This is a genomic window from Streptomyces sp. NBC_00075, from assembly GCF_045041225.1.
Taxonomy (GTDB): Bacteria; Actinomycetota; Actinomycetes; order Streptomycetales; family Streptomycetaceae; genus Streptomyces; species Streptomyces adonidis.
Genome location: NZ_CP108243.1, coordinates 11,076,793 through 11,189,149 on the forward strand (window position 1 = coordinate 11,076,793; position 112,357 = coordinate 11,189,149).

The window sequence follows — 112,357 nt, forward strand, 5'->3', positions numbered from 1 at the left end:
GCCGGCCGCGACCCGCTCGGCCAGCTCCTGCGGGGACTTGACCGGCTCGCCGGTCGGGGCGCCACCGCCCAACCCCGAGAAGAACAGGTCCTCCTGACGCCACATCACCCCCTTGGGCATACCGGTGGTGCCGCCGGTGTAGATGATGAACTGGTCGTCGCCGGAACGGTCCGGGAAGCCGCGCCCGGGTGACCCGGCGGCCTCGGCATCGGCGAAGGCCACCGCGTCCAACTCGGGCGCGTCCGGGGCCGGTTCGCCCACCCGGATCAGATGCCGCAACGCCGTGGCCCGGGGCCGTACCCCCGCCACCCGCTCCGTGAACTCCGCGTCGAAGACCAGGGCGACGAGGTCGGCGTCCCGGTAGAGATACGCCAACTCGTCTTCCACATAGCGGTAGTTGACGTTGACCGGCACGACTCGCGCCTTCAGGCACCCCAGCACGGTCTGGAGGTACTCGATCCCGTTGTAGAGATGCAGCCCCAGATGCTCGCCCGGACGGATCCCGTTGTCGATCAGATGATGGGCGACCCGGTTGGCGGCGGCGTCCAACTCCGCGTAGGTCAGACGGCGTTCCGCGCCCGTGCCCGGATGGTCGATGTACATCAGTGCCGCGCGGTCGGGCACCACGTCGACCACCGACTCGAACAGGTCGGCAAGGTTGTACTCCACCGCTCCTCCTGACCCCGGGCACTGCTTGCGGTTGTCGGCTCGCCGGTCATCAGAGCAAAGGGTGCGGCAACTGTGAAGGGGCCGCGTCGAAGAAATCTGACTACCTGTCAGAAAACCCTTGAAGTGCTTCCTCCGCTCCTGCAACCTGTTCTCGTTCTTTCACCTGTTCTCGTTCTTTCAGAGGGGAGACGGTCGATGGGTGGCACGGAACACCTGACCGTGCGGCGCGAGAACGCCACACTGGTCCTCACGCTCAACAGGCCGGAGGCCAAGAACGCGCTCTCGCTGCCGATGCTCGTCGGGCTGTACGACGGCTGGGTCGAGGCGGACGAGGACGACGCCGTCCGCTCCATCGTGCTCACCGGAGCCGGGGGCGCCTTCTGCGCGGGGATGGACCTGAAGGCCCTGGCCGGGAACGGAATGGAGGGCGAGCAGTACCGCCACCGGCTCAAGGCGGACCCCGATCTGCACTGGAAGGCGATGCTGCGCCATCACCGCCCCCGCAAACCGGTGATCTCCGCGATCGAGGGGTACTGCGTCGCCGGCGGCACCGAGATCATCCAGGGCACCGACATCAGGGTCGCGGGCGAGTCGGCGACCTTCGGGCTCTTCGAGGTCAAACGCGGCCTCTTCCCGATCGGCGGCTCCACGGTCCGCCTCCAACGCCAGATCCCGCGCACCCACGCCCTGGAAATGCTGCTGACCGGCCGCCCGTACACCGCCCAGGAGGCAGCCGCGATCGGCCTGATCGGGCACGTGGTCCCCGACGGAACCGCCCTCGACAAGGCGTTGGAGATCGCCGAACGGATCAACGCCTGCGGCCCGCTGGCTGTGGAAGCCGTGAAGGCCTCCGTCTACGAGACCGCCGAACTGACCGAGACCGACGGCCTCGCCGCCGAACTCAAGCGAGGCTGGCCCATCTTCGACACCGCCGACGCCAAGGAAGGCACCCGTGCCTTCGCCGAGAAGCGCCCGCCCGTCTACCGGCGCGCCTGACCCCGCGAAGGAGCACCCCGGATGACCACCGAAGTCCTCAAAGCCCCCCTGGTCGTCGAATTCCCCTTCACCCGTTCCCTGGGCCCCGTCCAGAGCGCCTTCCTCACCGGCCTGCGCGAACAGGTCGTCCTCGGGGTCCGCACCACCGACGGCCGCACCCTCGTCCCACCCGTCGAGTACGACCCGGTGACCGCCGACGAGATACGCGACCTGGTCGAGGTCGCCCCCACCGGCACCGTCACCACCTGGGCCTGGAACCACGCCCCGCGCCGGGGCCAGCCCCTCGACACGCCCTTCGCCTGGGTCCTGGTCCGCCTCGACGGCGCCGACACCACCCTCCTGCACGCCCTCGACGCCCCCGGCCCCGATGCCGTCCACACCGGCATGCGCGTCCGCGTCCGCTGGGCGGCGGAACGCTCCGGCGCGATCACGGACATTGCCTGCTTCGAGCCGTACGACAGCCCGAGCGCGGGTGAACCGCCCGACCACGACGGGCAGTTCGAGTCGATGGTGACCGGCATCGTCGCCGAGGCCCGACTCGACTACACCTACTCGCCCGGCCGTGCCCAGACCGCCTACATCACGGCCCTCGCCGACCGGCGGATCGTCGGCGAACGCTGCCCGTCCTGCCGGAAGGTGTACGTCCCGCCGAGGGGCGCCTGTCCCACCTGCGGTGTCGCCACGTCCGAGCAGGTCGAGGTGGGCCCCGGTGGCACGGTCACCACGTTCTGCATCGTCAACATCAAGGCGCGCAACCTCGACATCGAAGTGCCGTACGTCTACGCCCACATCGCCCTCGACGGCGCCGACCTCGCCCTGCACGGCCGGATCGGCGGCATCCCGTACGACCAGGTGCGCATGGGGCTGCGCGTCGAACCGGTGTGGACAGAAGGGGGCCGCTACCCCGACCACTACCGGCCCACCGGCGAGCCCGACGCGGACTACGAGACGTACAAGGAGTCGCTGTGACACGCGAGATCGCCGTCGTCGCCTTCGCACAGACCGAACACCGGCGGACCAGCGACGAGTTGTCCGAAGTCGAGATGCTCATGCCGGTCCTGCACGAGGTCCTCGACCAGACCGGCCTGAAGACCAGCGACATCGGCTTCACCTGCTCCGGCTCCTCCGACTACCTCGCCGGCCGCGCCTTCTCCTTCACCCTGGCCCTCGACGGCGTCGGCGCCTGGCCGCCGATCTCCGAGTCCCACGTGGAGATGGACGGGGCATGGGCGCTGTACGAGGCCTGGACCAAGCTGATGACAGGTGACACCGACACCGCGCTGGTCTACTCGTACGGCAAGTCCTCACCGGGCTCGGTGCGGGACGTCCTGACCCGGCAACTCGACCCGTACTACGTGGCCCCCCTGTGGCCGGACTCCGTGGCGCTCGCCGCCCTCCAGGCGCAGGCGCTCATCGACGAGGGCTACACGGACGAGCCCGCGCTCGCCGCCGTCGCCGCCCGGAGCCGGGCGGATGCCCAGGCCAACTCCCATGCCCAGCTACGGGGTTCGGTGGTGCAGGGGGAATATGTCGTACGTCCCCTCCGCACCGGGGACTGTCCGCCGATCGGCGACGGGGCCGCCGCCGTGATCCTCGCGGCCGGAGACCGAGCCCGGGAACTGTGCGAGCGGCCCGCCTGGATCCGGGGCATCGACCACCGCATCGAGGCGCACTCGCTGGGCGTACGTGAGCTGACCGACTCGCCGTCGACGCGCCTCGCCGCCGAGAAGGCCGGCGCCTTCGAACGGCCCGTGGACACCGCCGAGTTGCACGCGCCGTTCACCTCGCAGGAGGTGGTCCTGAGGAAAGCCCTGCGGTTGGGCGACGAGGTCCGCGTGAACCCCTCCGGGGGTGCCCTCGCCGCCAACCCGATCATGGCCGCCGGGCTCGTCCGCATCGGCGAGGCCGCCGCCCGGATCCACCGGGGCGAGTCCGACCGGGCCCTCGCCCACGCCACCTCCGGGCCCTGCCTCCAGCAGAACCTGGTCGCCGTACTAGAAGGGGAGCCCCGTCATGCCCAGTGAACCCGTGGCGGTCGTCGGGATCGGCCAGACCAGGCATGTCGCTGCCCGACGGGACGTGTCCATGGCCGGGTTGGTGCGAGAGGCCGCTCAACGGGCTCTCGCGGATGCCGAGTTGACGTGGGCCGACATCGACGCCGTCGTCATCGGCAAGGCGCCCGACTTCTTCGAGGGCGTCATGATGCCCGAGCTGTATCTCGCCGACGCGCTCGGCGCGGTCGGGAAACCGATGCTGCGCGTGCACACGGCGGGCTCGGTCGGTGGGTCCACGGCGCTCGTCGCCACCAACCTCGTCAGGTCCCGCGTCCATGCCACCGTCCTCACCCTGGCCTACGAGAAACAGTCCGAGTCGAACGCCATGTGGGGACTGTCCCTGCCGATCCCCTTCCAGCAGCCCCTGCTGGCCGGGGCGGGCGGTTTCTTCGCCCCGCACGTCCGTGCGTACATGCGACGCAGCGGCGCCCCCGACACGGTCGGCTCGCTCGTCGCGTACAAGGACCGGCGCAACGCGCTCAAGAACCCGTACGCGCATCTGCACGAGCACGACATCACGCTGGAGAAGGTCCAGGCCTCGCCGATGCTGTGGGACCCGATCCGCTACTCCGAGACCTGCCCGTCCTCCGACGGCGCCGTCGCGATGGTCCTCACCGACCGCGCCGGAGCCGCCCGCTCACCGCGCCCGCCCGCCTGGCTGCACGGCGGCGCGATGCGCAGCGAACCCACGCTCTTCGCGGGCAAGGACGCCGTGTCGCCGAAGGCGGGCCGGGACTGCGCGGCCGACGTGTACCGGCAGGCCGGGATCGCCGACCCCCGGCGGGACATCGACGCCGTCGAGATGTACGTACCGTTCTCCTGGTACGAACCCATGTGGCTGGAGAACCTCGGCTTCGCGGCGGAGGGTGAGGGCTGGAAGCTGACGGAGTCCGGGGTCACCGAGCTGGACGGGGACCTGCCGGTCAACATGTCGGGCGGTGTTCTGTCCACCAATCCGATCGGTGCCTCGGGCATGATCCGCTTCGCGGAAGCGGCGCTTCAGGTGCGCGGGCTGGCCGGAGAACACCAGGTGGACGGGGCTCGCCGGGTCCTTGGGCACGCCTACGGGGGCGGCTCCCAGTTCTTTTCGATGTGGCTCGTCGGCAGCGAACCGCCCACCTCCTGAAGCATCCCCCTCACGTGGCCTGTCGGCGGCAGGAAGCGATGGCTAGGCTGACCGCGGACGACGAAACCGGGAGGAGCACGGACGTGGCCGAGAGCACGATCCAGGAGCACCCGCTCGCGGGCTGGGACAAGCCGGAGCTGGACCTCAGCAACGCCGACTGGCAGTCCAGCAGCAGTGGGCGGGGGGATGTCCAGATCGCCTTTGTCGAGGGATTCATCGCGATGCGCAACAGTGGCCGCCCGCACAGCCCTTCCCTGATTTTCACGCCCGCGGAATGGGGCGCGTTCGTGTCGGGGGCACGGGAAGGGGAGTTCGACCTGACCTGATGCTTTCTCGCCCCCGCCGCCCCTACCCGTCCCATCCCTGGGGGCTGCGCCCCCAGACCCCCCTGGGCTGGGTATTCAGCCCCTCCGGCGTTTGAGGAGCGGGGGTTCGGGGGCAGCGCCCCCGAGGATGGGACGGGTAGGGGCGGCGGGGGCGAGGAAAAATCGCGCTAATGGGTGTGGCGGGGCTTAGCATTAGGGCCATGCGGGACCTGATCACCAGCGACGCGCGGCTCGCCCTCGACCTTGCTCTCACCGTCCGCCATGACGGTGAGGGCGGTGTCGCCGACGACCTCACCGGCCCCACCGGCCTCACCACCTGGGTGCGCGCCCACCGCGACACCCTGCCGGACACCGACCGCTTCGTCGCTGACGAGGCCGCCCTGACCGCCGTACGAGAACTCCGTGCCGCCGTCCGCACCCTGTTCGCCCGCGCGGTGCGGCCCGGCGAGCCGAGCCCGGCGGACGCGGCACGGCTGCTGCCCCTGCCCGAGGCGCTGCGGCGGCTCAACGAGGCCGCCGCCCGTACGCCCACCGTCCCCGTGCTCGACTGGGCCGACGACGCCGAACCCGTCGTACGCCACCAGGGCGTACGCGGCGAGGAGGAGATCGTGGCCGTCCTCGCGCAGGCCGCTGTCACCTTTCTCGCCGGCCCGGACCGGGCTCGGCTGCGGGCCTGCCACGCACCGCGCTGCGTGCGCTACTTCCTCAAGGAGCACCCGCGCCAGGAGTGGTGCAGGCCGGCCTGCGGGAACCGGGCCCGGGTCGCCCGCCATCACGAGCGGCACAAGCAGGCGAGCTAGCGCGGTGTCGGTCGGCGGTGCCCGAGGGGCATGGAGGTCCGGCGGGACACGTACCATTGCTGTATGTCGTTCCTCCGCCGCCGCAGTGCCACTCCCGCCGGCCCCGACTTCGATGTTCTGGCCATGGATCCGGGTGACTGGCCCGGCAATCTGGGTGCGGGCCTGCTGCCCGCGCCCGACGGCAGCTGCCAGGGGGTGTTTCTGCGCTACGACCTGTTCGGTGGCCGTGGTCCCGCGATGGTCATCGGCAATCTGCCGGAGGGCTCCCCGGCCCGTGACGTCGCCGAGGACGAGGTCCCGTTCGAGGTCGCCCAGCTGCTGCTGGCCCTGGAGAACGAGGAGGAGGTCACCGTCGTCGGCACCGAGGACGTCCCGGTGATGCAGGGCGACAACCTCCTGATCGTGCGCCGCCTCAAGCTCTCCGAGAGCCGGATCGCCTGCGTGCAGTTCGACCGCAGCGACAACGTGCTGGTGACCATCGCGGCATGGGACCGCCCGATCACCGACGACCTGTACGCCCTGCTGAAGCCGCTGCCCGCGGAGCTTTTCCAGACCCAGTGACGTGATCGACGCTGGTTGCGTACAGGGCGGGGGCCAGGCCCCCGCCCTGTAGCGCTTTGCTCAGCGGAGCGTCAGTCGTACGTCCGCCGCCCTCACGAACGCCACCCGGTGGCCGAACTGGATCTCGTAGTACTGGTCCTGGCCGACCACGACCCGGTGCGCGGACGTGTCGAAGGTGACCGCGTAGTAGTACTCGCCCGGCACCTTGTCCCCGGCCACGTACTTCTGGCCCGCGGGCAGCTTGTACGGCAGCGGCGAGACCGCCTGGGCCGGGACGCCCGCCGGATAGGCCGAGGCCTCCGGGTACGCCCTTCCGTACACCGGGATCTCCGTCAGACCGTCCCTCGGTGTCACCAGCGTGCCGACACCGCTCACCGCCGTCGGGTTCGCCGCCGGGTTCTGGAACCAGGCCTTCTGGCCCAGGTACCAGATCGCCGTCCAGTCGCCCCTGCGCTCCGCGACCGCGTACTGCTGGCCGGTGGAGGCCCGCGACCCGATGTCGTTGACGCCGATCGTCGACGTGCCGTCGCCCGTGGGGTGCGTCCCGATGTCCTTGATGAGTGCCGAGGTGGTGTCCGGCTGGGAGTACAGGCGGACCTCGCTCGAACCGTGGGCCGCGCACGCCTGGCCCGCCGTGGCGCAGCCCGTGTACACCGGCCGGTTCGACGCGTAGTCCGGCCGGATCGTCACCAAGCTGCTGTCGCCGTCCGCATCGACCGTGGGCTCGAAGGGGCGGCCCAGCAGGGTGAAGTAGTGCTGCCAGTCCCAGTACGGGCCCGGGTCGGTGTGCATTCCGGAGACCGTCGAGGTGGTCGGACCCGGCACGTTGTCATGGCCGAGGATGTGCTGCCGGTCCAGCGGGATGCCGTACTTGGCCGCCAGATACTGCACCAGCCGCGCCGACGCCCGGTACATCGCCTCCGTGTACCAGGCGTCCGGATTCGCGAGGAAGCCTTCGTGCTCCAGCCCGATCGACTTGGCGTTGACGTACCAGTTGCCCGCGTGCCAGGCCACGTCCTTCGCCTTCACATGCTGCGCGATGTGCCCGTCCGTCGAGCGCAGCGTGTAGTTCCAGGACACGTAGGTCGGGTCCTGGACCATGGTCAGTACGCCGTTCCAGGCGCCCTCGGTGTCATGGACGACGATGTACCGGATGCTCTGGCCGGCAGGCCGGTTGCCCAGGTCGTGGTTGCCGTAGTCGCCGTCGCCGAACTCCTCGTACGGCGCCGGAATCCACTCGCAGGACACCGTCACCGGGCACTCGGTGCCCTCGGCGGACACCGTCCGCAGCCCGGTCCGCCTCAACTGGGCGGTGTCGGGGGCCAGTTCGGGGCGCGCGGCGAGGGCGACCCGCTGTCCCGCGTCGGTCGTGCGCCGCTCGCCGGTGCGCAGGACGTCGTACACGTCATCGGCGTACGCCGCCGCCGTCGCGGTGTCGTCGGCGCCGGAGAAGCGGGCCACCGCGCCGTACCAGTCTGCCGGATCGGCGCTGAGCGGCTCGGCGAGGTCCTGCTGGGCGGCGGCCAGCAGGGCGGCGCCGCCGGCCACATTGGCCGCCGGGTCCGTGCGGAGCCGCGACGCCGGCAGCCCGGTCAGCTCGGCAGCCTTCGTCAACGTGCGCAGCCGGGGCGGGAGTTCGGCCTCCGTCGGCACCTCCGTAGTGGGGTGCAGAGCCGGACGGGCACTGTCGCCGCGCGCATCCTCCGTGCCCTCGCTGTGGTGCGGGGCGTCGGCCAGGGCGGTCCGGGCGTCGGTGAGGTGCATCGGGCCGTAGCCGCCGGTGACGCTGGGCGCCCCGGCGTGCGTGTCCCAGCGGGACTGGAGATAGGAGACGGCGAGCAGGACGCTCTGCGGCACGTGGTACTCGGCGGCCGCCGCGGCGAAGGCGCGCTGGAGCCGGTCCGCCGGGGCGGCGGTGTCGGCCGGGGCCGCGCCGAGCAGCGGCAGCAGCAGCGCCGCCGAGGCGAGCGCACCTGCGGTTCTGCGCAGGCGTCTGTGTCCGGGATCGGTGGGGTGTCTGGGGTCGGCGGATCCTCGCAAGGCGGCCTCCTGGGACGGGCGGTCGTGGGGGTGCGTACGGGGCCGAAACGTAAGTCAGTGCTATCGGCTGCCCGACGATCCGTCAATGATGCCCAGAGGCCAATGAGTTCCCATGTCAATAAGGGTGCGGGCGGCGTTTCGCGGCCTCCCGCTGCCAGGCATGACGAAGGCCCGCGCTGCGCCGCTGTCCAGGCGCATCGCGGGCCCACGTCCCCCGTCAGCGAGTGCCGACCGCCGCTCGTACGGCCCGTCGGGCCAGCTGGCAGTCGTCGTGCAGCCGCCTCAGCAGCAGCCGCTGTTCCTCGCCGGACGGCGCAGCACCCGGTCCGGCCGGTCCCGGTGCCGCCGGGGTCGTCTCGTGCATCGAACGCTGCACGGCCAGCTCGTACGTACGGATCTCGCGCGTCAGTACCAGCATCAGGTTCACCAGGAAGGCGTCCCGTGCCGCCGGTCCCGCCGACTGCGCGAGCTGGCTGATCTGCCGCCTGGCCACCGGCGCGTCACCGAGGACCGCCCACAGCGTCGCCAGGTCGTACCCCGGCAGATACCAGCCCGCATGCTCCCAGTCCACCAGCACTGGACCGGCCGGTGAGAGGAGGATGTTGGACAGGAGTGCGTCGCCGTGGCAGAACTGGCCCATGCCCTGGCGGCCCGCCGAGTGCGCGATGCCGTGCACCAGTTTCTGTAGATCACCCATGTCCCGGTCGGTGAGCAGACCCAGCTCGTGGTACCGGGAGATACGGGCCGCGTAGTCCAGCGGGGCGTCGAACGTGCCCGCCGGGGGACGCCAGGCGTTGAGCCGGCAGATCGCGCTCAGCGCCGCCCTGATGTCCGCACGTGGCGGTGCCTCGACCGGATGCCGATGCAGGGCCGCGACCCGGCCCGGCATCCGCTCGATGACCAGCGTGCAGTTGTCCGGGTCCGCCGCGATCAGCCGGGGCACCCGCACCGGCGGGCGATGCCGGACGAACGAGCGGTAAGCGGCTATTTCGTGCCGGATCCGCTCGGCCCAGGCCGGCGACTGGTCCAGTAAACACTTGGCGACGGCCGTGCTCCGCCCTGTCGTCCCGACCAGGAGCACCGAGCGTCCGCTGCGGCGCAGCACCTGCACCGGCGCGAACTCCGGGCAGATCCGGTGCACCGACGCGATCGCGGTGCGCAGCTGGGCGCCCTGCGTGCCGGACAGGTCGAGTCTCCCGCTGAGCGGCTGCGTACCGATCCCCGGCAGCCGTCGTGCTCGGCCGGCACCAGCCCCGAGTGCGGGGGCCGCCGGACGCGCGGGGTCGAGGTAGGGGCCGCTGCCACCCGGGCGGGGGTGCAGCAGCCGGGGAGGGGCGGACACGGAGGACGATGCTGCGTACATGGGAGAAACAGATCCCTTCGTGTGCCTGCGTCGGTCGTGCGCTGCCCGGCCCGGCCGCTTCGGTGCACCCTGGGGAGTGTTCCTCGGCGACCGGGTCGGGGTGGCGCTTTCCTACCTGACACCGGTTGGCCAGTGGCACACCATCTGGCGAACCCTGGCGAACCCTGGCGAATAGTCCCGGAGCATCTGACAGACGGTTACTGTCAACTCAGCCGAGAACCTGGGGGCTTGACGTGAGCGGACAACCCAACACTCGTCTGACGGACCTGTTCGGCCTGGCCGGCTGGTCCAAGGGCGAACTCGCGCGACTGGTCAACCGGCAGGCGGCGGCCATGGGCCACCCCCAGCTGGCGACGGACACCTCGCGGGTGCGGCGGTGGATCGACACGGGAGAGATCCCGCGCGATCCGGTGCCGCGTGTACTGGCTGCCCTGTTCACCGAGCGTCTCGGCCGTGTCGTGACCATCGAGGACTTAGGTCTGGTCCGGCACGGGCGTGTGGGGAAACGGCCGGGCGCCGGGAGTGCGGAAGCTCCCGACGGCGTGCCGTGGACGCCCGATCGGACTGCCGCGGTCCTCACCGAATTCACGGGAATGGACCTCATGCTCAACCGACGCGGCTTGGTGGGTGCGGGCGTCGCGCTCACCGCAGGCTCCGCACTCAGCAGTGCCATGCACGACTGGCTGCACACCGACCCGACTCTCTCCGCCGACGCTCCCGACCTCGACAACCCCCTGCACGCCGATCCCGCCGGTTTCGACCGGTACGAGGCCGCCCCCATCGGGTGGCAGGAGATCGAGGAACTGGAACGCGCGGTCGAGGTGTTCCGGGCCTGGGACGCCGCCCGCGGCGGCGGGCTCCAGCGCAAGGCAGTGGTGGGACAGCTCAACGAGGTGGGCGGCATGCTCGCCTACCGGCACCCCGAACCCCTCCAACGGCGCCTGTGGGGCGTCGCCGCCAACCTCGCCGTCCTCGCCGGCTGGATGTCGCACGACGTCGGCCTGGAACCCACGGCCCAGAAGTACTTCGTCATCGCCGCCCACGCGGCCCGAGAGGGCGGCGACCGGCCGCGCGCCGGGGAGGCGCTCTCCCGGGCGGCCCGCCAGATGGTGCACCTCGGCCGGCCCGACGACGCGCTCGACCTCATGAAGCTCGCCAACTCCGGTTCGGGCGAGGAGACTCTGCCCCGCACCAAGGCCATGCTGTACACCGTCGAGGCCTGGGCACAGGCGTCGATGGGGCACGGCCAGGCGATGCGCCGCACCCTCGGCCAGGCGGAGGATCTCTTCGTCTCCGACAAGGGTGATGTGCCGCCGCCGAGCTGGATGCAGATGTTCAAGGCGGAGGACCTGTACGGCATGCAGGCCCTGGCCTACCGCACCCTGGCCGAGCACGAGCCGGGCGCGGCCGTGCACGCCCAGTACTACGCGGAGAAGGCCCTGGAACTGCGGGTCGACAACCGCCAGCGGTCGAAGATCTTCGACTACCTGTCCATGGCCTCCGCCTGCTTCATCGCGGACGACCCCGAACAGGCCGCCGGATACGCGCGGTTGGCGCTGGTGTCGATGGGCTCGAACTCCTCCCACCGCACCTGGGACCGGCTGCGCGAGATGTACCGGCTCACCGCCGCGTACTCCAGCTACCCGAAGATCAACGAACTCCGCGAGGAGATCAAACTGTCGCTGCCGAAGCAGACGAAGGGGAGGGGCGGCAACAACACCGGGCGGGTCTAGCCCGCCCGGCAGTCCAACCCTGGCAGTTCTTCTGCACCGTCCGTCCTACGGGGCCACTTTGACGACGAGTACGCAGGCGTCGTCCTCGCGCTCGGCCTCGCCGAACTCCTCCACCACCGCCCGTACACATTCCTGCGCGGTCCGCGCCTCGCCGAAGCGCGGGGCCAGTTCGAGCAGGCGGTCTGCGACGGCGGTACCTTCCCGGCGCCCGGGCACCAGTCCGTCGGTGTGCAGGAGGAGCACATCGCCCGGTTCCAGGGTCTCCTCGGCCTGTCCGTAGACGGCGCCCGAGGTCGCGCCGAGCAGAACACCGCTCGGTGGGTTCAGCACGCGCCCCGTCCCGTCGCGGAACAGCAGCGGGGCGGGGTGTCCTGCCTGTGCCCAGGTGAGGGTGCGGGTCCCGGGCCGGTAGCGGCAGCAGATCGCGCTGCCCAGGGCCGGCTGGACGGACGCGTCGAGCAACTGGTTGAGCCAGGACATGAGTTGGCCCGGCTGGGTGCCCGCCACGGCCATGCCGCGCAGTGCGCCCAGCAGCATCGCCATGCCCGAGGTCACGGTCACCCCGTGCCCGGTGAGGTCGCCGACGCTCAACAGGGTGTCGCCGTCGGCCAGTTCGAGCGCGTCGTACCAGTCGCCGCCGATCAGCGCGCTCGTCGAGGAGGGGAGGTAGTGGGCGGCCAGGTCCAGGGCCTGGGGTCCCTGGCGCGGGAGCCGCAGGGAGCCGCGCCACGGCGGCAGCACAGCCTCCTGCAACTCGACCGCGAGCCGGCGCTCGGACTGCGCGTGGTGCCGGTGACGCTGGAGCGAGTCACGGGTCTCGCTCACCGTCCTTTGGCTGCGGCGCAGTTCGCTGACGTCCCGCAGTACGGCCCACATGGAGGCGGTGCTGCCGTCGGCGTCGAGCACGGGCTCGCCCATCATGTGCACGGTCCGCACGCCGCCGTCGGGCCGTACGACACGGAACTCGCCGTCGATGGGCTTGGCGTCGATCAGACAGTCCGTGACCATCGCGGTGAGCCTTCGGCGGTCCTCGTCGAGGACCAGGGAGGGCAGTTCGTCGAGGGTGAGCGGCTCCGCGGCGGGGTCCCGGCCGAGGATCTGGTACAGCTCACCGGACCAACTGGCCTCGTCCGTAAGGAGGTTCCACTCCGCGCTGCCGACCCGGCTGAGGAGCGAGTCGCGCCGGGGAGCGGTCGGCACGGCTCGCAGGGCGGGCACCGCATCGGCGGCCACGGGAGCCTCGGGCACGGGCTGCGGTCCGTCTCGCAGCTGGGCCAAGTGTTCGTCGAGGTCGCCCAGTTGACGCAGCGCCAGATCGTACAGAGCGCGCTGCCAGCGTTCCTCCGGGTCCGATCCGTCGGCAGGAGTGTCCCGTCGTACGGCGTCCACGTCGCCCTTGAGCCGGCGGGCCTGGGTGATGAGCGCGTCGACCGAGCCGCGCGCGGGCGGCTGGGCGGCTGGGCGGTCCGCGGAGAGATGGGGCGGCATGACGCACTCCGATGAAGGGACGGTACGACCAAGGCTGTCGGAAGGACCGGTTACGACTCTTGCACAGCCTGCGACGCCCTGTAAGGGATTTGGCAACACCCGATACGGTGGTGCTTCTGGCATATGCCACAGTCTTCTCGGACGGTTTTCCTGGGGCGAAAGCGGTAGGCGCCCGGTGTGCCAAGTCGTAGTCGGGGTACGCGACTTGATGGATCGATGGAGATGAGTGGCAACTCATTCACTCGCGTGTTCGACGGCCATTTGTGCGATGTGCGGCCGTGTGTTGCCGGGGCGCACGGTCAGGTTGCCCCCGAATCGCCCGTCGGTTCGCGATCCCCGCGGAAAACCACGCCAGTTAGTGATGCAGCTCACAATAAAAGCTGCGGATTCCGCGTAATCGGAGAGGCCATTTCGGGGTCGTAACACCACGTCGGCACAACGCGTCGGCATCAGCATCGTCGGCCCGAACCGGAGCGGAGACTGCCATGGACGTCACCCTCGAACAGCCCGCGCGCGCACGCCTGATCACCTCGGAGGAACAGGAGCTGCCCGTCCGTGCCACGCTCCGCTACGCCTCGACCGATCCACTGGCCGTGCACATCGACTTCCCGGCGGAGGCCGCCCTTGACGGCGAGGGGGTGAGCTGGACCTTCGCCCGGAGCCTCCTGGAGGAGGGTGTCCGACGGCCCGCCGGGGGCGGTGACGTGCACATCTGGCCGTGCGGGCCCGCACGGACGGTCCTGGAACTGCACTCGCCGCACGGCCTGGCCCTGCTCCAGTTCGACACCCCGGCCCTGCGCCGCTTCCTGCTCCGTACGTTCGCCGTCGTGGCCGCCGGGAGAGAGGACCTCGGCGACGCCGTCGACCGTGGCCTCTCCGACCTCCTGGGCGCCCCTTCGGCGGGCGGTGAGGGCAGGGAGCAGTGAGAGGGCCCAGGGCGCCTCAGTCGGCCTCGTCCGCGCCGCAGGAGCTGCCGTCGGCCGGGAGGGAGCCGTACAGCAGGAAGGCGTCGACCTTGCGGTGCACGCACTTCGAGGACGCGTACCCGGTGTGGCCCTCGCCCTTGTTGTCGAGGACGACCGCCGACGAGCCCAGCCGCTCGGCCGTCTCGGTCGTCCAGCGGTACGGCGTGGCCGGGTCGCCGCGCGTGCCCACCAGCAGCATCTTCGGGGTGTCGACGTCCCGGACCTCGGTGCGGATGAAGTCCGTGCCCCTGGGGCGGCCGTAGCACGTCAGGACCTCGGTGAGGCGGTAGCGGCCGAACACCGGGGACACCTTCTCGTACGAGGCGCGCAGGGCGGCGAGATCCTTGGTGATCCGGGCCGCCGTGGGGCGGTCGGGGTCGTCCGCGCAGTTGATCGCCATCAGCGCGGCGGGAAGGTTGTCGATGGGCACCTCGACCTCGTCGACGAGAGGGCCGTCGGAGTCCGGCGAGGGACTCTGGCGTACGGAGTTCCGGCCCGTGGGGCTCTGTTTCGGGGGGACGGCGACACCTCGGCCGGCGAACGCCATGACCCCCCTCGCGTCACCGTCCTCGACCAGCCCGGCGAGAGCCCGCTCCAGGGGCGGCCACATCCGCTTGCTGTAGAGCCCCTGACCGATGGCACCCACCAGATCCTGACCGGAGAAGCTGTCGCCGTAGCCGGTCGGCACCGGGTCCTCGTCGAGGGAGTCCACCAGGTCGACGACCCGCTGGCGGGCGACGCGCACGTCCTGCCCGAACGGACAGGCGATGTCGATCACGCACCAGGTGAGGAAGGCCTCCAGCGCGGTCTGCTGCCCGGCGGCGCCCGCGAGACCCTGCTCGGCGAGCGGCTCGGTGAGGGTGTCGACGCCGTCCAGGACGAACCGGCCCACCTTCTTGGGGAACTGGGCCGCGTACACCGCGCCGAGCCGTGTCCCGTACGAGAAACCGAGGTAGTTGAGCTTCTTGTCGCCGAGTGCCTGGCGCATCACGTCGAGGTCGCGGGAGGCGTTCACGGTGCCGATGTGCCGCAGGACGGGCCCGGAGTGCCTGGCGCAGGCCTGGGCCGCCTTGCGCAGCTGTTCGAGGACGGCACGCGGGTTGTCGCCGGCCTCGCCGCCGGTCACCGCGACGTCCGCGGCCGTGTCCGTGCCCTCGCCACAGCTGACGGGGGAGGACCTGCCGACGCCGCGCGGGTCGAAGGTGACCACGTCGTAGCCGTTCGTCAGGCTCATGAAGTCCTTGCCCGCATAGGCGAGTTGGCTGACGCCCGGGCCGCCCGGGCCGCCGAAGTTGAGCAGCACCGAACCCCTGGACGTGCCCGTGGCCCGGTAGCGGGCCATCGCCAGTTCGAGGGTGTCGCCCCCGGGCTTCGCGTAGTCGAGCGGGACGGTGACCTTGCCGCACTGGAGGCCGTCCGTCGGCGGCTCGTACAGAGCCCCGGCGGCGCAGGCCGACCAGTCGATCTCCTGGTCGTAGAAGCGGGACAGGCCGGGCTCGTCGTCCGCCGCGGCCACCGTCGGCGAGCCCGCCCCCAGCAGGGCGAGTGTCGCGGCCGAGGCGAGCGCCCGGCGTCGGTACGCGGACCGCATGATGCCTCCAGGGGCGGGGTCCCGGCTGTGGGCCGGGGCGGCGCCCTCGAACACGATATGCGGGTGACCAGGGGCTCGCCTCCCGGCGGCCGGGCGTGGGCGACGGTTACGCTGGGTGGTCGCGCCCCAGCCGAGAGCCATGGCCCAGAGTCGTGGACGGACGGGGCCGTATCCCCCCCCATGGAACGGAACGGAGCACACCCATGACCACCTCCGCCGACCCGGTCTCCCCGGGCCCCGAAGACCTCCTCGTCACCCGGGCCACGCCCGAGGACTGGCCGGTGGTGACCGGATGGGCGGGCGACGAGGGCTGGAATCCGGGGCTGTCGGACACCGCCGGGTTCTTCGCCCAGGACCCCGAGGGCTTCTTCATCGGCAGGCTCGGCGGGGAGCCGGTCTCGGCGGTCTCGGTCGTCAACTACGGTGACGCGTACGCCTTTTTGGGTTTTTATCTGGTCCGTCCCGACGTACGAGGCCGTGGCTACGGAATCACCACCTGGAAGACCGCGCTGGCCCACGCCGGTGCCCGCACCGTCGGCCTCGACGGTGTGGTCGCCCAGCAGGACAACTACCGCCGCTCCGGCTTCGAACCCGCCCACCGCACCGTCCGGTACACCGGAACCGCCCCTGCCGCCGACATCCCGGCGGGCGTACGTCCCGTACTGCCGGAGGATCTGGCGGCGATCACGGCGTACGACGCCCTCTGCACCCCCGCGGACCGGCCCCGCTTCCTGGAGTACTGGCTGACGGCCCCCGGCCATCGGACTTTCGTGTGCGAGGCTGCCGACGACGACCGTGCGGGGAACGGCGCCATCACGGGCTACGGAGTCGTCCGCCCCGGCCGTGACGCGTCCCGCATCGGCCCGCTGTTCGCCGACACCGCCGACGAGGCCCGGGCGCTGTTCGCCGCGCTGACGGCCGATGCGGCCGGGACGGAGGTCGCGATCGACGTCCCCGAGCCGAACACGGCCGCCGTCGCGCTGGTGGAGGAGGCGGGCTTCGCGCCGTCCTTCGAGACGGCACGCATGTACACGGGCCCGGTACGGGAGTTCGCGGGGGAGAGGGTCTTCGGGGTGACCACGCTCGAACTCGGCTAGCGGCGAACGTCCGTACGGGTCACCCTTGTCGGTGCGTGGTGGCCTGGAACCGGCGGTGCAACTCCCGTACCTCCTCGGCCAGTTCCGGTACCGGTCCCTCGACCGTCACCCCGGGCGCGATCTCGTTGACCGGCAGGGGCCGTACCGGGGCTGCGGGTACGCCCAATTCACCCAGCCAGGCGGTCAGTTGCTCGGACGAGGCGACGTACACGATCCGTCCGAGGCCCACCCAGGCGTGTGCGGCGGCGCACATCGGGCAGTGCTCGCCGGAGGTGTAGACGGTGGCCGCCGCCCGCTGCTCCGGGGTGAGATGGGCGGCCGACCAGCGGGCCAGCTCGAACTCCGGGTGGCGGGTGCGGTCGCCGGACGCGACCCGGTTGTGGTCCTCCGCCAGCACCGCGCCCCCCTCGCCCACCAGGACGGACCCGAAGGGCTCGTCGCCCGCCGCCAGGGCCTCGGCGGCCAGCTCCACGCAGCGGCGCAGATAGGGCAGTTCGTCGCTCTTCACCATGGCTGACGGCGCCTCCTCGTGGTGCGGTTTCAGGGTGCAGGGTACGTCCGTGTGGTCGGGAGGGCCTGGTGATCGCCGGATGTCACCGTGGCGGCGCAGGAAGCAGAGCAGGAAGCAGAAATATGCTTCGCATGCGCGAATGATCGGAAGGGTGACGTATCCCAGGTGCCAATACCGTTGCGCTTGCCGCATCAGGGTGCTGGAGTTACGGCATGGATCATGTAGGTGTGCTCGCCCTTTACGACCGGGACATGCGCGAAGGGGCACAGCCCGACGGGCCAGGCGCCCGGATCGAACGGGTGGGCGGGGTGGTGCGCCAGGTCGCCGACGCCCAGGGCTGGAACGGGGTGGTCTGGTCCGACCTCGACGCGGACAGCGCCGACGAGGCGATCGCCGAGCAGATCCGCCACTACAGCGGCCTCGGACGCGGGTTCGAGTGGAAGCTCTACGGCCACGACCTCCCCATCGACCTGGGGCAGCGGCTGCGGACGGCGGGGTTCACGCCCGAGCCCGAGGAGACGCTGATGATCGGCGAGGTCTCCGCCCTGACCTTCGACACCGAGCCGCCCGAGGGCATCCGTCTCGTCCCGGTGACCGACCGGGCAGGCGTCGATCTCGTGGCCGACGTGCACGAGAAGGCCTTCGGCACCGACAGCTCCCGACTGCGGCACCAACTGCTCGCCCGGCTCACCGACGACCCGGACACGATCACGGCCGTCGTGGCGCTGGCCGGCGAGGAGCCGGTGAGCGCGGCCCGCATGGAACTGGTCCCCGGGACCCGGTTCGCCGGCCTGTGGGGCGGCGGCACCGTCGAGGGCTGGCGCGGCAAGGGCATCTACCGCGCCCTGGTCGCCCACCGCGCCCGCGCGGCCGTGGAACGCGGCTACCGCTACCTCCAGGTCGACGCCTCCCACCAGAGCAGACCCATCCTCGAACGCCTCGGCTTCGAACCCCTCACCACGACGACGCCGTACGTGTACGAGCCCTGAGCGGCGCGGGGGCCGCACCGGGCGCGGCGGCGGGCCCGGGCCCGTGCCGGGGCTGACGCCAGGGCGGGCGCTGACCGACGCGTGGGGCGGGCAGCCGGCCGACACCGGGCGGGCCACCGGCCGTGGCTTGGCGGGCCGAGCTGGGACTCCATGGTCCCGGCGCGTGGCGGGCACAGCCCAGGCCTGTGGCGGGGGCGGACCCCCACATGTGGCTGGCCGACGCGTGGGTCGGGCCGGCGACCGATCCTGGGCGAGCACCGGTCGCGGTTTGGCGGGCCGAGTCGGGACTCCATGGTCCCGGTGAGCCGAGCACGAGCCCTGCCCTGTGGCGGGGGCGGACCCCCCAGATGTGGCTGGCCGACGCGTGGGTCGGGCCGGCGACCGATCCTGGGCGAGCACCGGTCGCGGTTTGGCGGGCCGAGTCGGGACTCCATGGTCCCGGTGAGCCGAGCACGAGCCCTGCCCTGTGGCGGGGGCGGACCCCCAGATGTGGCTGGCCGACGCGTGGGTCGGGCCGGCGACCGATCCTGGGCGAGCACCGGTCGCGGTTTGGCGGGCCGAGTCGGGACTCCATGGTCCCGGTGAGCCGAGCACGAGCCCTGCCCTGTGGCGGGGGCGGACCCCCACATGTGGCTGGCCGACGCGTGGGGCGGGCCGCCGACCGACCCCGGGCGAGCACCGGTCGCGGCTTGGCGGGCCGAGGTGGGACTCTACGGGCCGGTGCGTGGCCGGGTCCGAGCCCTGGCCCGTGCCGGGGGTCGGACACCGGGCGGGCCCCGCGCCGGGCCGGGGGCTGACGCCGGGCGGGCCGCTGGCTGAGACAGGGCGGGGCGGGTTGCTGGCCAACACGGGCAAGCCGCGTGCTGCCACCGGGGCGGGCAGCCGACCGGCACCGGGGCCACCGGCCGACACCGGGGCAGGCCCCTGACCGAGAACAGCGCCGGGGGCCGGCCCCGAACGGGGCGAGCCGCTGACCGGCATCGGGCGGCCCGTCGGCCCTGGCTTCATAGGCCGAGTTGGAACTCCACCGCCCTGTGCGTGGGTACGTACCCCAGTTCGTCGTTGATGGCGAGCATCGGTGCGTTGCTGTTCGCGGTGTCGGTGAGTAGGCCGGTCAGGTTGGGGTGGTGGGCTCTGGCCCGGCGGATCGACTCGGCCTTCATCCAGCGGCCGAGGCTGTGGCCTCGGTGCTCGGGGAGGACGGCCGTGCCGTAGTGCTGGCCGTCGCCCCGGCCGTTGCCCGGGACCACCAGTTCGGAGAAGCCTGCGACGGAACCGTCCGTCGCGTCGAGCGCGGCCACGGTGTGCAGCAGGTCGCCGCGCTTCGCGATCGCCTCGGCCGCCGCCAGGACGCGGTCGACGTCCCACACGACCGTGCCGTAGTCGGTGTCCTCCATCGGCATGTCGTCCATGGCGCGGCGCGAGTCGGCGTAGCTCTGGGCCAGTTCGGGCGGAACGGCGCCCTCCCAGGACGTCAACCGGTAGCCGGGGTGCGGGAGTTCGGCGAGCCGGGTGATCTCCGCGAGGTCGGCGTCGGCCAGGACCAGCCGGGCGTACGTCAGAGTCAGCACTCGGCGGAAACCCCGGTCCGCCAGGAAGTGGTCGCCGGGGGAGTCCTCCTCGGCCTGCGCGACGAGTGACCGTCGGCTGTCGCTCCGGGCCGCTGTGACGGCGGCCTCCAGGAGCGCGGTGCCGATCCCCTGCCGGCGCTCGGCAGGGTGGACGGTTGTCTCCAGCTCGGCGAGATGTTCCTGGCCCTCCTTGGTGAACAGGCGGAGGAAGGCGGAGCCGAGTGGTGTGCCGTCCGGGGCGGAGGCCAGCCATGCGAGCCTTCGGCTCGACGCGCTGACGTCGGGGTCGGTGAGTGCGGTGATGCGTGGGGGCAAGTCGTCTCCGTGGCGGTGAGTGGCGGCGGTCCTCAGGCTGCGGGTCCGTTGTGGCTGGTCGTGCGGTTTCCCGCGCCCCTTGGGGGCGCGGGAAACCGCCAACAGGACTCCGCCCGGCCTGTCTAGTCCCCGCCGCTCAGTGCCTGCAAGGGAATTCTCAGCGCCGCCTGCTGCCATGGCTGCGCCCCGGTGCCTTCGCCCGGTCCAGTGCGGCCACGCCGAACGCCGCGAGGCCGATCTGGATGAGCCACTCGACCCAGTCGACGCCGTCCGTGTCGGACACGTCGAAGCCGGCGGCTATCGCCGAGCCGATGAGCGCGGCCACGATGCCGACCGCGATCGTCCAAAGGATGCCGATGCGCTGGCGCCCCGGGACGACGAGCCGGCCCAGTACACCGATGACGGTGCCGATGATGATGGCGCCGATGATGCTGGAGATCGTCATTTCCGCCCCTCTATGCCGATATTGCCGATGCATGGCTAGTGCCCGCTGTGGACCGGGACAGTCTGTTCAGGCCCCGAACCGTCATGTACATTTCAAAGCTGCGTTGCGTAGGTGACGGCCGGTGGCCGTTCTACGCGCGAAGACTCCCTCCTCGCACAGCCTCTTCCCACCCCAGACGGAGGTTCGCCGGATGCCCTCGTTCAGAAGCTCCCCGCATCGAAGACTCGGTTCCGGAGTCACCACGGCGGTTGCCGTGTTCGGTCTGCTCGCCGCCAGTGCCGCCGTCCAGATGTCCACGGCCGCCCCGGCCGAGGCGGCCACCCCGCACCGCATCCTGTTCGACAACTCCAAGGCCGAGACGGCAGGCAACGCCGACTGGATCATCAGCACCAGCCAGCCGGACCCGCTGAGCCAGGACTCCAGCCCGTCCTCCGAGACCGACTGGACCGGAGCGATCTCCGCCTGGGGCGTCGCCCTGCAACAGACCGGCGACTACTCGCTGAAGACGCTCGCCTCGGGCGGCACCATCACCTACGGCACCTCGGCCGCCACCGACCTCCAGAACTTCGACACCTTCGTGCTGCCCGAGCCGAACGTCCTGCTCTCCACGGCCGAGAAGACCGCCGTGATGACGTTCGTGCAGAACGGCGGCGGGCTCTTCCTCGTCTCCGACCACACCGGCGCCGACCGCAACAACGACGGCGAGGACGCCGTCGAGATCATCAACGACCTGATGAGCAACAACAGTGTCGACAGCACGAATCCGTTCGGTTTCACCGTCGACACCCTCAATGTGAGCACGGACGACCCGAGCGCCATCTCCAGCAGCACGGACCCGGTCCTCAACGGCGCCTTCGGCACGGTCACCGGCAGCATCATCCGCAGCGGTACGACGGCCACGCTCAGCCCCTCCGCCAACTCCTCCGTCAAGGGCCTCGTCTACCGCACCGGCTACTCCGGCAACACCGGCGCCTTCTTCGCCACCAGCACCTTCGGCAGCGGCCGGGTCGCGTTCTGGGGCGACAGTTCCCCGATCGACGACGGCACCGGCCAGTCCGGCAACACGCTGTACGACGGCTGGAACGACACCGCCGGCACCAACGCGGAACTCGCCCTCAACGCCACGGCCTGGCTCGCCGGTGCCACCGACGACGACGGCGGTGACGACGGAGGCGGCGACGGCACCTGCACCGCCGCCCAGCTGCTCGCCAACCCCGGCTTCGAGTCCGGCAGTTCGTCCTGGACCGCGACCAGCGGTGTCATCACCAGCTCCAGCAGCCAGGCCGCCCGTACCGGCTCCTACAAGGCCTGGCTGGACGGCTACGGCTCCGCCCACACCGACACGCTCGCCCAGTCGGTGACGATCCCGTCCGGCTGCTCGGCCACCCTCAGCTTCTATCTGCACATCGACACGGCCGAGACGACCACCTCGACGGCGTACGACACTCTGAAGCCGCAGATCCTCAACAGCAGCGGCACGGTCCTGTCGACCCTGGCCACCTACTCCAACCTCAACGCGGCCAGCGGCTACACGCTGCGCAGCTTCGACCTCAGCGCCTACGCGGGCCAGACGGTCACCGTCAAGTTCACCGGCGTGGAGGGCTCCACCCTCCAGACGTCCTTCGTCATCGACGACACGGCACTCAACGTGAGCTGAACCGTCAGTCGAACGGCGAGCGGCCCGGTCCCCTCCGAGGACCGGGCCCGCTTCCGGTCATGTCCTGCCGGAGCTCTTCGCTGTCGCGCCCGCACTCAACAGCCCCAGGAACAGGGCCAGGGCACCGACGATGATGTTGTTCAGTACGACACCCGCGTCAGGGCTGTCGCCGACGATCCATGGCGAGATGATCATCCAGATGCCCATCGCGCACAGGGCCCCACTAAGGCCGTACATGCGTTCGGGGGTGTTGGTGAACCCGAGGGCCAGCAGGCCGATCGCGATGCCCATGATCAGGTTGTGGGTCACGAGCGGGGGCTGGCTCGTCGTGTAGTGGAGTATCCAGGGGGATGCCGCGCAGTACAGACCGACGAGGAACACCGGTCCGTCCACGAGCGCCACATCGCGACCGCCGAGCATACGGGCGTACCGCGCCCGCATTTCGTGTACATCAGGGTGGCTGGAGATGTCACCTCTGGTGGGCGAGACGTTGGCCATGACTCGTCTCCTTCGACTGTGCAGGCCTGACCGCGTCTGATGCGGTGTGCGGTAAATGCCGCCTACTTGCATTCTGCTCTTATTTTTCCTTTATGCGTAGTGTGGCGACGTTGGGTGCCCCGTCCGGCACGGTGAGTGTCCCGCCCAGCTCACGGGCCCGGCGCACGAACACCTCGTACAGGTCCCGCGCGGCCAGCGGCACGGACTCGGCCCGGCGCCGCTGGAGCGTCAGCAGCACCTGGGTGGTGTCGTCCTCCGTGATCGGCCGGTAGGTGAGGATCCCGGACCGCTCCAGCGGGTCCCCGATCACGCTGAAGTCGGGCAGCACCGTCGCCCCGAGCCCCTCCGCGACCATCAGCTTGCCCATCTCGGCGCCGTCCGTGGAGTACGCGAACGCCGCTCCGTCGCCGCCCAGCAGCCGGTGCAGATAGCGGTGCATGACATACCCGGCGCGCATCGCGATCAGCGGCCCGGCGAGCAGGTCCGCCACCGACACTGCGGGCAGGGCCGCGAGGGGACTGTCCGGGCGTACGCACACCACGGGCCGTCCGCGCAGCAGCTCGGTACTCTCGAAGCCGGCAGGCACGTCGTCGCCCTCCAGCTGGTTCACCAGGCCGAGATCGAAACCGCCCTCCGTGAGCCCCCGGTGGATCTCCGCCTGCTGTACGTCCACCACCTCCACCTGCGTCAGCACGTGCGCCGCGCGGAACTCCCGGACGGCGGGGATGAGCAGCGGCACGGTCGCCGCGTTCACCGTGCCGACGCGCACCATGCGGCTGATGCGGTGCTGCTCGCCCGCCGCCGCTCTGAGCCGGTCCACCGCGTCCAGCACATTGACGATGTGCGGCAGCAGCTCCCGGCCCTCCGTGCTCATCGTCGCGCCCGAGCGTTTGCGTTCCAGGAGATCCACTCCCAGCTCGCGTTCCAGATTCCGCACCGTCTCGCTCAACGCGGGCTGGGAGAGGCGCAGTTCCTCGGCCGCCCGGCGCAGCGAACCGAGCCGGGTGACGGCCGCGATGTATTCCAGCTGTTCAATACGCACCGCAGCAGAATGCGGGCGCCCGAGCGGCCCGTTCAAGGGTTTCCCTGTCACGCCTTCGTGAAATCAGGTGGTCCGCGATACGAGACCGGTCGGGTTTTCCTTGACTGCCCTCTTCGGCGGCTGTCACGATCGATGGCATGAAGATGCGACTGGACCTCACGCGGCGACGCCACGTCGACCTCGCGCGCGTCTCCAGCGCCTCCTGTTGTTCCGCGGCCTGATCCCCGTCCCGATCCGCCGCGCGCTTTCCGTAACCGCCTGACATCTTGCCGGATTTCGCTCCGGCCGGAATTGGCGTGCCCGGAAACGCATTCCGCAACAGGAGTTCCGCATGCCCGCAGAGGCCGTTCCCACAGATCCCATTCCCGCAGAGCCCGTGAAATTCGCCTACTGGGTCCCCAACGTCAGTGGTGGACTCGTCACCAGCAAGATCGAGCAGCGCACCGACTGGGGTTACGACTACAACCGCGAACTCGCCGTCCTCGCCGAGAACAACGGTTTCGAGTACGCGCTCAGCCAGGTCCGCTACATGGCCAGCTACGGCGCCGAGTTCCAGCACGAGTCGACCAGCTTCAGCCTCGCCCTGCTCCTCGCCACCCAGCGACTGAAGGTCATCGCCGCCGTCCACCCCGGGCTCTGGCACCCGGGTGTCCTCGCCAAACTCGGCGCCACCGCCGACCATTTGTCGAACGGCCGCTTCGCCGTGAACGTCGTATCCGGCTGGTTCAAGGGCGAGTTCACCGCCCTCGGCGAGCCCTGGCTGGAGCACGACGAGCGCTACCGCCGCTCCGAGGAGTTCATCCAGGCGCTGCGCCAGATCTGGACCGAGGACCACACCGAACTCGCCGGTGACTTCTACCGGTTGCGCGACTTCTCCCTCAAGCCCAAGCCCCTCAACTCGCCCGAGCGCCCGCACCCCGAGATCTTCCAGGGCGGCAACTCCACCGCCGCCCGCGCCATGGCCGGCCGGGTCTCCGACTGGTACTTCTCCAACGGCAAGGACTTCGACGGGGTCGTCGAGCAGATCGCCGACGTACGGGCATCGGCCGCCCAAGTAGGCCGCCGCGCACCGAAGTTCGGCCTCAACGGCTTCCTCATCGCCCGTGACACCGAGGCCGAGGCCCGCGACACGCTCCGCGAGATCGTCGCGAACGCCGACCGGGAGGCCGTCGAGGGCTTCGGCGCCGCCGTCAAGCAAGCCGGACAGTCCGCCGCCGACGGCAAGGGCATGTGGCAGGACTCCACCTTCGAGGACCTCGTCCAGTACAACGACGGCTTCCGTACGGGGCTCATCGGCACGCCCGAGCAGATCGCGGAGCGGATCGTCGCGTACAAGAGGCTCGGCGTCGATCTGCTCCTCCTCGGCTTCCTGCACTACCACGAGGAGGTCGAGTACTTCGGCAAGCGGGTGCTGCCGCTCGTGCGCGAGCTGGAGGCCCAACTGCCCGGCACCGCAACCGAGTCCGCGCCCGAGTCCGTCGTCCCCGCCCAGGTCTGAGGAGGTCATCGAGATGAGCATCGCCACGCCCGCCGACTGGCGGACCCGCCCCGCCCCGCACACCGCCCAGGACTGGATCGCCCGCGCCACCGAGGTGGCCGCCGTCCTCGCCACCGACGCCGCCGAACGCGACCGCGCCGGCGCGACCCCGTACGCCGAGGTCCGGCTCCTCAAGGACTCCGGGCTCGTCACCCTGCTCGGCCCCACGGAGCACGGCGGCGGGGGCCAGGACTGGACGACGGCCTACCGGGTCGTCCGCGAGGTCGCCAAGGCCGACGGCTCCATCGGGCAGCTCCTCGGCTACCACTACCTGTGGAACTGGGCCGCCCGGTTGGTCGGCACCCGCGAACAGTGGGAGCACGTGGAGGCCGAGGCCGCCCGGGGCCAGTGGTTCTTCGGCGGGGCCGTCAACCCGCGCGACAAGGACGTCGTGGTCACCGAGGACGGCGACGACCTCCTCTTCACCGGCCGTAAGTCCTTCTCCACCGGCAGCAGGGTCTCCGACGTCACTGTCCTCGAAGGCGTCCTGGAAGGCACCGACCAGCATGTCTTCGCGATCGTGCCCTCCGACTCCGAGGGCCTGACCTTCCACGACGACTGGGACAACATCGGCCAGCGCCTCACCGAGAGCGGCGGCGTCACCCTCGACCGGGTCCGTACGCCGTGGTCCTCGGCCGCCGGTTACGTCGACAGGGAGTTCCGGCCGCGGACCTACAACACCCTCAACGTCCCCACCATCCAACTGGTGTTCGCCAACTTCTACCTCGGGATCGCGGGCGGCGCCCTGGAGACGGCCGCCGGCTACACCCGCACCAAGGCCCGGTCCTGGCTGCACGGCGGGCACGAGCGGGCGGTCGACGAGCCGTACGTCATCGACACCTACGGCGATCTGACCGCCAAGCTCTGGGCGGTCGAGGCCCTCGCCGACACCGTCGCCGCCGAGGGGCAGCGGCTGCACGACGACCCCGACGCCGTCACCCCGAAGACGCGTGGCGACTTCGAGGTCAGGGTCGCCGCAGTCAAGGCCCGCGCCACCGATGTCGCCCTGGAGATCGCGGGCCGCATCTTCGAGGTGACCGGCGCCCGCTCCACGGCGAGCACCGAGGGCCTCGACCGGTTCTGGCGCAACGTCCGCACGCACACCCTCCACGACCCCGTCGCCTACAAGCGGCGCGAGGTCGGCCGCTGGGTCCTCGAAGGCGAACTGCCCGAACCCACCTGGTACTCCTGACCACTTCCCCCGGGGTGCCCGCGCCGGCGCGCGGGCACCCCGACCTCCGGATCGCCTCCGGAAAGCCTCCAGAAAGAGGACCCATGGCCACCGTCCTGTCCGTCTCCGGCAGCCCCTCCGTCTCCTCCCGCACCGGCAAGCTCCTGCGCCACCTGGACTCCCGGCTGGCCGTCCAGGGCCACGAGGTGATCCCGCTCGACGTCCGCACCATCCCGGCCGAAGCCCTGCTCGGCGCCGACTTCCGCCATCCGGCGATCGTCGAGGCCACCGAACTGTTCGCGCGCGCCGACGGTGTCGTCGTGGGCACCCCGGTCTACAAGGCGTCCTACTCCGGTGTCCTCAAGGCGCTCCTCGATCTGCTCCCGCAGTACGCGCTCACCGGAAAGACCGTGCTGCCGCTGGCCACCGGCGGCTCCACCGCCCATGTCCTGGCCATCGACTACGCCCTGCGTCCGGTCCTCAACTCGATGGGTGCCGCCCACATCGTCCAGGGCTGGTTCACCCTCGACAAGGACATCACCGCCCACGAGGACGGCTCCATCTCCGTCGCGCCGGCCACCGCCGAGGCCCTCACCCAGGTCCTCGACCAGTTCTCGACCGCGCTCGGCCGCTCCCCGGTCTTCGCCGCGGCGGTCTGATCCCATGACCGCGAAAGTCATCGCCGACGACGTGGAGGCCCTGACCGTGGCGGCGGCCCTGGCGGACGAGTTCCGCACCGGGGCCGCCGCGCGGGACGCCGAACGGCGGCTCCCCCGCGCGGAGTTGGACCGTCTCTCCACCTCGGGACTGCTCGCGGTCACGGTGCCCGCCGAGTACGGGGGAGCGGACGTACGCCAGGAGACCCTGGCCGAGATCTTCCGGCTTCTCGCCTCGGCCGACGCGAGCCTCGCCCAGATCCCGCAGAGCCACTTCGCGTACGTCAATGTGATCCGCCGTCAGGGGGCGCCGGAGCAACGGGAGTTCTTCTTCGGCGAGATCCTCGCGGGGCGGCGCCTCGGCAACGCCCAGTCGGAGGCGGGGACGAAGAACGTCCAGGACATCCGCACCCGGCTGGAGCGAGGGCCCGACGGCTCGTACGTGCTGACCGGCGTCAAGCACTACTCCACGGGCGCCCTGTTCGCCGACTGGATCCCCGTCCTCGCCCGCACCGAGGACGACAACCTCCATGTGGCGTACGTCGAGCGCGACGCGCCCGGGCTCACGGTCGTGGACGACTGGGACGGCATGGGCCAGCGTACGACGGCCAGCGGCACCGTCCGGCTCGACGCGGTCCCCGTCCCGGCCGACCGGGTCCTCCCGCACCACCTCACCTTTCAAGGACCCCAACTCCACGGCGCCGTAGCCCAGTTGCTGCACACGGCCATCGACGTCGGTATCGCCGGGGGAGCGTTCGCCGAGGCCGCCGAGTTCGTGCGGACCAAGAGCCGGCCCTGGTTCGAGAGCGGCGCCGAGACCGCCGCCGAGGACCCGCTGCTGATCCAGCGGTTCGGTGAACTCGCCGTCCAGCTACGGGCGTCCGAGGCGCTGCTGCGTGAGGCGGCCCGTGCGGTGGACGCGGCCCGCGCCGACCTCACCGACGAGTCGGCGGCCGAGGCGTCCATCGCGGTGGCCGTCACGAAGGCGCACGCGGCGACCACCGCCGTGGAGGTCACCGGTGCCCTCTTCGAGGTCGCCGGCACCCGCTCGGCGCTCAACTCCCTTAACCTGCACCGGCATTGGCGCGACGCCCGCACCCACACCCTGCACGACCCGGCCCGCTGGAAGATCCAGCACATCGGCCGCTACGTACTGAACGGCACGAAACCGCCTCGCCACGGCCTGCTGTAACGCGACGACGTTCCCCGCGACGTTCCCGATCGGAGATCTTCGGTGTCCCTCACCTTTCACTGGTTCCTCCCCACCAACGGCGACAGCCGTCATGTCGTCGGCGGCGGTCACGGCACCCCGGCCACCGCCTTCGGACAGAACCGCCCGCCGACGGTCGCCTATCTGAGCCAGATCGCCCGCGCCGCCGAGGACCTGGGCTTCGTCGGCGCGCTCACCCCCACCGGAGCCTGGTGCGAGGACGCCTGGCTGACCACCGCGATGGTCAGCCAGCACACCGAGCGCCTGAAGTTCCTGGTCGCCTTCCGCCCCGGCTTCGTCTCCCCGACCCTCGCCGCGCAGATGGCGTCCACCTTCCAGCGCCAGTCCGGCGGACGGCTCCTCCTCAACGTCGTCACCGGCGGCGAGAGCCACGAGCAGAAGGCCTACGGCGACTTCCTCGACAAGGACGCCCGGTACTGTCGTACCGGCGAATTCCTCGAAGTCGTACGGGAGTTGTGGGAGGGCAAGACGGTCGATCTGGCCGGTGAACACCTCCGGGTCGAGGACGCCAAGCTGGCCCGCGTGCCCGATCCGGTGCCCGAGGTGTACTTCGGGGGCTCCTCGCCGATCGCCGGTGAGGTCGCCGCCCGGCATGTCGACGTGTACCTCACCTGGGGCGAGCCGCCGGCCCAGGTCGCGGAGAAGATCGCCTGGGTCAGGGGGCTGGCCGCCGAGCAGGGGCGCACCCTGCGGTTCGGGATCCGGCTGCATGTCATCACCCGCGACACCGCCGAGGCGGCGTGGGCGGAGGCGGACCGGATCCTCGCCGGGTTCGACCCGGCGACCGTGCGGGACATCCAGGCGGGGCTTGCGCGGAGTGAGTCGGAGGGGCAGCAGCGGATGTTGGCCCTGCACGGGGGTGGAAATCGGGACGGGCTGGAGATTTATCCCAATCTGTGGGCGGGCATCGGGCTGGTGCGGGGTGGCGCGGGAACCGCGCTTGTGGGTAGCCATGACGAGGTTGCCGATCGGATCGCCGAGTACCACGCTCTGGGGATCGACGAGTTCGTGCTGTCCGGGTATCCGCACTTGGAAGAGGCGTACTGGTTCGGGGAAGGGGTTTTGCCTCGGCTGGCCGCGCGTGGGTTGTGGCGGCATCCGGTTGCCGGGGCGGGTGTGGTGCCTGTGGCGCAGGTGCCGTTTGCTGGGTGAGGGGTCTTTGGCCGCGGGGCCGGTGGGGGCCTGTCGCGCAGTTCCCCACGCCCCTGAAAGGCGCGCTTCGCGCTCTTTCAGGGGCGCGGTAGCGCACCTCGCCACTAGTCGGTCAGTGAGCCCAGGTGGGCTGTGCGTACGTCCGTTGTCTGGCCCTGGATCAGGAGGAACATGCCCTCTCGGGCCAGGCGTTGGGCTGGGCTGTTGAGGTCCAGGGAGCGGCCTCCTCCCGCCACGATCGCCGCTGTTGTCGCTGTGCGCATGAGGTCGTAGGCGCTTGTTTTGAGGGCCAGGCGTTGGGCGATGTGTTCCTGGGGGCGGCGGTGGTCCGCGAGGGCGTATGCGTTGCGGCGTACGGCGTCCAGGCGGGTGCGGAGGGAGCGGGCCGTTGCCGTGGCGTCGGGGTGGGCGGCGAGGAGGTCCAGGGCCGCGTATGCCACGCCGAACACGGCCGGGTTGGTGTTGGTCGCGCGGGGGAGGTCGTCGAGGGCGAATTTCTCGCGCGGGGTGCGCAGGACGACCGCCTCGTCCGGGAGCCTGAGGCCCTTCAGTTCCAGGGAGACCGTACGGGCGGCCGTGAGGGCCGCCAGGCGCATGATCGGCGAGGCGCGCAGCCCCGACTGTTCGCGCGCGTCGGCGAATGCGAACACCACCTCGTCCGTGTCCGTGAGTCCCGCGAGCAGCATGACGTCGTTCAGCCCCCAGCCCGTGTACCAGGGGACCGTCCCGTCGAAGCGCCAGCCGCCGCGCTCGTACCCGGCCCGCACCAGGACGTGCGGGAAGGAACGCAGATGCGCGTACGCGATGCCGGAGAGCAGCGCGCCCGTCGAGAGCGGTCCCAACAGGCGCTGTCGTACCGGAAGTTGAGACTCCGTCAGGAGCTTCACGGGGGTGTGGTGCTGGGTCTGGACGAACCAGGTCGAGCAGCATGCCCCGGCCAGGATCTCGGCGACCTCGCGGGCCACCGAGGCGGGCGCCCCCGCACCCCCGTACTCCTTCGGCGCGCTCACTCCGAGCAGCCCCGACCGTTTGATGGCCTTGATGCTGCTCGCGGGCACGCCCTCCTGGTCGACCCGGCCGGCCTGCGGGGCCAGGACCTCGGCGGCGAGTCGGCGGGCTTCGGTGACGAGCGGGTGCGGAGTGACGGTCATGAAGAGATTCTCCCGGTGTCGGGGTGCGTTGTGTCTCTACAGCGGTGCTCCCTTCGTGTAGGAGAGGGGGCAGAGTCGTGATGCACAGGAGGACGCGATGAAGTACTACCTGCTCAGCGCCATGAAGCCGGTCGGCGAAACGTCCGCGCCCGAGACCATGGTGGAGATCAATCGCAGACTGAACGTCTTCCACGAGGAGTTGCGCGAGGCCGGGGCCTGGGTCTTCGCGGGCGGACTCCACCGCCCGGACGCCGCGACCGTGGTGCGGCCCCTGGGCGACGAGGTCGAGGTGGTCGAAGGGCCCTACGCCGAGCACAAGGAGTTCCTCGGCGGGATCTGCCTCGTCATGGCCCCCGACCTCGACGCCGCCCTGGAGTGGGGCCGCAAGGCGGCACTGGCCACCACCCTGCCGGTCGAGGTCCGTCCCTTCCTCGGCGAGGTCGACGACTGATGGACCGGCATCATGGTTCCGGTGCGGTCCGGCGAACTTCCGTCCCGCTCATACGATTCCGTCTCATACGATGTACGCACCCCCGGGACCGAGGAGCAGGATGACCACATCGTCGCAGCGTCGGCCCCAGGACCTTCTGCGGCTCCTGACCCGGGCCGAGCGGCTGGCCGCACGCCGTCTCCAGCCCGTGCTGGACGAGCACGGCTGCTCGCTCGACGCCTGGCGCGTGCTCGCCCTGCTCTCCGACGGCGCCGGTCACCACATGACCGCGATCGCCGAGGCCGCCTTCCTGCCGCCGCCGACCCTGACCCGGCTGGTCGACCACCTCGTCGACCAGAACCTCGTCCACCGCCGGGTCGACCCGCACGACCGCCGCCGCATCCTCGTCCACCTCACCCCGCGCGGCACGGAGTACTGGCGCCGCATCGACCGCGAGGTCCGCGCGGACTGGCCGCAGCTCAGCGACGGCGACGAGGAACTGCTGCGCGCCCTCCTGGACCGGCTGGCCGAGACGCTCGACGAGACGACGGCCCAGGTCTGACGTCGACGTCGACACTCGTGGTAAGTGTCGGTCACCTTCAGCTACTTTCATGTATAGGGAATATATTTTGCCTGGTGCGGGGTTGGCCTGGTGATCGAGAACATCGAGAACGTCGAGTACGCATCGAGCCTGAGCGAGGCACCGTGAACCACCCCATGTCCACCGAGCGGCCAACCGAGCAGCCCACCGACATCGTGGCGCGCCTGCGCACCACCTTCCGTACGGGCCGCACCAAGCCCGTCGAGTGGCGCAAGGGGCAGCTCTACCGCCTGCGTGACCTCCTCACGGAGCACGGCGACGACGTGGCCGCCGCCCTCCATGCGGACCTCGGCAAGAGTTCGGCCGAGGCGTACCGCACGGAGATCGACTTCACGATCCGGGAGATCGACCACACCCTCGACCACCTCGACGGCTGGCTGCGCCCCGAGTCCGCGCCGGTCCCGGAGCGCCTCGGTGCCGACGCCACCGCCTGGACGCAGTACGACCCGCTGGGCGTCGTCCTGGTCATCGCCCCCTGGAACTATCCGGTGCAACTGCTGCTGACCCCCGTCGTCGGTGCGCTCGCCGCCGGGAACGCCGTGGTGGTCAAGCCGAGCGAACTGGCCCCCGCCACCTCCGAGGTCGTCGCCCGGCTGCTGCCGGAGTACCTGGACACGGACGCGGTCGCCGTCGTCGAGGGCGGTGTCCCGGAGACCACGGCCCTGCTCGCCGAGCGCTTCGACCACATCTTCTACACCGGCAACGGCACCGTCGGCCGGATCGTGATGCGCGCCGCCGCCGAGCACCTCACCCCGGTCGCCCTCGAACTCGGCGGCAAGTCCCCGGCGTTCGTCGACACCGGCATCGACGTGGACGTCGTCGCTGTTCGGCTGGTCCGGGGCAAGTTCCTCAACGCCGGCCAGACCTGCGTCGCCCCCGACTACGTCCTGACCGACCCCGGGACCGCCGCCGCGCTGGAGCCCGCGCTCGCCGAGGCCGTCGAGAAGCTCTTCGGCGCCGACCCGGCCACCTCCACCGAGTACGGCCGGATCGTCAACGAACGGCACTTCGACCGGCTCGGGGGCCTGCTCGACTCGGGCCGGGTCGTCGTCGGCGGCGCCAAGGACCGGACGACCAAGTACATCGCGCCGACCGTCCTCGCCGATGTCGACCCCGCCTCGCCCGTGATGAGCGAGGAGATCTTCGGACCGATCCTGCCCATCGTCACCGTGCCCGGACTCGACGAGGCGATCGGCTTCATCAACGACCGCGACAAGCCGCTCGCGCTGTACGTGTTCACCGAGTCCGGCACGACCCGCGAGCGCATCGCCGCCGAGACGTCCTCCGGTGCTGTCGGCTACGGTCTGCCGCTCGCCCATCTCACCGTCTCCGACCTGCCGTTCGGCGGGGTAGGGGAGAGCGGGATGGGCAGCTACCACGGCCGCTACTCGATCGAGACGTTCAGCCACCGCAAGGCGGTGCTGGCGAAGCCGCTGAGCTGACCCGCCCCGCCTTCTTCGCGGAACTCACTCTCTCCTTTGGTGCGTTGGCTGGTCTATACCCTTGACTGGTCCAGACCAAGGGAGTTGAGTGTGCCTCCACACCCCCCACCACGGCCGCCCCACGCCGTGGCCGGCTGAGGCCGGCACGTGCGCCAAGGGCCGGCTCCACGCTCCCCCTGGGCGGGAGCGGCCGTGCTCCGCGAAGGAGTTGACCCTGTGTCGAGGCGCCGTATCTCCGCACTCCTGACCGCACTCGTCCTCGGAACCGCCGCGCCGGTGCTCCTGCCGGCACCGAGCGCGTCCGCCGCCGCGTGTTCCAGCTACCCGGCCTGGGTGGCCGGCAAGGCCTACGTCACCGGCAACATCGTCCGCTACACGGACGGCAAGGCGTACATCGCCGAGCACGACAACCCGGGCTACGACCCGACCATCAGCACCTGGTACTGGGAGCCGTACGCGTGCGACGGCTCGACGGTACCCTCCGGATTCGTGGTCTCCGAGGCGCAGTTCAACCAGATGTTCCCGAGCCGGAACTCCTTCTACACGTACAGCGGGCTGACCGCCGCGCTGAGCGCCTATCCGGCGTTCGCGAAGACCGGCAGCGACACCGTGAAGAAGCAGGAGGCGGCGGCGTTCCTCGCCAACGTCAACCACGAGACCGGCGGGCTGGTCCACATCGTGGAGCAGAACACCGCCAACTACCCGCACTACTGCGACTGGAACCAGCCCTACGGCTGCCCGGCGGGCCAGTCCGCCTACTACGGGCGCGGTCCGATCCAGCTCAGCTGGAACTTCAACTACAAGGCCGCCGGTGACGCACTCGGCCTCAACCTGCTGGGCAACCCCTGGCTGGTGCAGAACGACGCGGCCGTCGCCTGGAAGACCGGCCTGTGGTACTGGAACACCCAGTCGGGGCCCGGCACGATGACCCCGCACAACGCCATGGTCAACCAGGCCGGCTTCGGACAGACCATCCGGTCCATCAACGGTTCGCTGGAGTGCGACGGGAAGAACCCCGCCCAGGTCCAGAGCCGCGTCGACGCCTACCAGCGCTTCGCCTCGATCCTCGGCGTCAGCCCCGGCGGCAACCTCTACTGCTGACGCGTCCAGCTGCTGGCGCATACGCCTCGTCGCCGCGGAGAGTGAGAACGTCGCTCTCCGCGGCGGTGGCGGTTCAGGCGCCGGAGATACCACCGAGGCAGAACTGCCACACCTCGTCCGCGGTCACCGGGTGCGCGTGGCTGTCCGAGGGGACGCCGTTGGCCTGCGCAGAGAACATGACGGTCTGCATGAGGAGCGCCGCCAGCCGGCGGGGCTTGTCCGCGTGGATGCTGCCTGTTTCGGCGGCCTGCTCCAGAAGCTCTGTGAACAGGGTCAACAGGGGCAGATGCGCGGTGGCCACCTGGGCCGGGTGCTTGACCAGCAGTTGCAGGGCGAAGTCGCTGAACAGGGGGCGCTGGACACCGGGGTTGGGCAGCGACTGCTCGAACAGCATCTCCACCGCGATCCGGAGGCGGGGCAGTGGCTCGCCGGTGCCCGCTGTGGCCTCGCGGATCTCGGTCGCCGACGTGGACAGAGCGTCTTCGAACAGGGCCAGCAGCAGCTCGTGCTTGCCGTCGAAGTGCTGGTAGAAGCTGCGCAGCGACTGCTTCGAGCGGTCGACGACCTCCTGGACGGTGAAGTCTGTCGTCCCCTTCTCCGCGATGAGTTCCTGTGCCGCGTCCAGGAAGCGCTGAACGCGCTGCTCAGCACGTTGTTTGGCGGCACGGGTGGATCGCTCGACGGCGCGTTGGCGCCACGCTGGCTCTTCGGGGATGGCGGTCACCTGTAGAACGATACTGCACTTCAGCGGTAATCAGGCGAAGCTCCCTACCGAATCACGCACCGCAGCTTTCGAGACTCTTACTTGCATGGAATGAGAATGTTATTCTCGCCTGCATCGCGGACGTCCGGAGCAGTGCCCGCGCGGCATCGAGTCGTCGAAACGAGGGTCGTCTGACATGGCATGGGACTTTTCCACCGAGCCCGAGTTCGAGGAGAAGCTGGAGTGGATCAGGAGGTTCCGCGCCGAGCGCGTGGACCCACTGGACCTCCTCTACCCCGACCGCGCCTACCATCCCCTCGACGACGAGACCGGCCCGGTCGTCCGCGCCCTCAAGCAACAGGTGCGCGACCAGGGCCTGTGGGCTCCGCACCTCGGTCCCGAACTGGGCGGACGCGGCTTCGGACAGCTGAAGCTGGCCCTCATCAACGAGATCCTCGGTACGTCGAGCTGGGCACCTGTCATCTTCGGCACGGCGGCCCCCGACACCGGCAACGCCGAGATCATCGCCCGCTATGGCACCGAGGAACAGAAGGAGCGCTACCTCCAGCCACTGCTGGAGGGTGAGTGCTTCTCCTGTTTCTCGATGACCGAACCGCAGGCCGGCGCCGACCCGAAGATGTTCACCACCCGGGCCGAGCGTGACGGCGACGACTGGGTCATCACCGGCCGCAAGTACTTCTCGTCCAACGCCCGCACCTCGAAGTTCGTCATCGTGATGGCGGTGACCGACCCGGACGTCAGCCCCTACAAGGGCATGTCGATGTTCCTCGTACCGAGCGACACCCCCGGCATCCGCATGGAGCGGAACGTCGGGCTGCTCGGCGAGGGCCCCGAGGACGGCATGCACGCGCTGATCGCGTACGACGGCGTCCGCGTCCCCGGTGACGCGCTGCTCGGCGGGGAGGGCCAGGCGTTCGCCATCGCCCAGACCCGGCTGGGCGGCGGACGCGTCCATCACGCCATGCGCGTCGTCGGGCAGTGCCAGCGGGCGCTGGACATGATGGCCGAGCGGGCGCTGTCCCGCGAGACCGAGGGCAGCCGGCTCGCGGACAAGCAGCTCGTGCAGGCCGATCTCGCCGACTCCTACGCCCAGTTGACGCAGTTCCGGCTGATGGTTCTCTACACGGCCTGGCAGATCGACAAGTACAACGACTACAAGCGGGTCCGCAAGGACATCGCCGCGATCAAGTTCCTGACGCCGAAGGTCCTGCACGACGTCGTCTACCGCTCGATGCATCTGCACGGAGCCCTGGGCGTCTCCAACGAGATGCCCTTCGCCGACATGTGGACCGGCGCGGCTGTCATGGCCGTCGTCGACGGACCGACGGAGGTCCACAAGATCACCGTGGCCCGCGATCTCCTGCGCGGCTACGAGGCCACCCCCGGACTCTGGCCCACCCAGCATCTGCCCGCACGCCGGGAGTGGGCCCGCAAGCAGCTGGAGAACCTGTGAACACAGAGTCGCTCGCCCGCTGGCTGGACGGCCAGGACATCGCCCCCGGCGAACCCGTCGAGGTCTCCCTCATCTCCGGGGGCACCTCCAACGACATCTACGAAATACGGCGCGGCGACCGCCAGTTGGTGTTGCGCAAGCCGCCCGAGAAGGTCCCGCCGGGCCGCAACGAGACCATGCTCCGAGAGTTCCGGGTGCTGAACGCCCTGAACGGGACGGACGTTCCGCATCCCGAGGCCGTCGCGGTGTGCGAGGACACCGACGTCATCGGGTCCTGCTTCTACCTCATGGGCCATGTCGACGGCTGGTCGCCGATGAACGTCGAGGGCGGCTGGCCCGAACCCTTCAAGAGCGACCTCGCCCTGCGACCCGGCCTGGCCTACGAGTTGGTGGAGGGCATCGCCCGGCTCGGCAACGTCGACTGGCGGGCCCAGGGTCTTGAGGGCTTCGGCCGGCCCGACGGCTTCCACGACCGTCAAGTGGACCGCTGGCAGGCCCACTTGGCCAAGTTCAAGTTCCGCGAGATACCCGGCCTGGACGCGGCCGCCGACTGGCTGCGCGCGCACCGGCCCAGTCACTGGACCCCGGGCATCATCCACGGCGACTACCAGTTCGCCAACGTGATGTTCCAGCACGGCGCCCCCGCCCGCCTCGCCGCCCTCGTCGACTTCGAGATGGCCACCGTCGGCGACCCGCTCCTCGACCTCGCCTGGGTGATCATGGGCTGGCCGAACGCCGACGAGGACCGCACCCAGAAGGGGTACGTCAGCTACGAGGGCATGCCCGACCGGGCCGACCTGCTGGAGCACTACGCCAAGGTCAGCGGCCGGGACGTGAGCGAGATCGACTACTACGTGGTGCTGGCCCGCTTCAAGATGGCCATCGTCCTCGAAGGCGGCTACGCCCGGCACGTCAAGGGCGAGGGCGGCAACCCGAAGATGGCCTTCTACGGCGACACGGTCCTGACGATGGCCGCCCAGGCCGCCGAACTGGCCGCGACGACCCGGCTATGAGAGCCGCCCGCTGTCACACCCTCGGCGGTCCGGTGACCGTCGAGGAGGTCCCGGAGCCGACGGGCGAGGTGCCGGTCGATGTGAGGTTCGCGGCGATCAACTTCGCCGACGTGCTGGTGATCGAGGGCGCCTACCAGGTGAAGGCCGCGGTGCCCTTCACCCCCGGGAGCGAGTTCGCGGGCGTGGTCGCCCGGGACGGGCACGGATTCCGCGCCGGGGAGCGGGTCTTCGGGTCGGCGTTCATCGGCGCCTTCGCCGAACGCGTCGCTGTTCCCGCCACCAGCCTCCACCGCGTCCCCGACGCCGTCCCCATGGAACGCGCGGCGGCCTTCGGCGTCTCGCACGCCACCGCCTTCAACGCCCTGCGCCTGGTCGCCGACGTACAGGAGGGCGAGCGGGTCGCGGTGCTCGGCGCGGCCGGCGGGGTCGGCCTCGCCGCCGTCGAACTCGCCCTGCTGCTGGGCGCGGAGGTCATCGCTGTCGCGTCCAGCGAGGAGAAACGCGCCGCCTGCGCCAAGCTCGGTGCCCAGACCGTCCTGCCGTACGACAACCTGAAACGCGCGCTCCAGGAGGTCGGCGGTGCCGATGTCGTCGTCGACCCGGTCGGCGGGCCGCACTCCGAGCAGGCGCTGCGCGGGATGCGCTGGGGCGGCCGGTTCGTCAATGTGGGTTTTGCGAGCGGGGAGATACCGGGCATCCCGTTGAACCTGGCGATGCTCAAGGGCGTCACGATCCACGGCTTCGACTTCGGCGGCTGGGCCCGGCACGACCGGGAGGCGCTGGTCGCCGCCCGCACCGAACTGCACCGACTGTTCGCCGAGGGGGCCATCAACCCCCGTATCCATGCCGTCCACCCGCTCGACGAGGTGGGAGCCGCGCTGCGGCTCGGCCGGGGTGCCATCGGCAAGGTTCTTCTGGAGGTCGCCCGTGGAGTTTGAATTCGACGAGGACCAGCGGATGCTGCAACGCATGGTCCGCGAGACGGTGGCCAAGTCGCGCGCCCTGCCCGAGGACCAACTCTGGTCGACCTACCTGGAGTTGGGCTGGCTTGAGGCCCCTCCGGTGGAACTGGCGATCATCCTGGAGGAGTTGGGGTACGCCGCTGATCCGACGCCCTTCCTCGCCACGGCCACCTGGTTCGCGCCGCTGGCCGGACGGCTGCCGAGCGGCTCGGGGACGGCGGTCTTCGACGGCGTCGGGGAGTTCGTCCTCGACGCCGACCGGGCGGACGAGATCGCGATCCTCACGTCGGACGGTGTGGTCGTCCGGAGTGGCGCCGAGGTGCGTGCCGAACGGGTTGCCGTTTTTGACCCGACGATCCATGTGGCCCGGGTCGAGCAGAGTGAACTCGTCGCCGGTGTACCCGAGTTGGCGTTGATGGGGCTGGCGATCTCCACCGTCGGCAGCTGTCGGCGCATCCTCGATCTGGTCGTCGCGCATGTGAAGCAGCGACAGCAGTTCGGGGTGCCCATCGGGTCCTTCCAGGCGGTCAAGCACAAGGCCGCCGACATGTACGTCGCGATCGAACGGGCCCGGGCACTCGCCCTCTACTCCGCCCTCACCATCGCGGAGGACGACCCGGAGCGGGCGCGGGCCGCCGCGATGGCCAAGGCGTCGGCGGGGGAGTGCCAACGGCTGTGCTTCCAGAGCGGGTTCCAGCTCTTCGGCGCGATGGGCTACACCTGGGAGAACGAACTCCAGATCCACCTCAAACGGGCCAAGGCCGGTGACCTCCTGCTGGGTACGGCGTCCGTGCACAGGAAGGCGCTGCTGGTATGAGACTCGCCGCCGACCCCGAGATCGAGGAGTTCCGGGCCGAGTTCGCCGCCTTCCTCGACGCCAACCTGCCCACCGCCGAGGAAGCCGTCCCTCGTGCGAAGTCCAGCGCGGACGTGCCCGGTTGGGCGCGCGAGTGGCAGCGGAAGCTGTTCGACGCGGGCTGGCTGGTGCCCGGCAATCCGCCCGAGTACGGCGGACGGAACGCCTCCCTGCCCCAACTGCTCGCCCACGCCGAGGAGTTGTCCCGGCGCCGGATCTACCACAGCTTCAATCCGCAGGGCGTCGGCATCATCGCCGCCTCCATCCTCAGCTTCGGCACCGAGGAGCAGAAGCAGCGGTGGGCCGCGCCCATCCTGCGCGCGGAGCTGACGGCCGCCCTCGGCATGAGCGAGCCGGGCGCAGGTTCCGACCTCGCCGGGCTGCGTACGCGCGCGGCCCTGGAGGGCGACCACTTCGTCGTCAACGGGCAGAAGGTGTGGACGTCGGGGGCGCATGACGCGGACGTACTGCTGACGTTCGTACGCACCGATCCGGAGGCGCCCAAGCACAGGGGCATCAGTGTGCTGCTGATCCCCACCGACACCGAGGGCGTGGTCCGACGGCCCTTCGGGTCCATCGCGGACCCCGACGACTTCGACTTCAACGAGGTGTTCTTCACCGACGTCCGGGTGCCCCGGGAGAACCTGATCGGCCCGCTGAACGAGGGCTGGAAGGTGGCCAACGGCTCGCTCGGGCACGAACGGACCCTGCTGTGGCTGAGCTACGCCGAGCGGCTTGAGGACCTGATCCGGGACGCGGCGTGCGACGAGGAGTGGTACGCCACGCTGCTCATGGACTTCCAGGCGCTGAAGCTGCTTGGCTATCGACGACTCGGCGCCGACCGGAATCCGGCCGAGGTGTCCGTGCTCAAGCTGTTCGGCTCGGAGGCCGTGCAGAACGCCACCCTGCGCGCCCTGGAGGCGCACGGCACCGAGGCTCTGCGTCATCCCGCCTCGACGGCCCCGCACTTCCACATGAACATGGAGGTGTTCTCGTCCAGCTGGTTCGAACGGTACGCGCGCAGCTTCGGCGGGACCATCGCCGGCGGCACCTCCGAGATCCAGCGCAACATCATCGCCGAGCGCATCCTCGGCCTGCCCAGATAGCCGCCGGGACCGACAGAGGGAGCACGCGGATGGACCAGATTCTGTACGAGGTCAAGGACCGGGTCGCGGTCATCACGCTCAACCGGCCCGAGGTCGCCAACGCCCAGACGATGTCGCTCCTCGACGATCTCGACGACGCGTGGAGCCGGGCCGCGGCCGACGAGGACGTACGCGTGATCGTGCTGCGCGGCAACGGGCGGCACTTCTCCGCCGGGCACGATCTGAAGGACCGCTGGCCGGGTCCGAAGGAGATCACCCTGGAGTGGATCTACAACGCGGAGACCCGCCGGTATCTCGACTACACCCTGCGCTGGCGGAACATTCCGAAGCCGTCGATCGCCGCCGTGCAGGGCAAGTGCATCGCGGGCGGGCTCATGCTCTGCTGGCCCTGCGATCTGATCGTGGCCGCCGAGAACGCCGAATTCTCCGACCCCGTCGTCCACATGGGCATCGGGGGCGTCGAATACCACGGCCACACCTGGGAGTTGGGCGCCCGCAAGGCCAAGGAGATCCTCTTCACCGGGCGGGCTGTCACGGCGGCCGAGGCGGAGAAGGTCGGCATGGTGAATCAGGTCGTTCCGCTCGACGAACTCGACGCGGCCACCATGGACCTGGCCGACCGTATCGCCCAGATGCCGCCCTTCGGGCTCCGCCAGGCCAAGCGGGCCGTCAACCAGAGCCTCGACGTCCAGGGTTTCTACGCGGCCATCCAGTCGGTGTTCGACATCCACGAGACGGGGCACGGGAACGCGCTGAGCGTGAGCGGATATCCGGTGCTGACCCGGCTGGAGGGCATGAAGGAGCACATCAAGAGCCAGTAGCCGGGCCGGAGTTGCGAGCGGCGGACGCGAACGGGCCGCTCGGCGGGGGTGTGCGCTACCCCGCCGAGCGGCCCTGTTCGTGCGGCTCGTGTCACGTCCGCTCGTCGCGGAAGACCTTGCCCCCCTTCATCACGAACCGCACGTCGGCCAGGACCGACATGTCCTCAAGTGGGTTGCCCGGTACGGCGATCAGGTCCGCGAGCAGGCCCTCCGCGATGCGCCCTCGGTCGTCCGCGTCGATCAGCTCGGCCGCGTTGACCGTCGCCGCCCGCAGCACCTCCAGCGGCTCCATGCCCCGCTCGACGAGCGCGACCATCTCCTGGGCGCCCTTTCCGTGCGGGATCGCCGGCGCGTCCGTGCCCACCGCCATCCGGACGCCCGCCTTCGCGGCCCTGGCGACGACCGACCGGGCGTGCGGGAACACCTCGGCGGCCTTGGCGCGCAGCTCGGGCGCCGCCCGGGAGACGTCCATGCCGTCGATCAGCGCCGTCGTCGGTACAAGGAAGGTGCCGCGCTCCGCCATCAGTTCGATGGTGTCGTCGTCCAGCAGGAAGCCGTGCTCGATGCAGTCGATGCCCGCCTCCACCGCCGACCGCACCGCGTCGGCCCCGTGGGTGTGCGCGGCCACCTTGAGCCCGCGCCGATGGGCCTCGTCGACGATGGCCCGCAGCTCCGCGTCGGAGTAGTGCTGCGCGCCGGGCGTGCCCGTATGGGACATGACACCCCCGGACGCGCAGACCTTGATGAGCCGCGCCCCGTGCTTGATCTGGTACCGCACGGCCTTGCGCACCTCGTCGACCCCGTTGGCGACGCCCTCCTCCACGGAGAGCGGCATGATGCCCGGGGCCAGCGCGCCGAACACGCTGGGGTCCAGATGACCGCCGGTCGGCGTGATCGCGTGCCCCGCCGGGATGATCCGGGGCCCCTCGATCCAGCCGGCGTCGACGGCCTTCGCGAGGGCCACGTCCAGCAGATAGCCGCCGGTCTTCACGAACAGCCCGAGGTTCCTGACCGTGGTGAAGCCCGACCGGAGGGTGCGCCGGGCGTTGCCCACCGCCCGCAGCATGCGCAGCGGCGGATCGTCCTGGACCATCGACAGCACCGGGGTCTCGCCCCGGCCGCCCATCAGGAGGTTGACCTCCATGTCCATCAGACCGGGCAGCAGGGTGACGTCTCCCAGGTCGAGTACGTCACCCCCGGCGTCGCCGGTCCGCGCGATGCGGTCCCCGTCGACATGGACGAGGCCCGGTTCCTCGAACTCCCCGGTCTCGACGTGCAGTACACGCGCCGCTTTGAGCGTGACCACGACCGGTCAGACCTTGGGTTCGACGACGAGGTCCATATAGGCGGCCCCGCTGTCCGGCACCCGGGCCTGCTTCCACACCTCGACCGGGAACGACACGTTCACCAGGGAGAACATCAGCAGGAGCAAGTTCCGCTCGGGCTCCGGCAGTTCGTCGAGCGGGAACTTGTCGAGATGGTCGGAGGCCTGCTCAAGGAGCGGGAACGCCACGTCGTAGAAGGCCTGCATCTCCTCCATGGAACTGGCCAGCCGCTTGCTGTAGCGCTCCCGTTCGGTCTCCAGGACCCAGGCACCGAACGGTTCGAGCACCGCGAACTCACTGGGCAGCATCGGTGTGCTCCTTGACGTAGTCGGCGACCGTCTTGTGCAGATGGCGGAGCAGCAACTCCTGGTCGCAGAGCGGGAAGTCGGTCACGACCCGGCTCTTGAGCATGGTCTGCGTGGCCTCCAGGGTGTTGCCGTCCTGGAGGGCGTACTCCTTGAACGTCACCGCCGTGAGTTCCTGCTTCAGCCGCTCGCGTGCCGTCTTGGCGGGCACGAAGTACAGGTTGGCCTCGAAGATGTGCTTGTCCACCGCCGTCGGCCAGTAGTGGTACGTCAGATACCAGCCGGGCTTCCAGATCAGCAGCGTCATGTTCGGGAAGAACTCGAAGGAATCGTTCCCCCACGCCCGGTGGCCGCCCGGGTTGAGTCCCGGGGGCAGGGGGTCGAGCCCCTCGATGTCGGGGGCCTCCCAGGGGCCGAACAGGCCGCTGCGCAGGACGCGTTCGATGGGCTTGACGATGCTCAGGTCCTTGGGCGGGGACATGCCTCCCCAGGACGAGATCATCGAGTGCGGGCTGTGGATCTCGTAGTGCAGCGCCTCGTACCCGACGTTGAAGAGCTTGTCGGCCTCGTCCTTGACGGCCTGCTTCATGTGCAGGACGGGGGCGTGGTAGAACTCCGCGAACGCGTCGATGAACAGCTTCCAGTTGCTGCCGACCTCGGCCTTGTACGTGAAGACCTCGGTCATCTCGTGGAAGGGGTAGCCCTCGAGGCCCTTGGCGAACTCGCCGAGGTACTCCTTGAGCGGCTGGGCGTTCGGGTCCAGGTTGACGAAGATGAACCCCTCCCAGACCTCGCAGCGGACCGACTTCAGGCCGTAGTCCGCCTTGTCCAGGTCGAAGAACTCCTGCTCCTGCTGGACGAAGGTCAGATCGCCGTCGAGGCTGTAGCGCCAGGCGTGGTACTTGCAGGTGAACTGACGGCAGGTGCCCTTGACCTCCTCGCCCGGGAAGTCGTTCCACACCAGCTTGTTGCCGCGGTGCCGGCAGAGGTTGTGGAAGGCGCGGACCTCCTTGTCCCTGCCCCGCACGATGATCAGCGAGCTGTCCACGACCGCCAGTTCCTTCGTGAAGTAGCTGCCCGTCCTCGGCACCTGCTCCACGCGTCCGACGTTCAGCCAGGTCCGCTTGAAGACGGCCTCCCGCTCGGCCTCGTAGTACGCGGGGTCGATCGAGTCCTCGTAGTTCACCGGACTCGTGCCCAACTCGGGGTACTGCTCGGTCCAGCTTCCGGCCGCCGGCTTGGCGAAGTGTGGCATGATCACTCCCTTCTCCAGAATGAGAATAGCATTCTCATTCTGGGTTATTGAAGTTCTCGTCAGGGATTCCTGGATCCAGCTCCACCTCGAAGGTGTTGAAGGCCGTGGCCAGCAGGCCGTACGTGCCGACCGTGAACACCAGGTCCATGAGCTGGCGGTCGTCCAGGTCCGCGGCGAGGGCCTCGTACGTCGCGTCGGACAGCCGCGAGTCCGTCTCCAGCTCGTCCACCGCCCGGTTGAGGGGTGTGGGGGCTCCGGTGCGGATGAGGCCGATCTCCTCGTCGGTGACTCCGGCCTTCCGGGCGATCAGGACGTGCTGCGCCCACTCGTACCGGCACCGGCGCCGCCAGGCCACGCGGAGGACGGCCAGCTCGCGGATGCGATTGGGCAGCGTCGAGTCGACCAGGAGGTACTTGTTGAACGCGAGGAAAGCCTTGGCCAGTTCGGGATGCCGGGCGAGCAGTCCGAGCGCGTTCGAGGGCGGTTTGCGGGCGTCGGGCGCCGAGGAGCCCAGCGCCTCCATGTACTCGGCGTACGGGAGGGGGGTGACGCGGCGCGTGCGGTTCACGTGTTGCGCCCGCCGTTCACGCCCAGGATCTGCCCGGTGATGTACCCGGCCTCCTCCGAGACCAGGAACGCGCAGGCCGCGGCGATGTCCTCGGGGCGCCCGACCCGTCGTACGGGAGTGCGCTCGATGTGCTCCTCGACCGTCCCGCCGAGCAGCTCGCGCGACTCGGCCTTGCGCAGCATGGGCGTGTCGATGAAGCCGGGCGGCACCGCGTTGACGGTGATCCCGGCCGGACCCAGTTCGAGCGCGAGCGCCTTGGTGAGGCCGTTGACCGCCGACTTGGCCGCGACGTAGTGCGTCATGAACTGCTGCCCGGACTGAGCGCTGGAGGAGGAGATGTTGACGATCCGGCCCCAGCCGGCCTCCAGCATGTCGGGCAGTGCGGCCTGGACGCAGTGGAAGACGCCGTTGAGATTGACGTCGATGATCCGCTGCCAGGCTTCGAACGTCAGATCCTGGAAGCGCTTGTAGCCGGCCACCCCGGCCGCGTTGACCAGGACGGTGACCGGCCCGAGCCGCTCCCGGACGGCGGCCAGCGCCGCGTCCACCTGGGCGCGGTCGGTGACGTCGGCGGTCTGTGCGAACGCCGGGGCCGAGTCGGAGGGGTTCAGGTCGAGGGTCGCGACCTGGTAGCCGTCGGTCTTCAGTCGCTCGGCGATCGCCAGCCCGATTCCGGAGCCGCCTCCGGTGACGACCGCGGTCTTCATCGTGTCGATCATGGAAATCTCCCTTCCGTGATTGAGAAGCCTATTCTCGCTACCGGTCCGGCGGGTAGTGTCGTGCGGATCTCGGCTCGATGTCGTGGGAGGTCGGGATGTGGGGTGATGTGTCCCGGCGGCCCTCCGCCCACCTCCCACTTCCTGTGACGCCGGACATTCTCGTGTTCGGATGGTTGATTTGCTGAAAGTGAGAATGTAGTTTCCGCCACATTGGAGCAAGCCGCCCATCCCGAGCAAGGAGACAGGATGCGGTTCCAGGACAAGGTGGCGATCGTCACCGGTGCGGGACAGGGAATCGGCGAGGACTACGCCCGGGCGCTGGCCGCCGAGGGGGCCCGCGTCGTCGTGGCCGAGATCAACGAGGACCAGGGGCAGCGGGTCGCCAAGGACATCGACGGGGCGCTCTTCGTCCGGGTCGACGTGGGGGACCCCGAGTCGGCCGAGGCGATGGCCGCCGCCACGGTCGCCGAGTTCGGCCGGATCGACTACCTGGTCAACAACGCCGCGATCTACCACAGCATGAAGCGCGAGGGCCTCACCACCATCGACCTGGGCTACCTCAACCACTTCATCCAGGTGAACCTGATGGGCGCGCTGTACTGCACCCGGGCGGTCGTCCCGCACATGACCGAGGGCGGCGCGATCGTCAACCAGTCGTCCACCGCTTCCTACATGGCCTCCGGGTACTACGGGCTCGCCAAGTCCGGCATCAACCACCTCACCGCCTCGCTCGCCGCCGAACTGGGCGGACGGAAGATCCGCGTCAACGGCATCGCCCCGGGGCCGACGGACACCGACGCCACCGCCACCGTCGTACCGAAGGAGCACCAGGACGCGATGGCGCAGCGGCTCGCCCTCGGCCGGATGGGACAGCCCAGTGACCTGACCCCGACCGTGCTGTTCCTGCTCTCCGACGCCGCCGGCTGGCTCACCGGACAGGTCGTCGCCGTCGACGGCGGCCAGGGGGTCCGGCTGTGAGGCGGCAACTCAGCGACGTACGGGGGGTCCTGCGGTGAAACGGCTGCTCATCGACGGACAACTCGTCGGGACCGAGAACACCTTCCCCTCGCTCAACCCCGCCACCGGCGAGGTCCTCGACCAGGCCCCCGACGCCACGGTCGCCCAGACCGAGGTCGCCGTGGCCGCCGCCCGCCGCGCCTTCGACACCACGACCTGGGCGACCGACGTCCAGTTCCGCATCCGCTGTCTCGACCAGCTCCACCAGGCGCTGACCGACCATCTGGAAGAGCTGCGCGAGCTGACGATCGCCGAGGTCGGCGCACCCCGCATGCTGACCTACGGCCCCCAGCTCGACGATCCGGTCAAACTGGTCCGCTTCTACGCCGACCTGCTGCGCAAGTACCCCCTCACCGAAGATCTCGGCGAGGTCGAGATCCGCGGCCAGCGCCACCGACGCTGGGTGGAGAAGGAGGCCGTCGGGGTCGTCGCCGCGATCACCGCGTACAACTACCCGAACCAGCTGGCCCTGGCCAAACTCGCCCCCTCGCTCGCCGCGGGCTGCACGGTCGTCCTCAAGGGCGCCCCGGACACCCCGCTGACCACGCTGTTCCTCGGTGAACTGATCGCCGAGCACACGGACATCCCGCCCGGTGTGGTCAACGTGCTGACCTCCACCTCCGTCGAGGCCGCCGAGGTGCTCACCACCCACGCCGACGTCGACATGGTCTCCTTCACCGGGTCCACCGCCACCGGCCGACGGATCATGGAGGTCGCGAGCCGCACGGTGAAGAAGGTGTTCCTGGAACTCGGCGGCAAGTCCGCCATGATCATCCTCGACGACGCCGACTTCACCACCGCCGCCATGTTCGCGGCCGGCACCATCTGCTCCCACTCGGGACAGGGCTGCGCGCTCACCACCCGGCTCCTCGTACCCCGGGCCCACCACGACGAGATCGTCGAGAAGGTCGCCGCGGGCCTCGCCCGGATGCGCATGGGCGACCCCACCGACCCCAAGACCTTCGCCGGCCCGCTCATCAGCGCCAAGCAGCGCGACAAGGTCGATGGCATGGTCCAACGTGCCGTCGCGGCGGGCGCGAAACTCGTCAGCGGCGGTACGAAGGTCGACCCCGGGTTCTACTTCACGCCCACCCTGCTCACCGATGTCGACCCGGACGGCGAGATCGCCCAGGACGAGGTCTTCGGACCCGTGCTCGTGGTCATCCCGTACGACGACGATGACGACGCCGTCCGTATCGCCAACAACTCGGTGTACGGGCTGTCCGGCGGGATCCAGAGCGCGGACGACGAGCGGGCCATCGCCCTCGCGCGCCGCATCCGCACCGGCACCTTCAGCATCAACGGCGGCAACTACTTCGCCGCGGACGTGCCGTTCGGCGGCTACAAGCAGTCCGGCATCGGCCGCGAGAGCGGTGTTCCGGGGCTTGAGGAGTTCCTGGAGTACAAGTCCTTCGCGGCGGTCGTCCGGTGAGGCCACTGGAGGGAATCCGCGTCCTCGAAGTCGCCATGTACGGCTTCGTCCCCTCGGCGGGCGCCGTCCTCGCCGACTGGGGCGCGGACGTCATCAAGGTCGAGCACGCCGTCAACGGCGACCCGCAGCGCGGCCTCAGGCAGACCGGCACGTTCGTCGTCGAGGGCGATCCCAACCCCAACGTCGAACACGCCAACCGGGGCAAGCGCAGCCTGGGCCTCGACATCTCCCGGCCCGAGGGCCGCGAGGTGCTGTACGACCTGGCCAGGCGCGCCGACGTGTTCCTCACCAGCTTCCTGCCCGGACACCGCGAACGCTTCGGCATCGACGTGGACGACATCCGCGCCGTCAACCCGGACATCGTCTACGCCCGGGGGAGCGCCCTGGGCCCGCGCGGCCCCGAGGCGGTCAAGGGCGGCTACGACATGACCGCCTTCTGGTGCCGGGCCGGCACCGCCGCCAGCATCACCCCGGCCGGCACCGAGGGCATGATCAGCCCGCCCGCACCCGCCTACGGGGACACCATCTCCGGGACCAACCTCGCCGGCGGCATCGCGGCGGCCCTGCTGCGACGCGAACGCACCGGCGAGGCCTCGGTCGTCGACGTCTCCCTGCTCGGCAGCGGCGTCTGGGCCATGGGACACGCCACCGCGCTCTCCCTCCACCTCGGCCGGCCCTGGGTCGCACCCCCGGCGGGCGCCCACGGCTCCCCGGCCAACCCCCTGTCCGGGCTGTACTCCACCTCCGACGGCCACTACCTGGCCTTCGTGATGATGCAGCCCGGCAAGTTCTGGGCCGACGTGTGCCACCACATCGACCGCCCCGAACTCGCCGACGACCCCCGCTTCGCCACCGCCGAACTCATCGCGGCCAACACCGAACAGGCCGTCAAGATCCTGCGCGAGGTGCTCTCGGGCCGCACCCTCGCCGACTGGACCAAGCGCTTCGCCACCCTCGCCGGACCCTGGGCCCCCGTACAGGACACCCTCCAGGTCGGCGAGGACGCACAAGTGCGGGCCAACGAATACCTCGTGAAGGCAGGCGAACTCCAACTCGCCGCCAGCCCCGTGCAGTTCGACGTCACCGCCCCCGTACCGCTCGGGCCCGCGCCCGAGTTCGCCGCCCAGACCGAGGAGATCCTCCTCGAACTGGGCCTGGACTGGACCCGCATCCTCGAACTGAAAGAGGCGGGCGCGGTCACCTGATCACCGCAGCTGGGTGATTCCCGTAGTTCCAGAACCTTCTCACCTGGAGGACCGATGAGACGACTGCTCATCGCGACCGCGCTCGTCCTGGCCCTGGCCGGGTGTTCCGACCGCTCCACCACCACATCCAGTGCCGGCGAGCCGTCCACATCCGGATCCGGGGCCGCCGCCAACGCGGACTTCGGCACACTCAAGAACGTCTGCCACTCCGGCAGCCCCAAGTCCGTGACCGAACAGGGCATCACCGACAGCGAGATCAAGGTCGGTGTGTTCAGCGACATCGGCTTCACCAAGAACCCCGAGTTCGTCAACGCGGCCAAGGTGTTCACCTCCTGGTGCAACGCCGCCGGCGGCATCAACGGACGCAAGATCGTCCCCGTCACCCGCGACTCCAAGCTCATGGAGGTCCAGCAGCGGATGATCGAGGCCTGCCGGGACGACTTCGCCCTGGTCGGCGGCGGCGCCGCCTTCGACGGCACCGGCGTCAAGGAACGGCTGAGCTGTCTGCTGCCCGACTTCCCCGCACAGTCCAGCACGATCAACGCCCTCGGCGCGGACCTCCAGGTGCTCGCCCAGGGCGCCGGAGTCGGCTACGCCCCCTACACCGGCTACTACACCTGGCTGATCAAGGAGGCCCACCCGGACTCCGCCGACCACGTCGGCATCATCTCCGGCGACGTCCCGCTCACCAAGGTCCTCGCCGAACAGGCCAAGGAACTGATTCCGGCCATCGGCGGCAAGGTCGCCTACACCGACGTCTACCCGGCGGCCGGGGTCTCCGACTGGACGCCGTACGCGCAGACCATCAAGAGCAAGAAGATCAAGGGCCTCATCTTCAACGGCCAGTTCAGCCAGCTCGCCAAGCTGGAACAGGCGCTCACCAACACCGGCTACCAGCTCGACTGGATCGACACCAACAACAACGCCTACGGCCCCGCCTTCCTCCAGCTGGCCGGCACCTCGCTCGGGAAGCAGAACAACTACGCCGACCTCAGCGGTGTCACCCCGCTGGAACAGGCATCCACCAACCCGGCGACCAAGCAGGTCGAGGACCTCTTCGCCAAGTACGCGCCCGACGCGGAGGTCACCCTGCCCGCGCTGCGCTCCTTCGACGCCTGGCTGCTCTTCGCCACCGCGGCCGGTGCGTGCGACGAGCTGACCCGCAAGTGCGTGTACGAGAACGCGATCAAGCAGACGGAGTGGACGGCGGGCGGACTCCAGGCCCCGATGGACCTGACGAAGGTCACCAACCCGCCCGAGTGCTTCAACGTCGTCAAGGCGACCGACAAGGGCTGGACCGTCGCCGACTTCAAGCCGGATCAGGGCTCCTACCGCTGCGACATCCCGGCGTACAAGTACAAGAAGTCCTACGGCAAGCCGATGACGCTCGCCGACGTCGGCAAGTCCATGGCGGACCTGAAGTAGCGGGCGGGAGCCCCAAGTCGAGGCAGAACGCCCGAAGTTGCGGCAGGAAGGATGCAGGTCGTGAAGGTACGCGTCGACCCGGAGCGCTGTCAGGGGCACACGCTCTGTGCCATGCGGGCGCCGAAGGTGTTCGAACTGAGCGAGATCGACGGTCACTCGTCGGTGATCGACGAGGAGGTTCCGGACGACCAGCAGGACCAGGTCGTCGAGGCGGTCAGGTCCTGTCCGGAACGCGCGATCTTCGTTTCCTGAGGGGAGAACCACGACACGATGACCACGGACGACGACGCCGACCGAAAGAAGCACACGGTCCACTTCGACCGGCACACCCCCGAGTACCGGCACCAGTTCACCGACACCACCCACGAGTTGCAGTCCAAGTGCCCCATCGCCTGGACCGAGACGCACGGCGGCCACTGGGTCGCCAGCGGCAACCGTGAGGTCTTCGAACTGGCCCGGGCCGCCGAGTTCATCTCCAACGACCACGACGTCAGGGGCGAGCGGCGCGGATACCAGGGCATCACCATCCCGCCGCCGTCCAAGGAACGGGGCCAGGTCCAGGGCGGGTTCCTGGAGATGGACCCGCCGGAACAGCGCCACTACCGCCAGGCACTCAACCCCTATCTCTCCCCGGCGGCCATCAGCCGCTGGATCCCGGTCGTCGACGAGGTGGTGCGGGCCGCCATCGACGAGAGGATCGAGTCCGGCCGGATCGACTTCGTCGACGACCTCGCCAACGTCGTCCCGGCCGTCCTCACCCTGGCGATGATGGGCATCCCGCTCAAGGACTGGACCGTCTACAACGAGCCGGCCCACGCCTCCGTCTACACCCCGCCGGGCTCGCCCGACATGAAACGCGTCGCCGAGATGGCCCGGAACATGGGCATCGGCCTGGCCACGGCCATCGCCGAGATCCGTGCCGACCCCAGGCCCGGCCTGGTCGACGCCCTCATCCACGCCGACATCAACGGCAAGACCCCGCCGGACAGTGAACTCCTGGGCGTACTCGCCCTGTTGATCGGCGGCGGCTTCGACACCACGACCGCGCTCACCGCACACGCACTGGAATGGCTGGGCGAGAATCCCGCTGAGCGGGACCGGCTCAGCCGCGAACGGGACACCCTGCTGGACTCTGCCACGGAGGAGTTCCTGCGGTACTTCGCGCCCGCGCCGGGCGACGGACGCACGTTCTCCGCCGACTGCGAGATCGCCGGAACACGCTTCAAGGAGGGAGAACGGCTCTGGCTGTCCTGGGCGATGGCCAACCGAGACCCCTCCGTCTTCCCCGACCCCGACACCATCCACCTGGAACGCCCGGCCAACCGCCACAGCAGTTTCGGCCTCGGCATCCACCGCTGTATCGGCTCCAATGTCGCGCGTACGGTCTTCAAGCGCATGGTCACCCAGGTGCTCGACCGTATGCCCGACTACCAGTGCGACCCGGAGGGCACCGTTCACTACGAGACCATCGGCATCATCCAGGGCATGCGCCACCTCCCGGCGACCTTCACTCCCGGTCCCCGGCTCGGCGCAGGGCTCGACGAGACGCTGGAGAAGCTGCAACAGGTCTGTGACGAGCAGCGGATCGCCGAGCCGGTGACCGTCCGCAAGGCGAAGGCGAAGATCACCCCATGACCGACGAGACACCCGACATGTCGGGACGCGCCGCGCCGGAGATCACCGAGGAGAACGCCTTCTTCTGGGCCTCCGGCGCGGACGGCCGGCTGCGCCTGACGGAGTGCGGGTCCTGCGCGGCCCTCATCCATCCGCCGCAGCCGGTGTGCCGCTACTGCCACGGGCACGAGACCGGCGTGCGGGCTGTCTCCGGCTTCGCGACCCTGATCGGCTTCACCGTCAATCACCGTTTCCCCGCACCCGGGTTGCCGACCCCGTTCGTCGTCGCCCAGGTCGCCATCGAGGAGGACCCCCGGGTCCGCCTCACCACCAACGTCGTCCAATGCGAGCCCGAACAGCTGAAGTTGGGCATGCGCATGGAGGTCGTCTTCGAGCGGGCCGGGGAGTCGTGGCTGCCCCTGTTCCGCCCGGCGGCCGACCAGGGGGAGCCGGCGCCCTTCCCCACGGACGCCATCGAACCGTCCCAGTTCCGGGCCCACGTACGGCCGATGGTGACCCCCGAGAAGTTCGAGGACAAGGTCGCGATCACCGGCGTCGGCGCCTCGGAGATCGGGCGCCGCCAGCTCGTCCCGCCGCTGTCGCTGACCGTGAAGGCGTGCCAACGCGCCATCGAGGACGCCGGGTTGACCATCGACGACATCGACGGTCTGGCGGCCTACCCGGGCGCCGGAGCCTACGGAGGCTTCGCCGAGGGCGGGGTCACCGCGCTGGAGGCCGCGCTGGGCGTCCAACCCACCTGGTACAACGGCGGCAGCGAGACCTTCGGCCCCGGCGGCTCCCTGGTCGCGGCGATGCTCGCGGTCGCGGGCGGTCTCGCCCGGCATGTGCTGTGCTTCCGTACGGTCTGGGAGTCGTCGTACGGCGAACTGGTCAAGCGCGGCCGGATCGCCGCGCCCGGCGCGGGCGCACCGGCGGCGGGCTGGATGAAACCCTTCGGGGCGTACTCGGCCGCGCACACCCTCGCCATGAACGCGCAGCGCCACTTCGACCGCTACGGCACGACCCGCGAGACCCTCGGCTGGATCGCCCTCAACCAGCGGGCGAACGCCGCGCTCAACCCCACCGCGATCTACCGCGACCCGATGACCATGGACGACTACCTCCAGGCCAGAATGGTCACCACCCCCTTCGGCCTGTACGACTGTGACGTGCCCTGCGACGGATCGGTCGCCGTGATCGTGTCCGCCGTGGACGCGGCCCGGGACCTCGCAAAACCGCCCGTCCTCGTCGAGGCGGTCGGCACCCAGATCCTCGAACGCATCGAGTGGGACCAGAGCACCCTCACCCACGAACCCCAAGTCCTCGGCCAGTCCGCCCACCTCTGGACCCGCACTTCACTGCGGCCGACGGACGTCGACATTGCCCAGCTGTACGACGGCTTCACCTTCAACTGCCTCTCCTGGATAGAGGCGTTGGGCTTCTGCGGGATCGGCGAGGCCAAGGACTTCCTGGACGGCGGCAAGAACATCGCCCGTGACGGACTGCTGCCCCTGAACACCCATGGCGGACAGCTCTCGCACGGCCGCACCCACGGCCTGGGGTTGGTCCACGAGGCGATCACCCAACTGCGCGGCGAGGCCGGCGCCCGCCAAGTGGCGGACGCCCGGGTCGCCGTGGTCAGCACCGGCGGACTGGCCCCGAGCGGTGCGATCCTCTTCCGGACCGACACATGACCGGTGCCTCACGCGTCGTCGTCGACGTGGATGGCATCGCCGTGTCCGCTCTGCTGCGCGAGGCACGGCAGCCGCGCGCCGTCGTCCTCGCCCTGCACGGCGGGGCGGCGTTCTCCGGGTACTTCGACTACCCGGACCGGCCCCGTATGTCACTGCTGCGCACCGGCGAGGCCCTCGGCTTCACGGTCATCGCCATCGACCGCCCCGGATACGGCAGTTCGGCCCCGTACGCCGACGAGTTCACCTCCGCCGAACGGCGCGTCGACGTCGCCTACGGAGCCGTCGAACGCCTCCTCGCCGCTCGCCCGCGCGGAGCTGGCGTCTTCGTGCTGGCCCACTCCATCGGCTGCGAACTCGGAGTCCGCATGGCGGCCGACGAGCGCCGCGGCGGGGACCTGCTCGGCCTGGAACTCGCCGGCACCGGACGCCGTCACCACGACGACGCGGCCGGCATCCTCGGCGACTGGCGGCACCGGCCACCCAACAGCGGGGTGCGCGACCTGCTGTGGCAGCCGGCCCGGCTCTACGCGGACGACGTGGTCGGCGGCGCCCGCATCTCGTCGCGCTCACCCGCGTACGAAGGGGTCGTGGCCCGTAGCTGGATCGACACGTTTCCCCTACTCGCCCCGAGAATAGGGGTCCCCGTTCACTACACACTCGGCGAGCATGAACGGGTGTGGAGTTCCGGACCCTCGGCGCTCGCCGACATCGCCTCCCTGTTCACCACGTCGCCCCGGGTCGCCGTCGACGAACAGACCGGCGGCGGACACAACTTGAGCATTGGGTTGACCTCTATGGCCTATCACCTCAAGGTGCTGTCGTTCGTGGAGGAATGCGTGCTCGCACGCGAGGAACAGACTTCGGCGGCGGAGGTCGCCGAACGGCAGCAGGGGAGAGCAAGTTGACGAACGCGGAAGTGGTCGCGTTGCTGGTCGTCAGAGTGGTCCTGGGCGTCATCATGATCGCGCACGGACTCAACCACTGGCGGGGCGGCGGAAAGATCGAGGGCACGGCCCGCTGGTTCGGCGGACTCGGACTGCGGCAGGGCAAGTTGCAGGCGTGGATGAGCGTGGTCACCGAGATCGGCGCGGGCGCGCTGCTGGTCCTCGGTCTGTTCACCCCGCTGGCCTGCGCGGCGGTCGTCTCGGTGATGCTGGTCGCGGGGCTCCTCGCCCACCGGACCAACGGGTTCTTCGTGTTCAAGGACGGCTACGAGTACGTCCTGATGCTGGCCGTGATCTCCCTGGCGCTCGGGGTGTTCGGGCCCGGCAAGGTGTCCCTGGACCACGCGGCGGACATCGAGATCACCGGCTGGGCCGGCGGCGGCATCGCGCTCGGCGTGGCCGTGGCGGCGACGGCGGGACTGCTCGCGACGTTCTGGCGTCCCGAGCGGCCCGCGAAGACACCGGAGACGCCGGCGGCCGAACCGGCCGCGCAGGAGGCCGGCTGATGCGCGTCGGATTCATCGGGCTCGGCAACCAGGGCGGGCCCATGGCACGGCGGATCGTCGACGCCGGATTCACGACGACCCTGTGGGCGAGGAGACCCGCCTCGCTCACCCCGTTCGCCGGTACGCCCGCCCAACGTGCCGTCTCCGCCGCCGAGTTGGCCGCCGCCAGTGACCTCGTGTGTGTCTGTGTCGGCGACGACGCGGACGTCGAGGAGGTGATCGTCGGCGACGAGGGTGTCCTCGCCGGGCTGCGGCAGGGCGGGGTGATCGCCGTGCACAGCACCGTCCATCCCGACACCTGCCGCCGGCTCGCCGACCGGGCACGGCTGCGCGGGGTCGCCCTGGTCGACGCGCCGGTCAGCGGAGGCGGCGGCGCGGCGGCCGAGGGACGGCTGCTGGTCATGGTCGGGGGCGAGTCCGGGACCGTCGCCTTCTGCCGACGGGTGTTCGAGACGTACGGCGATCCGGTCGTCCACATGGGCCCGCTGGGCTCGGGGCAGGTCGCCAAGCTGCTCAACAACGCCCTGTTCACGGCGAACCTGGCGACCTCCGCCGACGTACTCGCCCTCGGGCGCAGCCTCGACGTGGACCCGGCCGGCCTCGCCGACGTCCTCGCGCACGGCAGCGGGGCGAGCTTCGCGCTGCGCCGGGTCGCCGCGGACGGCGGCACCCTGGAACGCCTGGCGGCCCACGCCGGTCCGCTGCTGCGCAAGGACGCGCGGCTGCTGGCCGACCTCGCCGAGGAGGCGGGCAGCCCGGCGGGCACGACCGTGATGCGGACCGCCGACGACGCCCTCGCCCTCATGGCGCAGAGCGCCGTGATCCCGGCGTCGGGGGTCCGCCCGGTCCGGGGAAGGGTGCGTGGGCGCCGGGCCGGATGAGTCGGTACAACCCGTCAACTACCGTTCGCCACAGTCGAATCCCAACCGATTCCCGCAATTGGAAACGGCCTTCTCATTATTGAAGAGCATTGATATCGTCCGGTGTGAGGGTGACGAAGGGAGCCGTACAGGCCGTGAACGACTTCGACGCGATCGACTTCTTCCGGGACGAGGGCCCCGTCGCGGACCCCTACCCCTACTTCGAGGCTCTACGCGGCCGGTGCCCCGTACAGCGCGAGAGCCATCACGACGTGATGATGGTGACCGGGTACGACGAGGCGGTGCAGGTCTTCAGCGACTCCGAGACGTTCTCGTCGTGCGTGTCGGTGACCGGGCCCTTCCCGGGGTTCCCGGTCCCGCTGGAGGGCGACGACGTCAGTGAGCTGATCGAGCTTCACCGGGACGAACTCCCGATGAGCGACCAGCTGCCGACGTTCGACCCGCCCATGCACACGGCCCACCGCGGGCTGCTGATGCGGCTCATCACGCCGAGGCGCCTCAAGGAGAACGAGGCGTCCATGTGGCACCTCGCCGACGTCCAGCTGGACGAGTATCTGGCCGCGGGCGAGGACGACTTCATCGGCGGTTTCGCAGGGCCGTTCACCCTGCGGGTCATCACCGACCTGCTCGGCATCCCCGACGCGGACCGGGACGAGTTCGTCGAGGCGCTCAACCGGCCGCATGCCGACCCGGGTGTCGGCAGCACCAGTGGCGAGATGACGCACACCCCGCTGGAGTACCTGTACGACCGGTTCGCGGCCTACGTCGAGGACCGCCGCCGCGAACCCCGCGACGACGTGATCACCGGCCTCGCCGTCGCGACCTTCCCCGACGGCTCGACCCCCGACGTCGCCGACGTCGCCCGTGTCGCCACCAACCTGTTCGCGGCCGGTCAGGAGACCACCGTCCGGCTGCTGAGCAACGCGCTCAAGATCATCGCTGAACAGCCCGAGATCCAGGCGCTGTTGCGGGCCGAGCGGGACCGCCTCCCGAACTTCATCGAGGAGGTGCTGCGGATGGAGAGCCCCATCAAGGGCGACTTCCGGCTCTCCCGCACACCGACCACGGTCGGCGGCGTCGACGTCCCCGCCGGCACCACGCTCATGGTCCTCAACGGCGCCGCGAACCGCGACCCGCGCCACTTCGACGACCCGCAGACCTTCGACCCCACGCGCGCCAACGCCCGCCATCACCTCGCGTTCGGCCGCGGCGTCCACACCTGCCCCGGCGCACCCCTCGCCCGCGCCGAGGCCCGCGTGGCCATCGAACGCATCCTCGACCGTACGTCCGACATCAGGATCTCCGAACGGGTGCACGGCCCGGCCGACGCCCGCGAATACCGGTACCTGCCGACGTACATCCTGCGCGGACTCACCCACCTCGGCCTGGAGTTCACCCTCGCAGAGGAGCCCGCCCGATGAAGGCCGCCGTGGACGAGGACCGCTGCCGGGGACACGGCGTGTGCTGGACCCTGTGCCCCGAGGTCTTCGACCTCACCGACGACGGGTACGCCGAGGTGCTGCTGCCCGAGGTTCCCGCCGAGCACGAGAGCGCGGTGCGCACGGCGGTAAGCAGTTGCCCCGAGCGGGCCATCGTGTTGAGCTGAGGCCCGACCGCACAGTGAGCCGAGAGGAGTTGGCGATGCCCAAGGGGTATGTGATCGTCACCGAAGCCATCAAGGACCCGGCGGGCATGGAGGCCTACGCCCGCGCCGCGGGGGCGACGCTGGCGGCGCACGGGGCGAAGATCCTGGCCGTCCACGACGGGGCGGAGTCGCTGGAGGGCGAGTGGCACGGCGACCGGACCGTCGTCCTCGAATTCGAGTCGGTGGAAGCGGCCCGTGCCTGGTACGAGTCCGCCGAGTACGCGAAGGCCAGGCCCCTGCGGCAGGCGGCGGCCGACTCCAACGTGGTGATCGTCGCCGGTTTCGAGCCTCCTGCCGGGAACGGCTGACGCCAGCCCGGAACACAGAGTCAACGCCCGCCTTTCCGGCGGGCGTTGGTGTTTCTGGCGCACTCTGCCGAAAACCGTCGCCGACCGCCAGTGGCCGAAAGGGCCGATTGTGTGGTGTGGTGACCGTACTGTCACATCGGTGTGCCAGCGGCGGAGAGGGTGACGCGTGGAGACGACGACCCGGCGCGAGGAGATCCTGGGTGCTGCCCTGGAGGTGTTCGCCGAGCGCGGCTACAGAAGGACCTCCATCGACGCGGTCGCCGAACGAGCGGGCCTGACCCGGCAGGGTGTCCTGCACTACTTCCCCAGCAAGAAGCGCCTGCTGCACGCCCTCCTCCAGCGCCGCGAGGACCTCGCCCGCGAACACCTGGCGGGCCACGCGTACGAGGACCTGCCGAGCCTGGTCGCCGACGTCGTCGCGTACGACCACCAGAACGCCGGCCTCGTCCAGATCCACAGCGTGCTGATCGCGGAGGGGATCATCGGGGACGACCCCGCCCACGCGTTCTGCCACGACCACTACCGATCGATCCAGGACAACACCGTCGCCCATCTGACCAAGCTCTACGGCGACAGACTGCCCAGCGGCCTCACCCCGCGCGCCGCGGCGAGCGCCCTGGTCGCGATGCTCGACGGGATGCAGCTCCAGTGGCTGCTGGACGACGAGCAGTCCGACTATCCCGAGATCATGCGGGACGTGATGACCCTTCTGATCGGGTCCACGCCAGAATGAACCCGGCCATGGCCGCCACCGCCTCGGGCCGCAGCCGCTCCGCGTCCTCCCGGACCCGCAGATCCACGGTGACCCCGGAGCGGGCCGCCCGTGCGGCGAACCCCAGCGAGTCGTCCAGCAGCGGATCGGTGCCCGCGACCAGCAGCTGCACCGGCGGCAGCCCGTGCAGATTGGCGTGCAACGGGCTGAGCAGCGGGTTCGTCGGCTCGGTGCCGGCCGCGTAGAGAGCGGCGCGCAGTCGGAGTTCGTCGACGTCGAAGGAGGGCTCGGCCGCCGCGTTGAACAACAGGCTCGGCGCGTCCAGGGTGAGATCGAGCAGCGCCGACCCGAGCACCGCGCACTGCGGCGCCGCCGCCCCCATGTCCCGCAACCGCACCAGCAGCGAGGCCGCGAGCCCGCCCCCGAGCCGCTCCCCGGCCAGCGCCACCGGACCCCGGGCCCGACAGGAGTCGTACACCGCGTGTACGTCGTCCAGGGCGCCCGGGAACGAGCTGCGGTAGCGCGGACAGACGACCACCGCGCCGGTCCGCAACGCGAGCCGCTCGGCGAGGTCGAGCGCCGACTCCGGGGTGCCGGAGAGGTGCCCGTTGCCGTGGAGATAGAGGATCACGAGATCGGTGGGGTCCGAAGGGCGGACGATCGGCCCGATCGGGCTCGACTCGACGCGCACGGGGCCGAGTTCGTCCGCCGTGCCACCCGGTTCGGTGCGGACGTCGGTCAAGTCGGGCTGGGCGGGGGTGGGTTCGGCCGGGGTGCGCGGGCGCTCGGTGCGGGCTTGCGTCAGGACGGCGGGGCCGCCGGATCGGCGTGCGGTCGCAACTCGGGTCCGTGCCGGGCCGGTTGCCCTCGCATCGGGTTCCACCCCTCGTGTATCGGTCGAGTCGGGCTGCGCGGGCGCGGGTGGGCGGTCGGTGTCCGCCTCTGTGGCAACCCCGGCGGCGCCGTATCCGCCTGCGGTCTCAACTCGTGTGTCATCCACGGGACATCACCCTTTCCGCTGCCTGCCAGTGCTCGTCGGACACCCACAGCCGGGCGAAGGCGTGGGCCGCCTCGTCCGCCGTCAGGTCTCCCGACACCACCCGCTTGATCTCCTGTGCCGGACGGGTGGCGAGTGTGCGGGCCAGCGTGCGCCAGCCCTCCTCGAAGGCGGACCGGGGGAGTACGCGGTCCACCAGGCCGAGGCGTTCGGCCTCCGGGGCGGCGAGGATCTGCGCGCTGCCGGCGAGCAGGAGCGCGCGGCCCCTGCCGACCAGTGCGGCGAGCCGTTCGGCGCCGCCCCACGCGGGCATGATCGCCAGGGCCGTCTGGTTGAAGCCGATCCTGATGTCGTCGGCCGCGACCCGGATGTCGGCGGCCACCGCGACCTCGGCGCCGCCGCCGAAGGCGTGCCCGTTGAGGGCGGCGATCACCGGTCCGGGGAACGCGGCGAGCCGGTCGCAGACGCCGCGCATCCGCAGGGCCATCGCGAGCGCCTCGTCCTCGGTGCGGATCGCGGCCAGTTCCTTGAGGTCGCCGCCCGACACGAAGGCCTTCTCGCCGGCGCCCGTGATGACCAGGGCCCGCGCGCCCGCCGCCGCGTCGAGGGCCTTGTCCAGCTCGTCCATGGTGGCCGGTGCGATGGCGTTGCGGGCGTGCGGGCGGTTGATGGTGATGACCGCCAGGCCCTCGTCCAGTTCGAGTTCGAGATCAACCATGTGTGCCTCTTCGGTCGGTGGGGCGCGGGCGTCAGTCCTCGTACTCAGCTCTCGTACTCGACGGTGACGTGCGGGGTCACCGGTTCGCCCTGGCAGGTCAGGACCCAGCCCTCGGCGACCTCGTCGTCGTCCAGGGCGTTGTTGACGCGCATCTTGGCCTCGCCCTCGGTGAGCCGGGCGATGCAGGTGCCGCAGTTGCCCATCTCGCAGGAGAAGGGCGGCATGAGGCCGGCCCGGCGGGCGCTCTCCAGCAGGGACTCGCGGGGATGCTGGTCGACCGTGCGCCGCTTTCCGGCGAGGACGACGGTGACCGTGCCGCCACCGGTCTCCGGTACGGCTTCGGCGGGCTCACCGGGTGCCTCGGGCGCCGGAGTGAAGCGTTCCGCGACGATCTGCCCGGTGTCGGCCCCCTGCGCGAGAAGCGTGCTCTCGGCCAGCTCCATGAACGGTGCGGGACCGCAGAGATAGAAGTCCGCGTCCAGGTCGTCCCCGACGAACGCCTGTATCTCGGCGCCGGTGACGAGCCCCTGGGCGTCGTCGAGGTGGTGGCGGATCTCGAACCGGCCCGGGTGCCGTTCGGCCAGCTCGGACAGCGTGTCGCGGAAGATGACCGAGTCCGCGTCCCGGTCGGCGGCCAGGACCCGGACCCGCCGTCCGGTCGTGGCCAGCGCGGTCTTCACGAGCGAGAGGACCGGTGTGACGCCGCTGCCTCCGCAGAGGGCGACCAGCGGTGTCGTCCCCTCGCGCAGACAGAAGACCCCTGCCGGAGACGTGGTCTCGATGAGGTCGCCGGGGGCGAGGTGGTCGTGCATCCAGTTCGACACCAGACCCCCCGGCACCCGCTTCACCGTGGTCGTCAACTCGCTGTCGGTGTCCGGGGAACTCGACATCGAGTAGCTCCGCAGGGTGCCGCACGCTCGTACCGTCAGGAACTGCCCGGCGCGATAGGGGAAGGGGGCGTCGAGCACATAGGTGCGCGTGTCGGCTGTCTCCTGGACGATCCGCTTGATCCGGACCGGGTGGAAACCGTGGTCTCGTACCATGTATGGAATTTACCTTCTCCCTCTGCGAGAGTGCAATTCTCGTTACAAGGGAGGGAGTTCCCGCGATGCGAACCATCCCCACACGCACGGTCCCCGCCGAACTGGCCAAGCGCTATGAGGCGGAGGGCTGGTGGACCCGCGACACGCTCGGCGACCTGCTGGCTCGTGGTCTGGCAGCCGCCCCCGACACGGAGTTCCGCGTGCACTCGGCGGTACGGCCCTGGGTGGGCACCTTCGCCGACGTGGAGCGTGTCGCGCGTCGGCTCGCGGCCGGGTTGAAGGCGCGCGGAGTGGGTCCCGGTGACGTGGTCGCCTTCCAGCTGCCCAACTGGATGGAGGCGGCGGCGGTCTTCTGGGCGTCGGCCTTCCTCGGCGCGGTCGTCGTGCCGGTCGTCCACTTCTACGGGCGCAAGGAGGTCGGCTACATCCTGGACGCCGTCCGGCCGCGCGTCTTCGTCACCGCCGCCCGCTTCGGCCACCTCGAACACCGACCCGACCTGAGCGCGGACGTGCCGGTGGTCGGTGTCGTCGGACGGGACTTCGACGACCTGCTCGCCGACGAACCCCTCTCCGGGGTCCTCCCGACGGACCCGGCGGGCCCTGCCCTGATCGCGTTCACCTCCGGAACGACCCGTGATCCCAAGGGAGTTGTGCACAGCCACCAGACCCTCGGCTTCGAGACCCGCCAACTCGCAGGGCTCTACCCGCCGGACCGGGGCAGCCAGCTCACCTCGGCGCCAGTCGGCCACTTCATCGGCATGATCAACGCCTTCCTCATCCCGGTCCTGGACGGAAGTCCGGTCAACCTCGCCGACACCTGGGACCCCGGCGCCGCGCTGAGCCTCATGAAGAGCGACGGGCTGACGGTCGGCGGCGGTGCCGCGTACTACATGACGAGCCTCCTCGACCACCCCGACTTCACCCCCGCCCACCTCGCCCGCATGAAGTACGCGGGCCTCGGCGGCTCGGCGGTCCCGGCCGCCGTCACCAACAGGCTGGCGGCGCTCGGTATCACGGTCTTCCGCTCGTACGGCAGCACCGAGCACCCCTCGATCACGGGCTCCCGCCACACCGCGCCCGAGGCCAAGCGGCTCTACACCGACGGTGATTCCCTCCCCGGAGTCGAGGTCAGGCTCGCCGAGGACGGCGAGATCCTCAGCCGGGGACCGGATCTCTGCCTCGGCTACACCGACCCCGCGCTGACCGGGCGGGCCTTCGACATCGACGGCTGGTACCGCACCGGCGACATCGGGGTCATCGACGGCGACGGCTATCTCACGATCACCGACCGCAAGGCGGACATCATCATCCGGGGCGGCGAGAACATCGGTGCCCTGGAGGTCGAGGAGGTGCTGCTCGCCCTGCCGGCCGTGGCCGAGGCCGCGGTGGTGGCCGCCCCCGACGAGCGGCTCGGCGAACACGCGGCGGCCGTCCTGCGGCTGAAACCCGGTCACCCCGCGCCCGGGCTCGACGAGATGCGCGCCCACCTCGACCGCGAGGGCCTCGCCCGGCAGAAGTGGCCGGAGGAACTGCACGTCGTCGACGAGTTCCCGCGCACCGCCAGCGGCAAGGTTCAGAAGTTCGTTCTCCGCAAGGACATTGCGGGCCACAAGAAGTGAGAATAAGATTCTCGCAATCTGCGAAGGAGGATCTCAATGCCGTCGCGCGAGCTGCCGTATCCGCTTTTCGACGCGGACAACCACCTGTACGAGACCGAAGAGGCGCTGACCAGGCACCTCCCCAAGCAATACGCGGGCGCGATCCAGTACGTGCAGGTGAACGGCCGTACGAAGATCGCGATCCGGGGGCAGATCAGTGAGTACATCCCCAACCCCACCTTCGAGGTGGTCGCCCGGCCAGGGGCGATGGAGGACTACTTCAAGTTCGGCAACCCGGACGGGAAGACCCGCCGCGAGATCTTCGGCGAGCCGATGCGCTCCATCCCCGCCTTTCGCGAACCGGGGCCCCGGCTGGAGCTGCTGGACGAGCTGGGCGTACAGCGGACGCTGATGTTCCCGACGCTCGCCAGCCTCATCGAGGAGCGGATGCGGGACGATCCCGAACTGATCCACGCGGTGATCCACTCCCTCAACGAGTGGCTCCACGAGACATGGGGCTTCAACTACAAGGACCGCATCCTCACCACCCCGGTCATCACCCTGCCCATCGTCGAAAAGGCGATCGCGGAGCTGAACTGGGCGGTCGAGCGCGGGGCCAAGGCGATCCTGGTGCGCCCGGCCCCGGTGCCCGGCTACGGCGGCTCGCGCTCCTTCGCCTCACCCGAGTTCGACCCGTTCTGGAAGCGCGTCGTCGAGACCGGCGTCCTCGTGGCGATGCACTCCTCGGACAGCGGCTACGCCCGGTACACCAGCGACTGGGAGGGCGGGACCAACGAGATGCTCCCGTTCAAGCCCAACGCCTTCCGCGCGGTGTCCGAGTGGCGGCCCATCCAGGACGCGGTGGCGGCCTGGGTGTGTCACGGCGCGCTGTTCCGGGTCCCGGGGCTGAAGATCGCGCTCATCGAGAACGGCTCCTCCTGGGTGGCGCCGCTGCTCGACCAACTCCGCGACGTCTACAAGAAGATGCCGCACGAGTTCCTCGGCGACCCGGTGCAGGCCGTCAAGGACAGCATCCATGTCAGCCCGTTCTACGAGGACGACCTCGGTGACCTCGTCGAACTCATGGGCGTGGACCGGGTGCTGTTCGGCTCGGACTACCCGCACCCCGAGGGCCTGGCCCAGCCGCAGAGTTACGTCGACGCCATCCAGCACCTGAGCGTCACGGACCAGGCCAAGATCATGGGCGGCAACCTCTCCAGGCTGATCCCGGAATGAAGTGGGAGACCATCCCGCGGATGGTGCTGAGCGCGGCCGACCGCTTCGGTGACGCCGAAGCGGTCGTCGACGGCGAACTCAGGCTCACCTTCACCGAGTTGGTCGACCGGGTCCGTACTGCTGCGGGCGCCTTCGCCGCGGCCGGGATCGGGAGGGGCGACCGGGTCGCGATCTGGGCGCCCAACTCCGCCGAGTGGATCGTCGCCGCCTTCGGACTGCTCACCGCCGGCGGGGTGCTCGTCCCGGTCAACACCCGGTTCAAGGCGGACGAGGCCCACGACATCGTCCGCCGCAGCGGTGCCAGACTCGTCCTCGTGGAGGCGGGTTTCCTCGGGCTGGACTTCGAGGGCCCGCCGGGCGTGCCCGTGATCGACCTCAAGTCGGGCTTCCTGGCGAGCGGTTCGCCGTTCGAGCGGGCGGTCAGCGGCGACGACGTCAGCGACATCACGTTCACCTCGGGGACCACCGGGCGGCCCAAGGGCGTCCTGATGACCCACGCCCAGACGCTCCGGCTGTACGGGGAGTGGTGCGACCTGGCGACCCTGCGGGAGGGCGACCGCTATCTGATCGTCAACCCGTTCTTCCACATCTTCGGCTACAAGGCGGGCTGTATCGCCTCCCTGATCCGGGGCGCGACCATCCTCCCCGTACCCGTCTTCGACGTGGACCGCGTCCTGGGCCTGGTGGAACGCGAGAAGGTGACGGTCCTGCCCGGTCCGCCCACGCTCTACCACTCGCTCCTCGCGGCGGGGGACCGGCACGACCTCTCCTCGCTGCGGGTGGCGGTGACGGGCGCCGCCGACATTCCGGTCGAGCTGATCCGCCGGATCGTCAGCGACCTGCCGTTCCAGCACATCATGACCGGGTACGGCCTGACCGAGGCGGGCACGGCCACCGCCTCGCGCCCCGGCGACTCCTTCGAGGACATCGCGACGACGGTCGGCACCCCCTGCGAGGGCGTCGAGGTGAGCGTCGCGGCCGACGGCGAGGTCCTGATCCGGGGCTACAGCGTCATGCGCGGCTACCTCGACGATCCCGCCGCCACCGCCGAGACCATCGACGCGGACGGCTGGCTGCACACCGGAGACCTCGGCACCCTCGACGACCGGGGGCACCTGAGGATCGTCGGCCGCAAGAAGGACATGTTCATCGTGGGCGGCTTCAACGCCTACCCGGCGGAGATCGAGGGCTTCCTCCTCGAACACCCGGCCGTCGCCCAGGCCGCCGTGATCGGCGTACCGGACGAGCGGCTCGGGCAGGTCGGCAAGGCGTACGTCGTCCGCAGCGGGCCCGTCTCGGCGGACGAACTGATCGCCTGGAGCCGTAAGCGGATGGCCGGGTTCAAGGCGCCCCGGTCCGTGGAGTTCCTCGAAGAACTGCCGTTGAACGCCACCGGCAAGGTGATGAAGGACCAGCTGCGATGACCCAACCGCACGAAACGGCCTCAGGCATCCCGCTCCAGGCGGTCTACGGACCCGCCGACCTGAGCGGCGAACCCCCCGAGCCGGGCAACTACCCTTTCACGCGCGGCAATTACGCGACCGGCTACCGGGGACGGCTGTGGACACTGCGCCAGTACTCCGGCTTCGGCACGCCCGAGGAGTCCAACCGCCGCTACCGCTATCTGCTCGAACAGGGCGGTACGGGACTGTCGGTGGCCCTCGATCTGCCCACCCAGTGCGGCTACGACTCCGACGACCCCGAAGTGACCGAGGAGGTCGGCCGCGTCGGCGTCGCCCTCGACACCCTCGCCGACGCGGAGATTCTCTTCGAGGACATCCCCCTCGACAAGATCAGCACCAGCTTCACCATCAACGGCACGGCGGCGATCCTCCTTGCCTTCTACGTCGCCGCCGCCGAACGAAAGGGTGTGCCGCGAGCGAAACTCACCGGCACGATCCAGAACGACATCCTCAAGGAGTACGCGTCCAGGGGCACTTGGATCTGGCCCGCCCAGCCCTCCCTCCGCCTGATCGCGGACACCATCGAGTTCTGCGCCGCCGAGGTACCCCGGTTCAACGCGATCTCGGTCGCCGGTTCGCACTTCCGGGACGCGGGCGCCAACGCCGTGCAGGAGATGGCGTTCACGCTCGCCGACGGGGTGACGTACGTCGACACGGTGCTGGAGCGCGGCCGGATGACGGTTGATCAGTTCGCTCCGCAGATCTCCTTCTTCTTCTACACACACGGCGATTTCTTCGAGGAGATCGCCAAGTACCGTGCGGGGCGGCGGCGTTGGGCCACTATCGTGCGGGAGCGGTACGGCGCCACGAGCGACAAGGCGTCCATGTTCCGCTTCGGCTGCGTGGCCGGCGGAGCCTCGCTCTACGCGCCCCAGGCCCAGAACAACACCGTCCGGGTGGCGTACGAGGCGCTGGCCTCCGTACTCGGCGGCGTCCAGTCGATGTTCACGGCCGCCTGGGACGAGCCGTTCGCGCTGCCCAGCGAGGACTCGGCGACCCTGGCCCTGCGCACCCAGCAGATCCTCGCCCACGAGACCGGCGTGACCCGGGTCGCGGACCCGCTCGGCGGTTCGTACTTCGTCGAGGCGCTCACCGACGCCACCGAGGCACGGATCGTCGAGATCATGGACGACCTGGAGCGGTACGGCGGCATGGTCCGCGCCATCGAGGACGGCTATCTGCAAGGGCTGATCGCCGACGAGGCCTACCAGCTGCACCTGGACGTCGAGGCGGGCACGCGCCCGGTCGTCGGCGTCAACCGCTTCGTCTCCGACGAGCCACCGCCGGACCTCGCGACCTACGAACTGGACGCGGAGGGCCGTGACCGGCAGCTCAAGCGGCTCGCCGATGTGAAGGCCACGCGGGACGCCGCCCTCGTACGGGAGCAACTGGCCCGGCTGGCGCGCGCGGCGGACGGGACGGAGAACCTGATGCCCGTACTGATCGACTGCGCCAACGCCTACTGCACGGTGGGGGAGATGGTCGCCGCGCTGAAGGCGGTCTGGGGCGAGTTCCAGCAGCCGGTGGTGTTCTGATGGGCGCCGCCGCACGGATCCTGGTCGCCAAGCCCGGCCTGGACGGTCACGACCGGGGGGCCAAGATCGTCGCGCGGACACTGCGTGACGCCGGCTTCGAGGTCGTGTTCACCGGCATCCGTCAGCGCGTCGACACCATCGTGGCGACCGCGGTCCAGGAGGACGTGGCCGTGGTCGGGCTCAGCATCCTCTCCGGCGCGCATCTCGCCCTCACCACCCGGGTGGTCGAGGCGCTGCGGGCCGCCGGGGCCGACGACATCGCCGTCGTCGTGGGCGGCACCATCCCGCCGGCCGACGTACCCCGGATGCGGGCGGCGGGCGCGGCGGCGGTCTTCCCGACCGGTACGCCGCTCGATGTGCTGGTGGCGGAGATGCGGGCGCTGACGGGGAGCGCGGCCACCGGTTCATGAGCCCCGGGACCTGTCTGTAGCTGGACACCTGTCGATAGCTCTCGATACCTGTCGTACCTGGAGGCACTGTGCGGGTCGGTGTGATGATCGGGCCGGAGCGTGGGGATTCCGCGCGCAAGGTCGCGCGGATGATCGACGACGTGACGTGGGCCGAGCAGGCGGGCCTCGACACCGCGTGGGTGCCTCAAATACCCACGGACTTCGACGCGTTGACGGCCGTGGCGCTGATGGGTGCGCGGACCGAACGGATCGAGATCGGGACGGCGGTCGTACCGCTCCAGGCCCAGCATCCGATCGCCCTCGCCCGCCAGGCGCTGTCCGCGCAGGCGGCGACCGGGGGAGGACGGCTGGCGCTGGGCGTCGGCCCCTCGCACCACTGGATCGTGCGGGACATGCTCGGACTGCCGTACGAGAAGCCGGCCGCGTTCACCCGTGACTACCTGGACGTCCTGGACGCGGCTCTGCACGGCCCCGGCCCGGTCGACGTCGAGAACGCCACCTTCACCGTGCACAACCCGCTCGACCTCGGCCCGGTCGGCCCGCTGCCCGTCCTGATCGCCGCACTCGGCCCGGTCATGCTGGCCCTCGCGGGCGAGCGCGCCGACGGCACCGTGCTGTGGATGGCCGACGAACGAGCGGTGTCCGACCACGTCGTCCCGCGCATCACCAAGGCCGCCGAGGGCGCGGGCCGCCCGGCGCCCCGGATCGTCGCGGGCATCCCGGTCTGTCTGTGCCGTCCGACGGAGGTCGACGCGGCCCGTGAGCGCGCCAACCGCATCCTCGGCGAGGCCGAGATCTCGCCCAACTACCAGCGTCTGCTGGAGTACGGCGACGCCCAGGACATCGGAGACCTGTGCGCGGCCGGCGACGAGGCCGCCATCCTGGCCCGTTTCCGTCGCTTCGCCGACGCGGGAGTCACCGACCTCTCCGTACGGCTGCTGCCGATCGGCGAGGGCAGGGAGGAACTGGTCGCCTCCAAGCGCCGTACGCGGGAGATGCTCGCGGCGCTGGCGGTGGAAGTCCGATGACGCCAGGGCCACTTGAGGGCATCCGCGTCCTGGAGGTCGGCCATATGCTGGCGGGCCCCTACGCCACGATGATGCTCGCCGACCTCGGAGCCGAGGTCACGAAGATCGAGCCGCCCGGCGGGGACATCTCGCGGCAGGTGAGCGACGCCTACTTCGCCAGCCTCAACCGGGGCAAGCGCAGCGTCTGCCTGGATCTGACGACCGGGGCGGGACAGGACAGGCTCGGTGAACTCGTTGCCGGCGCCCACGCGTTGCTCGTCAACCTCAAGCCGTCGGCGATCCACCGGCTGGGGCTGACCTACGAGGCGCTGCGGAAGTGGAACGAGCGGATCGTGTGTGTCGCGCTGACCGGCTTCGGGCTGTCGACGGGAGACGAACCCGCCTTCGACTACGTCGTCCAGGCGGCCACCGGCGTCGCCGCGCTCACCGGCGATCCCGACGGCCCGCCGACGCTGCCCGGCTACTCCGCCGCCGACAACTCGACCGGCCTCACAGCGGCGTTGGGCCTGCTCGCGCAGATCGTCTCGGGTCGCGGCGGCCAAGTCGACGTCTCCCTGCGGGATGTCATGCTGTCGCAGCTCAACTACCGTGCCTCGGCCTACCTCAACGAGGGCACCGAGCCACGGCGCCTCCCGCTCGGCGCGCACTCCTACTACGTACCGGCACAGCTCTTCCCCACCGCCGAGGGCCACTTGGCGCTGTTCATCACCCACGACGGCTTCTGGAAGTCCTTCGCGGCCGAGGCGGGCGTCGAGGGCTTTCCGACGATGGCCGAGCGGGCGGCGCGGCGGGAAGAGGTGCTGGACGCGGTGACACGGGCCCTGGCCGCCGACACCGCCGCCGCCTGGGAGTCCCGGCTGCGGCCCCTGGGCGTACCGGCCGCCGCCGTACGCACGCTCCCGGAGGCGCTGGCCGCCACGCCCGAGGCCGTGGTGACGGCGGGGGACTACCGGTTGGTCCGCAGCCCCGTACGGATCGCGGGCCACGAGCCCGACTACGGGCCGCCGCCCCGACTGGGCGAGCACGGCGATGCGGTGGGGGAGTCATGAGGGGCGAGGATCAGTTCCATCTCGGCATCGTCGCCGAGGACTTCGAGGGGACGCTGGCTGGCCTGTCGGCGGCGTTCGGATACGAGTGGTGCGCGGAGATCTCCGGACCGCTGACCATGCTGCTGCCGACCGGCGACGCCGTCGTCCGGCTCAGCTGTGTGTACTCGCGGACCTCACCCCGGCTGGAGATCATCCGGAACATCCCCGGCACTCTCTGGGAAGCGGCACCCGGCGGGGGCGTCCACCACGTCGGCTACTGGTCCGACGACGTCGCCGCGGACTGCGCCGGACTCGCCGACCTCGGCTACACCGTCGAGGCGTCCCGGATCGGCTCCACCGGCTCCGACTTCGCCTTCGTACGTGGCCCGGACGGCGTGCTCGTCGAACTCGTGGACCGGGCGGCACAGCCGATGCTGGAGAAGTTCTGGGCGGACGGAGGCGGCGCGAAGTGACCACGGTGGGAATCGCGACGGGTGCCGGACGCGGAATGGGACTGGCGTGCGCGCGGCGGATGACCGGCACGGTGGACACGCTGCTCCTCGTCGACCGCGACGAGGAGACGGTGACAGAGGCGGCGAAGGAACTGACCGCTGCCGACGGGGGCGCGGCCGTCGAGCCGTTCGTCCTGGACGTCACCGACCGGGACGGCATGGCCCGGCTCGCCGCCCGCACAGCCGAACTCGGCACCCTGCGCGCCGTCGCCCACGCCGCCGGCATCTCACCCACGATGGCCGACTGGCGCAGCATCTTCGCCGTCGACCTGGTCGGCACCGCGCTGCTCGCGGAGGCGCTGCGCCCGCTGGCCACGGAGGGCACGGCGATGGTGTGCTTCGCCTCGATGGCCCCGCTGCTCGGCAACCTGGAAGCGGATCCGGCCGTGGCGGCCGTCCTGGACGACCCGCTCGACGACGCCTTCCTCGACCGGCTCCACGACGTCCTGGGACCGGCCGTCGAGGACCCCGGCACCGCCTACGCCTGGGCCAAACACGGGGTACACCGCTTCGTACGACGGGAAGCGCTGCGGCTCGGCCCGCTCGGCGCCCGGATCTGCTCGGTCTCGCCCGGCGTCATCGACACCCCGCAGGGCCGCCAGGAGGCCGCGAAGCAGCCCGCCATGGACGCGCTCGTACGCGGGTCCGCGACCGGCCGCCCGGGCCACGCCGAGGAGGTCGCCGCCGGGGTCGCCTTCCTGCTGTCGGCGGAGGCGAGCTTCGTCACCGGCATCGACCTGCTGATCGACGGCGGTGCCTGCGCGGCTGTGCGGGGACAAGCGGGCCGGTAGGCGTTCACACCTGATGTATCGGTTGCCAACTGCTGCACAAGGGCCAGCAGTTGGCAACCGGCATGCTCTCCTCAGCCGACCGACTCCGACCGCTGTACGGTCCCTGTGATCCCGCCCGCGTCCTGCCCGGCCAACAGCACCGCGGCCCGGCCCATCGCCTCCGGGGGCTCCACCATCTCCGGCGGGATCTTCCGGCCACCGCCCGCCGCCTGCCACCCCTCCGTCAGGACGATCCGGGACGGGGCCAGGCAGTTGACGGCGATGTTGTCGGCCCGCAGATCCGTGGCGAGCCCGAGATAGAGCCGCTCGACGGCGGCCTTGGACACCCAGTACGCGTTGGCACCCCGGTCGGTCATCCCGACCCCGCTGGTCGTCACGGCCACCAGCGAACCGCCCCCGCGCTCCCGGACGTACGGAATCACGGCCTTGGTGACCAGGAAGACACCCGTCAGATTGACGTCCAGACAGAGCTGCCAGCGCTTGAGCGGGGTGGACTCGACCGGGCCGAGCCACAGCACCCCGGCGTTGGCGATCAGGATGTCGATACCGCCGAACTCGGCGACAGTCGCCGCCACGGCAGCCTCCACCGACTCCTCGCTGCTCACGTCGCAGGGCACCGCGAGCGCCCGGCCACCCGCCTCCGTGATCCCGTCGGCGACCGAGTGGATCGTCCCGGGCAGCCGACCCGCCTCCTCGGACCGCGCGGCGACCGCCACCGACGCCCCGGCCTCCGCCAGAGCCACGGCGACCGTCCGCCCGATGCCCCGGCTGGCCCCGGCGACGAACGCGACCTTCCCCTTCAACGACCCCTCTGCGCTGCTCACTTCGGCGGGAACCTGAGTGCTCCGTCGAGGCGAATGACCTCGCCGTTCAGATAGTCGTTCTCGCAGATGTGCTCGACGAGCGCCGCGTACTCGGGGGAGCGGCCCATCCGCCGGGGATGCGGGATCTGGGGCCCCCAGTAGGCCTCCAACTGGTCACCCGCCTTGCCGTAGGCGGGAGTCAGGAAGGTGCCGGGGGCGATGGTGACGACCCGGATGCCGAGCGGGGACAGATCACGGGCGGCCACCAGCGTCATGCTCACGACGCCGCCCTTGGCCGCCGCGTACGGGAGTTGGCCGATCTGGCCCTCGTACGCGGCGATCGAAGCGGTGTTGACGACAACCCCTCGGCCGCTGTCCTCTGTCGGCTCCTGCTTGGCGATCGCGGCGGCCGCCAGGCGCAGCACGTTGAAGACGCCGGTCAGATAGACCTCGATCGTTGTCCTGAAGCCCTCCAGGCTGATCGGCGTACCGTCCTTGCCGATCAGCCGGCCGCCGCTCGCCGGGCCGCCGTGGCAGTCCACCGAGATGCGCAGCGGGCCCGCCGACTCGGCCTCGGCCAGCGCCGCCAGGACGTCCTCCTCGGAGGTGGCGTCCGTGCGGACGTAGCGCACGCCCAGCTCCTGCTCCAGCGCCTTGCCCTTCTCGTCGGCGAGATCGGCCACGACCACCTTCGCTCCCGCCGCGTGCAACCGGCGGACGGTGGCCTCGCCCAGGCCTCCCGCCCCACCGACGACGACTGCCGAGCTGCCACTGATCTGCATCAAGGTTTTCCTCTCTTGCAAGCAGGGCTCTAGTGAGATGAGAATAGCATTCTCATGAATATAACCATGATTCTGGAGATGGCCACCTCGGCCGGAGACCGGGTGGTGGTGACGGCGGACGACCGTTCCCTGACCGCCTCGGAGTTGCTGGACCGCGCCCGGGCCGCCGCGCACCGCTTCCGGCACCGTTCGGCCGTCCTGTATCTGGGCGCCAACCATCTCGCCTACCCCGTCGCCCTGTTCGGCGCGGCCTTGGCGGGAGTCCCTTTCATCCCCCTCAACTACCGCCTCGGTGAACACCAGTTGGCCCGGCTCCTCGACCGCCACCCGGGCGCCTTGGTGCTCCGCCCCGCCGACCTCGACGCACTCCTCTTGGTCGAGCAGGTAGAGGGGGACGAGTCGGCCCCCGACGACCAGGACGCCGTCGCTGTCGTGCTCTACACCAGCGGTACGACGGCCGAGCCCAAGGCGGCCCTGCTGCGCCACCGCCATCTGCTCGCCTACGTGTTCAACACCCAGGAGTTCGGGTCGGCCGAGCCGGACGCCGCGACGCTCGTGGCGGTGCCTCCGTACCACGTGGCCGGTCTGATGAACCTGCTGACGAACCTCTACTCGGGGCGCCGGATCGTGTACCAGTCGGCCTTCGACGCGCCCGACTGGCTGGCCACGGTCCGACGCGAACGCGTCACCCACGCGCTGGTCGTCCCGACGATGCTGGCCCGGATCGTCGCCGAGGTCCCCGACGGCGCCACCGCCGGGACACCGACCCTGCGCAGCCTCGCGTACGGCGGCGCCCGCACCCCGCGACCCGTCGTCGAACGGGCGCTGCGGGCCTTCCCGGACACCGGGTTCGTGAACGCGTACGGCCTCACCGAGACAGCGTCCTCGATCGCCGTACTCGGCCCCGACGACCACCGCGAGGCGCTGGTGTCCGACGAACCGGCGGTGCGCGACCGGCTCGGTTCGGTGGGGCGGGCGCTGCCCGGAGTCGAGATCCAGATCCGCGCCGAGGAAGACGAGGAGGCGGCCCAAGTCGGGCGTACCGGGCTGGTGTTCGTGCGCGGGGAGCAGATCTCCGGCGAATACGGCGGTCGCCCCGACGCGCTCGACGGCGACGGCTGGTTCGCCACCCGGGACCGGGGGCGGCTCGACGCCGACGGCTATCTGTTCATCGAGGGGCGCGCCGACGACACCATCATCCGGGGTGGCGAGAACATCGCCCCGGCCGAGATCGAGGACGTACTCCTCACCCATCCCGGCATCGTCGAGGCGGCCGTGATCGGGCTGCCCGACCCCGAATGGGGGCACCGGATCGTCGCCGTGCTCGTCGGGGAGGGCGACCCGGACGAGATCCGCGCCTGGGTGAGGGACCGTCTGCGCTCCGCCAAGACGCCCGACACCGTCGTCTTCCGCGCCGAACTGCCGAAGACCGACACCGGAAAGCTGCTGCGCCGCACCCTGCTCGCCGACCTGGAGACCACCCATGCCTGAAGCAGTCATCGTGTCCGCCCTGCGCACTCCCGTCGGCACCGCCTTCAAGGGCACCCTGCGCGACACCACGGCCTTCGACCTCGCCCATCACATCGTCGCCGCGGCAGCCGCCACGGAGGGCGTGGACTCAGCCCTCATCGACGACATCGTCCTCGGCGAGGGCCTGTACGGCGGCGGTGTCATCGCCCGGCACGCGGCCGTGACCACCGGCCTCACCTGGGTTCCCGGACTCGCCCACAACCGGCACTGCGCCGCCGGGCAGGCCGCCGTGCAGAGCGCGGCGGCGAGCATCCGCGCAGGCATGGACGAACTCGTCATCGCCGGCGGCGTCAACTCGGCCTCCACGTCCCCGCGTTCGGTGACCAAGGTCGACGGCGAGTGGGAACCCTGGATGTCGCCGACGCACCCTGCCAAGCCGGACGCCCCCAACACCGACATGTCGATCACCGTCGGCTGGAACACGGCCGTCCGGGCGGGCATCAGCCGCGCCGAGATGGACGACTGGGCGCTGCGCTCGCACCGGAACGCCGTACGCGCCATCGACGAGGGCCGCTTCGACGCCGAACTCCGCCCGATCGACACCCCGCACGGCCTGTTCTCCGTCGACGAGCACCCGCGCCGGAACACGAGCGCGGATCGGCTGGCCGCGCTGAAGCCGCTCCACCCGGAGATCGAGGGCTTCAGCATCACGGCGGGCAACGCGGGCGGCGCGAACGACGGCGCGGCGGCCCTGGTCATCGCCAGCGACCGCCTCGGCCTCCCGGCGCTCGGTACGGTCCGGGCGTGGGCGTCCGTCGGCGTGGACCCCGCCGACATGGGCCTCGCCCCGGTGACCGCGATCCCCAAAGCCCTGAAACGCGCCGGGCTTTCACTCTCCGACGTCGACCTCTACGAGATCAACGAGGCCTTCGCCGTCGTACCCGTGGCCGCAGTCAAACAACTCGGCCTCGACCCGGACCACGTCAACGTGAACGGCAGCGGCTGCTCACTCGGCCACCCTGTCGCCGCGACGGGCGCGCGCATGCTGGTCACCCTCGTGCACGAACTGCGCAGGCGCGGCGGCGGGATCGGCGTCGCCGCCATGTGCGCGGGCGGCGGGATGGGCTCGGCGACGGTGATCGAGGTACCGGCGCCGTGAGCCGGCGTCCGGTCAGTTCTTGAAGCGGAGCAGGGCTTCCTGGGCGTACGAGGCGACCAGGGAGCCCTCTTGGGTGAGTACGTCACCGTGTCCGTAGCAACGACCGTGCGCCACAAGGGGGCTGTGCTGGCGCAGGAGCAGCCAGGAGTCGGTCCGGAAGGGGCGGTGGAAGCGCACGGTGTGTGCCGTCACGGCCGAGGTGAACACCTTGTTCGCGTCGTACTGGCCGACCCCCTCGACCTGGCGCAGAGCAGTGCCGATGAGAGTCAGATCGGTGGCGTACGCCGTGAGGGCCGGGGTCAGTTCGGGCGCGACGGCCGGGGTCCGCATCCAGAGTTCGTACTCCGGCGCCTCCGACTTGGGGGTGTCCAGGTCGGTGACCGCACGGGTGTCCCAGGGCAGCAGATTCAGATCCACCGCGTGTTCCTCGCCGGGTACGGCGGGGACATGGAACGGCACCTGATGGTCCTGGCCGTCTTCGAGGACGTGCATCGACACCGACGCGGTGGCCATGACGCCGTGGGACTGGCGGGCGACGATCCCCAACGTCGCGAAGGTGGAACCCTCGTGATGCCGCGTCACCTCGTAACGGACGGGCTCGTCTGGCCGTCCCTCGCGTGCGAAGAGGGCGTGTACGGACTTCACCGCCTTGTCCGGGCAGGCCGACGAGCCCGCCCGCACGAACTGGCCCAGCAACTGCCCGCCGAACAACCGGCGGTAGCCTAGGCGCTGGTTGGCCCCTTCGAACGCCAAGTCCCCTTCAGCTGCGCGGAGTTCGAGGCAGGCGAGCAGGTCACTCCAGAGATCCGTCACAGTGGCTCCCAAGGTGAGAAAGAGAGAGTGTCAGAGCTGAACCAGCCGAGGAGCCGACCGCCCCTCCCGTACGAGCGCCCCCGCCTCCCGCGTCAACTCCCTTGCGCTGCCCAGCAGTCCGTCCAGCACGAGCACCCGTCGGACATGCCGGTGCAGATCGTGCTCGGCGGTGAAGCCGATCCCGCCCAGGACCTGCTGACAGTGCCGGGCCGCCGTCAGCGCCGCCCGCCCGGCCGCGGCCTTGGCCAGCAGTGAACCGAGGTCGTCGGCGGCGGCCACGAGGGTCGCCTCGGCGCCGTCGAGCGCGACGAGCGTCTCCGCCAGCCGGTGCCGTACCGCCTGGAAGGAGGCGAGGGGCCGGCCGAACTGGGCCCGGTCCAGCACATGCGTACGGGCCGACGCGAGCATCGCCCGCCCGGTGCCCAGCAACCACCAGCCGAGCGCCCGCCGACCCGCGCCGAGCGGAACAGGATCCCCGACAGGGCTGACATGCAAGGGAAGTTCACCGTCGAGAGAGACACCGGCCGTCCTGCTCTCACCGTGCTCCCACACCGCCCACGAGCCGCCCGTGTACGGCAACGGCAGCGCACCCCCGAGCGGTCGGCCCGCCGCGTGCAGCACGACGTCGTTGAGGAGCGAGGCGTGGGCGCCCGTCTCGCCGAGGAGCCGGAACACGAGCGGGACCGCGACCTCGGGCGCCTCCGTCAACAGGTCGGCCCAACCGAGGTCGGTCAGTGCCGAGTCGAGCGCCGGACCCGTCGCCGTCGCCATCGTCTTGCGGAGCGTCTCGGCCAGCAGATCCTGTTCGGCGGCGTCCATCGCTAATCCTTCCCGAGGTTCAGCAACCGGCGCGCGATGATGTTCCGCTGGATCTCGGCGGTACCGCCGTAGATGGTCGCCGCGCGTGAGTACAGGTACTCCGACCGCCACGACGTCTCCGTCAGCTCCAGCACACCGGGCAGCAAGTCCCGTACGGTGTCGAAGAGTTGTTGCTCCGCCGTGGCCAGCAGGACCTTGTCGACGGAGGTCTCCGGCCCCAGGTGCTCCCCTTCCGCCAGGCGCCGTTGCGTCGCGTGGGAGCGGCAGCGGGCCGTGTGCAGGGCGAGATAGGCGGCGCCGAGGGCGTCGTCGTCCTGGGCGGAGTCCGGTGCGGGCGTCTGCTCCAACAAGTGGTCGAGTCGCGTGTAGAGATGGGCGATCCGGTGCCAGAAGCACGTCGAGCGCTCGTGCGGAAGCAGGTCCATCGCCAGCTGCCAGCCGTCGCCAGGACGGCCCAGCATCCGGTCGCCGGGGACGACCACGTCGTCGAAGAACACCTCCGCGAACTCGTCCACACCGTGCATCGTGCGCAGCGGCCGGACAGTGATCCCCGGGGTGTCCATGTCGACGAAGAACGCGGTGATGCCCGCGTGGCCGGGAGCCGTGCGGGTGAGCAGGACGCAGCGGGCCGAGTACTGGGCGAGGCTCGTCCACACCTTCTGGCCCGTCACCACCCAGTCGTCGCCCCGGGGGACGGCCCTGGTGGTGAGCGAGGCGAGGTCGCTGCCCGAACCCGGTTCCGAGAAGCCCTGGCACCACTGCTCCCGGCCGCCGAGCAGCCGCGGGACCATCTCGGCGGCCAGTTCCGGACGCGCGTACGAGATCATCGTCGGGGCCAGCACCTCGACCATGGAGTAGATCCCCGGCTCGGCCAGGCCCCGGGTGGCGACCTCCTCGCCGAGTACCGCGCGCAGTACGGCGGGCCCGCCGAGCCCCCTCACCTCGGCGGGCCATCCGTACCGCATCCACCCCACCTCGTACAGCGCGCGCCGGACCCGGGCGAGCTGTGCGACCTGCGCGTCGAGCGAGTCGTCGGGGCCGGGGGAGAGGTCGTTCGTGTCGAGCCAGCGCCGCAGGTCGGCGCGGAACTCGGTGACGTTCATGTCCCCGGGCGCTGGTAGGCGTGCGGGCGGCCCGAGTCGTGCGCGCCGCTGCGGCGGATGAACGTCATGGCGCGCGTGCGCAGCCGCCAGCCGTCGGCGGTGCGCACGTACGTGTCGTTGTAGTAGCCGATGCGCAGGTCGTGGGTGGAGTGGTCGACGAAGCACAGCGGCTGGGTGCCGGACGCGGAGTCCTTGTCCGCGCCCGGCTCGACCACGGCGGTCCCGGTGAGGAAGAGCCCCTTGGGGGCCGCCGCGACCAGCGCGGGGAACTCGTCGAGGGCGTAGGTGTCCCCGAAGGCGCTGTAGGTCCCGTCGGGGGTGAAGACCGCGAGCACCCCGTCCAGGTCGCCCTGGGTGATGTACACCGCGTACCGGGCCAGCAGTTGCTGGATCTCCATCAGGTCGTCAGTGGACATTGAGAATTCCATTCTCTTATGGAGAGTGGAAGGTTCTCACGGCGGGGGTGGGAGCGTCAACGGTCCTTCCGCAGCTTCGAGAAGTCCCAGCTCACCACCTTCTCCGTCGTCACCCGCAGCCATGCGTGCCGCCCGTCGTACGGGAAGTCCTTGCCGCCCGCGTACTTGTCCGCGAACAGCCTTTCCGGCTCGCGGAGTTCGTCCACGGGAGCCCCCTTCCGGGGTGTCTCGCCGACCACTTGGACGCTGCCCTTCAACTCCACGCCCCGCAGTTGCATGAAGTCGGCGCCGCCGTCGTCGACGATCACGCTGAGCCTCGGGTCGCGGTCGAGGTCGGTCCAGCGCTGGCTGCGGACCAGCGAGTTCAGCCACAGGGCCGTCCCGTCCCACACGAACCACAGGGCACTGACATGGGGGTGCCCGCCCGCCCCGACCGTCGCCACCCGGCACACGGGCTGGGCGCGCAGAAACGCGTCCCGTTCCGACTCCGTCATGGCGATCGAGGTTCCCCTGCGCTGTCCGGTCATCGTTTCTCCCAGCATTGTCCGAATGGTTGATTCTCGCTAAGTGAGAAGCTAGTTTCCAGCCCTAGAGAGGGGGACACTCAGTCGGCCTACCCCGGCATCGAGTGGCGGCGCGTCATGGACCAGTTCCTCACCTTCGGGATCGTCGGCCTCAGCACTGCCGCGATCTACGCGGTCATCGGCAGCGGTCTCGTGCTCACCTACACCACCACTGGCGTCTTCAACTTCGCCCATGGCGCCGCAGGCATGCTCTCGGCGTTCACCTACTGGCAGCTCACCGTCGGCTGGGGCTGGCCGGTGCCGCTCGCACTGGCTGTCGTACTGCTCCTGCTCGCCCCGGCGTTCGGTCTCCTTGTCGAACGCTTCATCCTGCGGCCTGTCCAGGCGCTGGGGGAAGCGGAACGACTGGTGATGACCGTCGCACTATTGAGTGGCCTCATTGGGGTGGCGCGCTGGATCTGGGACCCGAACGTGGCCCGGCCCCTGCCCGCCTTCTTCGACGACCGGGCCCCCTTCCACATCGGCCCGGCCGCCGTCACCTGGCACCAGGCCATCACCATGGGCGTCGCCATCGCCGTCGCCGCAGGCCTGCGGATCCTGCTCTACCGCACCCGCGCCGGCGCCGAGATGCGCGCCACCGTCGACGACCGCGCGCTCGTCGGACTCACGGGCGCCGATCCCGTACGGGCCAACAAGGCAGCCTGGATTCTGGGCACTCAACTCGCCGCGCTCGGCGGCATCCTGATCGCGCCGAGCGTCACGCTCGACGCCGCCCAGCTCTCCCTCCTGATCGTCAGCGCCTACACCGCCGCCGTCTTCGGCCGGCTGCGCAGTGTGCCGCTCACCTTCATCGGCGCCGTCGTCATCGGCTGCACGGAGAGCTATCTCACCGGCTACCTGCCCCAGAACGACTATCTGCCGGGCCTGCGCCTCGCCGCGCCCGCGCTGCTCCTGTTCATCGCCCTGCTGGTGTTCCCGCACCGGCGGCTGCGCGGCCGCGACCGACGGCTGGCGCCGGTCCCGGTGCCGACGGCACGCGGCACACTGGTGTTCGCCGCCGCCACCATCGCCTTCGGCGTCGTCCTGGCGTCGATGCTCGGCGAGGCCGACCTCATCACGTACGGGCCGATCTTCTCGCTGGGCGTGGTGGCACTCTCGTACGTCCCCCTGACCGGTTACGCGGGCCAGATCTCGCTGTGCCAGCTGAGCATGGCCGGGATCGGCGCCGTCGTGTGGGCGCACTTCGGGGCGCACGGGCAACTGTGGGCCCTCGGCCTCGCGGTGCTGGTCGCGGCCGTGGCCGGAGCGCTGATCGCACTGCCCGCGCTGCGGCTGTCCGGCGTGTATCTGGCGCTGGGGACCGCCGCGTTCGCCGTCGTACTCGACCGCTGGATCTTCACCCTGCCCGCCTTCCATGTCTTCGGCGTCGAGATCGTGCTGTTCGACCAGGGCTCGGTGGAAGTGACCGGCCCCTCGCTGTTCGGGCTGCGACTGGACAGCGGGGAGGAGACGATGGTGCTCGCCGCGGTCTGTCTCGCCCTCGCCTCGATCGGGGTGGCGGCGCTGCGGCGGGGCCGGTTCGGGCGGCGGCTGATCGCCCTGCGCGACAGCGAGGCCGCGTACGCCACCCTCGGCGGCAACCTCCTCTTCGCCAAGGTGCTGGTGTTCTCGCTGGCCTCGGGCATCGCGGGCCTCGGCGGCGCGCTCTACGGAATGCAGCAACGGGCCATCACCCCCGACCAGTTCAACCTCATCGCCGGGCTGCCGATCTTCCTGGTCGCGGTGATCGGCGGCCTCGGCGCGGTCGGCAACGGCCTGTTCACCGGTACGGCGCTCATCGGGCCGACCAACGCCCTGGTCGCCGTGGCGCCCTCGCTCCAGAACCCGGTCGCCCTGCTGCCGGCCCTCGCGGGCATGGGCCTCGGGAAGAACCCCGACGGCATAGCGCCCCACTTCCGGGCCCAGTGGGAACCGCTCGGCCGCGACCGTATCGCGCTCACGGCACTCGTCGCCTGGCTGGCGACGGCCTGGTTGCTGCGCCTCGGTGACCTCATCAACGGCTGGACCTTCCTCGGCGGAGCCCTCGTCGTGGCAGTGGCACTACGGACATGGGCGAGCGTCCGGCAGGCCCCGGCGGCCGAGCCGGAGATTCCGGTCGAGTGGTGGGGCGTACGGCGTGACTGGCGCCCGGAGGACGGGGAGGTGCTGGCCCGTGGCGTCGCTGCGAGTTAGTGGAGTGACGGTCGCCTTCGGCGGGAACCGGGCCCTGGACGGGGTCGGCATGACCGCCGAGCCCGGCCGGATCACCGGGCTCATCGGGCCCAACGGGGCAGGGAAAAGTACCCTGTTCGACGTCGCGTCCGGACTGCGCAGACCGTCGTCGGGGCACGTCTTCCTCGACGACCGGGACGTCACCCGGATGCGTCCCTCAGCCCGCGCCAAGTGCGGACTGGCCCGCACCTTCCAGCGCCTGGAGCTGTTCGGCCGGCTCAGCGTGCACGACAACCTGCTCGTCGCCGCCGAACTCGGCCCCGAACGGCCGCGCGCGGCAGGCGTGGTGAAGGAGATCCTCGAGCGCCTCGGCCTGACCGGCATCGCCGACACGGCCCCCGACACCCTCCCCACCGGCGTCGGCCGCCTGGTCGAGGTCGGCCGGGCGCTCGCCCTGCGCCCCAAGGTGCTCCTCCTCGACGAACCCGCCGCCGGCCAGGACGCCGAGGAGACCGAACGCTTCGCCGCCCTCCTGCGCTCCCTCGCCGACGACGGCACCGCCGTCGTCCTCGTCGAGCACGACATGAGCCTCGTCATGGGCGTGTGCGACGACGTGTACGTCCTCGACCTCGGGAAGGTCATCGCCGTCGGCCCGCCCGAGGTGATCCGCAACGACGAGACGGTCCTTGCCGCCTACCTGGGGGACGCGTGAACGCGCTACTCGAACTGCGCGGCATCCGCGCCGCCCACGAACGGATCACCGTCCTGCACGGAGTCGATCTCGGCGTCGCCGCCGGCGAGGTGGTGGCGCTACTCGGCCCCAACGGCGCAGGAAAGACGACCACGTTGAGGATCGCGGCGGGCGTCCACCCGGTCGACTCGGGTCAACTCCTGCTCGGCGGACGGGACATGACGGGTGCCGACCCGCGCGACCTGGCCCGCGCCGGAGTCTGCCTGATCCCCGAGGGGCGCGGGGTGTTCCCCAACCTCTCGGTCCGCGACAACCTCCTGATGATGACCTACACCGGCCGCACCCGCGCCGAGATCGAGGACATCGCGTTCACCCGCTTCCCCGCCCTCGCCCTGCGAGCCTCCCAGCCGGCCGGCACCATGTCCGGCGGCGAACAGCAGATGCTCGCCCTCGCCCGGGGCCTCGCCACCGACCCGGCCGTCCTCCTCCTCGACGAACTCTCCATGGGCCTCGCCCCGTTGGTGGTCGCCCGCCTCTACGAACAGGTCGCCGAGATCGCCCGGCAGGGCGTGGCCGTCCTGGTCGTCGAGCAGTTCGCCGCCGCCGTACTCGACATCGCCGACCGCGCCGCCGTACTCGTCCGCGGCAAGGTCCAACGGCAGGGCCACCCCGACGACGGGTTGCGCGCCGAACTGTCCGCCCTCTACCTCGGGAGTTCCGCATGACATCCACCGAGCCACGTGCGGACCGCTTCGTCCGCGAACTGACCGAACTGAAGATCCCCGACCCCGCCGCCGCTCGCTCCACCCTCTGGCTGCGCCTCGGCGGAGCCCTGATGGCCCTCGGCGTGATCCTCGGCGCCTCCGGCTACCTGGTCACCCACAACACCCTCGACCCCCTCGTCCAGAACGACGGCCTCGCCCTCGGCATCGCCGGAATCGCCTCCGGCGTGGTGGGCTCGGCGCTCTTCCTGCGCTACTCCCTCACCGGCTTCCTGCGGTTCTGGATGGCCCGCCAGTCGTACGACGTCAGCCTCCTCGCCGAACGACTGCGCGAACCGGACCGGCTGCGGGACCCGGAATGACCCCGAGCCCCCGACCGACAGTCCGAAAGGGAACCCGGCCATGACCACCCCGGCAACGACGCTGCGCCCCGGCGACCAGCTCGCCAGCACCGCCTGTGGCACCCGCGTGGTCGTGATCCGGGCCCCGGCCGACGCGCAACCCCGACTCACCTGCGCGGGCGCGCATATGGTCCCCGCGGCCTCCGCACCACAGACCAAGGACCCGGGCTCGGGCACGGTCATCGGCAAACGGTACGTGGACGCCACGGGCACCCTCGAACTGCTCTGCACCGCCTCCGGAGCGGGCGAACTGGCCTGCGACGGTACCCCGATGACCATCAAGGCGGCCAAGCCGCTGCCCGCGTCCGACTGAACCGAACGGGAGTTGTCATGCCGCAGGACGAGCTGGTCCTGACCGAACGGGTGGGCAACGTCCTCGTGGCCACGATGAACCGGCCCGAGGCGCGAAACGCCCTGAACCCAGAGCTGCTTCAAGACCTGTCGGCGGTACTGAAGGAGGCGGACGCCGACCCGGCGGTGAGAGCGATCGTCCTCACCGGGGCGGGCCCGGCTTTCTGCGCCGGCATGGACCTGAAGGCGTTCGCGCGAGGGGCGCGCTTCGACGGCCTGAGCTGGTTCTACCGCGACGGCGTGGCCACCCCGGTGGTCGCGGCCCTCAACGGCTCTGCGGTGGCCGGCGGCTTCGAACTGGCCCTGGCCTGCGACCTGGTGGTCGCCGCAGACACCGCGTCCCTCGGCATCGCCGAGGTCAAACGCGGCCTCTTCGCGGCGGGCGGCGCCACGACCCTCGCCGACCGCATCCCGCTCGCCGTCGCCCTGGAGATGGGCCTCACGGGGGAGCTGATCACGGCGGTCAGGGCACGGGAGATCGGCCTGGTGAACCGCGTCGTCCCGGCCGACGCCGTGCGTGCGGAGGCGCTGACCCTAGCCGAACAGATAGCACGGAACGGCCCGTTGGGCGTGACGATGACCAAGAAGCTGATGCGGGAACGCCGTTGGGCCGAACCGGCGGAGATCGAGGCGGTGTTCCGCAGCGCGGACGCGACGGAGGGGGCAAGGGCGTTCGCGGAGCGCAGGACGCCGACGTGGACCGGGAGGTGACGGGCGGCGCGGGGCCCTTGTCCGGCCAGGCCACTTCGGCCTGTGCGACCGGCACGGTGAGCACCCGCGCACAGATGCCGTGGATGGCTCACATCCGCAACCGCTTGTAAACGCCTTCCCTCGGGATCCTCCCGGGGCCCTCAGCCGTACGCCGCCGTGTCCCACTCCCGCCCCGGGGTGGTTCCCGACAACCAGGACAGGTCGGCAAGCCGGATCTCCAGCACCACGGACGGGACCCGGTCTGGGTCCTGCCACAGTGCGCTCCAGGCGTCCAGGAAGGCGGCCTGCCAGGCGGTGGCGTCGGCCGGGTCGAGCCCGCGTGCGCGCAGGTCGGCCTCGACGGCCCGCCGGGCCGCGCCCTCGTCGAAGGGCAGACGGTACCGGGCGGTCATGGAGACCGCCGCGATCACCCGGTCCGCGTACGCGGCGAGCGCGACCGGGTCCCAGTAGGCTCCCGGCCCGGCCTCGCGGTACAGCCGTTCGGGGTCGGTGTCGGCCAGCAGCCGCATCGCGAAGGCGGCGGACGCGGACGGCTCCCCGGCGTCGGGGTGGACCGCCGACAGGGTCAGCTCGACGGTGTCGCCGCTCACGCGACTGACGCGCACCCGCCACAGACTCGCCAACGAAGGCTCCCTTCCTCGTGACTGCGGCCGCCCTTCCTGTGAAGGCGGCCACCCGTCAGGTGGTGATTCTGCCGGTGCCGATCAGATTGGCCAGGGTGGCCAGCTGCCTGTCGTTGCCGATGCTCTCGGAGAACGTGACGGAACCTCGCGGGCGGGACTTCATCTGCGAGAACGCGTGGATCACGGACTCCGTGGCCCCCAGGTCAGCCGCCGCGTTCACCTCCCGTTGGAACTCCCCGTTGCGGTTGCCGCCCGTGGCGATCGACTGGAGGAAGGCGACGTCGTCCGCGTCCCACTTTCGGTTCGCGGTGATCTGCTTCAGGTCCGGGAGGGTCATGGTGGCGGCGGCCAGCGCCTGGCCGAAGTAGGTCGGCTGAGGGTCTGTGAAGGGGAACGGGAGCGCGGCGGCGAGGACCTGCCAGGTCCCGGCAGTGGGGTCGTACCGCTTGAAGTGAACGGTGAGAGACCGGACGAAGTACGGGGCGAAGGACTGCTGGTACGCCGAGGTCTGGGCGTTGGCCGTCCCGTAGTCCACGTCGACGCCGAAGTAGACGTAGTGCCGCGGAGCGTTCGCCGCCAGGGTGGCGTTCGCGGTCGCCACGCTGTTCAGCTCCTTCTTCAGCGCACTCTCGATGCTGGCCTCGTACTGGCTGTTGTCGCGCTTGGAGGCGGGCACCAGGTTGTTCAGCGTTCCGGGACCGCCCGCCTGCATGTTGATGAGATGGAAGCGGATCCAGAAGTTCGTCAGACCGAGCTGGCGGATGTAGGTGTAGCCGGTGGGGTCGACGGCCGGGGGTGAGCCGATCAGCGAGCCGTCGCTCATCATCTCGATGGACGTCGTCCGGCCCAGGGCGTCCACGACGGGGTAGATGAACCGGTTCTGCGGAACGGCGTTCGTGTTGTAGGCGACGCGCTGGACCTGCCGCCGCCGGCCGGAACCCCCCTGTTCGGAAGCGTGCGCCGCCCCCTCCTGGGAATCGGCGCTCAGCTGCACGGGAACGGGCCCCGACATCACCCGGGCGGCGTTGGCCTCGGCGGCCCGCTCGAAGGCGTCGCCGGGATCGCTGACCCGCAGTCCGTCGCCGGTGTCGCTGCCCGCGACGGGGCCGCTGCGCTGCTGGATCACATGGGTCAGCTCATGGGCCAGGGTGTGCTTGTCGCCGCCGCCCTCGCCGATGACCACATGGCTGCCGGAGGTGTAGGCACGGGCCCCGAGCTGGGTGGCCGACCGTCGGGCGGCACTGTCGTCGTGCACACGTACGTCGCCGAAGTCGGCGTCGAGCCGGGCCTCCATCTCCTGCCGCAGCGGCGCGTCCAGCGGACGGCCCCCGCTGCGCAGCACCGCGTCGACCTCGGGAGCGCGCTGGACGGCCGTGCCGCCCGAGTGCCCGCAGCCCGGGCCGTGTTCATGCCGTTCGTCGGCGACGAGCTGGGCCAGCGCCCGGTTGCCCACCGTCCGCTGGAGGACGGCGAGAGCTGCGGGCGACATCCCGCCGACACGGCCCAAGTCGGCACCGGCGTGCACGACGGCCGACCGGACGGCCGCCGGACGCAGGCCCCGCTCCTGCCGCGGCCCCTGAGCCTGCGTGTCCTGCTCCCGCGCCCGCATCGCTGCTCTCCTTAGCCCTCGGCCATGCACAATCTCCACCATGTTTCCGTCCGTACGGCCCGGACGCGAGGGCTGTAGGGGCAGACTTGGGAGCAACGTTTCCGTCCGGCGGGGTGTGGCGGCGCGAAGCGCGCCCCTAGGGGCGCGGGGCTGTGTCGATATGCGGCTCCGCCGCGGGGCGCGACCAGCCACGATGGCGCCGCAGCCTCAATACAACCCTCCGCGCGGAGCGCTACTCACCCTCCACAACCTCGTCGACCAACCCCCACCGAAGCGCCTCCCCAACCCCCAACGCCACCCCCGACAACGCCAGATACGCCGTACGCTCCCGCCCCACCCGCAACGGCAGACTCGCCGTACCCCCCGCCCCCGGAATCAACCCCATCCCCACCTCGGGCAGCCGAATCACCGTGTCCGGCGCAGCCACCACCCGCCCCGCGAACGCGGTCAGCTCGATCCCCGCCCCCACACACGCACCGTGTAGATGCGCGATCACGCGCCCACCGCACCGCTGAAGCAGCGCGGCCGGACTGCGCTGCACGCGCACGAGATGCGCCTGCGCGGGATCCCTTGCCGTGCCGAACTCGCTGAGGTCCCCGCCGGCGCAGAAGGCGGGCCCGCTGCCGTACAGGTCGACCCGAGTGATCGACGGGTCGGCGACAGCGACCTCCAGCGCCTCGCACAAGGCGTCCCGCGTACCCGCGTCCATGGCGTTGCGGGCCTGCGGCCGGTCGAGGGTGATGGCGAGCCGGTCACCGTCCCGGCTCAGCAGCACCGGCGCCGGGGAGGGGCGCGGCACACGAGCGGGTGCCGAGTCCAGCCACGTACGGAAGACGGCCGACCCCTGGAGCGTCGAATAGGCGAGCGACTCGGCCACGAGACGGTCGGGCGGCGCCAGCGCCGGACCCATCCGCAGCACCTGCATCAGGGCGACGGAGGCTGCCGGACGCTCCGCGACGATCTCCGCGAGCCGCTGAGCGGTGGCGTACGGGTCGGCGCAGCTCACCCAAGGGCGGGGCGGATCGGGGTCGGCGGTGAGGAGGATGTCGAAGTCACCGTCGGCCTCAACAGGCTTCTCCGCGACGCCCACGAGCACCTGCCCGGCCACTCCCGCCGTCCCCAGGCCGGGATCCGGACGCGGTGCACCGTCGAGGTCGACGAGGACGAAGGGGGAGTCCAAGGTCACGGGCGGAGTGTAATTTGGGGCCACCTCGGAAGAGAAGGGCGTTTGACCATTGGAGAACGACGCTCTCGCCGCGCTGGTGGGGCCGTGGATGGAGTCGGTCGAGCCGCATCTGCCCCCGCTGACCTCGGTCGCGAAGGAGTTCACCGCTCTCACGGGCGTGCCCGTCGACCTGCCCACAGCCCTCTTTCTCCGCGCCCACCTGACCGGTCACGCCCTCCCCGCCAGAACCTCGGCCGGTGGTTCGTGCCACCTCCTCGAAGCGTCCGACGGCTGGACCGCCGTGAACCTCGCCCGCCCCGACGACCTGGCATCCGTACCGGCTCTCGTCGCACTCCTGTCCGGATCGGAGGGTGAACCACTCCCCGAGGTGGCCAGCCGGTCGACGGCCGCCGAAGTGGCGGCGAAAGCGCAACTTCTCGGGATCGCGGCCGCGGAACACGCCTCGGCGAGCGGGCCTCCCGTACGGGCAGAGCACCTCGGCGAGCGACGCGTACGCGACCCAGCAGCTCTCCGCGTCGTCGACCTGTCGGCCCTCTGGGCGGGCCCCCTGTGCGCACGCCTCCTCGGCCTGGCGGGCGCCCAGGTCGTGAAGGTGGAGAGCACGACCCGACCGGACGGCGCCCGCGCCGGATCGCCCGCCTTCTACCGCTGGCTGCACGGCGGTCACGACAGCCTGGTGCTGGACTTCGCCTCGGGCGCGCTCGCCGAGGTGATCGCCGGGGCCGACATCGTCATCGAGGCCTCCAGGGCGCGGGCGCTGCGCCGGCTCGGGGTCCACGCGGAGGAGTTCCTCGCCGCCCGTCCGGGCCGGGTCTGGGTGAGCATCACCGGGTACGGCAGGGACGACGACCGCATCGCGTTCGGCGACGACGCCGCCGTCGCGGGCGGTTTGACCGGCCTCGACGCACACGGCGACCCCGTCTTCATCGGCGACGCGCTAGCCGACCCGGTCACCGGCATCTACGCCGCCCACGCCACGGCCCACTCCCTAGCCACCGGAGGCGGGGAACTGCTGAGCCTCTCCATGTCGGCCTGCGCCGCGTCCCTGGTCCCGTCGCCGTGCTGATCAGAAACGTCGAGGTCGCGGGTGCGGGCGAGGTGGACGTACGCATCCGGGACGGGCGGATCGCGGAGATCGGACAGCGGCTCGACGCGAGAACCGAGCCCGACGCCCTCGACGGACGCGGCGGCGCCCTGCTGCCCGGCCTCCACGACCACCACATACACCTCGCGGCGCTGGCCGCCGACGCCGCGTCCGTCAGAGTCGGCCCGGCGGACGTCACCGGCCGGGACGGACTGGCCGCCGCGCTGCGCGGCGGGGCGCCCAACGGCTGGGTACGGGCCGTCGGCTATCACGAGAGCGTCGCGGGCGAACTCGACCGACGGGTCCTCGACGCCCTCGCACCGGACCGGCCGGTCCGCGTCCAGCATCGGACCGGCGCACTGTGGGTCTGGAACAGCGCGGCGTTGCGGGCGGCCGGCCTGGACACGGAAGCGGGGTCGGCGTCCGGCGACGGGCGGTTCTGGCGGGAGGACGAGCGACTGCGCGGCTTCGTACCGCCCGTGCGGCTGGACCTGGAGGGCGTGGGGCGCAGGGCGGCGGCGCTCGGCGTCACGGGGTTCACCAACGCCGATCCGCATCCGGCTGACGGCCTCCTCGACCTGCTGTCGGTGCTCCCGCAGCGACTGCTCGTCATGACGGTCGACGCGCCCGTGAAGCTGCTGCTCGACGACGCCACCCTGCCCGCACCGGCCGAACTCGCCGCCAGGATCGCCTCGTTGAGGCCACGGCCGGTCGCCGTCCACTGTGTGACCCGGGTGCAACTACTGGTGACCCTCCTCGCCCTGGACGAGGCCGGTCCGGTCGACGGCGACCGTATCGAGCACGCGTCCGTCGTCCCGGCCGAGACGATCCCCTGGATCGAGCACCTCGGCGTGACGGTCGTGACCCAGCCACACTTCCCCGCCGAACGAGGCCACGCCTACGCCACCGACGTGGACCCCGACGACCGCCCCCACCTCTACCGCTGCCGCACCCTCGCCGACGCGGGCATCCCCCTGGCCGCAGGCACCGACGCCCCGTACGGAACCCACGACCCGTGGGCGGTCATGCGGGCTGCCGTCGAACGCACCGGGGGAGAGGCCCTGTACCCGGAAACGGCCCTGAACCTCTTCACCGGCGAGCCCCAGCACCCGGCCAGGGCAAGGAGATTGACGGTAGGCGCGACAGCAGACCTGTGCCTGCTCCACGTACCCTTGTGGGAGGCACTGGACGTACTCTCGGCAGACACCGTAAGGGCGGCGTTCGTCGGGGGCCGACGCATCACCGTCCCAGGGAAGGGCGAAGCCCGCCTTTAGGGGCGCGGGGCTGTATCGATCTGCGGCTCCGCCGCGGGGCGCGACCAGCCACGACGGCGCCGCGCGGACCACTCAGACGCTGTACCCCCCATCCACCCCCAACGCCTGCCCCGTAATAAACCCCGCCCGCTCCGAAGCCAGAAACACCACCGCCTCCGCGACATCCGTCGCACCCCCGAACCGCCGCAACGGAATATTGCGCCGAGTGACAGCAAGAGCCGCCTCGTCCAGTTCCCCAGTGGCGATCAGCCGGGCAGCGATCCCGTCATTGAGCATCCCGGGCGCAACGCAGTTGACCCGCACCCCATACCGCCCCTCCTCCGCCGCAAGCGCCCGAGCAACCGCCTCGACGGCCCCCTTCGTGCCCGAGGACAACCCGTCCCGCACCGGGAAGCGACGCGTGGCCACCGTCGTCACGGCCACGATGCTGCCGCGCGTCTCCCGCAACCTCGGCAGCGCGGGATGGACCAGATTGAAGAACGCCCCGGCATCCGCGTCGAGTTGGGCACGGTACTCGCCCGGCGTCACCCTGCTGAGATGCCTCATCGGTACGTGTGGACCGGCCGCGTACACGACTGTGTGCAGCCCTCCGAACGCCTCGCAGGCCTCGGCCACCGCCTCCGCTGTCGCCGACTCGTCCCCCAAGTCCAGCCGCAGCGCCAGGACTTGACGGCCGTAGGCCTTCACCTCACCGGTGAGCGACTCCGCCGCAGCCGCGTTGGCGCGATAGGTGAACGCCACGTCACTGCCCCGCTGGGCCAGCATCCGGACGATCTCCGCACCGATGCCCCCGGTGCCACCGGCGACGAACGCGGCGCCCGTCCGCCCCTCGAAATCCGCCATCCCGAACTCCGGCATCACAGTCCCAACGACTTGGCGATGATGACCTTCATGACCTCGCTCGTGCCGGCGTAGATACGCGTGATGCGCGCGTCCGTGTAGAGCCGGGCGATCGGATACTCCTGCATATAGCCGTATCCGCCGAAGAGTTGAAGGCAACGGTCGACGGCTCGCGCCTGCATCTCCGTGCAGAACAGCTTGACCTTTGCCGCGTCCGCGCCGGACAGCTCGTCGTCGACGAGTTCGAGTACCGCCCGGTCCAGCATCGTCTGTGCCGCCTCCAACTCGGCGGCCACGGCTGCCAGTTCGAATTTGGTGTTCTGGAAATCGGCGACCGGCTTCCCGAAGACCTTGCGCTCCTTCACGTACTCGACCGTCGTGTCGAGTGCGGCCCGCGCCTGCGCGACCGAGCCGACCGCCACGGTCATCCGCTCCTGCGGCAGGTTGTGGCCGAGGTAGCCGAAGGCGGCGCCTTCCTCGCCGAGCCGGTTGGCGACCGGGACGCGGACGTCGTCGAAGGCCAGCTCGACCGTGTCCTGCACCCTGATGCCCATCTTCTTGAGGACCCGGCCCCGGGTGAACCCCGGCATACCGTCCTCGACGACCAGCAGGGTCAGCCCGGCGCGCCGGTTGTCGGGATCGGTGGCCGTCCGTGCCACCACGACCACCAGATCGGCGAGCAGCCCGCCCGTGATGAACGTCTTCGCCCCGTTGAGGACGTACGAGTCGCCGTCCCGTACGGCGGTCGTCCTGATGCCCGCGAGGTCGGAGCCCGTGCCGGGTTCCGTCATGGCGACGGCCGTGAGCAGCTTGCCCGCGGCGAGGCCGGGGAACCAGCGGGCGCGCTGCTCCTGGTCGGCATAGGTGAGGAAGTAGGGGAGTACGACGTCGAGTTGGGTGCGTACCGTGCCCAGGGTGACGAGCGCGCGGGCCGCCTCCTCCTGGAGGACCACGTTGTAGCGGTAGTCGTCGAGACCCGCCCCGCCGAACTCCTCGGGCACGGACATGCCCAACAGGCCCAGCGAGCCGAGCTGTTCGAAGAGTTCGCGGGGCAGCCGCCCGGCCTCCTCCCAGTCGGCGTAGTACGGGACGACCTCGTTCGCGACGAAGTCCCGGACGAGCCCGCGGAACGCCTCGTGGTCGGGCGTGAAGATGTCTCGGCGCACAACTGCTCCCGTCAGGAGGCGAGTTCGACGAGGGTGGCGTTGGCTGTGCCGCCGCCCTCGCACATGGTCTGGAGGCCGTAGCGCAGGCCGCGTTCCCGCATGTGGTGGATCATGCGGGTCATCAGGACCGCGCCGGACGCCCCGAGCGGATGCCCGAGGGCGATGGCCCCGCCCAGCGGATTGAGCAGCGACGGATCGGCGCCCGTCTCGGCGAGCCAGGCCAGCGGTACGGGCGCGAAGGCCTCGTTCACCTCGAACACCCCGACCTCGGACCGACCGACGCCCGCCTTCCGCAGCACCCGCTCGGTCGCGGGGATCGGCCCGGTCAGCATGAGCACCGGGTCGGAACCGACGACCACACCCGCGCGGTACCGCACGAGCGGCGCCAGGCCCAGCTCGCGCGCCTTCTCGGGCGTCGTCACGAGCAGGGCGGCGGCGCCGTCGGAGATCTGGGAGGCGTTGCCCGCGTGGATCACACCGTCGTCCTGGAAGGCGGGCTTGAGCTTCGCCAGGCTCTCCACGCTGGTCCCTCGCCGTACGCCCTCATCGGCACCCACGGTTTCCGCGCCGACGGACACCGGCACGATCTGCTCCTCGAACACCCCGGAGTCCAGGGCAGCCGCAGCCCGCTCGTGCGAGAGCGCGGCGAACTCGTCGACCTGCGTCCGCGTGAACCCCCACTTCTGGGCGATCCTCTCGGCGGACACCCCTTGGTTGAACGAGAAGTCGTCGTAACGCGCGAGGACTTGGGGCCCGTACGGCATCCCGGAGGCCCGCGCCGAGCCCAGCGGAACCCGGCTCATCACCTCGACCCCGCCCGCCACCACGACGTCCTGCTGCCCCGACATCACGGCCTGCGCGGCGAAGTCCAGCGCCTGCTGACTCGACCCGCAGGCCCGGTTGACCGTCGTCCCCGGAATGCTCTCGGGCCAGCCCGCCGCGAGCACCGAGTAGCGGCCGATGTTGCTCGACTGGTCGCCGATCTGCGACACACACCCCCAGACGACATCGTCGACAACGCCGGGATCGATGCCCGTCCGCTCGGCGAGCGCACCCAGCACGACAGCCGACAGGTCGGCCGGGTGGACGCCCGCGAGGCCACCACCGCGCTTCCCCACAGGGGTGCGTACCGCCCCCACGATCACCGCTTCACGCACTACGGCCTCCTGACCGAAGGGGCGCCGGGCGCCGCCGAGTCGATCGCATCCGGGCCTCTCCCCGGCACCGCCCACCGCCCGTCGAAGAACGGCTCGCGCTTCTCCGTGAACGCCGAGAACGCCTCCGACACATCGGCCGTCGCGAAGTTGACCCCCTGGGCGCGCGCCTCGTTCGCGAGCGCGTCCCGCAGCGTCCGGTCGGCACCCTCGTTCAGCAGCGCCTTGGTCTGCGCGAGCGCGACGGGCGCACCCGCCACCAGCCGTGCCCCGAGACCGTCGACGAAGGCATCCACCTCATCGGCCTCCACCACCCACGTCACCAGCCCGAGGGCCCGCGCCTCCTCGGCACCGATCGTCTCGGCGAGCAGCGCGAGCCGCCTGGCCTGCTGCAACCCGACCAGCTTCGGCAGCAGCCAGGAGCCTCCGAGGTCCAGGGAGAGCCCGCGCCGCGCGAAGATCTGCGAGAACCGTGCATCCGGCGTGGCCACGACCAGATCGCAGCCGAGCGCGAGATTCCACCCCGCCCCGACCGCGACACCGGTCACCTTGGCGATCGTCGGCACCGGCAACTCGTGCAGCAGCAGGGCGACTTCGCTCAACGTCCGCATCCGGTACAGCGGATGGATGCTGCTGAGGCCCCCCGAGATGTCGGCACCGGAGCAGAACGCGCCCCCGGCCCCGGTGACCACCAGCGCCCGCACGGCACGATCACGCCCGGCGTCCGCCAACGCGTCCCGAAGCGCGTCCCACAACTCCGCGTCGATGGCGTTCTTCCGGTGCGGCCGATTCAGCGTCAACGTTCGTACGCCGTCCCGGTCGTCGCTCAGCAGCACGGGCTCACCGCCGCTCACCTCGCCCCGCCCCCACCCACGTCCTCACCCCGGTCGTCGATGCCCAACTCGGCGAGCACGGCGGCCGTGTGCTGCCCCAGCGCCGGAATTGCGCCCATCGGCGGCTCGTACCCCGAGATCACCGGCGGTGGCAGCAACGCGGAGATCGGCCCGTACGGCGTCTCGACCTCCCGCCACCGGTCCCGCGCCTTCAGATGCGGATGCGCGACCACTTCGCTCGGCTTGTTGAACCGCGAGTTGCCGATGCCGGCCGCGTCCGCGCTGCTCTGCACATACGCCAGCTCGTGCCGGGCGCACCAGGCGCTGATCTCGCCGTCCAGGACGGCACGATGGGCGACCCGACCGGGCGTCGTGGCGAACCGCTCGTCGTCCGCCAGATCGGGGCGGCCCAGCAACTCCCGTGCGAACCGCTGCCATTCACGGTCGTTCGTCGTCCCGAGAACGACGGTGTGACCGTCGGCCGTCGCGTACGCCCCGTACGGTGCCACCGCCGGGGACCCCATGCCCATGGGCTGCTGATCGACCCCCGAGTGCTGGGTGTACGTGAGCGGATAGCCCATCAACTCCGTCATGGTGTCGAACAGGGACACCGCGACCGACGCCGGACCGGTGCGCCGCCCGCGTCCCCGCTCGTACAGCAACGCCATGATGGACAGGGCCGCGTACAACCCCGCGCCCACATCGGCCATCGGCGGCCCGGGCTTGGCCGGCGCCCCGGCCAGACCGGTCACCGCGCACGCGCCCGCCTCGGCCTGGACCAGCAGGTCGTACGCCCGCTTGTGCGAGAGGGGCCCGCCAGGACCGTACCCGTCGATCTCGACCGCGATCAGCTCCGGATGCCGTACGGCCAAGTCGGCCGGGGCGATGCCCAGTTTGGCCGTGGTGCCGGGGGTGAGGTTGGAGACGAGGACGTCGGCGCGGTCGAGCAGGCGATGCAACACCGCCATTCCCCCAGGTGACTTGAGATCCAGGGCTACCGACTCCTTGCCCCGGTTGATCCACACGAAGTGCGCCGCGAGGCCGTTCACCACATCGTCGTAGTGCCGGGCGAAGTCGCCGCCCTTCGGGTTCTCCACCTTGATGACCCGTGCGCCGAAGTCGCCGAGCGTACGGGTGCAGATGGGGGCGGAGACGGCCTGCTCCAACGTCACCACCGTGATGCCGTCGAGCGGCCCGACCGTCCCGGCCGCGCCCGCTGCTTCGTCGTCCATGTCAGGCCTTCGCTTCGAAGCGGGCGCGCAACTCGTCCTTGAGGACCTTCTGGCTGGCGTTGCGCGGGAGTTGGTCGCTGAAGCGGACATGGCGCGGCACCTTGAAGTTGGCCATGTGCTCGCGCGCCCACTCGACGACAGCCTTCTCGCTGACCTCGTACCCCTGTCTCGGCACGACGAAGGCACAGCCGACCTCGCCGAGCCGCTCGTCGGGCACCCCGATCACGGCGACCTGCCCGATGGGCTCGTACGCCAGCAGCAGTTTCTCGATCTCGGCCGGATAGGCGTTGAATCCGCCGACGATGTACATCTCTTTCTTCCGGTCGACGATCGCGAGATTCCCGGACGCGTCGAGCCGCCCTATGTCCCCCGTGTGCAGCCACCCTTCACCGTCGATCGTCGCGGCGGTCGCCTCGGGGTCCTCCCAATAACCTCGGGTGACGTTGTATCCCCGTACGAGGATTTCGCCGTCCTGTTCCGCCGGGAGTTCCTGTCCCTCCTCGTCGACGATCCGCACCTCGACGTCCGGTATGACACGTCCGGTCGTGCGGGCCACCGTCTCCTCGGAATCCCCGATGCGTGTGGTCGTCACCAGCGCGGACGACTCGGTCAGCCCGTAGGCGCTCATCACGATGTCGAAGGACAACTCCGACTTCATGGCACGGATCAGCGACTCCGGAATGGTGGTTCCGCCCGTCATGGAAACGCGGAGCGAGGAAAGGTCGTGGTCGGATCGGTCGGGGTGGTTGATGAGGTCGTGGAAGATCGTGGGCGGGCCGAGGAGAATACTCACCCTCTCCCTGTCGATGATCTCCAGCGCCTGACCGGGGTTGAACAGGGCCATCGGAATGACCGTCACCCCGTGTATCAGGGAGGCCAGCCAGCCCGCCTTGTAGCCGAAGCAGTGGAAGAACGGCGGGATGACGAGGAAACTGTCGCCGCGCCTGAAGGTGTACTCCTCGGACATCCAGCCGTAGGCCCGCAGTGACTGGCCGTGGGTGAGGATGACGCCCTTGGGGTGGCCCGTCGTGCCGGACGTGAACATCACGTCGGAGATGTCGTCCGGGACGAGCCGCCCGATCGACTCCTCGGCCTCGGACGAGGCGACCGTCTCACCGGCCCGCAGGAATTCCGTCCAGGACAGATCCGCGGCACCCTGCGGACCGCGAATCGACACCGTCCTGCGCAGTGCCGGTAGGTCGGGGTCGTGTTTCAGCAGCTCGGCGATGTAGTCGGTGTCGAGGAAGGCGGACGCGAAAACCGCCTTCGCTCCCGACTTGCGCAGAATGTAGGAGATCTCACCCGCCTTGAAACGGGTGTTGAGCGGCACGACGACACCTCCCGCGCCCTGAATACCGAGCGCGGCGAAGATCCATTCCGCGGAATTGGGCGCGCAGAGTCCGACCCGGTCACCTTTCTCGACCCCCAACCCGATAGCAGCCCGCACTGCCTGCGTCATCCGCTCTTTCAGCTGGCGGAAACTCCACCGGCGGTCCCCGTCGATCAGCGCGATGTCGTCCCCGAAGCGCTCGGCGGCCACTCTGATGACGTTGGGAATGGTCAGCAGTTCTTCGTCGTATCGCAATCGCATCGAGAAGGCTCCAGGGGCTCCAGGGCTCAGGACTGGCCGGACTGGCCGGACGAAGAAAGACGCAGGACCCGTTTCGCGATGATGTTCCGCTGGATCTGGGAGGTACCGCCGTACACCGACGCGGCCCTGGAATAGAGGTACTCGCCGAATATCTCGCCGCCGTCCTCGGCCAGTTCCTCCGGGAACACCTTGAGCGCCGTCTCGTACAGACGCTGTTCGGCCCTCGTCATCAGGAGCTTGTCGATGGACGACTCGGGGCCGGCGGCCTGCCCGCTGAGGCGTTCGGCGGTCCGGCGCCGGGCATGCGCCACCAGGACCTCGTAGTCCACATAGCACTGCCCGATCTCGGAGCGCAGCCCGTCCGGGAGCGTGCCGGCCCGCTCCTGGGCGGTGGACCGAAGACGTTCGACGAGCAGGCCGTACTTCGACAGATGGCCGGTGTCGAGGGCGTTGCGCTCGTACGACACCGTCGTCATCGCCAGCGGCCAGCCGTCACCCTCGGCCCCGACCCGCTCGGAGTCCTCGATGCGGACGTCGTCGAGGAACAACTCGCAGAACTCGTCGTCCCCGTTGGCGGCCCGCAGCGGCCGTACGGTCACGCCCGCGCGCTCCAGAGGCAGCGCGAACGCCGTGATCGACCGGTGAGGCGAGCCCTCGCGGTCCGTACGGGCGAGGAGCAGACAGAAGTCGGAGTACTGGGCGTAGCTGGTCCAGAGCTTCTGGCCCCGGACGATGTAGTGGTCGTCCCGGCGTTCCGCGAAGGTGCTCATCCCGGCGAGGTCCGAGCCCGCGCCCGGCTCGCTGAACCCCTGGCACCACACATCGTCGCCCGCCAGCATCCTCGGCAGCATGCGCAGTTGCTGCTCCTCGGAGGCGAACTCCAGGAGAGCGTGGGCGAGATAGCCGATCCGGGGAACACCGGGTGCCCGGCAGGCCCCCAACTCGTCGCTGATCGCGACCTGATGAAGGGCTGTCAGACCACGACCGCCGTACCGCTCCGGCACATCGAGACCGACCCAGCCGCCGGAGTGCAGGAGTTGGTGCCAGCGGTGCAGGAAGACGGGGACCGGTTCGTCCAAGTGCCGTTCGGGGAGCGGGTGTTCGGCCAGCCAAGCGCGGAAGTCCGTCCGGAGCCGGTTCAGGTCGGCCGGGTCGCCGAAGTCCAGCGGGGTGTCGTTCATCGGGCCGCCCCCGGTTCTGCCGTCGGCTCCGGTTCGGCCAGCAACGTCAGCAGATCCGCCGTCGTGGCCAGTACCGTCGCGCCCACACGGATCTTGCGCAGATACAGGTGCGCGATGTGCTCCCACGTCTGCGCGATCCCGCCGAACACCTGCATACCGGCGTACACCGCCTCCAGCGCCGAGTTGTTCACCTCGGCCTTCGCGACCCGCGCGGCGGCCAGCGCCCGCTCCGGCGACTCGTGGTCGAGGCACCAGGCGGCGTACCGGGTCGCGCTCGCACAGCCCTCCACGAGCACGGTCGCGTCGGCGAGCAGATGCTGGACCGCCTGGAACGACCCGATCGGCCGCCCGTACTGGCTGCGCTCCCGCGCGTACTCCACGCCCTGCCCGACGAACGACCGTGCAGCGCCCACGAGTTCGGAGGCCACGACGATCAGCGCGTACGCCTGCCAGTGCCGGTGTCCGGCCGGGTCGAGCCGTCCGACCACGCGCTGCACGGGCCCCGCCGTATGGATCGTGCGCAGCAGGTCCACGCTCGGTGCCGCCCGCCCCAGCCCGGCCGCGGTCACCGTCCCGTCGGGGTACACGCACAGTGCCTCGTCCGCGCCCTCGCTGTCCCACGCGACGAGCGGGGAGGGACTCGCGTGGGGGAAGCGAAGGTCGCGGGCGAGGCCGATCGTCGGGGTCCTGCCCGGCGCCGCGGGTTTCCCCAGCAGCCGGAGCAGCTCCGGGGCGAGCAGGACCGTACCGAGGAGCGAGGTGGGCAGCGGCAGGCTGCCGTGCTCCTCGGCGAGCAGCGCGCACTCCTGCACGGTGGCGGCCGGGGGAGTGGACTGGCGGAGTTCGCCGAGGCCCAGCTCGGCCAGTGCCTCCTGCGCGGCGGCGCCGGCCGAGGGCTTCACGTCATCGGCGGAGCCCACGCGGAACCGGGCGGCGAACGACCGGAACAGATCGCGTACGAGCACGAACTCCTCGGTCTCCACGGGCTGTCACCCCCCGCCCTTGGACCGGCGTTCCGCCCGCGACGCCAGTTCGTCGATGATGCGGATGTGGTCCGGGCTGGTCATCGTGGCCCGCTCCGCCATGAGCGCCGCCTCCATACCGCCCCGGGTCGCCTGTTCCACCACGGCGGCCAGCGCCGCCTTCGTCGCGCGCAGCGCCTCCGGGGGCTGCGCCGCCAGCCGATGGGCCAGCGCCAGCGCCTCCTGGTGGAGGTCGGCGGACGGTACGACCCGGTTCGCCAGGCCGAGTTGGACCGCCGTCTCGGCGGGAATGCGGTCCCCGGTGAAGAGGTACTCCTTCACCCGGAGCAGACTCGTGAGCAGCGGCCAGAGGGTCACACCGCCGTCGCCGGCCACCAGGCCCACCGAGATGTGCGGGTCCGCGAGATAGGCGTCGTCGGCCATCAGTACCAGATCGCAGCCCAGCGCCAGGCTGCAACCCAGGCCTACCGCAGGGCCGTTGACCGCCGCGACGACGGGCAGCGGGAAGCGGATCATCTCCGTCTGGATCGTCCGGTCGAGACGGATCGACCGCTCCCGCAACTCGGCGTCGGTGTGATGGCGGCGCAGATGGTCGAAGTCCCCGCCCGCGCTGAACGCCCGTCCCGCGCCGGTGAGGACCACGGCCCTTGCCTTGGCGTCGTCGGCCAACTCCCGCCAGATCTCGGCGAGTCGGCGGTGCAGCTCCTCGGAGACCCCGTTGAGCCTGTCGGGCCTGTTCAGGGTGACGACCCGGACATCGCCGTCGGCGGTCACGGTCAGGACGGAACCGGCCTCGCCCATGCGCACCCTCTCCCTTGCCACTGGTCGGTCGACCTCGGATGCTAGTAAAGGTCAGACCGAAAGTGAAGAGTGTCGTTCACGCTGAATGGAAATATCATTCTCGCATGGGTGGGGGTCGGCTGGGGAGGGGTGGGACCACTCCCGCCTCGTGTACGAACCGATGTCAGTCGCTGTCCGCCTCGGGCAGTTCCACGCGCTGCCGCTGGTCCACCTCGGCCGCCGCCCGCGCGAACCCGCACACATGCCGGGTCATCCGCCGCATCGCCGCCGGCCCGTCCTGCGATCGGATCGCCTCGGTGATCCGCGCGTGGGCGCGAGCGGTGACCTCGCGGATCTCCGCGTCCATGAACTGGTCGATGTCCGTGGCGGCGTAGATCGACTGGGAGAGCGCGGTCATGAAGCCGATCAGCAGCTCGTTGTCGCCGGCCTTCGCCACGGCCGTGTGCCAGCGCACGTTGGCCCGCAGAAAGCGCGGGATGTCCTCGTCAGCCGCCACCAACTCGGCGTGCGCCGCGTCGAGTTCGGCGAGGTCGGCCGACGTACGCCGTTTCGCGGCCAGCGCTGCGCACGTCGGCTCGATCGCCTCGCGCGTCTCGTGCAGCGCCTCAAGCCGGATCTGTTGGCCCCGGATGACCAGCCGTACCGTGTTCGCCACCGACTCATGGCCCGGCCGGTGCACAAAGGCCCCGCCGCCGCGCCCCGGCCTGATCCGCACCAGCCGTTCGACCTCGAGGATGCGCAGCGCCTCGCGCACCGTCGCCCGGCTCAGCCCCGTCTGGTCGACCAGCTGACGCTCCGGCGGTAGCGCCATGCCCTCGACGAACTCGCCGGAGAGGATCCGCTCCCGCACCTCGGCGGCCAGCACGTCCGACGCCTTGGGCACCCTCACCACGTCGAAGCGCGGGTCACTGGCGGAATGTCCGGCGCTCTGCACGGGTTCAGGCCTCTCGTCGGTGGCTCTACTTCGGCCGGACCATTCAATACGGACCCGTGCGGCCTGTCACATGACATCTCGGCCCGCCCGTCACATGACCAGGCCCCCGTCCACCGGCAGCACCTGCCCGGTGATGAACGACGCGGCGTCCGAGGCGAGGAAGACGAAGGAACCCGCGATCTCCTCGGGCGCCGCCCAGCGGCCCAGCGGGATGCGCGCGAGCATCGGGGCCGCGAACTTCTCGTTGGTGCGGATCGTCTCCGTCATCGGCGTCGCGGCGAGCGGCGCCAGCGCGTTCACCAGGATCTGCCGGCGCGCCAGTTCACGCGCCAGCGACTTCGTGAACCCGATGATGCCCGCCTTCGCGGCGGAGTAGTTCACCTGCCCGAGCGTCCCGACGAGACCGGCCGACGACGTGACGTTGATGATCCGCCCCCTGCCGTCCTCCGGGAGGAACGGCAGCGCGGCCTGTGAGCAGTGGAAGGTCCCCATCAGATGGATGTCGACGATCCGCCGGAAGGAGTCCTCCTCCAGCTTGTCGAACATGGCGGGCGCGGTGACTCCCGCGTTGTTGACGACGATGTGCAGTGTCCCGCCCGCCAGTTGGGCCGCCCGCGCCACTGCGGCATCGGCGGCGGACCGGTCCCGTACGTCGAGAGCGGCACTGTCCGCCGTCAACCCGGCGGCGGAGATCTTCCCGGCGACGGCGGCAGCCGCGTCCCCGTCCACGTCCGTCACCAGCACGGCGGCACCGGCACGGGCGAGCGCCTGGGCGACGGCCGCACCGATTCCGCCCGCGGCCCCCGTGACCAGCGCCGACCGGCCGGTGAGATCGAACAGCCCGTTGTTGTCGCTCATGACCTGCTCCCGGTGACTAGTAACTCCTCGGCAGGCCCAGCACATGCGAGCCGAGATAGTTGAGGATCATTTCCTGGCTGATCGGCGCGATCCGCATCAGCCGCGCCTCACGGAAGTAGCGGGCCACGTGGTACTCCTCGGAGTAGCCCATCCCGCCGTGCGTCTGGAGCGCCCGGTCCGCCGCCGTGAACCCGGCGTCCGCGCACAGGTACTTGGCGGTGTTGGCCTCGCGCCCGCACGGCCGGCCGTGGTCGTACAGCCAGGTCGCCTTGCGCAGCACCAGCTCGGCCGCGTCCAGCCGGGCCAGCGAGTCCGCGAGCGGGAACTGCACCCCCTGGTTCATGCCGATGGGCCGGTCGAACACGACCCGCTCCTTCCCGTACTGGACGGCCTTGTCGAGCGCGACCCGCCCGATACCCAGCGCTTCGGCGGCGATCAGCATCCGCTCCGGATTGAGCCCGTCGAGGAGATACCGGAACCCCTGGCCCTCCTCGCCGACCCGGTCCTCGACCGGCACCCGCAGATCGTCGATGAACAGCTCGTTGGACGTGACGGCGTTGCGGCCCATCTTCGGGATGGGGCGGATGTCGACATGGGCGCGGTCGAGATCGGTGAGGAAGAGGGTCATCCCGTCGGTCTTCTTCGCGACCTCGCCGACCTTCGCCGTGCGCGTCAGCAGCAGGATCTTCTCCGACTCCATCGCCTTGGAGATCCACACCTTGCGGCCGTTCACCACGTAGTGGTCGCCGTCCCGGCGCGCGTACGTCGTGATGCTCGTCGTGTCCAGACCGGCCCCCGGCTCGGTCACGCCGAAACAGACGTGCAGGTCACCGGTGGCGATACGGGGAAGCGTCCGGCGCTTCAGCTCCTCGGAGCCGTGCACCACGACGGGATGCATCCCGAAGATCGACAGATGGATGGCGCTGGCGGCGTTCATCCCGCCGCCCGACCGCGCGACCTCTTCCAGCAGCAGCGTGGCCTCGGTGATCCCGAGGCCATGGCCGCCGTACTCCTCGGGGATGGTGAGCCCCAGCCAGCCGCCGCGTGCGACGGCGTCGTAGAACTCGGCCGGGAACTCGTGGTCCCGGTCCTTCTCCATCCAGTACCGGTCGTCGAAGTCGCGCAGAAGTCCGGCGACGGCCTTGCGGATCGTTTCCTGGTCCTCGGTCAGCTCGAAGTCCACAGTGCGAACGCCTCCCGCAGCCTCGGTGGCGTCGAAACATACCAAAGGTCAGACCGAAGTCATAGACGGCGGCTGAAAGGTTGGGTTGCGCGTGTGCCGAGTGTGCTGACTTTGTACGGACCTTCGTGATGTCATGCCCCTGCCGACCGAGCCGTCGAGCCTCCGCGTTCACGAAGGGCCTCGTCAATGCCAACCCCCCGCACCGCACTGCTCACCGCAACCGCCGCCCTGGCAGCGGCAGTTGCAACACCAGCACCGCCCGCCCTGGCCGCCCCCGTACCGGCCGCCGGCGCCTACTACGTCCAGAGCGCCACGACCGGACTCAACGCCGCCGACGACGCGGGAGCCGTCGAGCAACACCGGCCCAAGGGCAACGAGGACCGCCAGCAGTGGACGCTGCGCGCGAGCGGAACCTCGTACCTACTGGAGAGCACCGACACCGCGGGCTCCTGCCTCGGCCGCTCCGGCGACCAGGCCAGGACCGTCGCCTGTACGAGCGCCGACGCGCCCTGGGAGATCACCCCCTCCGGCACCGACCAGTACACGCTCAAGGCCCCGGGAACCACCCGCTACTTGACGGTCGCCGCCAAGCCGTCCGGCGCCAACTACCCCGACCAGCTGGCCATCGGCGGCGCGGGAAGCCTGGCCGCCTGGTACCTCACCCCGGTCACCCCCGCGGTCAGCCCGATGCCCTCCGCCGACCAACGCACCCTGGACCAGGTCACGTTCCTCACCTCCCACAACGCCTACGCCAACGGTGTCGACGGCGGCTTCGCCCCGCCCTTCGTCAACCTCGTCCCGAACCAGACACGCGGCATCAACCAGCAACTCACCGACGGCGTACGGGGGTTCATGCTGGACATCCACCAGACCTCCGACGGCGCGATCCTCTGCCACAACAGCTGCACCCTTGTCAGCAGCCCGGTCGCACTCTGGGTGGACCTCCAGCGGATGGTCGACTTCCTCAAGCAGAACCCCACCCAGGTCGTCACCGTCTTCCTGGAGGACTACGTCGACCCGGGCGTCCTGCGCAGCGAACTCGCCCGCGTCAGCGGCCTGTCGGACGTCCTCCACCGCCCCGACCAGACCGGCGTACGCCAGAACGGCTGGCCGAAGGTCGCCGACCTGATCGCCGCCAACGACCGGCTGCTGATCTTCACCGACCACAGCCGCTCCGCCGACCAGACCGCCGGCCTGACCCGCGACACCTTCGGCGTGATGTACCAGCGCGAATGGACCGTCGAGAACTACTGGTCCATGGGCGGCGGCCTCGGCGCCTCCGACTGGTCCTGCTACAGCCGCTGGTACGGCGCCGACTCCAACACCCCGCTGACCCTCACCCAGGGCGCCTTCAAGCCCCTCTTCGTCATGAACCACTTCCGGGACGCGGCGATCACCTCCACGGCGACGACCGACAACACCAAACTCGCCGACCGCGCCCAGCGGTTCTGCCAGCCGGCCGCCCGCAAGAAGCCCAACTTCCTGGCCGTGGACCACTACAACCTGGGGAACCCGGCTTCGGCGGTGGCCACGCTGAACACGTACGTGTATCCGTAAAAGGAGCCAAAAGGACGGTAAGAACGTCGATCCGGTGCCCGGGGCGCGTGCGAGACTCCGCCGAATGACCTCGCAGACGATCACCGCGGACGCCGCGGGCACCTGGAAACTCGGCGATCTCACCGTCAACCGGCTCGGGTTCGGAGCCATGCGGCTCACCGGCAGCGCGGCCTTCCACCTCGGCACGCCCAGCGATCGCGAACGGTCGCTGGCCGTGCTGCGGAAGGCCGTCGAACTCGGCGTCAACCACATCGACACAGCCGCCTTCTACTTCTCCGCGCTGCGCTCCGCCAACGAACTGATCAACAGCGCGCTGGCGCCGTACCCGGACGACCTCGTCATCGTCACCAAGGTCGGCCCGTACCGCGACTACTCGGGGGAGTGGGGCACCTCCGCCCGCCCCGACCAACTGCGCGGACACGTCGAGGAGAACCTGCGCCAGCTCGGGCGCGACCATCTCGACGTGGTCAATCTGCGGCGGACACGGCAGGACTCGATCGCCGAGCACTTCGGCGCGCTCGCCGAACTGCGCGAGGCCGGCCTGATCCGCCACCTCGGGATCTCCGGGGTCGAGCCCCGACACCTCGCCGAGGCGCGGGCGATCGCCCCGGTGGTGTGCGTGCAGAACCGGTTCGCGCTGGACCTGCCCGACCCCGAGGGCGAAGAACTCCTGCGGCTGTGCGGGGAGTTCGGCATCGCCTTCGTTCCCTTCTTCGCCGTTGCGGGCAGTGGGGGACCGCGGGGCGCCACCGACACCCACGACGACGCGGTACTCGCCGTCGCCCGGGCACACGGAGTCAGTCCCGCCCAGGTGCGGATCGCCTGGAGCCTGCACCAGGGGGCGCATGTGCTCGCCATCCCGGGCACGGGCAACCCGGAGCACGTCGTGGACAACGTGGCGGCGGGCGGACTGCGGCTGACGGAGGAGGAGTCGGCCGCGCTCGGCGCGACACATCGCCCGTAATCGCCCTCAAATGCCGTTTCCCGGCCGGTGGTTACTCGTGTGTAAGAGCTTTACGTGAAACCCCGGCCGGGCCTCCCGGTGGCGTGGATCTTGTCGGTACGGTCCTGCCTTGTGTGCACCGGGAGGGCTCCAACGCCCGGTCTACGCGCGCAGATTCGGCACCCGCACCGCCTTCCCCCACATCCCCCCACCCATGGAGGAACGCCAGATGTACGCCATCACCGGGACCCGGCACAGACTCGCCTCGGCCCTCGCCGTGCTCGGCCTGATCGCCACCGGCGTCGCCGTCCAGGCCACCGCCACCGCGACCCCCGCCCACGCGGCCACCACACACCGCGTCCTCTTCGACAACGCCCACGCCGAGACGGCAGGCAACGCCGACTGGATCATCTCCACCAGCCAGCCCAACCCGCTCTCCCAGGACTCCGCCCCCTCCGACGAGACCGACTGGACCGGCGCGCTCTCCTCCTGGGGTGTCGCCCTCCAGCAGACCGGCGACTACAGCCTCAAGACGCTGCCCTCGGGCTCCAGCCTCGCCTACGGCGGCTCCACCGCCACCGACCTGTCGAACTTCGACACCCTGGTGCTGCCCGAGCCCAACACGCTGTTCACCACGGCCGAGAAGACCGCCATCATGAAGTTCGTCCAGAACGGCGGCGGCCTCTTCATGATCTCCGACCACACCGGGGCCGACCGCAACAACGACGGCGAGGACGCGGTCGAGATCCTCAACGACCTGATGACCAACAACAGCGTCGACTCCGACGATCCGTTCGGCTTCTCCATCGACGCGAAGAGCATCAGCTCCGGCTACCCGGCCGCGATCAGCGACAGCACGAACGCCGTCCTGCACGGCAGCTTCGGCACGGTCACCAAGAGCCTCATCGCCAGCGGTACGACGGCCACTCTCACACCCGCCGACAACTCCGCCGTCAAGGGCCTGCTCTACCGCTCCGGTTACTCCGGCAACACCGGCGCGTTCTTCCTGACCAGTACCTACGGCAGCGGCCGGGTCGCCTTCTGGGGCGACAGCTCCCCGATCGACGACGGCACCGGCCAGTCCGGCAACACCCTGTACGACGGCTGGAACGACACCGGCGCCACCAACGCCCCCCTCGCCCTCAACGCCACGGCCTGGCTCGCGGGCGCGAGCGACTAGCCCGACGGGCGGGCCCGGGAACCCCGGGCCCGCCCACCGCCGTACGGGAGCCGGCGCTCAGCGCACCCGCTCCCGCAGGAACGGCACCGTGCTCTCCCACGCCCGCGCCGCCGACTCCGCGTCGTACACCGGGCGGGAGTCGTTGAAGAAGGCGTGGTCCGCCGGGTAGACGCGCAGATCCGCGGTGATACCCGCCTGCTTCTTGATGGCCTCGCGCAGCGGGTCCAGGCTCTCCACCGGGATGCTCGCGTCGAGTTCGCCGTAGTGGCCGAGCACCTCGGCCCTCAGGCCGGAGAAGTCGGGCAGCTCGCCCTGGATGACACCGTAGAACGGCACGGCGGCACTGACGCGCGGGTCCGCCGCGGCCTGGTAGAGCACGAAGCCGCCGCCCATGCAGAAACCGACCGAGCCGACCGTTTCCGAGGTGACCTCGGGTCGGGCCAGCAGGTAGTCGACCGCGCCGGTGAGGAGTTCGACGCCCTTCGGCACCGGCAGGGCCCGCAGCATGCGCAGCGCCTCCTCGCTCTCGTGCGCCACGTTGCCGCCGTAGAGGTCGGGGGCGAGGGCGACGAAGCCCTCCTGCGCGAGCCGGTCCGTGACGTCCGCTATGTGGTCGTTGAGGCCCCACCACTCCTGGATGACGATGACACCGGGTCCGCTGCCGGACGGAGGCAACGCCAGATAGCCGTGCGCGGTGGTGTCAGCGCTGGGAAACGTCACGTTCTGGCGGGACGGGTATCCGGTCGGCTTCGGCAGCTCGGACATGGCACTCAACTCCTGGAAGGGCGGCGCTCGGTGGGGGTGCGTCGCAGCCGTCGGACTCCGACGCGATCTCCACCCTGCCACGCGCGGGTTCGGCCCCCGATCCCGGCCCCGGTATGCCGGGCAGCAGTGCCCCGCGTACTCCGGCCCCGTCGCCTCGCAGCGCCCCGCGAATCCCGGTCCCGTCCCCGCGCAGCACCTCCGCGCACGCGTCCGGTGCGAAGCGCGTCACCGCGTACGCCGCCAGGCCCAGCCACCACGCGGCGAACAGCCAGCCGCCGACGACATCCGAGAACCAGTGGACGCCCAGATAGACCCGGGTCAGCCCGACCAGCACACCCCAGCAGCCGACCGCGGCGGCGATCGCGGACCGCCCGCGCGGGGCCCGTATCCACACGGCCAGGACGAGCAGCCCGGCCGTGACGGCCGACGTCGTCGTGTGGCCCGAGGGGAACGACCAGTGGCCGGCGTCCGTCGCCCAGTGCGCCACGGCGGGCCGGGGCCGGGACAGCAGTGCCATCACCGAGAACCGCACCGCCTGGGCGGTGACCAGACAGACCAGACAGGCGGCGGCCGCCAGGATCCGCTGCCGCGCGGTCCGGCCGAGCAGACAACCGGCGAGGGCGACCAGGGCGTACGGAACGAAGCCCGAGCCGGTGTGGGTCACCACCCGGGCGAGGGTGACGACCGCCTCCGGGCGGTGCGCGAGCGACCACTCCAGCAGATCCCGGTCGCCGAACAGCGTGCCGCCGCCCTGGACCATGACCGTGACGGCGAGCAGCACGAGCAGCACGAACGCGACCAGGCTCCCCAGCATCGGGGAGCCCGCCCTTGCGACAGCCTGCTCACGGTTCACATCTGCTCGACGATCACGCTTCGGCGATCGTTCCCGGAACCTCACGGACGCGGACGAGATCACCCGTGCGGGTACGGAGATGACACACCCTGGGTGTTACGTATAACCTCACCCGTCAACCGCACGTGATCCGCAGGTCAACCGGACAGTCCGGCGCATCCGCGCCTGCGCCCGGACCGCACCCGCACCCGAGAGGCAGAGGAGAGCCGATGAGACGCATCGCACTTGTCACCCTCGTCGTGGACGACTACGACGAGGCGATCCGTTTCTACACCGACGCCCTCGGTTTCCGGCTGGTCGAGGACACCCCACGCCCCGACGGCTCCCGCTGGGTGGTCGTCGAGCCGGGTACCGCAGGGGCGGGCACCGGCCTGCTGCTCGCCCGGGCCAAGGACGAGGACCAACGCGCCCGGATCGGCGACCAGACCGGCGGACGCGTGGGCTTCTTCCTGCACACGGACGACTTCGCCCGCGACCACGCCCGGATGAGCGCCGCAGGCGTGACCTTCCTGGAGGAGCCGCGCCACGAGCCGTACGGCTCGGTCGCCGTCTTCGAGGATCTGTACGGCAACCGCTGGGACCTCCTCCAGCCGACCGCCACCGACTCAACCGCAGCCACCCACCCCACCCCACCGCACCACCACCTGCCGAGGAATCACCGCACATGACCGCGTCCCACGTCGACACCGACACCCTCCGCCGCCTCCCCAAGGCCGTGCTGCACGACCACCTCGACGGAGGCCTGCGCCCCGCCACCCTGGTCGAGCTGGCCGCCGAGGTCGGGCACACCCTGCCCACCACCGACCCGGACGAGCTGGCCGCCTGGTACTACGAGGCCGCCAACTCCGGTGACCTGGTGCGCTACATAGCCACCTTCGAGCACACCCTCGCCGTGATGCAGACCCGCGAGGGCCTGCTGCGTACCGCCGAGGAGTACGTGCTCGACCTCGCCGAGGACGGTGTCGTCTACGCCGAGGTGCGCTACGCCCCCGAACTGAACGTGAACGGCGGGCTGACCCTCCCCGAGGTCGTCGAGACCGTCCAGGAGGGTCTGGCGGCCGGTATGGCGAAGGCCGCCGCTGCCGGGACCCCGGTGCGGGTCGGGACGCTGCTGTGCGGGATGCGCATGTTCGACCGGGTCCGGGAGGCCGCCGACCTGGCCGTCGCCTTCCGGGACGCCGGTGTCGTCGGCTTCGACATCGCGGGCGCCGAGGACGGCTTCCCGCCCGCCGACCACCTCGCCGCCTTCGAACACCTGCGCGGCGAGAGCGTGCCGTTCACGATCCACGCCGGCGAGGCCCACGGCCTGCCCAGCATCCACCAGGCCCTCCAGGTCTGCGGCGCCCAGCGCATCGGCCACGGCGTCCGCATCACCGAGGACATCGTCGACGGCAAGCTCGGCCGCCTCGCGGGCTGGGTGCGCGACCGCCGGATCGCCCTGGAGATGTGCCCGACCTCCAATCTCCAGACCGGCGCGGCCACCTCGATCGCCGAGCACCCCATCACGGCCCTGAAGGACCTGGGCTTCCGCGTCACCCTCAACACGGACAACCGGCTCGTCTCCGGCACGACGATGACCCGCGAGATGTCCCTGCTGGTCGAGGAGGCCGACTGGACGGTCGAGGACCTGCGCACGGTGACCGTGAACGCGGTCAAGAGCGCGTTCATCCCGTTCGACGAGCGCAACGCCCTCATCGAGGACGTGGTGCTCCCCGGCTACGCGCTCTGAAGCAGTCCCCGCAGATAGGCGGCCTGGCCGACGTGCTGAAGATCGTCGGCCAGGACGCTCACCAGCCGGACGCCGAGCGTGACCGGCGGGTCCCAGTTCTCGTCGACGATGTGCTCCAGGTCCCCGGAGGTCAGACCGTGCAGGGATGCCACGGTCTGGGCGTGCACGGCGTCGTAGTAGCCGGTCAGCAGCTCGGGGGAGTCGACCCGCACCTTGGCGACCTGCGCCGAGGTGTGGCCGTACCCGATGTCACGGGGCTTCAGGCCGAGGCCGAAGCGCTTCTCCCAGTCCTGGGTCAGCCACACCTGGTCGAGACCGAAGGCACCGGCCACATGGTCGTCCTGGACCCGGGTGAGATGCCAGACCAGCCAGGCGATCGAGTTGGCGTCGGGGCCTGGTCGGTGGTTGAGGTCGTCGGGGCCCAGGCCCTCGACGGCGGCGTGGACTTCTTCCTGGATGCGGGTGTACGCGTCGATGAGGATGTCCTGTGCATGCATGAGGTACAGCCTCGCGCATTCCGGCCCGTCATGCCCCCTCGGTCTCCCGCTCGGTCTCCAGAAGGGCCATGAGCGCCCGCGCCGCGGGACTGGTCGCCTCCGAGGCAGGAAGCAGGGCGACCGTCTCGTACACGGTCTCGCCGGTGCCCTTGACCGGGAGCGCCGTCAGCGACTCGCGCTTGTGCCGGAAGTGCCGGGGTACGACGGCCACCCCGAGGTTCTCGTCCACCAGGTCGAGGAGACTGTGCACGTCGTTGACCTCCAGGGCGACCGTCCGGCGCACGCCCGCCTCGGCGAAGGCGGCGTCGGTGGTGCGGCGCGGCCCCCAGTCCGGGTGGAAGTCGACGAACACCTCGCCGCCCAGGTCCTCCGGGGTCACGGCCGCGCCGATCGCCGCGAGCCGGTGGCTCGGATGGCACAGCATGGTCATCGGCTCGCTGCTCAGCGGTACGGCCCGCAACTGGTCGGTCTCGTCCCGCGTCCCGCGGACGGCGAAGGCCAGGTCCAGCCGCCCCGCGGCCACCTCCTCCGCCAGCGCGCCCGAGCCCGCCTGCCGCAGGCAGATCTCCACGTCCGGGTGCTGCCGCCGGAACGCGGCGAGGAGCCCCGCCACATGCACCCCGGCGATGCACTGCTCGGAGCCCAGCGCGAGCATCCCGCGCAGCACCCCCTGTACCGCGGCCACCGCCTCGTGGGCCGACCGCACCTGGGCGAGGATCCGCTCGGCCTCGCCGAGCAGCGCACGCCCCGCCGGGGTGAGCGTCACCCGGCGGGTCGTACGCACGAACAGCGGGGTCTGGAGCTCCCGCTCCAGCGCGCGGATCGAGGCCGACAGACCCGACTGCGACACCATCAGGCGTTCGGCGGCCCGGGTGAAGTGCTGGTCCTCGGCTACCGCGACGAAGTGCTGAAGATGGCGTAGCTCCATGATTGAGAAGCCTATCCGCTGAATTCCATCCGATTCTCCTGTTGGACCACTGCCCGTTCCCGGGGGAAGAGTAGGAACAGCAGAGATCACATCCGCCGTGCCAACCACTCTGGAGTCGCGTTGTACACCGCACACACCGACCGTTACGCGGACATGCCCTACCGGCGCACCGGACGCAGCGGTCTGAAGCTCCCCGCGCTGTCGCTCGGCCTGTGGCACAACTTCGGACCCGACCGTCCCGTCGACACCCAGCGGGCCATCCTGCGCCGCGCCTTCGACCTCGGCGTCACCCACTTCGACCTGGCCAACAACTACGGCCCGCCGCCCGGCGCCGCCGAGTCCGCCCTCGGCGAGGCGCTCAAGGCCGACTTCGCCCCGTACCGCGACGAACTCGTGATCTCCACCAAGGCCGGCTATCTGATGTGGCCGGGCCCGTACGGCGAATGGGGCTCGCGGAAGTACCTGCTGTCCTCGCTCGACCAGAGCCTGACCCGCATGGGCCTGGACTACGTCGACATCTTCTACTCGCACCGCCCCGACCCGGAGACTCCCCTGGAGGAGACGATGGGCGCCCTGCACACGGCCGTCCAGCAGGGCAAGGCGCTCTACGTCGGCATCTCCAACTACTCCGCCGAGCAGACCCGCGAGGCCGCCCGCATCCTGGGCGAGCTGGGCACCCCGCTCCTCATCCACCAGCCGCGCTATTCGATGCTCGACCGCCGTCCCGAGGACGAGGGTCTGCTGGACGCGCTGGACGAGCTACAGGTCGGCTCCATCGTCTTCTCCCCGCTGGAGCAGGGCCTGCTCACCGGCCGCTACCTCAACGGCATCCCGGCGGACTCCAGGGCGGCGAGCGACAGCCCCTTCCTGAACTCCGACCGGATCACCGAGGACCTCGTGCAGCAACTGCGCGCCCTCGACGACATCGCCAAGTCCCGTGGTCAGAGCCTCGCCCAGCTGGCGCTGGCCTGGGTGCTGCGCGGGGGCAGGGTGACCTCCGCGCTGGTCGGCGCGAGCAGCCCGCAGCAGCTGGAGGACAGCGTCGCGGCCATCGGCAACCTGGAATTCTCCGACGAGGAGCTGGCGCGAATCGATGCGGTGATCAAGGCCTGATCTTTTGCCTGATCCTTTCTCGCTCGCATATGAACGGAACCGCCCGGCCGCCCGTACTGTCACGATGACGCCTCTTCCCGGTCGCCGGGATCAAGGAATCTGACGGATTCCGGCCAGGTCAGGCAG

The 112,357-nt window shown here is 70.4% G+C and carries 112 protein-coding genes and 1 pseudogene (1 of these 113 cut by a window edge); 67 read left to right on the forward strand and 46 right to left on the reverse strand.

Translation table 11 applies throughout. The features are described from left to right. Positions 1 to 669 carry the beginning of an acyl-CoA synthetase gene (locus tag OG787_RS48650; protein WP_369029571.1) on the reverse strand. The gene continues 951 nt to the left of window position 1, outside the view, so only the first 669 of its 1,620 coding nucleotides appear in the window; its start codon is at positions 667 to 669; its stop codon lies beyond the left edge, outside the window. 195 nt (positions 670 to 864) lie between these two features. Between OG787_RS48650 and OG787_RS48655 the strand changes: the two genes are divergently transcribed. From OG787_RS48655 to OG787_RS48685, 7 genes are all read left to right on the forward strand, one after another. Next, positions 865 to 1,665, forward strand: coding sequence for a crotonase/enoyl-CoA hydratase family protein (locus OG787_RS48655; protein WP_369029570.1), 801 nt, complete (start codon positions 865 to 867; stop codon positions 1,663 to 1,665). Positions 1,666 to 1,686: 21 nt separating this feature from the next. After that, positions 1,687 to 2,634 (forward strand): Zn-ribbon domain-containing OB-fold protein, encoded by a 948-nt coding sequence (locus OG787_RS48660; RefSeq protein WP_369029569.1) that lies wholly within the window; start codon positions 1,687 to 1,689, stop codon positions 2,632 to 2,634. Then, positions 2,631 to 3,689: a thiolase domain-containing protein gene (locus OG787_RS48665; RefSeq protein WP_405539901.1), complete on the forward strand. Its 1,059-nt coding sequence runs from the start codon at positions 2,631 to 2,633 to the stop codon at positions 3,687 to 3,689. Before OG787_RS48660 ends, OG787_RS48665 begins: the two co-directional genes overlap by 4 nt. Continuing rightward, complete coding sequence (locus OG787_RS48670) at positions 3,679 to 4,845, forward strand: thiolase domain-containing protein (protein ID WP_369029567.1); 1,167 nt, start codon at positions 3,679 to 3,681, stop codon at positions 4,843 to 4,845. The genes OG787_RS48665 and OG787_RS48670 overlap by 11 nt, the downstream gene beginning before the upstream one ends. Before the next feature lie 83 nt (positions 4,846 to 4,928). Continuing rightward, a complete protein-coding gene (locus OG787_RS48675) occupies positions 4,929 to 5,171 on the forward strand; it encodes a DUF397 domain-containing protein (RefSeq protein WP_055523791.1) in 243 nt (80 codons plus the stop codon). Positions 5,172 to 5,371: 200 nt separating this feature from the next. Next, entirely contained in the window at positions 5,372 to 5,971 is a 600-nt protein-coding gene (locus tag OG787_RS48680; RefSeq protein WP_369031726.1) for an ABATE domain-containing protein, read from the forward strand. A gap of 63 nt (positions 5,972 to 6,034) precedes the next feature. Further along, on the forward strand, positions 6,035 to 6,532 hold the full coding sequence (locus OG787_RS48685) for a hypothetical protein (protein WP_105968051.1): 498 nt from the start codon (positions 6,035 to 6,037) through the stop codon (positions 6,530 to 6,532). Positions 6,533 to 6,592: 60 nt separating this feature from the next. Here the strand turns inward: OG787_RS48685 and OG787_RS48690 are convergent, their stop codons facing one another. Next, positions 6,593 to 8,572 carry an N-acetylmuramoyl-L-alanine amidase gene (locus tag OG787_RS48690; RefSeq protein ID WP_369031725.1) on the reverse strand — a complete coding sequence of 660 codons (1,980 nt, stop codon included), beginning with the start codon at positions 8,570 to 8,572 and terminating at the stop codon, positions 6,593 to 6,595. A gap of 217 nt (positions 8,573 to 8,789) precedes the next feature. Further along, complete coding sequence (locus OG787_RS48695; RefSeq protein ID WP_369031724.1) at positions 8,790 to 9,935, reverse strand: aminoglycoside phosphotransferase family protein; 1,146 nt, start codon at positions 9,933 to 9,935, stop codon at positions 8,790 to 8,792. Positions 9,936 to 10,168: 233 nt separating this feature from the next. Between OG787_RS48695 and OG787_RS48700 the strand changes: the two genes are divergently transcribed. Next, a complete protein-coding gene (locus OG787_RS48700) occupies positions 10,169 to 11,668 on the forward strand; it encodes a hypothetical protein (RefSeq protein WP_389347405.1) in 1,500 nt (499 codons plus the stop codon). A 45-nt stretch (positions 11,669 to 11,713) separates the two neighbouring features. On the opposite strand, the gene OG787_RS48705 is transcribed toward OG787_RS48700, so the two are convergent. Beyond that, positions 11,714 to 13,156: a PP2C family protein-serine/threonine phosphatase gene (locus OG787_RS48705; protein ID WP_405539902.1), complete on the reverse strand. Its 1,443-nt coding sequence runs from the start codon at positions 13,154 to 13,156 to the stop codon at positions 11,714 to 11,716. Between the two features lie 485 nt (positions 13,157 to 13,641). On the opposite strand from OG787_RS48705, the gene OG787_RS48710 reads away from it, so the two are divergent. Then, positions 13,642 to 14,082 carry an SsgA family sporulation/cell division regulator gene (locus tag OG787_RS48710; RefSeq protein WP_369031721.1) on the forward strand — a complete coding sequence of 147 codons (441 nt, stop codon included), beginning with the start codon at positions 13,642 to 13,644 and terminating at the stop codon, positions 14,080 to 14,082. Between the two features lie 16 nt (positions 14,083 to 14,098). Here the strand turns inward: OG787_RS48710 and OG787_RS48715 are convergent, their stop codons facing one another. Further along, the gene (locus tag OG787_RS48715; RefSeq protein WP_369031719.1) at positions 14,099 to 15,712 is read right to left on the reverse strand and encodes an alpha/beta hydrolase; all 1,614 of its coding nucleotides are present in this window, start codon (positions 15,710 to 15,712) and stop codon (positions 14,099 to 14,101) included. A 203-nt stretch (positions 15,713 to 15,915) separates the two neighbouring features. Here OG787_RS48715 and OG787_RS48720 point away from each other — a divergent pair, with 203 nt between their 5' ends. Further along, entirely contained in the window at positions 15,916 to 16,809 is an 894-nt protein-coding gene (locus OG787_RS48720; protein WP_369031718.1) for a GNAT family N-acetyltransferase, read from the forward strand. 19 nt (positions 16,810 to 16,828) lie between these two features. Here the strand turns inward: OG787_RS48720 and OG787_RS48725 are convergent, their stop codons facing one another. Next, a complete protein-coding gene (locus OG787_RS48725) occupies positions 16,829 to 17,320 on the reverse strand; it encodes a nucleoside deaminase (RefSeq protein ID WP_405539904.1) in 492 nt (163 codons plus the stop codon). Positions 17,321 to 17,532: 212 nt separating this feature from the next. Between OG787_RS48725 and OG787_RS48730 the strand changes: the two genes are divergently transcribed. Continuing rightward, a complete protein-coding gene (locus tag OG787_RS48730) occupies positions 17,533 to 18,309 on the forward strand; it encodes a GNAT family N-acetyltransferase (RefSeq protein ID WP_405539905.1) in 777 nt (258 codons plus the stop codon). A gap of 1,004 nt (positions 18,310 to 19,313) precedes the next feature. Here the strand turns inward: OG787_RS48730 and OG787_RS48735 are convergent. Together OG787_RS48735 and OG787_RS48740 are read right to left on the reverse strand one after the other, a co-directional pair. Further along, positions 19,314 to 20,195 carry a GNAT family N-acetyltransferase gene (locus OG787_RS48735; RefSeq protein WP_405539907.1) on the reverse strand — a complete coding sequence of 294 codons (882 nt, stop codon included), beginning with the start codon at positions 20,193 to 20,195 and terminating at the stop codon, positions 19,314 to 19,316. 157 nt (positions 20,196 to 20,352) lie between these two features. Then, positions 20,353 to 20,640 (reverse strand): GlsB/YeaQ/YmgE family stress response membrane protein, encoded by a 288-nt coding sequence (locus OG787_RS48740; RefSeq protein ID WP_405539908.1) that lies wholly within the window; start codon positions 20,638 to 20,640, stop codon positions 20,353 to 20,355. Between the two features lie 190 nt (positions 20,641 to 20,830). On the opposite strand from OG787_RS48740, the gene OG787_RS48745 reads away from it, so the two are divergent. Next, positions 20,831 to 22,297, forward strand: coding sequence for a hydrolase (locus OG787_RS48745; RefSeq protein ID WP_369031713.1), 1,467 nt, complete (start codon positions 20,831 to 20,833; stop codon positions 22,295 to 22,297). A 57-nt stretch (positions 22,298 to 22,354) separates the two neighbouring features. On the opposite strand, the gene OG787_RS48750 is transcribed toward OG787_RS48745, so the two are convergent. Beyond that, positions 22,355 to 22,795: an SPW repeat protein gene (locus tag OG787_RS48750; RefSeq protein ID WP_405539910.1), complete on the reverse strand. Its 441-nt coding sequence runs from the start codon at positions 22,793 to 22,795 to the stop codon at positions 22,355 to 22,357. Between the two features lie 79 nt (positions 22,796 to 22,874). Beyond that, on the reverse strand, positions 22,875 to 23,837 hold the full coding sequence (locus OG787_RS48755; protein ID WP_405539912.1) for a LysR family transcriptional regulator: 963 nt from the start codon (positions 23,835 to 23,837) through the stop codon (positions 22,875 to 22,877). A 143-nt stretch (positions 23,838 to 23,980) separates the two neighbouring features. On the opposite strand from OG787_RS48755, the gene OG787_RS48760 reads away from it, so the two are divergent. From OG787_RS48760 to OG787_RS48785, 6 genes are all read left to right on the forward strand, one after another. Beyond that, on the forward strand, positions 23,981 to 24,058 hold the full coding sequence (locus OG787_RS48760; protein ID WP_353962189.1) for a putative leader peptide: 78 nt from the start codon (positions 23,981 to 23,983) through the stop codon (positions 24,056 to 24,058). A 140-nt stretch (positions 24,059 to 24,198) separates the two neighbouring features. Next, a complete protein-coding gene (gene sfnG, locus OG787_RS48765) occupies positions 24,199 to 25,335 on the forward strand; it encodes a dimethylsulfone monooxygenase SfnG (protein WP_405540798.1) in 1,137 nt (378 codons plus the stop codon). Between the two features lie 13 nt (positions 25,336 to 25,348). Then, entirely contained in the window at positions 25,349 to 26,566 is a 1,218-nt protein-coding gene (locus OG787_RS48770) for an acyl-CoA dehydrogenase family protein (protein ID WP_369031709.1), read from the forward strand. Between the two features lie 83 nt (positions 26,567 to 26,649). After that, entirely contained in the window at positions 26,650 to 27,204 is a 555-nt protein-coding gene (gene ssuE / locus OG787_RS48775; RefSeq protein ID WP_405539914.1) for an NADPH-dependent FMN reductase, read from the forward strand. A 4-nt stretch (positions 27,205 to 27,208) separates the two neighbouring features. Beyond that, positions 27,209 to 28,393 (forward strand): SfnB family sulfur acquisition oxidoreductase, encoded by a 1,185-nt coding sequence (locus OG787_RS48780; RefSeq protein ID WP_405539915.1) that lies wholly within the window; start codon positions 27,209 to 27,211, stop codon positions 28,391 to 28,393. A 42-nt stretch (positions 28,394 to 28,435) separates the two neighbouring features. Further along, positions 28,436 to 29,584: an LLM class flavin-dependent oxidoreductase gene (locus OG787_RS48785; protein WP_405539917.1), complete on the forward strand. Its 1,149-nt coding sequence runs from the start codon at positions 28,436 to 28,438 to the stop codon at positions 29,582 to 29,584. A gap of 104 nt (positions 29,585 to 29,688) precedes the next feature. Here OG787_RS48785 and OG787_RS48790 read toward each other — a convergent pair whose 3' ends face one another. Further along, positions 29,689 to 30,735 carry an acyl-CoA dehydrogenase family protein gene (locus tag OG787_RS48790; protein ID WP_369031705.1) on the reverse strand — a complete coding sequence of 349 codons (1,047 nt, stop codon included), beginning with the start codon at positions 30,733 to 30,735 and terminating at the stop codon, positions 29,689 to 29,691. A gap of 97 nt (positions 30,736 to 30,832) precedes the next feature. On the opposite strand from OG787_RS48790, the gene OG787_RS48795 reads away from it, so the two are divergent. From OG787_RS48795 to OG787_RS48810, 4 genes are all read left to right on the forward strand, one after another. Beyond that, the gene (locus OG787_RS48795; protein ID WP_369031704.1) at positions 30,833 to 31,186 is read left to right on the forward strand and encodes a YciI family protein; all 354 of its coding nucleotides are present in this window, start codon (positions 30,833 to 30,835) and stop codon (positions 31,184 to 31,186) included. Between the two features lie 100 nt (positions 31,187 to 31,286). After that, on the forward strand, positions 31,287 to 31,727 hold the full coding sequence (locus tag OG787_RS48800; RefSeq protein ID WP_369031703.1) for a MarR family winged helix-turn-helix transcriptional regulator: 441 nt from the start codon (positions 31,287 to 31,289) through the stop codon (positions 31,725 to 31,727). Between the two features lie 155 nt (positions 31,728 to 31,882). Further along, positions 31,883 to 33,208 carry an aldehyde dehydrogenase family protein gene (locus OG787_RS48805; RefSeq protein WP_405539919.1) on the forward strand — a complete coding sequence of 442 codons (1,326 nt, stop codon included), beginning with the start codon at positions 31,883 to 31,885 and terminating at the stop codon, positions 33,206 to 33,208. 216 nt (positions 33,209 to 33,424) lie between these two features. Next, the gene (locus OG787_RS48810; protein ID WP_369031700.1) at positions 33,425 to 34,309 is read left to right on the forward strand and encodes a glycoside hydrolase family 19 protein; all 885 of its coding nucleotides are present in this window, start codon (positions 33,425 to 33,427) and stop codon (positions 34,307 to 34,309) included. 73 nt (positions 34,310 to 34,382) lie between these two features. On the opposite strand, the gene OG787_RS48815 is transcribed toward OG787_RS48810, so the two are convergent. Beyond that, positions 34,383 to 35,033 carry a TetR/AcrR family transcriptional regulator gene (locus OG787_RS48815; protein ID WP_369031699.1) on the reverse strand — a complete coding sequence of 217 codons (651 nt, stop codon included), beginning with the start codon at positions 35,031 to 35,033 and terminating at the stop codon, positions 34,383 to 34,385. A 175-nt stretch (positions 35,034 to 35,208) separates the two neighbouring features. Between OG787_RS48815 and OG787_RS48820 the strand changes: the two genes are divergently transcribed. The 6 genes from OG787_RS48820 to OG787_RS48845 are packed head-to-tail and all read left to right on the forward strand — an operon-like array spanning position 35,209 to position 41,244. Beyond that, the gene (locus tag OG787_RS48820; RefSeq protein WP_405539920.1) at positions 35,209 to 36,486 is read left to right on the forward strand and encodes an acyl-CoA dehydrogenase family protein; all 1,278 of its coding nucleotides are present in this window, start codon (positions 35,209 to 35,211) and stop codon (positions 36,484 to 36,486) included. Continuing rightward, positions 36,483 to 37,499, forward strand: coding sequence for a phosphotransferase family protein (locus OG787_RS48825; RefSeq protein WP_369031697.1), 1,017 nt, complete (start codon positions 36,483 to 36,485; stop codon positions 37,497 to 37,499). Before OG787_RS48820 ends, OG787_RS48825 begins: the two co-directional genes overlap by 4 nt. Further along, on the forward strand, positions 37,496 to 38,437 hold the full coding sequence (locus OG787_RS48830; protein WP_405539921.1) for an NADPH:quinone oxidoreductase family protein: 942 nt from the start codon (positions 37,496 to 37,498) through the stop codon (positions 38,435 to 38,437). Before OG787_RS48825 ends, OG787_RS48830 begins: the two co-directional genes overlap by 4 nt. Beyond that, positions 38,427 to 39,278, forward strand: coding sequence for an acyl-CoA dehydrogenase family protein (locus OG787_RS48835; RefSeq protein WP_369031695.1), 852 nt, complete (start codon positions 38,427 to 38,429; stop codon positions 39,276 to 39,278). Before OG787_RS48830 ends, OG787_RS48835 begins: the two co-directional genes overlap by 11 nt. Then, complete coding sequence (locus tag OG787_RS48840) at positions 39,275 to 40,423, forward strand: acyl-CoA dehydrogenase family protein (protein WP_405539923.1); 1,149 nt, start codon at positions 39,275 to 39,277, stop codon at positions 40,421 to 40,423. Before OG787_RS48835 ends, OG787_RS48840 begins: the two co-directional genes overlap by 4 nt. A 29-nt stretch (positions 40,424 to 40,452) precedes the next feature. Next, the gene (locus OG787_RS48845) at positions 40,453 to 41,244 is read left to right on the forward strand and encodes an enoyl-CoA hydratase (protein WP_369031693.1); all 792 of its coding nucleotides are present in this window, start codon (positions 40,453 to 40,455) and stop codon (positions 41,242 to 41,244) included. Between the two features lie 91 nt (positions 41,245 to 41,335). Here the strand turns inward: OG787_RS48845 and OG787_RS48850 are convergent, their stop codons facing one another. Genes OG787_RS48850 through OG787_RS48870 form a run of 5 tightly spaced genes read right to left on the reverse strand, consistent with a single transcriptional unit; the run spans position 41,336 to position 45,416 of the window. Continuing rightward, complete coding sequence (locus OG787_RS48850; RefSeq protein ID WP_369031692.1) at positions 41,336 to 42,550, reverse strand: amidohydrolase family protein; 1,215 nt, start codon at positions 42,548 to 42,550, stop codon at positions 41,336 to 41,338. Positions 42,551 to 42,556: 6 nt separating this feature from the next. Next, positions 42,557 to 42,877, reverse strand: a complete 321-nt coding sequence (locus OG787_RS48855; protein WP_369031691.1) for a hypothetical protein — start codon at positions 42,875 to 42,877, stop codon at positions 42,557 to 42,559. Further along, positions 42,864 to 44,129 carry an aromatic ring-hydroxylating dioxygenase subunit alpha gene (locus tag OG787_RS48860; RefSeq protein WP_405539926.1) on the reverse strand — a complete coding sequence of 422 codons (1,266 nt, stop codon included), beginning with the start codon at positions 44,127 to 44,129 and terminating at the stop codon, positions 42,864 to 42,866. The genes OG787_RS48855 and OG787_RS48860 overlap by 14 nt, the downstream gene beginning before the upstream one ends. Positions 44,130 to 44,163: 34 nt before the next feature. Next, positions 44,164 to 44,697 (reverse strand): carboxymuconolactone decarboxylase family protein, encoded by a 534-nt coding sequence (locus OG787_RS48865; protein WP_405539928.1) that lies wholly within the window; start codon positions 44,695 to 44,697, stop codon positions 44,164 to 44,166. Then, on the reverse strand, positions 44,694 to 45,416 hold the full coding sequence (locus OG787_RS48870) for an SDR family NAD(P)-dependent oxidoreductase (protein ID WP_369031688.1): 723 nt from the start codon (positions 45,414 to 45,416) through the stop codon (positions 44,694 to 44,696). The genes OG787_RS48865 and OG787_RS48870 overlap by 4 nt, the downstream gene beginning before the upstream one ends. A gap of 246 nt (positions 45,417 to 45,662) precedes the next feature. Between OG787_RS48870 and OG787_RS48875 the strand changes: the two genes are divergently transcribed. The 14 genes from OG787_RS48875 to OG787_RS48940 all read left to right on the forward strand — a co-directional run bounded on the left by OG787_RS48875 (position 45,663) and on the right by OG787_RS48940 (position 58,820). Next, complete coding sequence (locus tag OG787_RS48875) at positions 45,663 to 46,394, forward strand: SDR family oxidoreductase (RefSeq protein WP_405539929.1); 732 nt, start codon at positions 45,663 to 45,665, stop codon at positions 46,392 to 46,394. 34 nt (positions 46,395 to 46,428) lie between these two features. Continuing rightward, positions 46,429 to 47,865 carry an aldehyde dehydrogenase family protein gene (locus OG787_RS48880; RefSeq protein ID WP_405539930.1) on the forward strand — a complete coding sequence of 479 codons (1,437 nt, stop codon included), beginning with the start codon at positions 46,429 to 46,431 and terminating at the stop codon, positions 47,863 to 47,865. After that, positions 47,862 to 49,070, forward strand: a complete 1,209-nt coding sequence (locus OG787_RS48885) for a CaiB/BaiF CoA transferase family protein (protein WP_405539931.1) — start codon at positions 47,862 to 47,864, stop codon at positions 49,068 to 49,070. The genes OG787_RS48880 and OG787_RS48885 overlap by 4 nt, the downstream gene beginning before the upstream one ends. 54 nt (positions 49,071 to 49,124) lie before the next feature. Further along, positions 49,125 to 50,495: an ABC transporter substrate-binding protein gene (locus OG787_RS48890; protein ID WP_405539932.1), complete on the forward strand. Its 1,371-nt coding sequence runs from the start codon at positions 49,125 to 49,127 to the stop codon at positions 50,493 to 50,495. A 51-nt stretch (positions 50,496 to 50,546) separates the two neighbouring features. Beyond that, positions 50,547 to 50,747 carry a ferredoxin gene (locus OG787_RS48895; protein ID WP_405539933.1) on the forward strand — a complete coding sequence of 67 codons (201 nt, stop codon included), beginning with the start codon at positions 50,547 to 50,549 and terminating at the stop codon, positions 50,745 to 50,747. 18 nt (positions 50,748 to 50,765) lie between these two features. Next, positions 50,766 to 52,130: a cytochrome P450 gene (locus OG787_RS48900; protein WP_405539934.1), complete on the forward strand. Its 1,365-nt coding sequence runs from the start codon at positions 50,766 to 50,768 to the stop codon at positions 52,128 to 52,130. After that, positions 52,127 to 53,803, forward strand: coding sequence for a thiolase C-terminal domain-containing protein (locus tag OG787_RS48905; RefSeq protein WP_405539936.1), 1,677 nt, complete (start codon positions 52,127 to 52,129; stop codon positions 53,801 to 53,803). Before OG787_RS48900 ends, OG787_RS48905 begins: the two co-directional genes overlap by 4 nt. Continuing rightward, positions 53,800 to 54,708, forward strand: a complete 909-nt coding sequence (locus OG787_RS48910) for an alpha/beta hydrolase (protein ID WP_405539937.1) — start codon at positions 53,800 to 53,802, stop codon at positions 54,706 to 54,708. The genes OG787_RS48905 and OG787_RS48910 overlap by 4 nt, the downstream gene beginning before the upstream one ends. Further along, a complete protein-coding gene (locus OG787_RS48915; RefSeq protein ID WP_405539938.1) occupies positions 54,705 to 55,253 on the forward strand; it encodes a DoxX family protein in 549 nt (182 codons plus the stop codon). The genes OG787_RS48910 and OG787_RS48915 overlap by 4 nt, the downstream gene beginning before the upstream one ends. Further along, entirely contained in the window at positions 55,253 to 56,134 is an 882-nt protein-coding gene (locus tag OG787_RS48920; RefSeq protein WP_405539939.1) for an NAD(P)-dependent oxidoreductase, read from the forward strand. The genes OG787_RS48915 and OG787_RS48920 overlap by 1 nt, the downstream gene beginning before the upstream one ends. Positions 56,135 to 56,268: 134 nt before the next feature. Further along, positions 56,269 to 57,555, forward strand: coding sequence for a cytochrome P450 (locus tag OG787_RS48925; protein WP_405539940.1), 1,287 nt, complete (start codon positions 56,269 to 56,271; stop codon positions 57,553 to 57,555). Beyond that, entirely contained in the window at positions 57,552 to 57,740 is a 189-nt protein-coding gene (locus OG787_RS48930; RefSeq protein ID WP_369031676.1) for a ferredoxin, read from the forward strand. The genes OG787_RS48925 and OG787_RS48930 overlap by 4 nt, the downstream gene beginning before the upstream one ends. A gap of 35 nt (positions 57,741 to 57,775) precedes the next feature. Then, positions 57,776 to 58,087 carry a DUF1330 domain-containing protein gene (locus OG787_RS48935; protein ID WP_369031675.1) on the forward strand — a complete coding sequence of 104 codons (312 nt, stop codon included), beginning with the start codon at positions 57,776 to 57,778 and terminating at the stop codon, positions 58,085 to 58,087. A 166-nt stretch (positions 58,088 to 58,253) separates the two neighbouring features. Further along, positions 58,254 to 58,820 (forward strand): TetR/AcrR family transcriptional regulator, encoded by a 567-nt coding sequence (locus OG787_RS48940; RefSeq protein ID WP_369031674.1) that lies wholly within the window; start codon positions 58,254 to 58,256, stop codon positions 58,818 to 58,820. On the opposite strand, the gene OG787_RS48945 is transcribed toward OG787_RS48940, so the two are convergent. Genes OG787_RS48945 through OG787_RS48955 form a run of 3 tightly spaced genes read right to left on the reverse strand, consistent with a single transcriptional unit; the run spans position 58,774 to position 61,557 of the window. Beyond that, positions 58,774 to 59,799, reverse strand: coding sequence for an alpha/beta hydrolase fold domain-containing protein (locus OG787_RS48945; RefSeq protein WP_405539941.1), 1,026 nt, complete (start codon positions 59,797 to 59,799; stop codon positions 58,774 to 58,776). The genes OG787_RS48940 and OG787_RS48945 overlap by 47 nt on opposite strands. Continuing rightward, complete coding sequence (locus tag OG787_RS48950; RefSeq protein ID WP_405539942.1) at positions 59,792 to 60,514, reverse strand: enoyl-CoA hydratase/isomerase family protein; 723 nt, start codon at positions 60,512 to 60,514, stop codon at positions 59,792 to 59,794. The genes OG787_RS48945 and OG787_RS48950 overlap by 8 nt, the downstream gene beginning before the upstream one ends. 44 nt (positions 60,515 to 60,558) lie before the next feature. Further along, complete coding sequence (locus OG787_RS48955) at positions 60,559 to 61,557, reverse strand: 2Fe-2S iron-sulfur cluster-binding protein (RefSeq protein ID WP_405539944.1); 999 nt, start codon at positions 61,555 to 61,557, stop codon at positions 60,559 to 60,561. A 65-nt stretch (positions 61,558 to 61,622) separates the two neighbouring features. Between OG787_RS48955 and OG787_RS48960 the strand changes: the two genes are divergently transcribed. From OG787_RS48960 to OG787_RS49000, 9 genes are all read left to right on the forward strand, one after another. Then, complete coding sequence (locus OG787_RS48960) at positions 61,623 to 63,176, forward strand: AMP-binding protein (protein WP_405539945.1); 1,554 nt, start codon at positions 61,623 to 61,625, stop codon at positions 63,174 to 63,176. A gap of 36 nt (positions 63,177 to 63,212) precedes the next feature. Further along, entirely contained in the window at positions 63,213 to 64,391 is a 1,179-nt protein-coding gene (locus OG787_RS48965) for an amidohydrolase family protein (protein ID WP_369031669.1), read from the forward strand. Further along, positions 64,388 to 65,815: a FadD3 family acyl-CoA ligase gene (locus OG787_RS48970; protein ID WP_405539947.1), complete on the forward strand. Its 1,428-nt coding sequence runs from the start codon at positions 64,388 to 64,390 to the stop codon at positions 65,813 to 65,815. Before OG787_RS48965 ends, OG787_RS48970 begins: the two co-directional genes overlap by 4 nt. Next, a complete protein-coding gene (locus tag OG787_RS48975; protein ID WP_369031667.1) occupies positions 65,812 to 67,389 on the forward strand; it encodes a methylmalonyl-CoA mutase family protein in 1,578 nt (525 codons plus the stop codon). The genes OG787_RS48970 and OG787_RS48975 overlap by 4 nt, the downstream gene beginning before the upstream one ends. Further along, entirely contained in the window at positions 67,389 to 67,799 is a 411-nt protein-coding gene (locus tag OG787_RS48980) for a cobalamin B12-binding domain-containing protein (protein WP_369031666.1), read from the forward strand. The genes OG787_RS48975 and OG787_RS48980 overlap by 1 nt, the downstream gene beginning before the upstream one ends. Before the next feature lie 83 nt (positions 67,800 to 67,882). After that, positions 67,883 to 68,827, forward strand: a complete 945-nt coding sequence (locus tag OG787_RS48985; protein ID WP_405540799.1) for a TIGR03564 family F420-dependent LLM class oxidoreductase — start codon at positions 67,883 to 67,885, stop codon at positions 68,825 to 68,827. Next, the gene (locus OG787_RS48990; RefSeq protein ID WP_369031665.1) at positions 68,824 to 69,876 is read left to right on the forward strand and encodes a CaiB/BaiF CoA transferase family protein; all 1,053 of its coding nucleotides are present in this window, start codon (positions 68,824 to 68,826) and stop codon (positions 69,874 to 69,876) included. Before OG787_RS48985 ends, OG787_RS48990 begins: the two co-directional genes overlap by 4 nt. After that, on the forward strand, positions 69,873 to 70,328 hold the full coding sequence (locus tag OG787_RS48995; RefSeq protein WP_369031664.1) for a VOC family protein: 456 nt from the start codon (positions 69,873 to 69,875) through the stop codon (positions 70,326 to 70,328). Before OG787_RS48990 ends, OG787_RS48995 begins: the two co-directional genes overlap by 4 nt. Beyond that, positions 70,325 to 71,158, forward strand: a complete 834-nt coding sequence (locus OG787_RS49000) for an SDR family oxidoreductase (RefSeq protein ID WP_405539949.1) — start codon at positions 70,325 to 70,327, stop codon at positions 71,156 to 71,158. The genes OG787_RS48995 and OG787_RS49000 overlap by 4 nt, the downstream gene beginning before the upstream one ends. 71 nt (positions 71,159 to 71,229) lie before the next feature. On the opposite strand, the gene OG787_RS49005 is transcribed toward OG787_RS49000, so the two are convergent. Both OG787_RS49005 and OG787_RS49010 read right to left on the reverse strand, forming a co-directional pair. Then, positions 71,230 to 71,982, reverse strand: coding sequence for an SDR family NAD(P)-dependent oxidoreductase (locus OG787_RS49005; RefSeq protein ID WP_405539951.1), 753 nt, complete (start codon positions 71,980 to 71,982; stop codon positions 71,230 to 71,232). Next, positions 71,979 to 72,743 (reverse strand): SDR family oxidoreductase, encoded by a 765-nt coding sequence (locus OG787_RS49010; protein ID WP_405539952.1) that lies wholly within the window; start codon positions 72,741 to 72,743, stop codon positions 71,979 to 71,981. The genes OG787_RS49005 and OG787_RS49010 overlap by 4 nt, the downstream gene beginning before the upstream one ends. A 66-nt stretch (positions 72,744 to 72,809) precedes the next feature. Here OG787_RS49010 and OG787_RS49015 point away from each other — a divergent pair, with 66 nt between their 5' ends. Next, complete coding sequence (locus OG787_RS49015) at positions 72,810 to 74,234, forward strand: class I adenylate-forming enzyme family protein (protein ID WP_405539953.1); 1,425 nt, start codon at positions 72,810 to 72,812, stop codon at positions 74,232 to 74,234. Further along, complete coding sequence (locus OG787_RS49020; protein ID WP_369031659.1) at positions 74,227 to 75,372, forward strand: acetyl-CoA C-acyltransferase; 1,146 nt, start codon at positions 74,227 to 74,229, stop codon at positions 75,370 to 75,372. The genes OG787_RS49015 and OG787_RS49020 overlap by 8 nt, the downstream gene beginning before the upstream one ends. A 12-nt stretch (positions 75,373 to 75,384) precedes the next feature. On the opposite strand, the gene OG787_RS49025 is transcribed toward OG787_RS49020, so the two are convergent. From OG787_RS49025 to OG787_RS49045, 5 genes are read right to left on the reverse strand one after another with little or no spacing between them, the layout of a single operon-like run. Next, positions 75,385 to 76,185, reverse strand: coding sequence for an acyl-CoA thioesterase (locus OG787_RS49025; protein WP_405539954.1), 801 nt, complete (start codon positions 76,183 to 76,185; stop codon positions 75,385 to 75,387). 30 nt (positions 76,186 to 76,215) lie between these two features. After that, positions 76,216 to 77,004 (reverse strand): acyl-CoA dehydrogenase family protein, encoded by a 789-nt coding sequence (locus OG787_RS49030; protein ID WP_405539956.1) that lies wholly within the window; start codon positions 77,002 to 77,004, stop codon positions 76,216 to 76,218. Between the two features lie 2 nt (positions 77,005 to 77,006). Next, positions 77,007 to 78,107: an acyl-CoA dehydrogenase family protein gene (locus tag OG787_RS49035; RefSeq protein WP_405539957.1), complete on the reverse strand. Its 1,101-nt coding sequence runs from the start codon at positions 78,105 to 78,107 to the stop codon at positions 77,007 to 77,009. Next, positions 78,104 to 78,523, reverse strand: a complete 420-nt coding sequence (locus tag OG787_RS49040; protein WP_369031655.1) for a nuclear transport factor 2 family protein — start codon at positions 78,521 to 78,523, stop codon at positions 78,104 to 78,106. Before OG787_RS49040 ends, OG787_RS49035 begins: the two co-directional genes overlap by 4 nt. 56 nt (positions 78,524 to 78,579) lie before the next feature. Further along, positions 78,580 to 79,050 (reverse strand): pyridoxamine 5'-phosphate oxidase family protein, encoded by a 471-nt coding sequence (locus tag OG787_RS49045; protein WP_369031654.1) that lies wholly within the window; start codon positions 79,048 to 79,050, stop codon positions 78,580 to 78,582. A gap of 114 nt (positions 79,051 to 79,164) precedes the next feature. Between OG787_RS49045 and OG787_RS49050 the strand changes: the two genes are divergently transcribed. Genes OG787_RS49050 through OG787_RS49075 form a run of 6 tightly spaced genes read left to right on the forward strand, consistent with a single transcriptional unit; the run spans position 79,165 to position 84,134 of the window. Beyond that, on the forward strand, positions 79,165 to 81,279 hold the full coding sequence (locus tag OG787_RS49050; RefSeq protein WP_369031653.1) for an ABC transporter permease subunit: 2,115 nt from the start codon (positions 79,165 to 79,167) through the stop codon (positions 81,277 to 81,279). Beyond that, the gene (locus OG787_RS49055) at positions 81,260 to 81,970 is read left to right on the forward strand and encodes an ABC transporter ATP-binding protein (RefSeq protein WP_405539959.1); all 711 of its coding nucleotides are present in this window, start codon (positions 81,260 to 81,262) and stop codon (positions 81,968 to 81,970) included. Before OG787_RS49050 ends, OG787_RS49055 begins: the two co-directional genes overlap by 20 nt. Further along, the gene (locus OG787_RS49060) at positions 81,967 to 82,674 is read left to right on the forward strand and encodes an ABC transporter ATP-binding protein (protein WP_369031651.1); all 708 of its coding nucleotides are present in this window, start codon (positions 81,967 to 81,969) and stop codon (positions 82,672 to 82,674) included. Before OG787_RS49055 ends, OG787_RS49060 begins: the two co-directional genes overlap by 4 nt. After that, positions 82,671 to 83,033, forward strand: coding sequence for a hypothetical protein (locus OG787_RS49065; protein ID WP_405539961.1), 363 nt, complete (start codon positions 82,671 to 82,673; stop codon positions 83,031 to 83,033). The genes OG787_RS49060 and OG787_RS49065 overlap by 4 nt, the downstream gene beginning before the upstream one ends. Positions 83,034 to 83,073: 40 nt before the next feature. Then, positions 83,074 to 83,385: a hypothetical protein gene (locus OG787_RS49070; protein WP_369031649.1), complete on the forward strand. Its 312-nt coding sequence runs from the start codon at positions 83,074 to 83,076 to the stop codon at positions 83,383 to 83,385. A gap of 17 nt (positions 83,386 to 83,402) precedes the next feature. Then, positions 83,403 to 84,134, forward strand: a complete 732-nt coding sequence (locus OG787_RS49075; protein WP_405539962.1) for an enoyl-CoA hydratase-related protein — start codon at positions 83,403 to 83,405, stop codon at positions 84,132 to 84,134. 140 nt (positions 84,135 to 84,274) lie between these two features. On the opposite strand, the gene OG787_RS49080 is transcribed toward OG787_RS49075, so the two are convergent. The 3 genes from OG787_RS49080 to OG787_RS49090 form a co-directional block, all read right to left on the reverse strand. After that, positions 84,275 to 84,739: a hypothetical protein gene (locus OG787_RS49080; protein WP_405539963.1), complete on the reverse strand. Its 465-nt coding sequence runs from the start codon at positions 84,737 to 84,739 to the stop codon at positions 84,275 to 84,277. A gap of 73 nt (positions 84,740 to 84,812) precedes the next feature. Next, positions 84,813 to 86,366 (reverse strand): DUF4157 domain-containing protein, encoded by a 1,554-nt coding sequence (locus tag OG787_RS49085; RefSeq protein ID WP_405539964.1) that lies wholly within the window; start codon positions 86,364 to 86,366, stop codon positions 84,813 to 84,815. 232 nt (positions 86,367 to 86,598) lie between these two features. Continuing rightward, entirely contained in the window at positions 86,599 to 87,552 is a 954-nt protein-coding gene (locus tag OG787_RS49090) for an enoyl-CoA hydratase/isomerase family protein (RefSeq protein ID WP_405539965.1), read from the reverse strand. A 49-nt stretch (positions 87,553 to 87,601) separates the two neighbouring features. On the opposite strand from OG787_RS49090, the gene OG787_RS49095 reads away from it, so the two are divergent. Then, positions 87,602 to 88,618, forward strand: a complete 1,017-nt coding sequence (locus tag OG787_RS49095) for a CoA transferase (RefSeq protein WP_405539966.1) — start codon at positions 87,602 to 87,604, stop codon at positions 88,616 to 88,618. Next, on the forward strand, positions 88,612 to 89,910 hold the full coding sequence (locus OG787_RS49100) for an amidohydrolase family protein (RefSeq protein WP_405539967.1): 1,299 nt from the start codon (positions 88,612 to 88,614) through the stop codon (positions 89,908 to 89,910). The genes OG787_RS49095 and OG787_RS49100 overlap by 7 nt, the downstream gene beginning before the upstream one ends. Positions 89,911 to 89,982: 72 nt before the next feature. Here the strand turns inward: OG787_RS49100 and OG787_RS49105 are convergent, their stop codons facing one another. The 12 genes from OG787_RS49105 to OG787_RS49160 all read right to left on the reverse strand — a co-directional run bounded on the left by OG787_RS49105 (position 89,983) and on the right by OG787_RS49160 (position 102,666). Next, entirely contained in the window at positions 89,983 to 90,753 is a 771-nt protein-coding gene (locus tag OG787_RS49105; protein ID WP_405539968.1) for an SDR family NAD(P)-dependent oxidoreductase, read from the reverse strand. 14 nt (positions 90,754 to 90,767) lie between these two features. Beyond that, positions 90,768 to 91,916, reverse strand: a complete 1,149-nt coding sequence (locus OG787_RS49110) for an acyl-CoA dehydrogenase family protein (protein ID WP_405539969.1) — start codon at positions 91,914 to 91,916, stop codon at positions 90,768 to 90,770. Between the two features lie 11 nt (positions 91,917 to 91,927). After that, positions 91,928 to 93,073: a thiolase family protein gene (locus tag OG787_RS49115; protein ID WP_405539970.1), complete on the reverse strand. Its 1,146-nt coding sequence runs from the start codon at positions 93,071 to 93,073 to the stop codon at positions 91,928 to 91,930. Next, positions 93,073 to 93,924 carry an enoyl-CoA hydratase/isomerase family protein gene (locus tag OG787_RS49120; protein ID WP_405539972.1) on the reverse strand — a complete coding sequence of 284 codons (852 nt, stop codon included), beginning with the start codon at positions 93,922 to 93,924 and terminating at the stop codon, positions 93,073 to 93,075. The genes OG787_RS49115 and OG787_RS49120 overlap by 1 nt, the downstream gene beginning before the upstream one ends. Further along, positions 93,921 to 95,135 carry a CaiB/BaiF CoA transferase family protein gene (locus OG787_RS49125; RefSeq protein ID WP_405539973.1) on the reverse strand — a complete coding sequence of 405 codons (1,215 nt, stop codon included), beginning with the start codon at positions 95,133 to 95,135 and terminating at the stop codon, positions 93,921 to 93,923. Before OG787_RS49125 ends, OG787_RS49120 begins: the two co-directional genes overlap by 4 nt. Before the next feature lies 1 nt (position 95,136). Then, positions 95,137 to 96,726: a FadD3 family acyl-CoA ligase gene (locus OG787_RS49130; protein ID WP_405539974.1), complete on the reverse strand. Its 1,590-nt coding sequence runs from the start codon at positions 96,724 to 96,726 to the stop codon at positions 95,137 to 95,139. A gap of 26 nt (positions 96,727 to 96,752) precedes the next feature. Continuing rightward, positions 96,753 to 97,907: an acyl-CoA dehydrogenase family protein gene (locus OG787_RS49135; RefSeq protein WP_369031637.1), complete on the reverse strand. Its 1,155-nt coding sequence runs from the start codon at positions 97,905 to 97,907 to the stop codon at positions 96,753 to 96,755. Continuing rightward, the gene (locus OG787_RS49140) at positions 97,904 to 98,890 is read right to left on the reverse strand and encodes an acyl-CoA dehydrogenase family protein (protein ID WP_405539975.1); all 987 of its coding nucleotides are present in this window, start codon (positions 98,888 to 98,890) and stop codon (positions 97,904 to 97,906) included. Before OG787_RS49140 ends, OG787_RS49135 begins: the two co-directional genes overlap by 4 nt. A 6-nt stretch (positions 98,891 to 98,896) precedes the next feature. Continuing rightward, positions 98,897 to 99,691: an enoyl-CoA hydratase/isomerase family protein gene (locus OG787_RS49145; RefSeq protein WP_369031635.1), complete on the reverse strand. Its 795-nt coding sequence runs from the start codon at positions 99,689 to 99,691 to the stop codon at positions 98,897 to 98,899. Positions 99,692 to 99,854: 163 nt separating this feature from the next. Further along, positions 99,855 to 100,625: a FadR/GntR family transcriptional regulator gene (locus OG787_RS49150; RefSeq protein ID WP_369031634.1), complete on the reverse strand. Its 771-nt coding sequence runs from the start codon at positions 100,623 to 100,625 to the stop codon at positions 99,855 to 99,857. 90 nt (positions 100,626 to 100,715) lie between these two features. Continuing rightward, positions 100,716 to 101,483 (reverse strand): SDR family NAD(P)-dependent oxidoreductase, encoded by a 768-nt coding sequence (locus OG787_RS49155; protein ID WP_369031633.1) that lies wholly within the window; start codon positions 101,481 to 101,483, stop codon positions 100,716 to 100,718. A 16-nt stretch (positions 101,484 to 101,499) separates the two neighbouring features. After that, a complete protein-coding gene (locus tag OG787_RS49160) occupies positions 101,500 to 102,666 on the reverse strand; it encodes an acyl-CoA dehydrogenase family protein (protein ID WP_369031632.1) in 1,167 nt (388 codons plus the stop codon). 186 nt (positions 102,667 to 102,852) lie between these two features. On the opposite strand from OG787_RS49160, the gene OG787_RS49165 reads away from it, so the two are divergent. The 3 genes from OG787_RS49165 to OG787_RS49175 all read left to right on the forward strand — a co-directional run bounded on the left by OG787_RS49165 (position 102,853) and on the right by OG787_RS49175 (position 106,346). Then, the gene (locus OG787_RS49165; RefSeq protein ID WP_405539977.1) at positions 102,853 to 104,223 is read left to right on the forward strand and encodes a phospholipase; all 1,371 of its coding nucleotides are present in this window, start codon (positions 102,853 to 102,855) and stop codon (positions 104,221 to 104,223) included. Between the two features lie 64 nt (positions 104,224 to 104,287). Continuing rightward, the gene (locus OG787_RS49170) at positions 104,288 to 105,187 is read left to right on the forward strand and encodes an aldo/keto reductase (protein ID WP_369031630.1); all 900 of its coding nucleotides are present in this window, start codon (positions 104,288 to 104,290) and stop codon (positions 105,185 to 105,187) included. Between the two features lie 193 nt (positions 105,188 to 105,380). Then, positions 105,381 to 106,346: a hydrolase gene (locus tag OG787_RS49175; RefSeq protein ID WP_405539978.1), complete on the forward strand. Its 966-nt coding sequence runs from the start codon at positions 105,381 to 105,383 to the stop codon at positions 106,344 to 106,346. 57 nt (positions 106,347 to 106,403) lie between these two features. On the opposite strand, the gene OG787_RS49180 is transcribed toward OG787_RS49175, so the two are convergent. Both OG787_RS49180 and OG787_RS49185 read right to left on the reverse strand, forming a co-directional pair. Further along, the gene (locus OG787_RS49180; RefSeq protein WP_369031629.1) at positions 106,404 to 107,111 is read right to left on the reverse strand and encodes a dienelactone hydrolase family protein; all 708 of its coding nucleotides are present in this window, start codon (positions 107,109 to 107,111) and stop codon (positions 106,404 to 106,406) included. Further along, the gene (locus OG787_RS49185) at positions 107,047 to 107,925 is read right to left on the reverse strand and encodes a phosphatase PAP2 family protein (RefSeq protein ID WP_405539979.1); all 879 of its coding nucleotides are present in this window, start codon (positions 107,923 to 107,925) and stop codon (positions 107,047 to 107,049) included. Before OG787_RS49185 ends, OG787_RS49180 begins: the two co-directional genes overlap by 65 nt. Before the next feature lie 248 nt (positions 107,926 to 108,173). Here OG787_RS49185 and OG787_RS49190 point away from each other — a divergent pair. Together OG787_RS49190 and OG787_RS49195 are read left to right on the forward strand one after the other, a co-directional pair. Then, positions 108,174 to 108,563, forward strand: a pseudogene (locus OG787_RS49190) (VOC family protein); the annotation flags it as partial. 65 nt (positions 108,564 to 108,628) lie between these two features. Beyond that, positions 108,629 to 109,693: an adenosine deaminase gene (locus OG787_RS49195; RefSeq protein ID WP_369031626.1), complete on the forward strand. Its 1,065-nt coding sequence runs from the start codon at positions 108,629 to 108,631 to the stop codon at positions 109,691 to 109,693. On the opposite strand, the gene OG787_RS49200 is transcribed toward OG787_RS49195, so the two are convergent. Further along, a complete protein-coding gene (locus OG787_RS49200) occupies positions 109,681 to 110,190 on the reverse strand; it encodes a DinB family protein (protein ID WP_405539980.1) in 510 nt (169 codons plus the stop codon). The genes OG787_RS49195 and OG787_RS49200 overlap by 13 nt on opposite strands. Before the next feature lie 28 nt (positions 110,191 to 110,218). Then, positions 110,219 to 111,118: a LysR substrate-binding domain-containing protein gene (locus OG787_RS49205; RefSeq protein ID WP_369031624.1), complete on the reverse strand. Its 900-nt coding sequence runs from the start codon at positions 111,116 to 111,118 to the stop codon at positions 110,219 to 110,221. Positions 111,119 to 111,238: 120 nt separating this feature from the next. Between OG787_RS49205 and mgrA the strand changes: the two genes are divergently transcribed. After that, positions 111,239 to 112,231 (forward strand): L-glyceraldehyde 3-phosphate reductase, encoded by a 993-nt coding sequence (mgrA, locus tag OG787_RS49210; protein ID WP_369031623.1) that lies wholly within the window; start codon positions 111,239 to 111,241, stop codon positions 112,229 to 112,231. The last annotated feature ends 126 nt before the right edge of the window (positions 112,232 to 112,357 follow it).

Coding starts and splice junctions, on each gene's coding strand:
- OG787_RS48740 (WP_405539908.1), bottom strand. CDS start 20,640: ATGACGATCTCCAGCATCATCGGCGCCATCATCATCGGCACCGTCATC.
- OG787_RS49200 (WP_405539980.1), bottom strand. CDS start 110,190: ATGCATGCACAGGACATCCTCATCGACGCGTACACCCGCATCCAGGAA.
- OG787_RS48730 (WP_405539905.1), top strand. CDS start 17,533: ATGGATCATGTAGGTGTGCTCGCCCTTTACGACCGGGACATGCGCGAA.
- OG787_RS48745 (WP_369031713.1), top strand. CDS start 20,831: ATGCCCTCGTTCAGAAGCTCCCCGCATCGAAGACTCGGTTCCGGAGTC.
- OG787_RS48680 (WP_369031726.1), top strand. CDS start 5,372: ATGCGGGACCTGATCACCAGCGACGCGCGGCTCGCCCTCGACCTTGCT.
- OG787_RS49070 (WP_369031649.1), top strand. CDS start 83,074: ATGACCACCCCGGCAACGACGCTGCGCCCCGGCGACCAGCTCGCCAGC.
- OG787_RS49205 (WP_369031624.1), bottom strand. CDS start 111,118: ATGGAGCTACGCCATCTTCAGCACTTCGTCGCGGTAGCCGAGGACCAG.
- OG787_RS48990 (WP_369031665.1), top strand. CDS start 68,824: ATGACGCCAGGGCCACTTGAGGGCATCCGCGTCCTGGAGGTCGGCCAT.
- OG787_RS48860 (WP_405539926.1), bottom strand. CDS start 44,129: ATGCCACACTTCGCCAAGCCGGCGGCCGGAAGCTGGACCGAGCAGTAC.
- OG787_RS48855 (WP_369031691.1), bottom strand. CDS start 42,877: ATGCTGCCCAGTGAGTTCGCGGTGCTCGAACCGTTCGGTGCCTGGGTC.
- OG787_RS48715 (WP_369031719.1), bottom strand. CDS start 15,712: ATGCGGTCCGCGTACCGACGCCGGGCGCTCGCCTCGGCCGCGACACTC.
- OG787_RS49065 (WP_405539961.1), top strand. CDS start 82,671: ATGACATCCACCGAGCCACGTGCGGACCGCTTCGTCCGCGAACTGACC.
- OG787_RS48655 (WP_369029570.1), top strand. CDS start 865: ATGGGTGGCACGGAACACCTGACCGTGCGGCGCGAGAACGCCACACTG.
- OG787_RS49145 (WP_369031635.1), bottom strand. CDS start 99,691: ATGGGCGAGGCCGGTTCCGTCCTGACCGTGACCGCCGACGGCGATGTC.
- OG787_RS48930 (WP_369031676.1), top strand. CDS start 57,552: ATGAAGGCCGCCGTGGACGAGGACCGCTGCCGGGGACACGGCGTGTGC.
- OG787_RS49030 (WP_405539956.1), bottom strand. CDS start 77,004: ATGGACGCCGCCGAACAGGATCTGCTGGCCGAGACGCTCCGCAAGACG.
- OG787_RS48685 (WP_105968051.1), top strand. CDS start 6,035: ATGTCGTTCCTCCGCCGCCGCAGTGCCACTCCCGCCGGCCCCGACTTC.
- OG787_RS48955 (WP_405539944.1), bottom strand. CDS start 61,557: ATGGTACGAGACCACGGTTTCCACCCGGTCCGGATCAAGCGGATCGTC.
- OG787_RS49085 (WP_405539964.1), bottom strand. CDS start 86,366: ATGCGGGCGCGGGAGCAGGACACGCAGGCTCAGGGGCCGCGGCAGGAG.
- ssuE (WP_405539914.1), top strand. CDS start 26,650: ATGGCCACCGTCCTGTCCGTCTCCGGCAGCCCCTCCGTCTCCTCCCGC.
- OG787_RS49180 (WP_369031629.1), bottom strand. CDS start 107,111: ATGTCCGAGCTGCCGAAGCCGACCGGATACCCGTCCCGCCAGAACGTG.
- OG787_RS48670 (WP_369029567.1), top strand. CDS start 3,679: ATGCCCAGTGAACCCGTGGCGGTCGTCGGGATCGGCCAGACCAGGCAT.
- OG787_RS49135 (WP_369031637.1), bottom strand. CDS start 97,907: ATGAACGACACCCCGCTGGACTTCGGCGACCCGGCCGACCTGAACCGG.
- OG787_RS49175 (WP_405539978.1), top strand. CDS start 105,381: ATGGAGGAACGCCAGATGTACGCCATCACCGGGACCCGGCACAGACTC.
- OG787_RS48820 (WP_405539920.1), top strand. CDS start 35,209: ATGGCATGGGACTTTTCCACCGAGCCCGAGTTCGAGGAGAAGCTGGAG.
- OG787_RS48985 (WP_405540799.1), top strand. CDS start 67,883: ATGATCGGGCCGGAGCGTGGGGATTCCGCGCGCAAGGTCGCGCGGATG.
- OG787_RS48910 (WP_405539937.1), top strand. CDS start 53,800: ATGACCGGTGCCTCACGCGTCGTCGTCGACGTGGATGGCATCGCCGTG.
- OG787_RS48695 (WP_369031724.1), bottom strand. CDS start 9,935: ATGTACGCAGCATCGTCCTCCGTGTCCGCCCCTCCCCGGCTGCTGCAC.
- OG787_RS48840 (WP_405539923.1), top strand. CDS start 39,275: ATGAGACTCGCCGCCGACCCCGAGATCGAGGAGTTCCGGGCCGAGTTC.
- OG787_RS48705 (WP_405539902.1), bottom strand. CDS start 13,156: ATGCCGCCCCATCTCTCCGCGGACCGCCCAGCCGCCCAGCCGCCCGCG.
- OG787_RS49195 (WP_369031626.1), top strand. CDS start 108,629: ATGACCGCGTCCCACGTCGACACCGACACCCTCCGCCGCCTCCCCAAG.
- OG787_RS48710 (WP_369031721.1), top strand. CDS start 13,642: ATGGACGTCACCCTCGAACAGCCCGCGCGCGCACGCCTGATCACCTCG.
- OG787_RS48770 (WP_369031709.1), top strand. CDS start 25,349: ATGAGCATCGCCACGCCCGCCGACTGGCGGACCCGCCCCGCCCCGCAC.
- OG787_RS48920 (WP_405539939.1), top strand. CDS start 55,253: ATGCGCGTCGGATTCATCGGGCTCGGCAACCAGGGCGGGCCCATGGCA.
- OG787_RS48980 (WP_369031666.1), top strand. CDS start 67,389: ATGGGCGCCGCCGCACGGATCCTGGTCGCCAAGCCCGGCCTGGACGGT.
- OG787_RS48905 (WP_405539936.1), top strand. CDS start 52,127: ATGACCGACGAGACACCCGACATGTCGGGACGCGCCGCGCCGGAGATC.
- OG787_RS49020 (WP_369031659.1), top strand. CDS start 74,227: ATGCCTGAAGCAGTCATCGTGTCCGCCCTGCGCACTCCCGTCGGCACC.
- OG787_RS48970 (WP_405539947.1), top strand. CDS start 64,388: ATGAAGTGGGAGACCATCCCGCGGATGGTGCTGAGCGCGGCCGACCGC.
- OG787_RS49040 (WP_369031655.1), bottom strand. CDS start 78,523: ATGTCCACTGACGACCTGATGGAGATCCAGCAACTGCTGGCCCGGTAC.
- OG787_RS48875 (WP_405539929.1), top strand. CDS start 45,663: ATGCGGTTCCAGGACAAGGTGGCGATCGTCACCGGTGCGGGACAGGGA.
- OG787_RS48795 (WP_369031704.1), top strand. CDS start 30,833: ATGAAGTACTACCTGCTCAGCGCCATGAAGCCGGTCGGCGAAACGTCC.
- OG787_RS49050 (WP_369031653.1), top strand. CDS start 79,165: ATGGACCAGTTCCTCACCTTCGGGATCGTCGGCCTCAGCACTGCCGCG.
- OG787_RS48900 (WP_405539934.1), top strand. CDS start 50,766: ATGACCACGGACGACGACGCCGACCGAAAGAAGCACACGGTCCACTTC.
- OG787_RS48660 (WP_369029569.1), top strand. CDS start 1,687: ATGACCACCGAAGTCCTCAAAGCCCCCCTGGTCGTCGAATTCCCCTTC.
- OG787_RS48890 (WP_405539932.1), top strand. CDS start 49,125: ATGAGACGACTGCTCATCGCGACCGCGCTCGTCCTGGCCCTGGCCGGG.
- OG787_RS48965 (WP_369031669.1), top strand. CDS start 63,213: ATGCCGTCGCGCGAGCTGCCGTATCCGCTTTTCGACGCGGACAACCAC.
- OG787_RS49125 (WP_405539973.1), bottom strand. CDS start 95,135: ATGGACGACGAAGCAGCGGGCGCGGCCGGGACGGTCGGGCCGCTCGAC.
- OG787_RS48895 (WP_405539933.1), top strand. CDS start 50,547: ATGCAGGTCGTGAAGGTACGCGTCGACCCGGAGCGCTGTCAGGGGCAC.
- OG787_RS48805 (WP_405539919.1), top strand. CDS start 31,883: ATGTCCACCGAGCGGCCAACCGAGCAGCCCACCGACATCGTGGCGCGC.
- OG787_RS48845 (WP_369031693.1), top strand. CDS start 40,453: ATGGACCAGATTCTGTACGAGGTCAAGGACCGGGTCGCGGTCATCACG.
- OG787_RS49105 (WP_405539968.1), bottom strand. CDS start 90,753: ATGGCGGATTTCGAGGGGCGGACGGGCGCCGCGTTCGTCGCCGGTGGC.
- OG787_RS49155 (WP_369031633.1), bottom strand. CDS start 101,483: ATGAGCGACAACAACGGGCTGTTCGATCTCACCGGCCGGTCGGCGCTG.
- OG787_RS49185 (WP_405539979.1), bottom strand. CDS start 107,925: ATGCTGGGGAGCCTGGTCGCGTTCGTGCTGCTCGTGCTGCTCGCCGTC.
- OG787_RS48950 (WP_405539942.1), bottom strand. CDS start 60,514: ATGGTTGATCTCGAACTCGAACTGGACGAGGGCCTGGCGGTCATCACC.
- OG787_RS49045 (WP_369031654.1), bottom strand. CDS start 79,050: ATGACCGGACAGCGCAGGGGAACCTCGATCGCCATGACGGAGTCGGAA.
- OG787_RS48790 (WP_369031705.1), bottom strand. CDS start 30,735: ATGACCGTCACTCCGCACCCGCTCGTCACCGAAGCCCGCCGACTCGCC.
- OG787_RS49165 (WP_405539977.1), top strand. CDS start 102,853: ATGCCAACCCCCCGCACCGCACTGCTCACCGCAACCGCCGCCCTGGCA.
- OG787_RS49035 (WP_405539957.1), bottom strand. CDS start 78,107: ATGAACGTCACCGAGTTCCGCGCCGACCTGCGGCGCTGGCTCGACACG.
- OG787_RS49075 (WP_405539962.1), top strand. CDS start 83,403: ATGCCGCAGGACGAGCTGGTCCTGACCGAACGGGTGGGCAACGTCCTC.
- OG787_RS48760 (WP_353962189.1), top strand. CDS start 23,981: ATGCGACTGGACCTCACGCGGCGACGCCACGTCGACCTCGCGCGCGTC.
- OG787_RS49015 (WP_405539953.1), top strand. CDS start 72,810: ATGATTCTGGAGATGGCCACCTCGGCCGGAGACCGGGTGGTGGTGACG.
- OG787_RS48720 (WP_369031718.1), top strand. CDS start 15,916: ATGACCACCTCCGCCGACCCGGTCTCCCCGGGCCCCGAAGACCTCCTC.
- OG787_RS48830 (WP_405539921.1), top strand. CDS start 37,496: ATGAGAGCCGCCCGCTGTCACACCCTCGGCGGTCCGGTGACCGTCGAG.
- OG787_RS49130 (WP_405539974.1), bottom strand. CDS start 96,726: ATGCGATTGCGATACGACGAAGAACTGCTGACCATTCCCAACGTCATC.
- OG787_RS48870 (WP_369031688.1), bottom strand. CDS start 45,416: ATGATCGACACGATGAAGACCGCGGTCGTCACCGGAGGCGGCTCCGGA.
- OG787_RS48975 (WP_369031667.1), top strand. CDS start 65,812: ATGACCCAACCGCACGAAACGGCCTCAGGCATCCCGCTCCAGGCGGTC.
- OG787_RS48780 (WP_405539915.1), top strand. CDS start 27,209: ATGACCGCGAAAGTCATCGCCGACGACGTGGAGGCCCTGACCGTGGCG.
- OG787_RS49170 (WP_369031630.1), top strand. CDS start 104,288: ATGACCTCGCAGACGATCACCGCGGACGCCGCGGGCACCTGGAAACTC.
- OG787_RS49010 (WP_405539952.1), bottom strand. CDS start 72,743: ATGCAGATCAGTGGCAGCTCGGCAGTCGTCGTCGGTGGGGCGGGAGGC.
- OG787_RS48995 (WP_369031664.1), top strand. CDS start 69,873: ATGAGGGGCGAGGATCAGTTCCATCTCGGCATCGTCGCCGAGGACTTC.
- OG787_RS48750 (WP_405539910.1), bottom strand. CDS start 22,795: ATGGCCAACGTCTCGCCCACCAGAGGTGACATCTCCAGCCACCCTGAT.
- OG787_RS48725 (WP_405539904.1), bottom strand. CDS start 17,320: ATGGTGAAGAGCGACGAACTGCCCTATCTGCGCCGCTGCGTGGAGCTG.
- OG787_RS48960 (WP_405539945.1), top strand. CDS start 61,623: ATGCGAACCATCCCCACACGCACGGTCCCCGCCGAACTGGCCAAGCGC.
- OG787_RS48935 (WP_369031675.1), top strand. CDS start 57,776: ATGCCCAAGGGGTATGTGATCGTCACCGAAGCCATCAAGGACCCGGCG.
- OG787_RS48800 (WP_369031703.1), top strand. CDS start 31,287: ATGACCACATCGTCGCAGCGTCGGCCCCAGGACCTTCTGCGGCTCCTG.